This is a genomic window from Streptomyces sp. NPDC001980, from assembly GCF_040296885.1.
Classification (GTDB): Bacteria; Actinomycetota; Actinomycetes; order Streptomycetales; family Streptomycetaceae; genus Streptomyces.
In genome coordinates this window covers 1-112,258 of record NZ_JBEOYD010000016.1, presented here as the reverse complement: position 1 = coordinate 112,258, position 112,258 = coordinate 1, and the positions used below count along the sequence as shown (strand labels likewise).

General features: G+C 72.2%; 105 protein-coding genes and 2 pseudogenes (1 of these 107 cut by a window edge). 62 read left to right on the top strand and 45 right to left on the bottom strand.

Annotated features, from left to right (window positions below; translation table 11 throughout):
• Positions 1–494: the 3' portion of a VOC family protein gene (locus ABT137_RS24800; protein ID WP_351712409.1), read on the top strand. Its footprint begins 139 nt before the window's first position; 494 of the gene's 633 nt are visible here — the last part of the coding sequence; the start codon falls outside the window, past its left edge; it ends in the stop codon at positions 492–494.
• Positions 495–549: 55 nt separating this feature from the next.
• Positions 550–948, top strand: a complete 399-nt coding sequence (locus tag ABT137_RS24795; protein WP_351712407.1) for a VOC family protein — start codon at positions 550–552, stop codon at positions 946–948.
• Here the strand turns inward: ABT137_RS24795 and ABT137_RS24790 are convergent.
• Positions 934–1,602 (bottom strand): helix-turn-helix domain-containing protein, encoded by a 669-nt coding sequence (locus ABT137_RS24790; protein WP_351712405.1) that lies wholly within the window; start codon positions 1,600–1,602, stop codon positions 934–936. The genes ABT137_RS24795 and ABT137_RS24790 overlap by 15 nt on opposite strands.
• A gap of 100 nt (positions 1,603–1,702) precedes the next feature.
• Positions 1,703–2,854, bottom strand: coding sequence for a YihY/virulence factor BrkB family protein (locus ABT137_RS24785; protein ID WP_351712403.1), 1,152 nt, complete (start codon positions 2,852–2,854; stop codon positions 1,703–1,705).
• Between the two features lie 127 nt (positions 2,855–2,981).
• Here ABT137_RS24785 and ABT137_RS24780 point away from each other — a divergent pair, with 127 nt between their 5' ends.
• From ABT137_RS24780 to ABT137_RS24710, 15 genes are all read left to right on the top strand, one after another.
• Positions 2,982–4,625, top strand: coding sequence for an acyl-CoA dehydrogenase family protein (locus tag ABT137_RS24780; RefSeq protein ID WP_351712401.1), 1,644 nt, complete (start codon positions 2,982–2,984; stop codon positions 4,623–4,625).
• Between the two features lie 388 nt (positions 4,626–5,013).
• A complete protein-coding gene (locus tag ABT137_RS24775; RefSeq protein WP_351712399.1) occupies positions 5,014–6,285 on the top strand; it encodes a GAF domain-containing protein in 1,272 nt (423 codons plus the stop codon).
• Between the two features lie 172 nt (positions 6,286–6,457).
• Positions 6,458–7,792, top strand: coding sequence for a hypothetical protein (locus tag ABT137_RS24770; protein WP_351712397.1), 1,335 nt, complete (start codon positions 6,458–6,460; stop codon positions 7,790–7,792).
• A gap of 42 nt (positions 7,793–7,834) precedes the next feature.
• Positions 7,835–8,413: a GNAT family N-acetyltransferase gene (locus ABT137_RS24765; RefSeq protein WP_351712395.1), complete on the top strand. Its 579-nt coding sequence runs from the start codon at positions 7,835–7,837 to the stop codon at positions 8,411–8,413.
• A gap of 104 nt (positions 8,414–8,517) precedes the next feature.
• Positions 8,518–8,601 (top strand): putative leader peptide, encoded by an 84-nt coding sequence (locus ABT137_RS24760; RefSeq protein ID WP_309500612.1) that lies wholly within the window; start codon positions 8,518–8,520, stop codon positions 8,599–8,601.
• 126 nt (positions 8,602–8,727) lie between these two features.
• Positions 8,728–10,425 (top strand): nitrite/sulfite reductase, encoded by a 1,698-nt coding sequence (locus tag ABT137_RS24755; protein ID WP_351712393.1) that lies wholly within the window; start codon positions 8,728–8,730, stop codon positions 10,423–10,425.
• Entirely contained in the window at positions 10,422–10,601 is a 180-nt protein-coding gene (locus ABT137_RS24750) for a hypothetical protein (protein WP_217546992.1), read from the top strand. Before ABT137_RS24755 ends, ABT137_RS24750 begins: the two co-directional genes overlap by 4 nt.
• The gene (locus tag ABT137_RS24745; RefSeq protein ID WP_351712391.1) at positions 10,598–11,308 is read left to right on the top strand and encodes a phosphoadenylyl-sulfate reductase; all 711 of its coding nucleotides are present in this window, start codon (positions 10,598–10,600) and stop codon (positions 11,306–11,308) included. The genes ABT137_RS24750 and ABT137_RS24745 overlap by 4 nt, the downstream gene beginning before the upstream one ends.
• The gene (cysC, locus tag ABT137_RS24740; protein ID WP_351712389.1) at positions 11,305–11,880 is read left to right on the top strand and encodes an adenylyl-sulfate kinase; all 576 of its coding nucleotides are present in this window, start codon (positions 11,305–11,307) and stop codon (positions 11,878–11,880) included. The genes ABT137_RS24745 and cysC overlap by 4 nt, the downstream gene beginning before the upstream one ends.
• The gene (gene cysD, locus ABT137_RS24735) at positions 11,877–12,815 is read left to right on the top strand and encodes a sulfate adenylyltransferase subunit CysD (RefSeq protein WP_351712387.1); all 939 of its coding nucleotides are present in this window, start codon (positions 11,877–11,879) and stop codon (positions 12,813–12,815) included. The genes cysC and cysD overlap by 4 nt, the downstream gene beginning before the upstream one ends.
• Positions 12,816–12,817: 2 nt before the next feature.
• Entirely contained in the window at positions 12,818–14,155 is a 1,338-nt protein-coding gene (locus ABT137_RS24730) for a sulfate adenylyltransferase subunit 1 (RefSeq protein WP_351712385.1), read from the top strand.
• Between the two features lie 231 nt (positions 14,156–14,386).
• The gene (locus tag ABT137_RS24725; RefSeq protein WP_351712383.1) at positions 14,387–15,496 is read left to right on the top strand and encodes an aliphatic sulfonate ABC transporter substrate-binding protein; all 1,110 of its coding nucleotides are present in this window, start codon (positions 14,387–14,389) and stop codon (positions 15,494–15,496) included.
• Between the two features lie 35 nt (positions 15,497–15,531).
• Entirely contained in the window at positions 15,532–16,317 is a 786-nt protein-coding gene (locus ABT137_RS24720; protein WP_351712381.1) for an ABC transporter ATP-binding protein, read from the top strand.
• Positions 16,304–17,182: an ABC transporter permease gene (locus ABT137_RS24715; protein WP_351712379.1), complete on the top strand. Its 879-nt coding sequence runs from the start codon at positions 16,304–16,306 to the stop codon at positions 17,180–17,182. The genes ABT137_RS24720 and ABT137_RS24715 overlap by 14 nt, the downstream gene beginning before the upstream one ends.
• Positions 17,183–17,187: 5 nt before the next feature.
• Positions 17,188–17,928 carry a sirohydrochlorin chelatase gene (locus ABT137_RS24710; RefSeq protein ID WP_351712377.1) on the top strand — a complete coding sequence of 247 codons (741 nt, stop codon included), beginning with the start codon at positions 17,188–17,190 and terminating at the stop codon, positions 17,926–17,928.
• A gap of 190 nt (positions 17,929–18,118) precedes the next feature.
• Here ABT137_RS24710 and ABT137_RS24705 read toward each other — a convergent pair whose 3' ends face one another.
• Complete coding sequence (locus ABT137_RS24705; protein WP_351712375.1) at positions 18,119–19,129, bottom strand: ketopantoate reductase family protein; 1,011 nt, start codon at positions 19,127–19,129, stop codon at positions 18,119–18,121.
• Positions 19,130–19,188: 59 nt separating this feature from the next.
• On the bottom strand, positions 19,189–19,740 hold the full coding sequence (locus ABT137_RS24700) for a DUF1697 domain-containing protein (RefSeq protein ID WP_351712373.1): 552 nt from the start codon (positions 19,738–19,740) through the stop codon (positions 19,189–19,191).
• A 394-nt stretch (positions 19,741–20,134) separates the two neighbouring features.
• Between ABT137_RS24700 and ABT137_RS24695 the strand changes: the two genes are divergently transcribed.
• A complete protein-coding gene (locus tag ABT137_RS24695) occupies positions 20,135–22,381 on the top strand; it encodes an MMPL family transporter (protein WP_351712371.1) in 2,247 nt (748 codons plus the stop codon).
• 87 nt (positions 22,382–22,468) lie between these two features.
• On the opposite strand, the pseudogene ABT137_RS24690 reads toward ABT137_RS24695, so the two are convergent.
• Positions 22,469–22,669, bottom strand: a pseudogene (locus ABT137_RS24690) (sugar ABC transporter substrate-binding protein); the annotation flags it as partial.
• Between the two features lie 31 nt (positions 22,670–22,700).
• Between ABT137_RS24690 and ABT137_RS24685 the strand changes: the two are divergent.
• Both ABT137_RS24685 and ABT137_RS24680 read left to right on the top strand, forming a co-directional pair.
• A pseudogene (locus tag ABT137_RS24685) lies at positions 22,701–22,808 on the top strand (transposase); the annotation flags it as partial.
• A gap of 292 nt (positions 22,809–23,100) precedes the next feature.
• On the top strand, positions 23,101–23,964 hold the full coding sequence (locus ABT137_RS24680) for a phosphotransferase enzyme family protein (RefSeq protein ID WP_351712369.1): 864 nt from the start codon (positions 23,101–23,103) through the stop codon (positions 23,962–23,964).
• Between the two features lie 111 nt (positions 23,965–24,075).
• Here ABT137_RS24680 and ABT137_RS24675 read toward each other — a convergent pair whose 3' ends face one another.
• The 4 genes from ABT137_RS24675 to ABT137_RS24660 all read right to left on the bottom strand — a co-directional run bounded on the left by ABT137_RS24675 (position 24,076) and on the right by ABT137_RS24660 (position 28,475).
• Entirely contained in the window at positions 24,076–24,795 is a 720-nt protein-coding gene (locus tag ABT137_RS24675; protein ID WP_351712367.1) for a 3'-5' exonuclease, read from the bottom strand.
• A gap of 115 nt (positions 24,796–24,910) precedes the next feature.
• Positions 24,911–26,152: a DUF5919 domain-containing protein gene (locus ABT137_RS24670; protein ID WP_351712365.1), complete on the bottom strand. Its 1,242-nt coding sequence runs from the start codon at positions 26,150–26,152 to the stop codon at positions 24,911–24,913.
• Between the two features lie 102 nt (positions 26,153–26,254).
• Complete coding sequence (locus ABT137_RS24665; RefSeq protein WP_351712363.1) at positions 26,255–27,595, bottom strand: copper amine oxidase; 1,341 nt, start codon at positions 27,593–27,595, stop codon at positions 26,255–26,257.
• 64 nt (positions 27,596–27,659) lie between these two features.
• Positions 27,660–28,475, bottom strand: coding sequence for a Tat pathway signal sequence domain protein (locus ABT137_RS24660; protein WP_351712361.1), 816 nt, complete (start codon positions 28,473–28,475; stop codon positions 27,660–27,662).
• Between the two features lie 196 nt (positions 28,476–28,671).
• Between ABT137_RS24660 and glgX the strand changes: the two genes are divergently transcribed.
• From glgX to ABT137_RS24645, 3 genes are all read left to right on the top strand, one after another.
• On the top strand, positions 28,672–30,780 hold the full coding sequence (gene glgX, locus ABT137_RS24655) for a glycogen debranching protein GlgX (RefSeq protein ID WP_351712359.1): 2,109 nt from the start codon (positions 28,672–28,674) through the stop codon (positions 30,778–30,780).
• Positions 30,781–30,913: 133 nt separating this feature from the next.
• Complete coding sequence (treY, locus tag ABT137_RS24650) at positions 30,914–33,265, top strand: malto-oligosyltrehalose synthase (protein ID WP_351712357.1); 2,352 nt, start codon at positions 30,914–30,916, stop codon at positions 33,263–33,265.
• 313 nt (positions 33,266–33,578) lie between these two features.
• Positions 33,579–34,838: a M14 family zinc carboxypeptidase gene (locus tag ABT137_RS24645; RefSeq protein WP_351712355.1), complete on the top strand. Its 1,260-nt coding sequence runs from the start codon at positions 33,579–33,581 to the stop codon at positions 34,836–34,838.
• A gap of 50 nt (positions 34,839–34,888) precedes the next feature.
• Here the strand turns inward: ABT137_RS24645 and ABT137_RS24640 are convergent, their stop codons facing one another.
• From ABT137_RS24640 to ABT137_RS24630, 3 genes are all read right to left on the bottom strand, one after another.
• Positions 34,889–35,305 (bottom strand): SSI family serine proteinase inhibitor, encoded by a 417-nt coding sequence (locus tag ABT137_RS24640; protein ID WP_351712353.1) that lies wholly within the window; start codon positions 35,303–35,305, stop codon positions 34,889–34,891.
• Positions 35,302–36,684: a M14 family zinc carboxypeptidase gene (locus tag ABT137_RS24635; RefSeq protein WP_351712351.1), complete on the bottom strand. Its 1,383-nt coding sequence runs from the start codon at positions 36,682–36,684 to the stop codon at positions 35,302–35,304. Before ABT137_RS24635 ends, ABT137_RS24640 begins: the two co-directional genes overlap by 4 nt.
• Positions 36,685–36,810: 126 nt before the next feature.
• Positions 36,811–37,362: an FHA domain-containing protein gene (locus ABT137_RS24630; protein WP_351712349.1), complete on the bottom strand. Its 552-nt coding sequence runs from the start codon at positions 37,360–37,362 to the stop codon at positions 36,811–36,813.
• A 176-nt stretch (positions 37,363–37,538) separates the two neighbouring features.
• On the opposite strand from ABT137_RS24630, the gene treZ reads away from it, so the two are divergent.
• Entirely contained in the window at positions 37,539–39,284 is a 1,746-nt protein-coding gene (treZ, locus tag ABT137_RS24625; RefSeq protein ID WP_351712347.1) for a malto-oligosyltrehalose trehalohydrolase, read from the top strand.
• A 48-nt stretch (positions 39,285–39,332) separates the two neighbouring features.
• Here treZ and ABT137_RS24620 read toward each other — a convergent pair whose 3' ends face one another.
• The 4 genes from ABT137_RS24620 to ABT137_RS24605 all read right to left on the bottom strand — a co-directional run bounded on the left by ABT137_RS24620 (position 39,333) and on the right by ABT137_RS24605 (position 43,211).
• Positions 39,333–40,280 (bottom strand): aminoglycoside phosphotransferase family protein, encoded by a 948-nt coding sequence (locus ABT137_RS24620; protein ID WP_351712345.1) that lies wholly within the window; start codon positions 40,278–40,280, stop codon positions 39,333–39,335.
• 63 nt (positions 40,281–40,343) lie between these two features.
• Positions 40,344–41,471, bottom strand: a complete 1,128-nt coding sequence (locus ABT137_RS24615) for an aminopeptidase P family protein (RefSeq protein WP_351712343.1) — start codon at positions 41,469–41,471, stop codon at positions 40,344–40,346.
• Positions 41,472–41,680: 209 nt separating this feature from the next.
• Positions 41,681–42,235 carry a PDZ domain-containing protein gene (locus ABT137_RS24610; RefSeq protein ID WP_351712341.1) on the bottom strand — a complete coding sequence of 185 codons (555 nt, stop codon included), beginning with the start codon at positions 42,233–42,235 and terminating at the stop codon, positions 41,681–41,683.
• A gap of 91 nt (positions 42,236–42,326) precedes the next feature.
• The gene (locus ABT137_RS24605) at positions 42,327–43,211 is read right to left on the bottom strand and encodes a LysR family transcriptional regulator (protein WP_351712339.1); all 885 of its coding nucleotides are present in this window, start codon (positions 43,209–43,211) and stop codon (positions 42,327–42,329) included.
• Between the two features lie 87 nt (positions 43,212–43,298).
• On the opposite strand from ABT137_RS24605, the gene ABT137_RS24600 reads away from it, so the two are divergent.
• Positions 43,299–44,033 (top strand): CTP synthase C-terminal region-related (seleno)protein, encoded by a 735-nt coding sequence (locus ABT137_RS24600; RefSeq protein ID WP_351712338.1) that lies wholly within the window; start codon positions 43,299–43,301, stop codon positions 44,031–44,033.
• Positions 44,034–44,101: 68 nt separating this feature from the next.
• Positions 44,102–44,935, top strand: a complete 834-nt coding sequence (locus tag ABT137_RS24595; RefSeq protein WP_351712336.1) for a hypothetical protein — start codon at positions 44,102–44,104, stop codon at positions 44,933–44,935.
• Positions 44,936–44,956: 21 nt separating this feature from the next.
• On the opposite strand, the gene cyc2 is transcribed toward ABT137_RS24595, so the two are convergent.
• Positions 44,957–47,119, bottom strand: coding sequence for a germacradienol/geosmin synthase Cyc2 (gene cyc2, locus ABT137_RS24590; protein ID WP_351712334.1), 2,163 nt, complete (start codon positions 47,117–47,119; stop codon positions 44,957–44,959).
• Positions 47,120–47,316: 197 nt separating this feature from the next.
• Here cyc2 and ABT137_RS24585 point away from each other — a divergent pair, with 197 nt between their 5' ends.
• Positions 47,317–48,582: a cytochrome P450 gene (locus tag ABT137_RS24585; RefSeq protein ID WP_351712332.1), complete on the top strand. Its 1,266-nt coding sequence runs from the start codon at positions 47,317–47,319 to the stop codon at positions 48,580–48,582.
• Here the strand turns inward: ABT137_RS24585 and ABT137_RS24580 are convergent.
• Positions 48,554–49,714 carry a damage-control phosphatase ARMT1 family protein gene (locus ABT137_RS24580; protein WP_351712330.1) on the bottom strand — a complete coding sequence of 387 codons (1,161 nt, stop codon included), beginning with the start codon at positions 49,712–49,714 and terminating at the stop codon, positions 48,554–48,556. The two genes, ABT137_RS24585 and ABT137_RS24580, sit on opposite strands and share 29 nt — an antisense overlap.
• A gap of 88 nt (positions 49,715–49,802) precedes the next feature.
• The gene (locus ABT137_RS24575) at positions 49,803–50,450 is read right to left on the bottom strand and encodes a ScbR family autoregulator-binding transcription factor (protein WP_351712328.1); all 648 of its coding nucleotides are present in this window, start codon (positions 50,448–50,450) and stop codon (positions 49,803–49,805) included.
• A gap of 462 nt (positions 50,451–50,912) precedes the next feature.
• On the opposite strand from ABT137_RS24575, the gene ABT137_RS24570 reads away from it, so the two are divergent.
• Complete coding sequence (locus ABT137_RS24570; protein ID WP_351712326.1) at positions 50,913–51,866, top strand: lytic polysaccharide monooxygenase; 954 nt, start codon at positions 50,913–50,915, stop codon at positions 51,864–51,866.
• A 17-nt stretch (positions 51,867–51,883) separates the two neighbouring features.
• On the opposite strand, the gene ABT137_RS24565 is transcribed toward ABT137_RS24570, so the two are convergent.
• Entirely contained in the window at positions 51,884–52,528 is a 645-nt protein-coding gene (locus ABT137_RS24565) for a Tat pathway signal sequence domain protein (protein WP_351712324.1), read from the bottom strand.
• 611 nt (positions 52,529–53,139) lie between these two features.
• Here ABT137_RS24565 and ABT137_RS24560 point away from each other — a divergent pair.
• The 3 genes from ABT137_RS24560 to ABT137_RS24550 all read left to right on the top strand — a co-directional run bounded on the left by ABT137_RS24560 (position 53,140) and on the right by ABT137_RS24550 (position 55,513).
• Complete coding sequence (locus tag ABT137_RS24560; protein ID WP_351712322.1) at positions 53,140–53,838, top strand: DUF6230 family protein; 699 nt, start codon at positions 53,140–53,142, stop codon at positions 53,836–53,838.
• The gene (locus ABT137_RS24555; protein WP_351712320.1) at positions 53,838–54,290 is read left to right on the top strand and encodes a DUF6114 domain-containing protein; all 453 of its coding nucleotides are present in this window, start codon (positions 53,838–53,840) and stop codon (positions 54,288–54,290) included. The genes ABT137_RS24560 and ABT137_RS24555 overlap by 1 nt, the downstream gene beginning before the upstream one ends.
• A 221-nt stretch (positions 54,291–54,511) precedes the next feature.
• The gene (locus ABT137_RS24550; protein WP_351712318.1) at positions 54,512–55,513 is read left to right on the top strand and encodes a sporulation protein; all 1,002 of its coding nucleotides are present in this window, start codon (positions 54,512–54,514) and stop codon (positions 55,511–55,513) included.
• Between the two features lie 13 nt (positions 55,514–55,526).
• Here the strand turns inward: ABT137_RS24550 and tatA are convergent, their stop codons facing one another.
• The 3 genes from tatA to ABT137_RS24535 form a co-directional block, all read right to left on the bottom strand.
• Positions 55,527–55,799 carry a Sec-independent protein translocase subunit TatA gene (gene tatA / locus ABT137_RS24545; protein ID WP_351712316.1) on the bottom strand — a complete coding sequence of 91 codons (273 nt, stop codon included), beginning with the start codon at positions 55,797–55,799 and terminating at the stop codon, positions 55,527–55,529.
• 139 nt (positions 55,800–55,938) lie between these two features.
• Positions 55,939–58,455 (bottom strand): magnesium-translocating P-type ATPase, encoded by a 2,517-nt coding sequence (gene mgtA, locus ABT137_RS24540; RefSeq protein WP_351712314.1) that lies wholly within the window; start codon positions 58,453–58,455, stop codon positions 55,939–55,941.
• Positions 58,445–58,807 carry an ArsR/SmtB family transcription factor gene (locus ABT137_RS24535; protein ID WP_351712312.1) on the bottom strand — a complete coding sequence of 121 codons (363 nt, stop codon included), beginning with the start codon at positions 58,805–58,807 and terminating at the stop codon, positions 58,445–58,447. Before ABT137_RS24535 ends, mgtA begins: the two co-directional genes overlap by 11 nt.
• 173 nt (positions 58,808–58,980) lie before the next feature.
• Between ABT137_RS24535 and ABT137_RS24530 the strand changes: the two genes are divergently transcribed.
• On the top strand, positions 58,981–59,436 hold the full coding sequence (locus tag ABT137_RS24530) for a tellurite resistance TerB family protein (RefSeq protein WP_132890095.1): 456 nt from the start codon (positions 58,981–58,983) through the stop codon (positions 59,434–59,436).
• 36 nt (positions 59,437–59,472) lie between these two features.
• Here the strand turns inward: ABT137_RS24530 and ABT137_RS24525 are convergent, their stop codons facing one another.
• Together ABT137_RS24525 and ABT137_RS24520 are read right to left on the bottom strand one after the other, a co-directional pair.
• Complete coding sequence (locus tag ABT137_RS24525) at positions 59,473–60,837, bottom strand: MFS transporter (RefSeq protein ID WP_351712310.1); 1,365 nt, start codon at positions 60,835–60,837, stop codon at positions 59,473–59,475.
• A gap of 111 nt (positions 60,838–60,948) precedes the next feature.
• Complete coding sequence (locus ABT137_RS24520) at positions 60,949–62,145, bottom strand: MFS transporter (protein ID WP_351712308.1); 1,197 nt, start codon at positions 62,143–62,145, stop codon at positions 60,949–60,951.
• Positions 62,146–62,244: 99 nt separating this feature from the next.
• On the opposite strand from ABT137_RS24520, the gene ABT137_RS24515 reads away from it, so the two are divergent.
• Entirely contained in the window at positions 62,245–63,330 is a 1,086-nt protein-coding gene (locus ABT137_RS24515) for a DUF5937 family protein (RefSeq protein ID WP_351712306.1), read from the top strand.
• Positions 63,331–63,372: 42 nt separating this feature from the next.
• Here ABT137_RS24515 and ABT137_RS24510 read toward each other — a convergent pair whose 3' ends face one another.
• The gene (locus tag ABT137_RS24510; RefSeq protein ID WP_351712304.1) at positions 63,373–64,818 is read right to left on the bottom strand and encodes an aromatic amino acid lyase; all 1,446 of its coding nucleotides are present in this window, start codon (positions 64,816–64,818) and stop codon (positions 63,373–63,375) included.
• A gap of 39 nt (positions 64,819–64,857) precedes the next feature.
• The gene (locus ABT137_RS24505) at positions 64,858–65,820 is read right to left on the bottom strand and encodes an ABC transporter substrate-binding protein (RefSeq protein WP_351712302.1); all 963 of its coding nucleotides are present in this window, start codon (positions 65,818–65,820) and stop codon (positions 64,858–64,860) included.
• A gap of 358 nt (positions 65,821–66,178) precedes the next feature.
• Between ABT137_RS24505 and ABT137_RS24500 the strand changes: the two genes are divergently transcribed.
• Genes ABT137_RS24500 through ABT137_RS24485 form a run of 4 tightly spaced genes read left to right on the top strand, consistent with a single transcriptional unit; the run spans position 66,179 to position 70,186 of the window.
• The gene (locus ABT137_RS24500; RefSeq protein WP_351712300.1) at positions 66,179–68,668 is read left to right on the top strand and encodes a sensor histidine kinase; all 2,490 of its coding nucleotides are present in this window, start codon (positions 66,179–66,181) and stop codon (positions 68,666–68,668) included.
• Complete coding sequence (locus ABT137_RS24495) at positions 68,665–69,141, top strand: roadblock/LC7 domain-containing protein (RefSeq protein ID WP_351712298.1); 477 nt, start codon at positions 68,665–68,667, stop codon at positions 69,139–69,141. The genes ABT137_RS24500 and ABT137_RS24495 overlap by 4 nt, the downstream gene beginning before the upstream one ends.
• A 51-nt stretch (positions 69,142–69,192) precedes the next feature.
• Positions 69,193–69,603, top strand: coding sequence for a DUF742 domain-containing protein (locus ABT137_RS24490; RefSeq protein ID WP_351712296.1), 411 nt, complete (start codon positions 69,193–69,195; stop codon positions 69,601–69,603).
• Positions 69,590–70,186, top strand: coding sequence for a GTP-binding protein (locus ABT137_RS24485; protein WP_351712294.1), 597 nt, complete (start codon positions 69,590–69,592; stop codon positions 70,184–70,186). Before ABT137_RS24490 ends, ABT137_RS24485 begins: the two co-directional genes overlap by 14 nt.
• A gap of 69 nt (positions 70,187–70,255) precedes the next feature.
• On the opposite strand, the gene ABT137_RS24480 is transcribed toward ABT137_RS24485, so the two are convergent.
• Genes ABT137_RS24480 through ABT137_RS24470 form a run of 3 tightly spaced genes read right to left on the bottom strand, consistent with a single transcriptional unit; the run spans position 70,256 to position 72,695 of the window.
• The gene (locus tag ABT137_RS24480) at positions 70,256–70,921 is read right to left on the bottom strand and encodes an ABC transporter permease (RefSeq protein WP_351712292.1); all 666 of its coding nucleotides are present in this window, start codon (positions 70,919–70,921) and stop codon (positions 70,256–70,258) included.
• Complete coding sequence (locus tag ABT137_RS24475; RefSeq protein WP_351497229.1) at positions 70,918–71,568, bottom strand: ABC transporter permease; 651 nt, start codon at positions 71,566–71,568, stop codon at positions 70,918–70,920. Before ABT137_RS24475 ends, ABT137_RS24480 begins: the two co-directional genes overlap by 4 nt.
• Positions 71,565–72,695 (bottom strand): ABC transporter ATP-binding protein, encoded by a 1,131-nt coding sequence (locus ABT137_RS24470; RefSeq protein ID WP_351712290.1) that lies wholly within the window; start codon positions 72,693–72,695, stop codon positions 71,565–71,567. The genes ABT137_RS24475 and ABT137_RS24470 overlap by 4 nt, the downstream gene beginning before the upstream one ends.
• Before the next feature lie 243 nt (positions 72,696–72,938).
• Between ABT137_RS24470 and ABT137_RS24465 the strand changes: the two genes are divergently transcribed.
• From ABT137_RS24465 to ABT137_RS24450, 4 genes are all read left to right on the top strand, one after another.
• Entirely contained in the window at positions 72,939–73,784 is an 846-nt protein-coding gene (locus ABT137_RS24465) for a dolichyl-phosphate beta-glucosyltransferase (RefSeq protein WP_351712288.1), read from the top strand.
• Positions 73,781–75,886, top strand: coding sequence for an ArnT family glycosyltransferase (locus ABT137_RS24460; RefSeq protein WP_351712286.1), 2,106 nt, complete (start codon positions 73,781–73,783; stop codon positions 75,884–75,886). Before ABT137_RS24465 ends, ABT137_RS24460 begins: the two co-directional genes overlap by 4 nt.
• 118 nt (positions 75,887–76,004) lie before the next feature.
• Positions 76,005–76,337, top strand: coding sequence for an ArsR/SmtB family transcription factor (locus tag ABT137_RS24455; RefSeq protein WP_351712284.1), 333 nt, complete (start codon positions 76,005–76,007; stop codon positions 76,335–76,337).
• A 67-nt stretch (positions 76,338–76,404) separates the two neighbouring features.
• Positions 76,405–77,094 (top strand): NAD(P)H-dependent oxidoreductase, encoded by a 690-nt coding sequence (locus tag ABT137_RS24450; protein WP_351712282.1) that lies wholly within the window; start codon positions 76,405–76,407, stop codon positions 77,092–77,094.
• 14 nt (positions 77,095–77,108) lie between these two features.
• Here the strand turns inward: ABT137_RS24450 and ABT137_RS24445 are convergent, their stop codons facing one another.
• The 3 genes from ABT137_RS24445 to ABT137_RS24435 are packed head-to-tail and all read right to left on the bottom strand — an operon-like array spanning position 77,109 to position 79,609.
• Entirely contained in the window at positions 77,109–77,849 is a 741-nt protein-coding gene (locus tag ABT137_RS24445) for an FAD:protein FMN transferase (RefSeq protein ID WP_351712280.1), read from the bottom strand.
• A gap of 4 nt (positions 77,850–77,853) precedes the next feature.
• On the bottom strand, positions 77,854–78,261 hold the full coding sequence (locus ABT137_RS24440) for an FMN-binding protein (protein ID WP_351712278.1): 408 nt from the start codon (positions 78,259–78,261) through the stop codon (positions 77,854–77,856).
• A gap of 10 nt (positions 78,262–78,271) precedes the next feature.
• Complete coding sequence (locus ABT137_RS24435) at positions 78,272–79,609, bottom strand: ferredoxin reductase family protein (protein WP_351712276.1); 1,338 nt, start codon at positions 79,607–79,609, stop codon at positions 78,272–78,274.
• A gap of 151 nt (positions 79,610–79,760) precedes the next feature.
• Here ABT137_RS24435 and ABT137_RS24430 point away from each other — a divergent pair, with 151 nt between their 5' ends.
• Together ABT137_RS24430 and ABT137_RS24425 are read left to right on the top strand one after the other, a co-directional pair.
• A complete protein-coding gene (locus ABT137_RS24430; protein ID WP_351712274.1) occupies positions 79,761–80,456 on the top strand; it encodes a response regulator transcription factor in 696 nt (231 codons plus the stop codon).
• A 59-nt stretch (positions 80,457–80,515) separates the two neighbouring features.
• On the top strand, positions 80,516–81,964 hold the full coding sequence (locus ABT137_RS24425; RefSeq protein ID WP_351712587.1) for a sensor histidine kinase: 1,449 nt from the start codon (positions 80,516–80,518) through the stop codon (positions 81,962–81,964).
• A 128-nt stretch (positions 81,965–82,092) separates the two neighbouring features.
• On the opposite strand, the gene ABT137_RS24420 is transcribed toward ABT137_RS24425, so the two are convergent.
• The gene (locus ABT137_RS24420) at positions 82,093–83,376 is read right to left on the bottom strand and encodes a PP2C family protein-serine/threonine phosphatase (RefSeq protein WP_351712272.1); all 1,284 of its coding nucleotides are present in this window, start codon (positions 83,374–83,376) and stop codon (positions 82,093–82,095) included.
• Positions 83,377–83,434: 58 nt separating this feature from the next.
• A complete protein-coding gene (locus ABT137_RS24415; protein WP_351712270.1) occupies positions 83,435–83,806 on the bottom strand; it encodes an ArsR/SmtB family transcription factor in 372 nt (123 codons plus the stop codon).
• Between the two features lie 104 nt (positions 83,807–83,910).
• Here ABT137_RS24415 and ABT137_RS24410 point away from each other — a divergent pair, with 104 nt between their 5' ends.
• The gene (locus ABT137_RS24410; RefSeq protein WP_502984571.1) at positions 83,911–85,146 is read left to right on the top strand and encodes an MFS transporter; all 1,236 of its coding nucleotides are present in this window, start codon (positions 83,911–83,913) and stop codon (positions 85,144–85,146) included.
• 15 nt (positions 85,147–85,161) lie between these two features.
• On the opposite strand, the gene msrB is transcribed toward ABT137_RS24410, so the two are convergent.
• From msrB to ABT137_RS24390, 4 genes are all read right to left on the bottom strand, one after another.
• On the bottom strand, positions 85,162–85,569 hold the full coding sequence (gene msrB, locus ABT137_RS24405) for a peptide-methionine (R)-S-oxide reductase MsrB (RefSeq protein WP_351712266.1): 408 nt from the start codon (positions 85,567–85,569) through the stop codon (positions 85,162–85,164).
• A gap of 13 nt (positions 85,570–85,582) precedes the next feature.
• Positions 85,583–86,971, bottom strand: a complete 1,389-nt coding sequence (gene murC, locus ABT137_RS24400; protein ID WP_351712264.1) for a UDP-N-acetylmuramate--L-alanine ligase — start codon at positions 86,969–86,971, stop codon at positions 85,583–85,585.
• A 196-nt stretch (positions 86,972–87,167) separates the two neighbouring features.
• Complete coding sequence (locus tag ABT137_RS24395) at positions 87,168–87,641, bottom strand: indole-3-glycerol phosphate synthase (protein WP_351712262.1); 474 nt, start codon at positions 87,639–87,641, stop codon at positions 87,168–87,170.
• A gap of 152 nt (positions 87,642–87,793) precedes the next feature.
• Positions 87,794–88,645 carry a pyrimidine reductase family protein gene (locus tag ABT137_RS24390; protein WP_351712260.1) on the bottom strand — a complete coding sequence of 284 codons (852 nt, stop codon included), beginning with the start codon at positions 88,643–88,645 and terminating at the stop codon, positions 87,794–87,796.
• A 37-nt stretch (positions 88,646–88,682) separates the two neighbouring features.
• Here ABT137_RS24390 and zapE point away from each other — a divergent pair, with 37 nt between their 5' ends.
• The 7 genes from zapE (at position 88,683) to ABT137_RS24355 (ending at position 94,636) form a co-directional block, all read left to right on the top strand.
• A complete protein-coding gene (gene zapE / locus ABT137_RS24385) occupies positions 88,683–89,789 on the top strand; it encodes a cell division protein ZapE (RefSeq protein ID WP_351712258.1) in 1,107 nt (368 codons plus the stop codon).
• A 204-nt stretch (positions 89,790–89,993) separates the two neighbouring features.
• A complete protein-coding gene (locus ABT137_RS24380; protein WP_351712256.1) occupies positions 89,994–90,392 on the top strand; it encodes a hypothetical protein in 399 nt (132 codons plus the stop codon).
• Positions 90,393–90,494: 102 nt separating this feature from the next.
• Positions 90,495–91,073 carry a carbonic anhydrase gene (locus ABT137_RS24375; protein WP_351712254.1) on the top strand — a complete coding sequence of 193 codons (579 nt, stop codon included), beginning with the start codon at positions 90,495–90,497 and terminating at the stop codon, positions 91,071–91,073.
• Between the two features lie 8 nt (positions 91,074–91,081).
• Positions 91,082–92,536, top strand: a complete 1,455-nt coding sequence (locus tag ABT137_RS24370) for a SulP family inorganic anion transporter (RefSeq protein ID WP_351712252.1) — start codon at positions 91,082–91,084, stop codon at positions 92,534–92,536.
• A gap of 143 nt (positions 92,537–92,679) precedes the next feature.
• Positions 92,680–93,516 (top strand): slipin family protein, encoded by an 837-nt coding sequence (locus tag ABT137_RS24365; protein WP_351712585.1) that lies wholly within the window; start codon positions 92,680–92,682, stop codon positions 93,514–93,516.
• A 64-nt stretch (positions 93,517–93,580) separates the two neighbouring features.
• Positions 93,581–94,435 (top strand): polysaccharide deacetylase family protein, encoded by an 855-nt coding sequence (locus ABT137_RS24360; protein WP_351712250.1) that lies wholly within the window; start codon positions 93,581–93,583, stop codon positions 94,433–94,435.
• An 18-nt stretch (positions 94,436–94,453) separates the two neighbouring features.
• Positions 94,454–94,636 (top strand): hypothetical protein, encoded by a 183-nt coding sequence (locus ABT137_RS24355; protein ID WP_351712248.1) that lies wholly within the window; start codon positions 94,454–94,456, stop codon positions 94,634–94,636.
• On the opposite strand, the gene ABT137_RS24350 is transcribed toward ABT137_RS24355, so the two are convergent.
• Together ABT137_RS24350 and ABT137_RS24345 are read right to left on the bottom strand one after the other, a co-directional pair.
• A complete protein-coding gene (locus tag ABT137_RS24350; RefSeq protein ID WP_351712246.1) occupies positions 94,628–95,299 on the bottom strand; it encodes an ABC transporter in 672 nt (223 codons plus the stop codon). The two genes, ABT137_RS24355 and ABT137_RS24350, sit on opposite strands and share 9 nt — an antisense overlap.
• Positions 95,296–96,192 carry an ABC transporter ATP-binding protein gene (locus ABT137_RS24345; protein WP_351712244.1) on the bottom strand — a complete coding sequence of 299 codons (897 nt, stop codon included), beginning with the start codon at positions 96,190–96,192 and terminating at the stop codon, positions 95,296–95,298. Before ABT137_RS24345 ends, ABT137_RS24350 begins: the two co-directional genes overlap by 4 nt.
• 142 nt (positions 96,193–96,334) lie before the next feature.
• Between ABT137_RS24345 and ABT137_RS24340 the strand changes: the two genes are divergently transcribed.
• From ABT137_RS24340 to ABT137_RS24315, 6 genes are all read left to right on the top strand, one after another.
• Positions 96,335–97,036, top strand: coding sequence for a peptidyl-tRNA hydrolase (locus ABT137_RS24340; protein WP_351712241.1), 702 nt, complete (start codon positions 96,335–96,337; stop codon positions 97,034–97,036).
• Positions 97,037–97,142: 106 nt separating this feature from the next.
• Positions 97,143–97,934 carry a DUF4142 domain-containing protein gene (locus ABT137_RS24335; protein WP_351712239.1) on the top strand — a complete coding sequence of 264 codons (792 nt, stop codon included), beginning with the start codon at positions 97,143–97,145 and terminating at the stop codon, positions 97,932–97,934.
• Positions 97,935–98,070: 136 nt separating this feature from the next.
• Positions 98,071–99,354 carry an MbnB/TglH/ChrH family RiPP precursor modification enzyme gene (locus ABT137_RS24330; protein WP_351712237.1) on the top strand — a complete coding sequence of 428 codons (1,284 nt, stop codon included), beginning with the start codon at positions 98,071–98,073 and terminating at the stop codon, positions 99,352–99,354.
• A gap of 151 nt (positions 99,355–99,505) precedes the next feature.
• Positions 99,506–100,303: a DUF4142 domain-containing protein gene (locus ABT137_RS24325; protein WP_351712235.1), complete on the top strand. Its 798-nt coding sequence runs from the start codon at positions 99,506–99,508 to the stop codon at positions 100,301–100,303.
• A gap of 96 nt (positions 100,304–100,399) precedes the next feature.
• Positions 100,400–101,179 (top strand): TIGR04222 domain-containing membrane protein, encoded by a 780-nt coding sequence (locus ABT137_RS24320; RefSeq protein ID WP_351712234.1) that lies wholly within the window; start codon positions 100,400–100,402, stop codon positions 101,177–101,179.
• Positions 101,180–101,331: 152 nt separating this feature from the next.
• Positions 101,332–102,978: an alpha/beta hydrolase gene (locus ABT137_RS24315; RefSeq protein ID WP_351712233.1), complete on the top strand. Its 1,647-nt coding sequence runs from the start codon at positions 101,332–101,334 to the stop codon at positions 102,976–102,978.
• Positions 102,979–102,984: 6 nt separating this feature from the next.
• Here the strand turns inward: ABT137_RS24315 and hemQ are convergent, their stop codons facing one another.
• Together hemQ and hemG are read right to left on the bottom strand one after the other, a co-directional pair.
• Positions 102,985–103,716 (bottom strand): hydrogen peroxide-dependent heme synthase, encoded by a 732-nt coding sequence (hemQ, locus tag ABT137_RS24310; RefSeq protein ID WP_351712231.1) that lies wholly within the window; start codon positions 103,714–103,716, stop codon positions 102,985–102,987.
• Positions 103,717–103,721: 5 nt separating this feature from the next.
• Positions 103,722–105,167 carry a protoporphyrinogen oxidase gene (hemG, locus tag ABT137_RS24305; protein WP_351712229.1) on the bottom strand — a complete coding sequence of 482 codons (1,446 nt, stop codon included), beginning with the start codon at positions 105,165–105,167 and terminating at the stop codon, positions 103,722–103,724.
• 154 nt (positions 105,168–105,321) lie between these two features.
• Here hemG and ABT137_RS24300 point away from each other — a divergent pair, with 154 nt between their 5' ends.
• Entirely contained in the window at positions 105,322–106,224 is a 903-nt protein-coding gene (locus ABT137_RS24300; RefSeq protein ID WP_351712227.1) for a DUF4349 domain-containing protein, read from the top strand.
• Between the two features lie 37 nt (positions 106,225–106,261).
• Complete coding sequence (locus ABT137_RS24295) at positions 106,262–107,650, top strand: FAD-dependent oxidoreductase (protein ID WP_351712225.1); 1,389 nt, start codon at positions 106,262–106,264, stop codon at positions 107,648–107,650.
• 91 nt (positions 107,651–107,741) lie between these two features.
• Here ABT137_RS24295 and ABT137_RS24290 read toward each other — a convergent pair whose 3' ends face one another.
• Positions 107,742–108,050: a hypothetical protein gene (locus tag ABT137_RS24290; RefSeq protein ID WP_351712223.1), complete on the bottom strand. Its 309-nt coding sequence runs from the start codon at positions 108,048–108,050 to the stop codon at positions 107,742–107,744.
• Between the two features lie 121 nt (positions 108,051–108,171).
• On the opposite strand from ABT137_RS24290, the gene ABT137_RS24285 reads away from it, so the two are divergent.
• Entirely contained in the window at positions 108,172–108,996 is an 825-nt protein-coding gene (locus ABT137_RS24285; protein WP_351712221.1) for a rhomboid family intramembrane serine protease, read from the top strand.
• A 9-nt stretch (positions 108,997–109,005) separates the two neighbouring features.
• On the opposite strand, the gene hemE is transcribed toward ABT137_RS24285, so the two are convergent.
• Positions 109,006–110,073 carry a uroporphyrinogen decarboxylase gene (gene hemE / locus ABT137_RS24280; protein ID WP_351712219.1) on the bottom strand — a complete coding sequence of 356 codons (1,068 nt, stop codon included), beginning with the start codon at positions 110,071–110,073 and terminating at the stop codon, positions 109,006–109,008.
• A 108-nt stretch (positions 110,074–110,181) separates the two neighbouring features.
• Between hemE and ABT137_RS24275 the strand changes: the two genes are divergently transcribed.
• Positions 110,182–110,868, top strand: a complete 687-nt coding sequence (locus tag ABT137_RS24275; protein WP_351712217.1) for a DUF3000 domain-containing protein — start codon at positions 110,182–110,184, stop codon at positions 110,866–110,868.
• Between the two features lie 352 nt (positions 110,869–111,220).
• Positions 111,221–111,880: a helix-turn-helix transcriptional regulator gene (locus ABT137_RS24270; RefSeq protein ID WP_089104714.1), complete on the top strand. Its 660-nt coding sequence runs from the start codon at positions 111,221–111,223 to the stop codon at positions 111,878–111,880.
• Positions 111,881–112,258 lie beyond the last annotated feature (378 nt).

The following is a 112,258-nucleotide window of genomic DNA, read 5'->3' as shown; positions in this document are numbered from 1 at the left end:
ATCTGGTGTCCCTGGGCGGTGCGAGCTACCTGGAGATCATCGGCCCGGACCCCGATCAGGCGCTGCCGCCCGGCGCCCGTCCCTTCGGCGTCGACGGCCTCACCGCCGCCCGCCCGGTCACCTGGGCGATCAGGCCGCCCGACCTGGACGCGGCGGTCGCGGCGGCCCGCGGCCGGGGCTACGACCCCGGCACCCCGCGCCCGATGAGCCGCCGCCGCCCTGGGGGGACCCTGCTGGAGTGGCGGCTGACCGACGGCGACACCGCCCACCCCTCCGGTCTGGTGCCCTTCCTCATCGGCTGGGGCGCCTCGCCCCATCCGACCGCCTCCGGGCTGCCGGTCACCCCGCTGCTGGCGGTGTCCGCCACCGCTCCCGACCCCGCCGAGCTCCGCCCCCTGCTGGCGGCCCTCGGCACGGACCTGGCCCTCTCCGAGGGTCCGGTGTCGCTCTCCTTCACCGTCGACACCCCGCACGGCCCGGTGACCTTCCGCTGAGCCGCGTGTCCGATTCCTTCAAGACCGGCCGGCGGCAGCCGCCTACGGTGACGGCATGACTCCACGATTCGCCGTGATCGGCCTCGTCACCTCCGACCTGGCCGCGTCCCTCGCCTTCTACCGCCGCCTCGGCCTGGAGTTCCCGCCCGGCGCCGAGGCACAGCCGCACGTCGAGGCCGAGTTGCCCGGCGGGCTCACCCTGGCCCTGGACCCGGAGGAGACGATCCGCTCCTTCCACCCGGCCTGGCGCCCGCCTGCCGACGGCGGCCGGATGGCGCTCGCCTTCCACTGCGGCTCACCCGCCGGGGTCGACGCGCTCTACGACGACCTGGTCGGCGCCGGGTACCACGGCGAGCTCAAGCCCTGGGACGCGTTCTGGGGCCAGCGGTACGCCACGGTGCACGACCCCGACGGCAACGGCGTCGACCTGTTCGCCCCGCTACCCGCCGAGTAGCCCGCGCAACGGCAGCCCCGCCAGCTCCCGTACGTCCCGGGATAGATGAGGCTGATCCGCGTACCCCGCCCGGGCCGCCGTCTCCGCGAGCGGAACCCCGGCCCGGGCGAGCACGAGCGCCCGCTGCATCCGCAGCACCCGGGCCAGCGTCTTGGGCCCGTAGCCGAAGGCGGCCCGACTGCGCCGATGCAACTGGCGTGCCCCTAGCCCGAGTTCGTCGGCGACGGCCGCCACGGGCCGCCCGGCGGCCAGGGCTTCGACGAGCCGCCGCAGGGAGGGGTCGTAAGGCAGGGCTCGTTCCAGGGCGATCTCCTCCAGCGCGACGGCGGGGTCGCCCGTCCCACCCACCCGATCGCGCAGCCGCCGCACGTCGGCAGCCGGCCACAGCTCACTCAGCTCGACCCGCTGATCGAGCAGTGCGTACGCAGGCACGCCGAGGAGGGCGGGCGCGGTTCCGGGGTAGAAACGCAGGCCCACCCACACACCCTGGGCGCCCTCGGACACGTAGGCATGCGTATCGGGCCCGGCGACCAGCAGCCGCCCCTCGTTCCAGAGCAGATCCATACACCCGTCGGGCAGCACCCGACCGTCGCCGACCGGGTCATTCACCCACAGGACCGCCCCAGCCAGCCGCGACGCCCGCTCCCTGTACACACACGCCAGCGTAGACGCGCCCCACAAGGGGGGAACTGCGCAACCAGCAACGACGAACCCGCACCCGGCCACAACCGCACCCGGACGGCGGGACCGCCCCTCAGCTGCTCTCCGGCTTCCGCGGCGGCGGATGGCTGCTCTTCACATGCGTACGCAACCGCGCCGTGACGTCCTCCGGCGGCAGGAACCGGGACCAGCGCTCCGGGAACTCCGACGGCATGTCCGGGTCGTCGGGGTCGTCCGGGCCCGCCTCGCGGGCCGCCGCGGCCGCGCGGGCCACGTACTCGGCGACCTGGGCCTCCCGCAGCCGCTCGTTGGCGGCGCGCGCCGCGGCCGTCGCGGCGGCCGGCCAGACCCGGTCGATCGCGGCGTTCACGGCGGCGCCGACCAGCACGGCGAAGGCCGACACGCCGATCCACAGCAGCACGGCTACGGACGCGGCGAGGGAGCCGTAGATCGTCGCGCCCTCGATGGTGTTGGTCAGGTAGATGCGGAGCAGGAAGCTGCCGAGGACCCACATGGCCAGGGCGACCAGGGCGCCGGGCACGTCCTCGATCCACGGTGAGCGCACCGGCACGGAGACGTGGTACAGCGTGGTCAGGAAGACGATGGACAGGACGATCACGACCGGCCAGTACAGGACCTGTACGAGCGTCTCCGACCAGGGCACGATCCCGACCACCGCGTCCGGCCCGGCCACCATCAGCGGGAGCGCGACCGAGCCGATCAGCAGCGCGGCGATGAAGAGCAGGAAGGAGACGATCCGGGTCTTCACGATGCCCCGGACGCCGTCGAGGCCGTACATCACGGTGATCGTGTCGATGAAGACGTTCACCGCGCGGGACCCGGACCACAGGGCGAACAGGAAGCCGATGGAGATGACGTCGGGGCGGCCGCCGCGCATCACGTCGTGCAGGATCGGCTCGGCGATCTCCTTGACACCCTTGTCGGACAGGACCGTGCGGGAGGCCTCCAGCAGGTTGTTCTCCAGGCTGGCGATGGTGTCGGCGCCGGTCCAGTCGTCGACGTAGCCGAGCAGTCCGATGAGGCTGAGCAGCAGCGGCGGGACGGACAGCAGGGTGAAGAAGGCGGCCTCGGCGGCGAGGCCGAGGATGCGGTACTCCATGCAGGAATTGACGGTGTCCTTGATCAGCAGCCAGGCCGTCCTGCGCTTGGAGACATTCCGGTAGAGGGCTCTGGCCCGGTGGAGCCGGCCGGAGGGCCGCTCGGGAGTATTGCTTGCTGGCTGCACGCCCTAACGGTATCCGCCGTCCGGGGCCGTCCTCACCTCACGGGGCTCCGGCCGGGGCCGGCGCGGTGACCGGGGCCGTTGTGTCAGGCTGGATGCCACAGCCGCCGTCCCGGTGAGGTGCGCAGACATGGCAGGCAACACCACGCACACCGTGACCAACCAGCCGCCCCCGCTGGTCGGGTACGACCTGTTCGGTGCCGACCTGGCCCTGGTCGAGGCCGTCGAGCGGCACACCGAGCCTGGGCTGCTCGACGAGGTGCGCACCGAGCTGTCCGGGATCGGCGCCTCGGCCGGCTCGGCGCAGGTGCAGGAGTGGGGAGCCCAGGCGAACGAGCACCCGCCGCGGCTGCGCACCCACGACCGCTACGGCCACCGGATCGACGAGGTGGAGTTCCATCCCGCCTGGCACCGGCTGCTCGGCAAGGGCGTCGGCGCGGGCCTGACCACCGGCTGGGTACGGCCGTCCGGGCACGTCCGGCGCGCCGCCGCCTTCCTGGTCTGGACCCAGGTGGAGGCCGGCAACTGCTGCCCGCTGTCGATGACCAACGCGGCGGTGCCCGCGCTGCGCACCGACCCGGAGCTGTCCGCCGCGTGGGAACCCCTGCTGACGTCCACGGTCTACGACCGCGGGCTGCGGCCCGCCGCACGGAAGGCCGGTGCCCTGTTCGGCATGGGCATGACCGAGAAACAGGGCGGCAGCGACGTCCGGGCGAACACCACCGTCGCCGCCCCGCTCGCCGCGGCCGGGACGTACACCCTGACCGGACACAAGTGGTTCTGCTCGGCACCCATGTCGGACGGCTTCCTGGTGCTGGCCCAGGCGCCGGACGGCCTCACCTGCTTTCTCGTGCCGCGCGTCCTGGCGGACGGCACCCGCAACGTCTTCCTCCTCCAGCGGCTCAAGGACAAGCTCGGCAACCGGTCGAACGCGTCCGCCGAGGTCGAGTTCGACGGGACCTGGGCGCGGCGGGTGGGCGAGGAGGGGCGCGGGGTGCGGACCATCATCGAGATGGTCGCCGCGACCCGGCTGGACTGCGTGCTGGGCTCGGCGGGGCTGATGCGGCAGGCGGTGGCACAGGCCGTGCACCACGCCACGCACCGCGAGACCTTCGGCGCGAAACTCGCCGACCAGCCGCTGATGCGCAACGTCCTGGCCGACCTCGCGATCGAGTCGGAGGCCGCGACCACGCTCGCGCTGCGGCTGGCCGCCGCCTACGACGACGGGAGCGAGTCCGAACGGGCCCTGCTGCGGCTCGCGTTGCCGGCCGCCAAGTACTGGGTGACCAAGCGCTGCGCGCCGCTCGTCGTCGAGGCCGCCGAGTGCCTGGGCGGCAACGGCTACGTGGAGGAGTCGGGCCTGCCCCGGCTGGTCCGCGAGTCCCCGCTCAACTCCGTCTGGGAGGGCGCCGGCAACGTCCAGGCCCTGGACGTGCTCCGCGCGCTGCAACGCGAACCGGGCGCCCTGGACGCCTACCTCCGGGAGATCGGCCGCGCCCACGGCGCCGACCACCGCCTGGACCGCGCGGTCAAGGACCTCTTCTCCGAACTGGCCGACCTGGAGGGCATGGAGTCCCGGGCCAGACGGCTGGTGGAACGGCTTGCGACGGTCCTCCAGGGTTCACTGCTGGTCCGCTTCGCGCCGGCCGAGGTCGCCGACGCCTTCTGCGCCTCCCGCCTGAGCAACGACTGGGGCTCCACTTTCGGCACGCTGCCGTCAGGACTCGACCTGACCGCCGTGGTGGATCGAGCCCGGGTACGCATCCCTACCTAAAGGGGCGCGGGGAACTGCGCGACCAGCCCCACACAACCGTCAGCCGCCAACGCACCCGGTGACCCACCCCCTGCTGCGAACGGCCCTCCGCCGGGGCGCGGGGGTGGTGCTGCGCCGACACGGCACCACCCCCGCCTCTTCGGCCCATGTACAGGCCACTGACGCCACGGCGTCGGCTCAAGTTTCGGCCACCCCCGGCCGGTTCACCAGGGTTGCAAGGGGTTGCAACATATCGGTGTCTGTGTGTGGACTGTGTGCCTCCGGCACCGGAAAACGGCAGTATAAGACGCGCAGTCGGACCGGAAACCGCCGCCCGGACGGCTTGACAGCGACTCATCGATGCCTGTTTCGAGGCGTATCCGGGAGGACCTCAGTGGGGAACCCGCCGATGGACGTGGCGCGACTCGCCGCGAAGGACGCGGCGCAGGCGGCGCGGGTGCTGAACGAGGTGCGCGAGGCCAGACTCGCCGGACAGCGTGGGCGCGTCTCGCCCCGGCCGGTGATCGAACAGTCCTGGGGGCGGATGCTGCGCAGCGGCGTCGACCCCGACCACGACTTCCGTTCGGGACTGCTGTCCGCCGACGAAGTCCGGCGCAGACGCGAGGAGTCACCGCTCAGGGACGTGCTGCCGGTGCTGCGCGAGGGACTGCTTTCGGTCGCGGACGTGGCCCAGCACATCATGGTGGTGGCGGATGCCGACGGCCGGGTGCTGTGGCGGGAGGGATCCTCGCCGGTGCTCCGCAAGGCGGACGGGCTGGGCTTCGAACTCGGTGCCGACTGGCGCGAAGACGTCGTCGGGACCAACGGGGTCGGCACCCCGGCGGTCGTGCGCAGGCCCGTGCAGGTGTTCGCCGCCGAGCACTTCGTCCGCTCGCACGTCTCCTGGACGTGCTCCGGCGCCCCGATCACGGATCCGCGGGACGGCAGCCTGCTCGGGGTGGTGGACGTCAGCGGCCCGCTGGAGACGATGCATCCGGCCACCCTGGCCTGGGTGAACTCGGTGGCGAAGCTCGCCGAGGCCCGGCTGCGGGAACTGCACCTGGACGCGCTGGAGCGGCTGCGGGCGGTCGCGGCGCCGGTGCTGGCCCGGCTGGGCGGGCGGGCGCTGGTGGTGGACGCCGACGGCTGGACCGCGGCGGTCACCGGCATGCCCTATCCACGGCGGCTCGCGCTGCCCAAGTCGCTGTCGCCGGGCCGCCGGTGGCTGCCCGCGCTCGGGCTGTGCGCGGTGGAGCCGCTGGCCGGGGGCTGGTTGCTGCGGGCGGTGGACGAGCCGGCGCCGGTGGGCGGGGGCCGACTCGTGCTCGACCTGGCCCGGCCGCGCCGGCCCTCGGTGACGGTCGGCGGCGGTGCGGGCTCGTGGTCCCGTGAACTCAGTCCCCGGCACGCCGAGTTGCTGTACCTGCTGGCGGTGCGGCGGGGCGGGCGCAGCGCGGCCGGGCTGGCCGAGGACGTCTTCGGGGACGCCTCGCGGACCGTGACCGTACGCGCCGAGATGTCCAGGATCCGGCGGTACCTCGGGGCGTTTCTCGAACACCGGCCGTACCGCTTCCGGGAGGACGCGGAGATCGAGGTGCTGCTCCCCGACGACCCGCGCGACCTGCTGCCGTGCTCGACCGCCCCGGCGGTGACGGCGTCCCGGACACCCGGACGTATTTAACACAGCCGTATTTAACGCATCCTGGACAGTCGGGGAGGTATCTTCCGCATATTTGCGGGGTCTTCGAGGTACGGCGGCCCCGGCTGCCGTAGCATCCCGGTACGGGCTCCCCACCTGCTCCTCGGTCAACGCTTCGACCACCAGGCGCAGTTGGCCCGCCTCGGGAGGACACATGAAGCATCGCGGCAGACACCGGCGGCGCAGACGGGGTGCGGCCCTGCGCGCTGCCCTGGCAGGCACCGCGCTGGCGCTCACCGCGGCGGCCACGATCGTCAGCGCCTCGCAGGCCACGGTCGCCGAGGACCCGGGCGCGCTGAAGCCGCTGACCTCCACCGCCGACACCGCCCGGCTGCAGCTCCGGGAGCACCTCGTTCCGCACCGCTCGCTGGACCGGCTCGCCTCGGCGATGGGCGGCACGGTCGGGGTGGCCGACGTGCTGGCCGAGTCCGATCACACCCTGCGCGAGGCGGCCGACTGCGACTCCGACGACCGGGACTCGCTGCCGGTCACCCCGGACGCCACCGACGCGTACTGCTGGGACCCCACCGACACCCTCACCGACGACTGGCGGCCGGCCTCGGTGACCACCTCCTCGGAGGCGGACGACGACGGGCTGTGGGGCGCCAACCGCGTCGTCCTGGCCGGCTGGACGCACAGCACCTCCACCGGCCCCGCCGCCTCCCGGGACCTGGCCAGGGTCGCGGTGATCAACGCGAACGACCCGGCCCACCCCTCCTACTCCTGGGTCCTGCTGACCGTGCCCAGCGCCGACGGCAGCGACTACCGGGGCCTGGCCTCGCAGATCTCCGGCATGGCCTGGTACGGGGACAAGCTCCTGGTCACCACCGTCCAGGGCAGTGCCGACGCGCTCTACGTCTACGACCTGAACCGCATCCAGCGCACCTCGGTGCTGACCGACGCGGTCGGCCGGGTGTCCGGCGGCTGGTCGGCCGACGGCTTCCGGTACGTGATGCCGGCCGTGGGCTCGTACCGCTTCACCGCCGGGGCCTGCTCGCGGACCGGAGCGCCCTGTCCGAGCGCGCTCTCCGTGGACCGGGGGACGGCCCCGGACAGCCTGGTGCTCGGCGAGTGGACGCCCGCCGACAGCGACCAGCACGCCCGGCTGTGGCGGTACGCGTTCGACGAGAACCCGAAGCGTGACGGACTGCTCGCCACCGACGCCCACGGCCGGGCGGACGCGATCGAGGCGTACCGGACCGGGGCCTCGGAGATCCGGGGCGTCCTGTCGTACCGGCCGCCGGGCGCGACGGACTCCGAGTGGTACGTCGGGCACCTGCCCGGCGCCATGGACGGGCACGGCAGCCTCTGGCGGCAGGACACCAAGGGCGCGGACGGAGCCAGCTGCGGCTCGGACGCCTCGCACCGCTGCTGGGCCGAGGGCACCGGCTCGCTCTCCTACGCGCCCGACACCGGAGAGGTGTGGTCGGTCACGGACCGCATGCTGTTCTCCGTGCCGCTGCGCTCGATCGACGCGTCACTCGGATAACGGCCGTCGACATGTCCGGGGCCGGGATGATTGCCTGGCCCCATGAGCAGCATCGTCGTGACCACCTGGTCCCTGGAGCAGACCTCCCCGGCCGACCTCCTGCCCGCCGCCGCCCCGGACGGCGACACGGTCGGGATCGTCCGCGCCGAGGTCCCCTCCCCCGAGTTCAGCCGCTTCCTGTACGCCTCGGTCGGCGGTGACATCCGCTGGACCGACCGGCTGGGCTGGAGCCACGCCCGCTGGCAGCAGCACCTGGCGCGGACGGGCGTGGAGACCTGGGTCGCATACGACCGGGGCACCCCGGCGGGCTACGTGGAACTCGAACCGCAGGACGACGGTGTGGTGGAGATCGTCTACTTCGGTCTGCTCCCGGCTTTCCGGGGCCGCCGCATCGGCGGTCACCTGCTCTCGTACGGCGCCGCGCGCGCCTGGGACCTGGCGGAGCGGTGGGACGGACGGCCGCCGACGAAGCGTGTGTGGCTGCACACGTGCAGTCTGGACGGCGAGCACGCGATGGCGAACTATCAGCGCCGGGGGTTCCGGCTCTTCGACACGAAGGTCGAGGAGGAACCGGACGTCTCGGCGCCCGGACCGTGGCCCGGGGCGCACACCACCGCGTGAAACCCGGCGTGACCCACAACACTCTGTCTCACTATTCAGAATAGATTAGTCCGAATCGCGGACGATGGTGGACTGGCCGGAGATCCGCGTGACACGCTTCCGTCATGTCTGGAACTGGAATTGCCTTGGTGAGTCGGCGGCACGTCGACCTCGGCCGCATGTCCAGCGCCATCTGTCCGGCAGGCTGAGAGCACAGCACCGCCGCGCCGCCCTGTCCAGACCTCTCCTCGCGCAACGTTGCGCACCTGTGCCCGTATGCGCCCGCAGGCGCAGGTCAGAGCCGCTTCCCACCTGTCCGAAGGACGTATATCGCCATGGCCGCCACCCCGCAGAACCCTGCCGCCTCCGCGCCCCGCCGCAAGGTGAGCCGTCACCGCGGCGAGGGTCAGTGGGCTATGGGTCACTTCACCCCGCTCAACGGCAACGAACAGTTCAAGAAGGACGATGACGGTCTCAATGTGCGGACACGCATTGAGACGATCTACTCCAAGCGCGGCTTCGACTCGATCGACCCCAACGACCTGCGCGGACGGATGCGCTGGTGGGGCCTGTACACGCAGCGCAAGCCCGGCATCGACGGCGGCAAGACCGCCATCCTGGAGCCGGAGGAGCTGGACGACAAGTACTTCATGCTGCGGGTGCGCATCGACGGCGGCCGGCTGACCACGCAGCAGCTGCGGGTGATCGGCGAGATCTCGCAGGAGTTCGCCCGGGGCAGCGCGGACGTCACCGACCGGCAGAACATCCAGCTGCACTGGATCCGCATCGAGGACGTGCCGGAGATCTGGCAGCGCCTGGAGGCGGTCGGCCTGTCGACCACCGAGGCGTGCGGCGACACCCCGCGTGTCGTCATCGGCTCGCCGGTGGCCGGCATCGCCGAGGACGAGATCATCGACGGCAGCTGGGCGATCGACGAGATCAACAAGCGGTACATCGGCAGCAAGGAGTTCTCCAACCTGCCGCGCAAGTTCAAGTCCGCGATCTCCGGCTCGCCGCTGCTCGACGTGGTGCACGAGATCAACGACATCGCGTTCGTCGGTGTCGAGCACCCCGAGCACGGCCCCGGCTTCGACCTGTGGGTCGGCGGCGGCCTGTCCACCAACCCGAAGATCGGCGTCCGGCTCGGCGCCTGGGTGCCGCTGGCCGAGGTCCCGGACGTCTGGGCCGGTGTCATCGGCATCTTCCGGGACTACGGCTACCGGCGGCTGCGCACCCGCGCCCGGCTGAAGTTCCTGGTCGCCGACTGGGGCGCGGAGAAGTTCCGCCAGATCCTGGAGGACGAGTACCTCCAGCGGAAGCTCGTCGACGGCCCCGCGCCGGCCGAGCCCGTGTCGCGCTGGCGGGACCACGTCGGTGTGCACCGGCAGCAGGACGGCAACTTCTACGTCGGGTTCGCCCCGCGCGTCGGCCGGGTGGACGGCGCCACCCTGGCGAAGATCGCGGACCTCGCCGAGGCGCACGGCTCCGGCCGGGTGCGAACCACCGTCGAGCAGAAGATGATCGTCCTCGATGTCACGGAGGACCAGGTCGAGTCGCTGGTCGAGGCCCTGGAGGCGCTGGACCTGACCGCCCGGCCGTCCTCGTTCCGGCGCGGCACCATGGCCTGCACCGGCATCGAGTACTGCAAGCTCGCGATCGTCGAGACCAAGCAGCGCGGCTCCACCCTGATCGACGAGCTGGAGCGCCGGCTGCCCGAGTTCGACGAACCGCTCACCATCAACATCAACGGCTGCCCGAACGCCTGCGCCCGTATCCAGGTCGCGGACATCGGTCTCAAGGGCCAGCTGGTCCTGAACGACGCGGGCGAGCAGGTCGAGGGCTTCCAGGTGCACCTGGGCGGCGCCCTCGGCCTGGAGGCCGGGTTCGGCCGCAAGGTCCGTGGTCTCAAGGTGACCTCGGAAGAGCTGCCGGACTACGTCGAGCGGGTGCTCAGGCGTTTCCAGGCGGAGCGCGAGGACGGCGAGCGGTTCGCCGCCTGGGCCGCCCGCGCCGGCGAGGAGGCCCTCTCATGAGCGAGCGGGCCGCCCCCTTCTACTGCCCCTACTGCGGTGACGAGGACCTGCGTCCGAACGAGCAGGGCCACGGCGCCTGGGAATGCGCGGCCTGCAACCGCGCATTCCAGCTGAAGTTCCTCGGGCTGCTCGCCCGGGGACTGAAGCACTCCGAAGCTGGAGGGGAACAGATATGACCACGGCTCAGGAAGACCGTACGACCGACGAATTGAAGGCGCTGGCCGAGCAGGCCGGCCGCGATCTGGAGGACGCCTCCGCGCTGGAGATCCTCCAGTGGGCGGTGGACACCTTCGGCAAGGGCTTCTGCGTGACCTCCTCCATGGAGGACGCCGTGGTGGCCCACCTTGCGTCACGTGTCCAGAAGGGCGTGGACGTCGTCTTCCTCGACACCGGCTACCACTTCCCGGAGACCATCGGCACCCGGGACGCGGTCGAGGCCGTGATGGACGTCAACGTCATCACCCTCACCCCGCGCCAGACCGTCGCCGAGCAGGACGCGGAGTACGGCCCCAAGCTGCACGACCGCGATCCCGACCTGTGCTGCAGGCTCCGCAAGGTCCAGCCGCTGGAGCGGGGCCTGAAGAACTACGCCGCCTGGGCGACCGGACTGCGCCGCGACGAGTCGGAGACCCGGGCGAACACCCCGGTCGTCGGCTGGGACGAGAAGCGGCAGAAGGTCAAGATCTCCCCGATCGCCCGCTGGACCCAGGACGACGTGGACGCCTACGTCGCCGAACACGGCGTACTGACCAACCCCTTGCTGATGGACGGCTACACCTCCGTCGGCTGCGCCCCCTGCACCCGCCGGGTGCTGGAGGGCGAGGACGCGCGTGCCGGCCGCTGGGCCGGGCGCGCCAAGACCGAGTGCGGACTGCACGGATGACGACCACCGGGCTTTCGACGAACCAGGAGAACAACGTGACGACCGGAGCCACCGTCTGGCTCACGGGTCTGCCGAGCGCCGGCAAGACCACCATCGCGTACGAGCTGGCCGCCCGGCTGCGCGAGGAGGGCCACCTCGTCGAGGTACTCGACGGCGACGAGATCCGCGAGTTCATCTCGGCGGGCCTCGGCTTCAGCCGCGAGGACCGGCACACGAACGTGCAGCGCATCGGCTTCGTCGCCGAACTGCTGGCCCGCAACGGCGTCAAGGCGCTCGTCCCAGTGATCGCCCCCTACGTGGACAGCCGCGACGCGGTGCGCAAGCGCCACGAGGAGAACGGCACCGCGTACGTCGAGGTGCACGTGGCGACCCCGGTCGAGGTGTGCTCCGTACGCGACGTGAAGGGTCTGTACGCCAAGCAGGCAGCGGGTGAGCTGACCGGGCTGACCGGGGTCGACGACCCGTACGAGGAGCCCGAGACCCCCGATCTGCGGATCGAGTCGCAGCACCAGAGCGTGCAGGAGTCCGCGGCGTCCGTGCACGCCCTGCTGAGCGGGAAGGGACTGGCATGACGACGACCGTGGCGGCGCACGGGGAGGGCACGGGCACCCCGTACGCCCTGTCGCACCTGGACGCGCTGGAGTCCGAGGCGGTCCACATCTTCCGCGAGGTGGCGGGCGAGTTCGAACGGCCGGTGATCCTGTTCTCCGGCGGCAAGGACTCCATCGTCATGCTCCACCTCGCCCTCAAGGCGTTCGCCCCTGCCGCGATCCCCTTCTCCCTGCTGCACGTGGACACCGGACACAACTTCCCCGAAGTCCTCAAATACCGGGACCGTGTGGTGACCGCACATGGGCTGCGCCTCCATGTGGCCTCCGTACAGGACTACATCGACCGCGGTGTGCTGCGCGAACGCCCCGACGGCACCCGCAACCCGCTCCAGACGCTTCCGCTCACCGAGAAGATCCAGAACGAGAAGTTCGACGCCGTCTTCGGCGGCGGCCGCCGCGACGAGGAGAAGGCCCGCGCAAAGGAACGCGTCTTCTCCCTCCGCGACGAGTTCTCCCAGTGGGACCCCCGCCGCCAGCGCCCCGAGCTGTGGAACCTCTACAACGGCCGGCACGCCCCCGGCGAGCACGTCCGCGTCTTCCCGCTGTCCAACTGGACCGAGCTGGACGTCTGGCAGTACATCGCCCGCGAGGAGATCGAACTCCCGCAGATCTACTTCGCGCACGAGCGCGAGGTGTTCATGCGGGGCGGGATGTGGCTGACCGGCGGCGAGTGGGGCGGGCCGAAGGACGGCGAGACCGTCGAGAAGCGGCAGGTGCGCTACCGGACCGTCGGTGACATGTCCTGCACCGGCGCGGTGGACTCCGACGCCGACGACATCGAGAAGGTGATCGCCGAGATCGCCGCCTCCCGGCTCACCGAGCGCGGCGCGACGCGTGCCGACGACAAGCTCTCCGAGGCCGCGATGGAAGACCGCAAGCGCGAGGGGTACTTCTAAGCATGAGCACCAGCACCACGGAACTCGGCCTCGCCGAGACGACCCTGCTGCGGTTCGCGACCGCGGGCTCCGTCGACGACGGCAAGTCCACCCTCGTCGGACGGCTGCTGCACGACTCCAAGTCGGTCCTCACCGACCAGCTGGAGGCCGTCGAGCGCGCGTCCGCCTCGCGCGGCCAGGACGCCCCCGACCTCGCCCTCCTCACCGACGGCCTGCGCGCGGAACGCGAGCAGGGCATCACCATCGACGTGGCCTACCGCTACTTCGCCACCCCCAAGCGCCGGTTCATCCTCGCCGACACCCCGGGCCACGTGCAGTACACCCGCAACATGGTCACCGGCGCCTCCACCGCCGAGCTGACCGTGGTCCTGGTCGACGCCCGCAACGGCGTCGTCGAGCAGACCCGCCGGCACGCCGCCATCGCCGCCCTGCTGCGCGTCCCGCACGTCGTCCTCGCCGTCAACAAGATGGACCTGGTCGACTACCAGGAGCCGATCTTCGCGGGGATCGCCGAGGAGTTCACGGCGTACGCGACCGAGCTGGGCGTCCCCGAGGTCACCGCGATCCCGATCTCGGCGCTCGTAGGCGACAACGTCGTGGAGCCGTCCGCGCACATGGACTGGTACGGCGGCCCGACCGTCCTGGAGCACCTGGAGACCGTCCCGGTCAGCCACGACCTGGCGCACTGCCACGCCCGGCTGCCCGTGCAGTACGTGATCCGCCCGCAGACCGCCGAGCACCCGGACTACCGGGGCTACGCCGGCCAGATCGCGGCCGGTACCTTCCACGTCGGCGAGGCGGTCACGGTCCTGCCGTCCGGCCGTACCACGACGGTCTCCGGGATCGACCTGCTCGGCGAGCCGGTCGACGCGGCCTGGACGACGCAGTCGGTGACCCTCCTGCTCACCGACGACATCGACGTCTCGCGCGGCGACCTGATCGTCCCGACGAAGGACGCCCCGGCGACCACCCAGGACGTCGAGGCGACCGTCTGCCACGTCGCCGACCAGCCGCTGACCGTCGGGCACCGGGTGCTGCTCAAGCACGGCACCCGCACGGTCAAGGCGGTCGTCAAGGACATCCCGTCCCGCCTCACGCTCGACGACCTGTCCCTGCACCCGCACCCGGGACAGCTCGTCGCCAACGACATCGGCCGGGTGAAGATCCGTACCGCCGAGCCGCTGCCGGTCGACTCCTACGCCGACTCGCGCCGCACCGGCTCGTTCATCCTGATCGACCCCGCCGACGGCACCACGCTCACCGCGGGCATGGTCGGCGAGTCGTTCGCCTCCCCCGAGCCGGTCAAGGACGAGACCGAAGACGACGGCTGGGACTTCTGACATGACGATGACCGACGTCTACTCGACGTTCGCGAAGGAGGGCGGCCGCGTCGGCAGCGGCGACCTCGGGAGCGGGCAGGGCGGGGTGGCGCGATGTGCGCGATGACGTACGCGCACTGCCTGCGCGCCCTGGCCCCCCACCCGCCGTCCCGGATGCGACGAAGACCTGCCGACCTCCCGGCCACGACCTGAGAGACCGTGACCGCCGGGCCAACGAGAGGAAAGCCTCCCGTGCCTGCCAACCGCTCCAAGCTCCTGCGCCGCGGCATAGCCGCGCTCGCCGCACTCCCCCTGCTCACGCTCGCCGCCTGCGGGTACGGGTCGGACTCCGACAAGAGCGACACCACCAAGGTCGCCGCCGGGGCCAAGAAGATCGAGGGCCTCGACACCGTCAAGATCGGCTACTTCGGCAACCTGACCCACGCGACCGCGCTGGTCGGCAACCAGAAGGGCTTCTTCCAGAAGGAGCTCGGCGCCACCAAGGCGAAGTACGCGATCTTCAACGCGGGCCCCTCCGAGATCGAGGCGCTCAACTCCGGCTCCATCGACATCGGCTGGATCGGCCCCTCCCCGTCGATCAACGGCTACACCAAGTCCAACGGCACCGACCTGAAGATCATCGGCGGTTCGGCGTCCGGTGGCGTCAAGCTGGTCGTCAACCCGAAGAAGATCAAGTCGCTGGCGGACGTCAAGGGCAAGAAGATCGCGACGCCTCAGCTGGGCAACACGCAGGACGTGGCGTTCCTCAACTGGATCGCCGACCAGGGCTGGAAGGTCGACGCGCAGAGCGGCAAGGGTGACGTCACGGTCGTCCGCACCGACAACAAGATCACCCCGGACGCCTTCAAGGCCGGTTCCATCGACGGCGCCTGGGTGCCGGAGCCGACCGCGTCCAAGCTGGTCGCCGAGGGCGGCAAGGTGCTGCTCGACGAGTCCACGCTGTGGCCCGACAAGAAGTTCGTGATCACGAACATCATCGTGTCGCAGAAGTTCCTCAAGGAGCACCCGAAGGTCGTCGAGGCGGTCCTCAAGGGCTCGGTCGAGACCAACAAGTGGATCAACGCCAACCCGGACGCGGCGAAGGCCTCGGCCAACAAGCAGCTGGCGGTCGACTCCGGCAAGGCGCTGCCCGACGACGTCCTGAACTCGGCCTGGTCGTCGATCAGGTTCACCGACGACCCGCTGGCCTCCACCCTCAACACCGAGGCCCAGCACGCCGTCAAGGCCGGTCTGCTCACCGACCCGCTGCTGAAGAACATCTACGACCTGACGATCCTCAACAAGGTGCTGAAGGCCGACGGCCAGAGCCCGGTCGACGCCGCCGGTCTCGGCAGCAGCTGACCCCGGTCCCGACGAGATCCCAGGAGGTGACGACCATGGCCACGACCACGACACTCGCCAAGGCCGACGAGTCGGTCGAGTACGCGGCACGCCTTGAGCATGTCTCGAAGTCCTTCGCGACTCCGGGCGGGCAGCAGCTCGTCCTGGACGACATCACCCTCGATGTCGCGCCGGGCGAGTTCGTCACCCTCCTGGGGGCCTCGGGCTGCGGCAAGTCCACGCTGCTGAACCTGGTGGCGGGGCTCGACCGGCCCACCGCGGGCTCCATCGCGACGGACGGGCGGCCCGCCCTGATGTTCCAGGAGCACGCCCTCTTCCCGTGGCTGACCGCGGGCAAGAACATCGAACTCGCCCTGAAGCTCAGGGGGGTTCCCAAGAACGACCGCCGGGACAAGGCCGAGCAGCTGCTCGAACTGGTCCGGCTGAAGGGCGCGTACGGCAAGCGCGTCCACGAGCTGTCCGGCGGTATGCGCCAGCGGGCCGCCCTGGCCCGTTCGCTCGCCCAGGAGAGCAGACTGCTGCTGATGGACGAGCCGTTCTCGGCCCTGGACGCCATCACCCGGGACGTGCTGCACGACGAGCTGACCCGGATCTGGGAGGAGACGGGGGTCTCCGTCCTGTTCGTCACGCACAACGTGCGCGAGGCGGTACGGCTCGCCCAGCGGGTGATCCTGCTGTCGTCCCGGCCGGGCCGGATAGCCCGCGAGTGGGAGGTCGGCATACCGCAGCCGCGCCGCATCGAGGACGCGCCGGTGGCCGAACTGTCCCTTGAGATCACCGATGTACTGCGTGGGGAGATCCGCCGTCATGGCCAGCACTGAGACGACGCCGGCCAAGGACGCCGGAAGTGTCGAGGCCGGCCTCGACGCCCTGGAGACGACGGCCACCAGCCGCCCGACCCTCCGCCAGACCTTCACCAGCAAGATCCTGCCCCCGATCATCGCGCTCGCCGTGGTCCTCGTGGTCTGGACACTCCTGGTCCCGGTCGTCGACGACCCGTCCAAGCTGCCCTCGCCGGCAGCGGTCGGCGACGCGTTCAAGGACGCCTGGCTCAAGGGCGACCTGCTCGGCTACATCTGGACCAGCGTCAGCCGCGGTCTGCTCGGCTTCCTCTTCGCTCTCCTCATCGGCACCCCGCTGGGTCTGCTGGTGGCGCGGGTGAGGTTCGTGCGCGCGGCGATCGGCCCGATCCTGTCCGGCCTCCAGTCGCTGCCGTCGGTGGCGTGGGTGCCGCCGGCCGTGATCTGGCTGGGCCTGAACAACTCGATGATGTACGCCGTGATCCTGCTCGGCGCGGTCCCCTCCATCGCCAACGGCCTGGTGTCCGGCGTCGACCAGGTGCCGCCGCTGTTCCTGCGGGCCGGGCGCACGATGGGCGCGACCGGCGTCAAGGGCATCTGGCACGTCGTGCTGCCGGCCGCCATGCCCGGCTATGTGGCGGGTCTGAAGCAGGGCTGGGCGTTCTCCTGGCGCTCGCTGATGGCGGCGGAGATCATCGCGAGCTTCCCGGACCTCGGCGTGGGCCTCGGCCAGCTCCTGGAGAACGCGCGCACCGCCAGCGACATGGCGATGGTGTTCGAGGCCATCATCCTGATCCTGTTCGTCGGCATCGCGATCGACCTGCTGATCTTCAGTCCGCTGGAGCGGTGGGTGCTGCGCAGCCGTGGCCTGCTGGTGAAGAGCTGAGGTCCATGCGTACGAAGCCCGTTCTCCTCGTCATCGCCCACGGCAGCCGCGACCCGCGGCACGCCGCGACCGTCCACGCCCTGGTGCGCCGGGTACGGTCGCTGCGGCCCGGGCTGCGCGTGGAGACGGGCTTCCTGGACTTCAACATCCCGTCCGTGCACGGGGTGCTGGAGTCCCTGGCGGCGGAGGGCGTCCGTGACGTCGTGGCCCTCCCCCTGCTGTTGACGCGTGCCTTCCACGCGAAGGCGGACATCCCGGCGGTGCTGCGGGACGCGCCGCCTCGGCTGCGGATCCGGCAGGCGGAGGTGCTGGGCCCCTCGCCGCTGCTCCTGTCGGCCCTGGAACGACGGCTGTACGAGGCGGGGCTGACCCCCGCCGACAAGTCCTCGACCGGGGTCGTGCTGGCCTCGGCGGGGTCCTCCGACCCGGAGGCGATCGCGGTGATCGCACGTCTCGCGCGGGAGTGGCGGCGCACCGGCTGGTGCGCCGTGCGGCCCGCCTTCGCCTCCGCGTCCCTCCCCCGCACCGAGGACGCGGTACGCGAGCTCCGGGAGCTGGGCTGCGCCCGGGTCGCGGTGGCCCCGTACGTCCTCGCTCCCGGCTTCCTGCCGGACCGGATCGCGCGGGGCGCGGCGGAGGCGGACGTGCTGGCCGAGGTGCTCGGCCCGGCGCCGGAGGTGGCGCGGGTGCTGCTGGAGCGGTACGACGCGGCACGCACCCCGGCCCTGGCGGCCGTGGGGGCCTGAACGACGGGCTTGGTGTTCGCGGTCCGGCGCTCCCCTGTCCGTCGGACCGCGAACAAGCCGACCTGCGGCGGGCGCTCGCGAGCGTCACACCGTGGCCGGCACTTACTTCTGCGTCGCGTCCGACGAACGTGTCACACCTGGGCCTTTACCGACCCGGATGCCCAACGACTCGTCCCTGCCCGGCAGTTGATCAGGCGGCTGCGGCCTCGTCGGCGAGCCGGGCGAGTTCCCCGACCGGCATCGAGCCGGGTGCCCGGCGCTCGCGTGCGAAGGTGTTGGCGAGGTGCTGCAGGAGGTCGTTGAGCGGGGTGGGAACGCCGTGCAGGCGGCCCAGCAGGGCGATCTCGCCGTTGAGGTAGTCGGCCTCGATGGTGCCGGTGCCACGGCTGAGGGACTGCCAGGAGGAGCCGCCGCCGCGCGGGGCGCCCGCCAGCGGGACCAGGTCCACCTTGTGGCCGCGTACCTTCTTCTGCTCCTCGACGCTCGCGTGGGCGATCCCGGCGGCGTCGAGCACGGCCTCGCCCTCGGCGCGCACTCTCGCGAACAGCGTTGCGGCGTCGTCGTCGGCGATGGACCCGGCGACCGCCTCCACGGCGTTGCCGAGATTGGAGAGCAGCTTCGCGTACTGCCAGCGCGCCACGTCGGGTACGACCGGCGCCTCGAAGTGGGACTTCTCCAGGTCGGCGGCGACCAGCCGGGCGGTCCCGTCGACGCCGTGCGGATGGCGGCCCAGGTGCAGCATGCCGGTGAGGGGGGCGCCGCCCGCGGAGACGACGCCCGGCTCCACGAAGGTCGACGGCAGCCAGACGCAGACGCCGTAGACGTGCCGGAAGACGCGCAGGGCGAGCCGCTGGCCCTCCACGCCGTTCTGGGCGCAGAACAGGGGCAGCCGCTGCGCCGCCGTGCCACCGCCCGCGACCGGCGCCGGCCCCCAGGCCTGCAGGGCGGTCACGGTGTCCTGTGCCTTGACGGCGAGGACGAGAACGTCGTCCGCCCGCAGCTCGCCCAGTTCCCCGGGCCCGGTGACGGCCTGGAGCCGGTACGTGTACGCGCCGTCCGGCACCGTCAGCCGCAGCCCGCCGGTCCGCAGCGCCGCGTGGTGCGCGCCCCGTGCCACCAGGACGACCTCGTGTCCCGCGCCGGCCAGCCGCCCGCCGATCGCACCGCCGACGGCCCCTGCTCCGATGATGATGTAGCGCATGGGACGAGCCTCGCACAGACGTCGCCCTGTCCCCGGGGCAGGGTCACAGCGGCGGGCGGTCACGCTCCCGGGGCCGTCAACTCCACCAGTTTGACCACCGTGTTCCAGTTCCGGGTCGTGGCGGTCAGCCCCTTGTGGATCCGGGGCCGGGACAGCGCCTCGGCAAGCTTGGAGCGGCCGAGGCCGTCCGGGGCGTACAGGTACAGGGCGCGGTCGCCCAGCCGGAACTCCTCGGGGAGGTGGGCGGCCGGGTCGATGTCGGCGTAGCGCTCCGCGGTGACCGGCGCGGAGAGGTACGTGACGTGCAGCTGCTTGGCCGTCAGGTCGGCGGCCGGGAACGGGCAGGCCGCCTCGACCGCCTTCAGGTAGGCGTGGTCGCGGACGAGCACGTCGACGGAGAAGCCGAACCGCTCCTCGATCGCCCCGGTCAGCTCGGCCGCCAGGGAGTCGGCGTCCCCGTGGGCGGTGGCGAACACGGCCTGTCCGCTCTGCAGGTAGGTCCGGACGGAGTCGTACCCCAGTCCGGTCATGAGCGCGCGCAGTTCGGCCATCGGGAGCTTCTTGTTGCCGCCCACGTTGATCCCGCGCAGCAGCGCCGCATACGTCGTCATTCGAACACCTTAGAACGGCCGTCGTGCCCCGTGGGGGTTGGCACGACGGCCGTGCCGGGCAAGCCGGGCTGCCCGAAACTCTGGCCGATCGGACCGGTCCGGATCAACTCCTACACGCACCTGTGACTTGTTCAACAAGGTTTCGCAATCACAAAGAGGATCCGCGTCGTCGGAACGGACGTCCCTGATCATCACCCCCGAGATGGGTGGATAGATGTAAGGGCCCGACATCCTCCCAGGCGACGAGAGACGGCCGCCGGACTTCACCGGGCAGCACGAGGAGTCGGTCTTGTCCGGCCCATACCTTCGAATCGAACGAGGGAAGTCGTGAAGAGATCGTGGCGGCCGGGGCCGTCACCGCACACGAGGGGGCATTCCCGTCATGGATCCCGTCATGGGGAACGGAGAAGCACGGGTGCGGGGGCTGGCCGCCCGGGCCGGCGGCTGGAGCGCCCGGCACCGCTGGGCCGCCGTCGGCATATGGCTGCTGTTCGTCGTCCTGGCCATGGGGCTCGGCTCGGCGGCCGGCCGGGTCGACGTCGACGAGAGCGACCAGCTCAAGGGCGAGACCCACACCGCAGCGAAGATCATCGACGACGCGGGCATCAAGGAACCGGCGAGCGAGACGGTCCTGATCCAGTCCAAGGACCCGTCGGTCAAGGCCACGGACACCGCCTTCAGGGCCGCCGTCACCGATGTCGTGAAGGCCGTCGACGGCACCGGCAAGGTCACGGACGTCACATCGCCGTACGTCACCGGGACGATCTCGAAGGACGGCCGTAGCGCGCTGGTCCAGTTCGACATGCGCGGCGACGCCGAGACCGCCGGCGACCGGGTGGAGCCGGTGCTCGACGCGGTGGCCGGGGCGCAGAAGGCGCACGGCACGCTGCGGATCGAGGAGATCGGCGGCGCCAGCATGAACAAGCAGTACGCCGACGCCTTCGGCAAGGACTTCCAGCGGGCCGAGTACTCCGCCGTGCCGGTGGCCTTCGGCATCCTGCTGATCGCCTTCGGCGCGCTGGTGGCCGCGCTGCTGCCGGTAGGTCTGGCGATCACCGCGATCATGGCGACGATGGGCCTGATGGGCCTGGTCAGCCATCTGCAGCCGATGAGCGACACCGCCAACTCCGTGATGCTGCTGGTCGGCATGGCGGTCGGCGTCGACTACTGCCTGTTCTACCTGCGCCGGGAGCGCGAGGAGCGGGAGGCCGGCCGGGGTGCGGACGCCGCGCTCCGGATCGCCGCCGCCACCAGCGGACGGGCGATCATCGTCTCCGGCGTCACGGTGTGCGTCGCGATGGCGGGCATGCTGTTCACCGGCCTCGCCGAGTTCGAGGCGATGGGCCTGGCCTCCCTGATGGTCGTCGCGGTCGCCATGGTCGGCTCCGTGACCGTGCTGCCCGCGCTGCTCTCCCTGCTGGGCCACCGGGTCGAGAAGGGTCGTATACCGTTCCTGCGCCGCCGCAAGCGGGCCCACGGGCCTTCCGAGAGCCGCTTCTGGACGGCCGTGCTGCGGGGCGTGCTCGCCAGGCCGCTGGTCTCCGTACTCGTCGCGGTCGGCGCCCTTCTGGCGGTCGCCGCGCCCGCCCTCGGCATGAAGACCTCGCAGCTCACCCTGGACCAGGAGTTCGGGAACTCGCTGCCGATCGTGCAGACCTACGACCGCGTCAACCAGGCCTTCCCGGGCGGCTCCGAGCCCGCCGAGGTGGTCGTCAGGGCGACGGACATCAACGCCCCCGAGGTCAGGCAGGCGCTGACCGACTTCAAGGAGCGGGCGATCAGCTCGGGCGCCTCGCGCGGCCCGGTCGACATCAAGCTGCACGACGCCCAGAACGTCGCCCTGATCACCGTGCCGCTGGTCGGCGGCTCCGACCTGGACAAGGCCGGCAAGAGCCTGCAGAAGCTCCGCGACGAGGTACGGCCGGCCACGCTCGGCAAGGTCGACGGCGTGCAGGCGCCCATCACCGGCAACGTCGCGGGCAACCAGGACTTCAACGACCAGCTGCTCGGCTCGGTCGTCCCGGTCTTCGCCTTCGTGGTCGTCTTCGCCTTCCTCCTGATGCTGCTGTCGTTCCGCTCGCTGACGGTCGCGGTCACCTCGATCCTGCTCAACCTGCTCTCGGTGGGCGCCGCCTACGGCATCCTCGTCGCCGTCTTCCAGCACGGCTGGGGCGCGTCGCTGGTGGGCGCGGAGGGGGTCGGCGCGATCGTCACCTGGCTGCCGCTGTTCCTCTTCGTGATCCTGTTCGGCCTGTCCATGGACTACCACGTGTTCGTGGTCTCCCGGATCCGTGAGGCCCGGCTGCGCGGCCGGTCCACCAGGGACGCGATCCAGCACGGCGTGGTCACCACGGCCGGGGTCGTGACCAGCGCCGCCGTCATCATGGTCGCCGTGTTCGCGATCTTCGGCACGCTGTCCATGCAGTCCATGAAGCAGATGGGTGTGGGCCTGGCGGCCGCGGTCCTCATCGACGCGACCGTCATCCGGGGTGTCCTGCTCCCGGCGGTGATGGCCCTGCTCGGCGAGCGCAACTGGTACCTGCCCAGCTGGCTGCGGTGGCTGCCGGACCTGACGCACGACGAGTCGCCGGAGGCCGGGGCGCCGGTGGCGCGGGGCGAGCAGGAGCGGCTGCCGGTCTGAGCCATGCGGCAACACGTGCGGCGACACCCTTCGACGCAGGGTCCGTTGGTCTCCGGGGGAGCCAACGGGCCCTGTCCCTTGTGCGTCTCAGCGCTGGTAGCGGGCCAGCACCAGGTTGCCGTCCTTCTCCAGGCGGTGGCGGAGTTCGTTGAGGCCGATGGCGCCGCTGTAGTACTCCTGGAGGGCCGGGGTGGCCACCTTGTCCTTCCACTCGGGGTAGCCCCGGACCGTCTGGGCGGGGGCCGGGCTGAGGTGCCCGGCCAGGGCGGTGCCGGTGGCCCAGCCGTGCAAGGAGTACGACGCGCACGTACGCCGGTACCTGCGGGGCGGACATTTCTGGTCCAGCTCGTACTTCGCCGGAAGCTGCGGCGGAGCACCGCTGACCGTCGTACGCCGGTACATCGAGAACCAGCAGCGCCCCGTATGACCTGACCAAGGTCAACGGCGCAGATCCTCGCCGAGAAGCCGTGGGCAGAGCAATATTGAGATGCCCTTCACCTCCGCCGTGAACGGGAGAGCCCTGCGCAAGGTCATAGGTAGATGCCGTCGCCGAAGGTCGCCGTCTGCCAACTGCGCTGCGATACGCCCGTCAAGGCACCGCGCACCCGGTCCGGCCTCCCTGGATGCGAGACTGACCGCCGGATGGCGAGAAGACGACGCCGTGTGCACCCGTACAGCGACGGACACGCGGGCGTCGCGGACGGACACGGAGGCGGACCATGGACGAGGCAAGGGCGCGGGACGTACTGGCGGCGGCGGGTGTGCTGCCCGGTGCGGCGGCCGGCGCCTCGCTCCTGGCCCTGGGGGAGAACGCGGTGTTCGCCGCCGGGGACCTGGTGGTGAAGGTCGGCCGGGACGCCGAGCTCCTCGACCGGGCCCGGCGGGAACTGGAGATCGCCGGATGGCTGGCGGAGGCGGACGTACCGGCCGTACGCGCCGCCGAGCCGAAGGCGCTGCTCGTCGAGGGGCACCCGGTGACCCTGTGGCACCGGCTGCCGGATCCGGTGCGGCCGGCCGAGCCACGGGATCTGGCCGAACTGCTGCGGATCGTGCACGCACTGCCCGCTCCCCCCTTCGCCCTGCCGCCCCGCGAGTTGCTGGGCGGTGTGGAGCGCTGGCTGCGGCTGGCCGGCGCTGCGATCGACCCCGCCGACGCGGCGTATCTGCGCGAGCGCCGGGACGGCTTCGCGGCGGCCGCGGCCGCGCTGACGCCGCATCTGACGCCGGGGCCGATCCACGGGGACGCGCTGCCCCGCAATGTGCACGTCGGCCCGGACGGTCCGGTCCTGGTCGACCTGGAGACCTTCTCCTCGGACCTGCGTGAGCACGACCTGGTGGTGATGGCCCTGTCCCGGGACCGGTACGGGTTGCCGGCCGAGGCCTACGACTCGTTCGTCACGGCCTACGGGTGGGACGTGCGTGAGTGGGAGGGATGCGGCGTGCTGCGCGGGGCCCGGGAGACGGCCAGCTGTGCGTGGGTCGCCCAGCACGCGCCGAGCAACCCCAAGGCGCTGGCCGAGTTCGAACGGCGGGTGGCGTCGCTACGGGAGGGCGACGCGTCGGTGCGCTGGTATCCCTTCTGAGCACCAGCGCACCGAAGGGGCGCGGGGCTGTGTCGATGTGCGGCTCCGCCGCGTGGGCGCGCCCAGCCCCCACCGGCCCGCGGCAAACGAACTACGCAACCAGCCCAGCACTCAGACGGCGTCGGCCAGCTCCCGCAACGGCCACGCCCCGTCCACCACCGCGTCGGCCTCTCCCTTGCGGCGCAGGAACTGCTGGAAGTCCGCCGCCCACTCCGCGTACCACTCCACCTGGCGCCGGTGCAGCTCCGCCGGACCCAGCGCCGCGATCTTCGGATGGCGCTCGGCTATCGCGCCGGCCAGGCGGGCCGCGGCGAGAGCGTCGGCGGAGGCGTTGTGGGCCGCGGCGAGGGTGATGCCGTACTCGGCGCAGACCGCTTCCAGGTTGCGCTTGCCCCGGCGGTAGCGGTCGACCCAGCGGTCGATGGTGTACGGGTCGACGACCGGCGCGGGGTCGAGGCCGCCGAGGCGGTCGGAGAGGGACGGGAGTCCGTGCCGGCGCAGTTCCGCCGAGAGCAGGGTGAGGTCGAAGGTCGCGTTGTAGGCGACGACCGGGACGCCGGTCTTCCAGTAGCCGGTGAGGACGTCCGCGAGGGCGTCGGCGACCTGGTCGGCCGGTCTGCCCTCGGCCGCCGCCCGCTCGTTACTGATGCCGTGCACCGCCACCGCGTCGGCCGGGATCTCCACGCCCGGATCCGCCAGCCACTCGCGGCGGCCCAGTTCCTGCCCGGCCCTGACCTCGATCACGGCCCCCGTGACGATCCGTGCCTCGCGCGGATCCGTACCCGTCGTCTCCAGGTCGAAGCCGATCAGGAGCTCCTGGTGCCAGCCCATGGGCGGCCCCCCTTCTTGGTGGTGCTTTCCCCCAGTGGTCTCCACCCTCGCATGCGCCACTGACAATCAGATGACCGCGTTCCGCTTACCGCCGCGTCGCCGTCGTGCACGTGCGTCAGGACACCGGGCGCGAATCCGCCCAAGCCGTCTCGAACTCCTCGCGGTACGTGGGGAAGAGACCCGTTTCCACGACGTCGTCCGACTTGACCACCTTGCTGCCGTTGCGGAGCACCAGCACGGGTGACTCCATCCCGCGCGCCCCGCGCAGATAGGACTGGATGATCGCGACGCCGTCGGCGCCGTCGCCGTCGACCAGGTAGGCGGAGAAGCGGGGGGTGTCGTCGTACACCTGGATCTCGAAGGCGTCCGGATCGCGGAGCCGGGAGCGGACGCGGCGCATGTGGAGGATGTTCATCTCGACCGAGCGGCCCAGTTCGCCCCGTTTCATCCCGAGTTCGCGTTCGCGGCGCTTGACCGCGCTGGAGGCGGGGTTGAGGAAGAGGAGGCGGACCCGGCAGCCGGTCTCGGCGAGGCGGACCAGGCGGCGGCCGGAGAAGTTCTGCACGAGCAGGTTGAGGCCGATGCCGATGGCGTCCAGGCGGCGAGCGCCGCCGAAGAGGTCCTCGGCCGGGAACTGGCGCATGAGGCGGACCCGGTCGGGGTGGACGGCGACGACGTCCGCGTAGCGGTCGCCGACCAGGTCCTCGACGGCGTCGACCGGCAGCCGGCGCGCGGAGGGCACGTCGCCGCCCGCGCCGAGCATCTCCAGGAGCCGGGCGGAGGCGCGCTCGGCCTGGTCGAGGACGGCCCCGGACAGCGCCCGGTTGCGGGAGACGACGTTGCGGGTCACCTCCAGCTCGTCGAGGGCGAGTTCGACGTCCCGGCGCTCGTCGAAGTACGGCTCGAAGCACGGCCAGTGCTGCACCATCAGCTCGCGCAGCTGGGGCAGGGTGAGGAAGCTGAGCACGTTGTCGTCGGCGGGGTCGAGCAGGTACCCCTTGCGGCGGCTGACCTCGCGCACGGCGACCGCTCGCTGGACCCATTCCTGGCCGGCCGGGCCGGCCGCGGCGACCACCCACTCGTCGCCGTGGACGGGTTCGTAGATGGGCCGCAGCACGGCGGCCACGACCGTACGCATCCGCTGCTCGACGAGGTTCAGCCAGATGTAGGCCCGGCCGGCCCGCTGGGCGCGTGTACGCACCTCCAGCCAGGCGTCGGCGTCCCACTCCAGCTCCGGCCCGATGGAGCCCGTGGCGTCCATCGGCCGGGCCAGGGACACCGCGCCGGGCGGGACGTCTGTGGAGTTCCCCTCGTGACCCTCGTCACCAGGGGGCAGCTCCAGGCCTCCCGAGCCCACCCGTGCACCGCCTTCCGCTCCCCCGAGCTCTCCCTGTGCCAACGATCAAGGAAGGGTACTCCGGGAGTGGTCGGCGGTGCAGCCGGATGGACAGGTCGTTTCTCAACTACCGTTTCCGGGCTGTCCGTTCTGATCAGCGAGGGCGGCCGGAGTGAGCGGATTCATAGCGGTGACGTCACGCGGGGCGATGGAGAAGCCCTGCCAGTGGACCGGCATCGGCTGCTGGTCCTCGTCGCGCGCGATGTGGTGGAAACCGACGTTCACCCAGACCACGGGGTTGGTGAGGGTCTGCCCGTTCACGAACTTGTCCACGGTCTTGGGGTGACCGCTCGGGCAGCCCGGGTTGTTGCTGGCGAACTGCTCGCACTTGTCGTACTGGGTGAAGTAGACGTCGTGCGAAGTGAACGGGTGGCCCGGGTACTTGTTGCTGGCGCCCTGGACGATCTCGTACGACCGCGCGTGCCCGTCCTTGTTCTTGCCGGCGGTGCTGACCACCCGCCACCAGCGCATGTTCTTGGCGTCACCGGCGAGTTCCTTGGTGACGTCGGTGCGGGTGGTCTTGTTGGTGGGCGCCTCCTGGCCGTGCACGGGTGCGCTGACCGCCGAGTCGTACTGTTCGATGCGGCTCTTGGCGGAGCCGTCGAGGTCGAAGTCCAGCTTCCAGAACACGTTGTGGCTGTGGCTGGTGGCGTAGGCGTGGGCGCCCTTGCCGATCGGCCAGCCGCGGCCGTCCCCGGCGTCGTAGTCGCCCGGCGAGAGGCTGCCGGTGGCGCCGACGTTCATGTTGATCGTGCCGTCGTCCTGGAACCGCCACTCGGTCATGTACTCGTACCAGCCGACCTTGTTGACGGTGTAGATCAGCAGGTCCTTGCCCTGCTGCTGGTACACCCGGTTGCCGGTGTCGGCCTGCATCCGGTACGCGTGGCCGCGCGAACGGGTCGTGGTGCACAGGCCGTTGACGTCGGGGTGGGCGGGGTCCCAGGCGTCGGGGACCTTGACGGTCTTGATGGTGCCGCCGGGGCACTCGGCCGAGTCGAGCGGCACCAGGCCCTGGGCGAAGCCGAAGCCGGTCAGGTCGTCGTACTCGACGCTGCCGTCGTCGTAGGGGACGTCGATCTGGGCGAGGCGGGCGCTGGAGAGCACCTTGATGGGGGCGGCCTCGCCCTTGGGCTGGTAGGAGATGTGCTCCAGGACCAGTCCGGCCTTGCTGTCGTAGCGCCAGCACATCCGCCAGGTGGTGCCGGTGGAGAGCTTCTGCTCGATGCGGTAGGCCGCGGAGCAGTCGGCGGCGGCCGCGGCGGCCCGCTTCGGCTGGGCGACGGCGGGTCCGGCCGCGGTGGTGGCGCCGGCGGCCAGCGCGACCGCGGACAGGCCCACGGCGGCCGTCCTGCGGGCATGGCGGATTCTGGGCGCGCGCGTGCTCGCGCGCAGGTTCACGTGCATGACGAAGTGACTCCTGGTACGGGAGATGCAGGGTGGAAGGTGAAAGGCGAACGGAGGAGCCGGCTCAGCTGCCGAGCTTCACGACCTTGCGCGCGCTCAGGTCGACGATGAGCGACCTGGCGTCGATCCACGGCCCGTTCTTGACCTTCGGGAAGAGCCGCACACAGCGGTGTTCGCCGCACGCGTCGAGCGCGGCCGGCTGGGCGCCCGGAGTGGCGCGGTAGACCGCGCTGTTGAGCAGCAGCTGCTGTTCCGGGTCGGTCAGCGCGGTACCGGTGGCGTCCTTGAAGTCCGCCTTCAGACCGGCGCCGAGCGGATCGGCGACGAGCAGTCCGAGGGCCTCGACGTTCTCGTCGTGGCTGAGCGGCGGCTGGACGCCCTGGCTGCTGGTGGTGTGCTCGACCTTGCCGGTGTCGAGGTTGACGGTCCGGGTGACGAGGGTGTCGTCCCGGTAGTCGTAGAACGTCACGTCCGCGCGGCGCGGCGCGTTCGAGCTGTCCAGTTCGTTCGCGTCCGGCTCGGCGAGATCGACGCTGAGCCGCTCCGGGCCGCGCCGGCCCTCGACGTTCTCCCCGGCGCTGAACATCTGCTTGGTCAGAGCGAGTTGTTCGACGCGCTTGGTCTCGTCGTCGGTCAGCGGGTCGCTGCCCGTGCCCTTCTTCCCCTCGGCCGGTGCCTGTTCCACCACGCCCGGCTTGACGGCGTCCTGTCCCTGGCCCGCCTGCTGCGCGGCGACCGCGCCGTTCCCGTCGCTCCCTCCCGACTCGTTCGCCCCTGCCGTGCCCGGCAGGGTGATCCCGACCATCACGGCGGTCCCCGCCACCGCCAATCCCGCACCGGCCACCACCTTGCCCAGATGGCGGTGCACTATCTTGCGCACATCTTCCCCCTACTCCCCCTTGGTCACAGGGAGTACGTGATTGCCCCACTGGTTCGGCACACAACGCCACACGGGTCGCTGGGTGCACTGGTCGCCGGGTAAGAGGGGTGCAAGTCAGATGGGGTTCCATTACTTTCGGGCAGACTCATGACCAAGGCGCCCCCGGGCGCAGGACACACCTGGAAGAGTCGACTTCATGCAGGTCTGGCCTGGAGAGGCATATCCGCTCGGCGCCACGTACGACGGCGCCGGGACCAACTTCGCGGTCTTCACGGAGGCCGCGGACCGAGTGGAGCTGTGTCTGCTGCACGACGACGGCTCCGAGACGGCGGTGGAGCTGCGGGAGAGCGACGCCTTCGTACGGCACGCGTACCTGCCGGGCGTGATGCCCGGGCAGCGGTACGGCTTCCGGGTGCACGGCCCGTACGACCCCGGGCGCGGGCAGCGCTGCAACTCGGCGAAGCTGCTGCTCGACCCGTACGCGAAGGCGATCGGCGGATCGGTGCGCTGGGGCGAGGAGGTGTACGGCTACCACTTCGGCGACCCCGACAAGCGCAACGACCTGGACTCGGCGCCGCACACCATGACGTCGGTGGTGATCAACCCGTACTTCGACTGGGGCGACGACCGGCGGCCGCGCACCGAGTACCACCACACCGTGATCTACGAGGCCCACGTGAAGGGCCTGACCATGCGCCACCCGGGCCTGCCGGAGGAGCTGCGCGGCACCTACGCGGGCCTGGCCCACCCGGCCGTCATCGAGCACCTGACGGCGCTGGGCGTCACGGCCCTGGAGCTGATGCCGGTCCACCAGTCCGTGAACGACCACCGGCTGGTCGACATGGACCTGAACAACTACTGGGGCTACAACACCATCGGCTTCTTCGCCCCGCACAACGCGTACGCCTCCTGGGGCGACCGCGGCCAGCAGGTCCTGGAGTTCAAGTCGGCGGTCCGGGCGCTGCACGAGGCCGGCATCGAGGTGATCCTCGACGTGGTCTACAACCACACCGCCGAGGGCAACCACCTGGGCCCGACGCTGTCCTTCCGCGGCCTGGACAACCCGTCGTACTACCGGCTGACCGACGACCCGCGTTATTACATGGACACCACCGGCACCGGCAACTCGCTGCTGATGCGGTCCCCGCACGTGCTCCAGATGATCATGGACTCGCTGCGGTACTGGGTCACCGAGATGCATGTCGACGGCTTCCGCTTCGACCTCGCGGCGACCCTGGCGAGGCAGTTTCATGAGGTGGACCGCCTTTCGTCGTTCTTCGACCTGGTGCAGCAGGACCCGGTCGTCTCCCAGGTGAAGCTGATCGCCGAGCCCTGGGACGTCGGCGAGGGCGGCTACCAGGTGGGCAACTTCCCGCCGCTGTGGACCGAGTGGAACGGCAAGTACCGGGACACCGTGCGCGACCTGTGGCGCGGCGAGCCCCGCGCGCTGGCGGAGTTCGCGTCCCGGCTGACCGGCTCCTCCGACCTCTACCAGGACGACGGCCGCCGCCCGCTGGCCTCCATCAACTTCGTCACCTGCCACGACGGCTTCACCCTGCACGACCTGGTGTCGTACAACGACAAGCACAACCAGGCCAACGGCGAGGACAACCGGGACGGCGAGAGCTACAACCGGTCCTGGAACTGCGGGGTCGAGGGCCACACCGACGACCCCGCCGTCCTCGAACTGCGCGAGCGGCAGATGCGGAACTTCATCGCCACGCTGATGCTGTCCCAGGGTGTGCCGATGATCGGCCACGGCGACGAGTTCGCGCGCACCCAGCAGGGCAACAACAACGCGTACTGCCAGGACAACGAGGTGTCCTGGGTGGACTGGCCGGGTCCCGAGGACGACAGCGAACTGCTGGCCTTCACGCGCGCGATGGCGCGGCTGCGCAAGGAGCACCCGGTCTTCCGGCGCCGCCGCTTCTTCCACGGCCGCCCGGTGGAGGGCACCCACGACGAGCTCTCCGACATCGCCTGGTTCACCCCCGAGGGCCATGAGATGGCCCAGCGCGACTGGGACTCGGCCCAGGCGTCGGCCCTCACGGTGTTCCTGAACGGCAACGCGATCTCGGAACCGGGCACGCGGGGGCAGCGGATCGCCGACGACTCGTTCCTGCTGATGTTCAACGCGTCGCCGGGCCCGCTGGACTTCGTGGTGCCGGTGAATCACGGTCGGCAGTGGGAGGTGGTGGTCGACACGGCGCGGGCGGAGCCGGTGCCGGCCGGGCCGAAGGTGGACGGCGGCGAACGTCTGACGCTGCTGGGCCGGAGTCTGACTGTGCTGAAGAGGCCGGCGTAGGGATGCGCGCTCCGACGGGCAGTTGCACAAGTGCGGGCCGGTGGGGGCTGGTCGCGCAGTTCCCCGCGCCCCTTTGGGGCGCGGTACCGCACGCGGTGACACAGAACCCAACCAGACGGGTACATACGTCCGCATGACAGCCGAGCGAATTGCCCCCACCGTCCCGACGGCCACCTACCGACTGCAGCTCCAGCCCAGCTTCCCCTTCTCGGCCGCCGAAGCCGCCGTACCGTATCTCGCCGCGCTCGGCGTCTCCCACCTCCACCTCTCCCCCGTCCTGGAGGCCGTCCCGGGCTCCACCCACGGCTACGACGTCGTCGACCACGCGCGCGTGCGCGAGGAACTCGGCGGCGAGGAGGGACTGCGGGCGCTGTCGCGCACCGCACGGGACCACGGTCTCGGCCTCGTCGTGGACATCGTGCCGAACCACATGGCGATGTCCCCCCGCCACAACCACGCCCTGTGGGAGGTGCTCCGGGAGGGCCCGAAGTCGCCGTACGCGCGCTGGTTCGACGTCGACTGGGAGGCGCAGGGCGGGCAGCTGCTGGTGCCGGTGCTGGGCGGGCCGGTCGGCGAGGTGCTCGGGCAGCTGACGGTCGACGGTGACGTGCTCCGCTATCACGAGCACGCCTTCCCGCTCCGCGACGGCACCGCGGACCTGCCGCTGCCGGAGCTGCTGGACGCCCAGTGGTACCGCCCGGTGTGGTGGCGGCTGGCCCGCACCGAGCTGAACTACCGGCGGTTCTTCAGCATCTCGGAGCTGATCGGGGTGCGGGTGGAGGACCCGGAGGTGTTCGAGGCCACCCATGCCAAGATCTTCCAGCTGCTGCACGAGGGCGTGGTGGACGGGCTGCGCGTCGACCATCCCGACGGCCTCGCCGACCCCGACGGCTACCTCGCGCGGCTGCACGAGGCGACCGGCGGGCGCTGGACGGTCGTGGAGAAGATCCTGGCCGACGGCGAGCACCTGCCGGCCGGCTGGGCGGTCGCGGGGACCACCGGGTACGACGCCCTGCGGCACGTGGACGGCCTGTTCACGGACCCCGCGGGCGCCGGTGAACTGCTCGGCCGGTACCGGAGGTTCGCGGCTCCGCAGACGGACCGGGGCGGCGACTGGGCGGCCACGGTGCGGCGGGCGGCGTACAAGGTGATCACGCACGAGCTGGCCGCCGAGACGGACCGGCTGACGCGGGCGGCCACGCGCGTGTGCGCGACGTCGCCGGATCCCGCGCTGCGCGACCGGGCGCCCTGGGCGCTGCGCACCGCGCTGCAGGAGCTGCTGGTGCGGATGCGGGTGTACCGGCCGTACGCCTCCGGTGACGTGGCCGCCGTGGTCACCGCGGAGGCCGCCGAGGAGGCCCGGCGGGCCTTCGTGGTGCCCGCGGAGGGCGGGGCGGTGGACGTGGTGCGCGGGCTGCTCCTGGCCGGGGACGGGCCGGGGCTCGCGGAGTTCCGGACGCGGTTCGCGCAGACCGCGTCGGCGCTGCGGGCCAAATCCGTGGAGGACACGGCGTTCTACCGCTATGTGCCGCTGCTGTCGGCGACCGAGGTGGGCGGGGACCCGGGCAGCCCGGGTGTCTCGCCCGACGTCTTCCACGCGTACTGCGCGCGCGTGCAGCGCGACTGGCCGCTCACCGGGACGGTGGTGACGACGCACGACACCAAGCGCAGCGCCGACGTGCGGGCCGCGCTGGCGGTGCTGACGGAGTGTCCGGAGCGCTGGGCGGACGTGCTGGCCGAGGTGACCCGGGACGGGGAGGGGGGGCCTGACGCGCAGCTGGCCTGGGCGGCCTGGCAGACGGTGTTCGGACTCGGCCCGGCGGATCCGGAGCGGGTGCGGGGGGCGCTGGTGAAGCACGTGCGGGAGGCGGGCCTGTACACGAGCTGGACGGAGCAGGAGCCTCCGTACGAGGAGGCGGTGGTCTCGTTCGTCGCGGCGGGGCCGTGCGGGGCACCGGGAGAGCGCGTGGCGGCCTTCCGGGCCTCGCTGGCGCCGCACGTGCGGGCGAACGTGCTGGGCACGGCCCTGGTCCAGCTGACGATGCCGGGGGTGCCGGACGTCTACCAGGGCACGGAGGGCGAGTACCGGGCGCTGGTGGACCCGGACAACCGGCGGCCGGTCGCCTTCCCGCCGGAGCACCCGGGCGAGAAGGACGCGGTGACCGCGGCGGCGCTGCGGCTGCGGGCGCGGCGCCCGGACGTCTTCGGCGACACGGCGACGTACGCGCCGCTGACCGCGGAGGGGCCGGCCGCGGCGCACTGTCTGGCGTTCGAGCGCTCCGGGGAGGTGGTCACCGCGGTGACCCGGCTGTCGCTGCGGCTGGCCGCAGCCGGCGGCTGGCGGGACACGGTCCTGCCGCTGCCGCCGGGGCGGTGGGCCGACGTACTGGTGCCGGGGCGGGAGTTCACGGGGCACGCGCGCGTGGGCGAGCTGTTCGAGGGGCTGCCGGTGGTGCTGCTGGAACGGGTGGCAGACGAAGGCTGACGGGGACTGACGGGAACCGACACGAACCAACAGGAACCAACGGGAACTGGCGTCAGAATTCACTCGTACGAGTGAATATGTGGCTGATACGTCGGTTTGCTGAAACTTGCCGGGCGCCGACCGCGTCGGTTATCGGCGCGCGGAGCCGTTCCGCGCCCCGTAGTGGCTTCGCACCCCTGTTGGCGCCAACCAGCCCCACCGGCCGCCGACAGATGCCTCTGGGCGCCCCCTGGAGCCTCCCCCGGGAGGTTCTTGACAGTTCACCTATGCCGTGCGGGACTGGGGAATGCGAAGCCGGGCGGACAAGTCGGGGGTGAGTCTCCTGCCGGAGCTGCGTTACCCCAGTGTTCCCGAACTCGTCGCTACCGCCCGGGCGCTGGCCGCTCACCGGCCCGGCCTGTGCACGTTGCGGCAGATCGGAGTCTCCCGCGCGGGCAGACCGCTGCACCTGCTGTCCGTCGGACACGCCCGGCGGGCGGTCCTGGTGGTGGCGGGTGCCCATGCCAACGAGCCGACCGGGGGCGGCACCCTCCAGGTACTGGCCGAACGGGTGCTGAACGAGCGGGAGCTGCGGGCGGAGAACTCCTGGCACTTCCTGCTCTGCGCGGACCCGGACGGGGCGAGCCTGCATGTCACCCCGGCCCCGCGCAGCCTGTTCGACTACCACCTCGGCTTCTACCGGCCGGCGGGCCCGGAGCAGCCGGAGTGGTCGCCGTCGGTGCTGCCGCCGGACCGTCTGCCGCCCGAGACCCGGGCCCTGCTCGGGGTGATCGACGAACTGCGCCCCTACCTCCAGGTGACCCTGCACGGCACCGATCTGGGCGGCAGCTGGGTGCAGTTGACGAGGGACGTGCCGGGGCTCGCCGAACCGTTCGCCAAGTCCGCGGCGGAGCTGCACATCCCGGTGGAGACGGGCGCCTCGGACGCCGCGGGCTGGCCGCACTCCGGGCCCGGGGTGCGGGTGATGCCGGGTCCGGAGACGGGGGTGGCGTACCCGAGCATGCCGGACGACGCACGGCACAGCACCTGGTACCACGCGCACCGGTACGGCGGGCTCACCGCGGTGGTCGAGGTGCCGATGTGGGCGAGCGACCTGGTCGACGACCCGGCGCCGCACCCGGCGCCGGCGGCGGCGATGCGGCGGCTGGCGCACCGGCTGCTGCGGGACTCGCGGGAGGTGGAGCGGGTGCTGGCCGAGGCTCTGCCCCGGCTGGACGGCCTGGGCGGCCTGGACGGGCCGTTGCTGCGGGCCGCCCGCTGGGCGCTGGGGCTGATCCCCGGGCTGGCCGAGGACTGGATCCAGCGGCCGCCGGTCGACACCACGATGGCGTACGTCGGCAGCGTGGACGCCTTCGGGCGGCGGCTGCCGTTGCGGGCCGCGTCGATGCTGCTGCGGGTGCTGCGGGAGGCGGACGACCGCGCGGCGCCGCGGCTGGAGGAGCTGGTGGCCGCCTGGTGCGAGGCCTACGGCGAGCGTTTCGGGGCCCGCTGGGTGCCGCTGGAGCGCCAGGTGGAGCATCAGTCCCGGACGGTGCTGGCGGCCGCGCAGCACGCACGTGAGCAGGCGGCGTGAGGCCCGGCCCCGAGGCCTGGCCGCGGGGGGGCCGCACGCCGCCCTCGGGCTCAGTCGTCGAGGGCGAAGACCGGACCGGTCCGGGCCGCCATCTGGCAGGAGTTCGAGAACGTCTCGCGGTACTCGATCGGCCGGCCGTTCCACTGCCCGCGCGCCTGGACGGTCACCGGGGCGTAGACCATCGGGCACATCGCGTCCTTGGCCGGGGTGATGCGGGCGATGTCACCGCCCGCCGCGGCGAGCTCGGCACAGGCCTCGGCCGCGCGGGAGTACCCCTCGGGAGGGTCGCACAGCAGGATGGCGCCGCGCGCGTCACCGGACTGGCTCTCGCCCTTGGTGACGGTCAGGTACAGGTAGTCGGCGCCGCGCGTCCCGCCCGGCACGGCCTGGGCGGGGCCGGCGGCGAGAAGGGCGGCCGCGGCCAGCAGGGCACCGCCGGCAACTGTCGCTTTGCTGAGATGTGTCATTCCCCGTGCATCGGCACGGCGGGCTCGGTCCCCCAGCCCGACTCACCCGATCGGGCACGCACGCGCGCGTGCCGGTGTGCCAGTTCGAAGGCGCTCAGGACGATCCGTGTCTGGTACTCGGCCTGGCGTGCGACCGGGATCCAGCGCGCGCCGAGGGCGTCGTGGTAGTCCGCGCACCAGGTGTCGATCAGCCGGTCCAGGTCGGGCAGGGCGGCGGCGGGGTCGTGGCCGGTGCTGCGCAGGAGCTGGTGCAGCATCCCGGCGGTGCGCAGGGCCAGCCGGCGCCCGGCGATCCGCAGGGCGGCCAGGTGGGCGGAGCGGAGCGGGGGCAGCGGGCGGGCGCTGCCGGCGTCCGTGTCGGGGTCCCAGGCGTCGGCGAGGCCGGGGCAGACCAGCAGGTAGTCGTCGACGGGCGCGAGCAGCCGGGCCGCGTCCGGCGCCGCGGACAGCTGTGGCCGCACCCGGGCCAGGACGCCGTCCAGGAGCTCCGTGTCGCGCCGCAGGGTCCGGCTGACGGAGCGCAGCGCCGCGTCCCGGTCGGCGGGCGGTGTGCCGTCCTGGACGGCGGCCACGCCCCACATGGGCGCCTCGACGATGGCGGTGACGGTGCCGTGCCGGTACGGGTGGAACCAGGTGGACTCGACGGCGGCCTCGGTGATGGCGGCGGCCAGGTCGCCCCGGCGGGGCGGCGGGACGCGGTAGACGGCCGGGCCCAGGGTGGGCCAGTAGAGGGTGTCGTAGGCGCCGAGTTCGCGGGGGATGCCGAGCCGGGTCGCGGTGTGCGCGAGGCGCCGGTCGAGGCCCGGCAGCTCGCGGGTCAGCTCGACGAAGCCGCCGCCGACGTCGACGCCGTGCAGCGAGCACTGGAGGAAGGGCCGCAGCTCGTCCTGGAGGTCGAGCAGTGCCCGGGTCTCGGGCAGCGCGGCGGCGTCCGCCCCGTCGGGCAGCCACTCGGGCTGCTCCAGAAAGCCGGGCCGGAAGAAGTTCCGGAAGTAGTGGCCCAGGGTGTACGGCCCGGCCAGCCAGCCCTCGTTGCGCCGTGAGCCGTCGGGGTCCAGGCACAGCAGCAGGTTCCAGGTGACGTCGGCGTCCTCGGTGAGCCTCGGGTCGGCGAGGAGCCGGTCGGCGAGACGCAGCACGGTGGCACCGCCGACGGGTTCGTTGGCGTGCGGGCCTGCGACGACGAGGGCGTGCCGGGTGCCGTGACCGATGGAAAGCAGCCACATCGGGGTGCCCGCGCGGGAGGTCCCGGCCCTGCGCAGCCGGGCGTCCCGGGGGCGGTCGGCGACCAGCGCGGCCGCCCGCGAGGCGAGCTCGTCGACGGACGGGTAGCGGAGGAGGGGCGGCAGGTCACACCTCCACAGAGCGGCGCCGTCCATTCACATGGTGTGCATGGTGTACGCACAGTCAGTCACGACTTGCGGGGTACGTCAACACCGCGGCGGACAAACACTTTTCAGCCATCGCACAGGACACGTGCAGGTGGCGGCGGACCAGCCGGGGGGTCAGTCGCTCGAGAGCCGGAAGGCCATCCGGCCGAACCCGACCTGGTCGCCCTCGCGGACGACGGCGGCGCCGGTCACCCGGCGGCCGTTCACGGTCGTGCCGTTGGTGGAGCCGAGGTCCCGCAGGACCCACAGGCCGCCCTGGCGGCGGAGTTCGGCGTGCACCCGGGAGACCGTCTCGTGGTTGAGCCGCAGCCCGTTGGCGGGGTCGCGGCCGATGCGCAGCGGATGGCCGTTGCCCGGATGCGGCAGCAGCAGCTTGGGCAGCCGCTCGGCCTGCCAGGCCCGGCGCAGCCGTACGGTGAAGCCGGAGACGGCCTCGACGGTGCCGAAGAGCACGCGCGCGAAGCGGCTCTCCTGGGGCAGGTCGGCGGTGAGCGCGGCGAGTTCGTCGGCGCGGCGGGCGGCGAGCGCCAGTTCCATGCGGCGCACGAACGTGTCGTGCGACAGCCGTCCCATGGCGACGCCGTCACGCAGCACGCTCAGCGCCTTGTCGCGCTCCGCGTCGGACAGCCGCGCGGGGTAGGTGTGGAACTCGAAGGACGACGTCACGCTGCCGATTCTGGGTCAGTGAACCCCGGGTGTCCAGAAAACGGGGAAACGGCCGTCACGCGCGCGTACGTACGGCGACACCCGTTCCGCAAAGCCGGGATTCAAAGCGGATTGATCTCTTTTCACGGCACGATGGACGTACTACCTCACGATGAGCCAGACGAAGGGGACCGTCCGTGCAGTTCGAGGTGTGGGCACCGCAGGCAGACCGCGTGACGCTCCATTGCGACGGCGACACGCGCGCGTTGGAGCGCGACCCGGAGCGGTCCGGCTGGTGGACCGGGGAGGCGGACGCCGAGGACGGCACGCGGTACGGGTTCGCCCTGGACGACGGCCCGGTGCTGCCCGACCCGCGCTCGCGCCGCCAGCCGGACGGCCCTGACGGGCTCAGCGCGGTGGTCGACCACGAGCGCCACGCGTGGCGTGCCGCCTGGTCCGGGCGCGCGCTGCCCGGCGCGGTGCTCTACGAGCTGCACGTGGGCACGTACACCCCCGAGGGCACCCTGGACGCGGCCGCCGCCCGCCTCGACCACCTGCGGGAACTGGGTGTCACACACGTGGAGTTGATGCCGTTGTGCCCGTTCCCCGGCCGGCACGGCTGGGGGTACGAGGGCGTCTCGCTGTGGGCGGTGCACGAGCCGTACGGCGGCCCCGAGGCGCTGCAACGCTTTGTCGACCGGGCCCACGAACTCGGCCTGGGCGTCGTCCTGGACGTCGTGCACAACCACCTCGGCCCGTCCGGCAACTACCTGCCCGCGTTCGGGCCGTACTTCACGGAGACGCACCAGACGCCCTGGGGATCCGCCGTGAACCTGGACGCGCCCGGGTCGGACGAGGTGCGCGCGTATCTGCTGGGCAGCGCGCTGGCCTGGCTGCGGGACTACCGGATCGACGGGCTGCGCCTGGACGCGGTGCACACGCTGCGGGACACGCGCGCGTGCCACTTCCTGGAGGAACTGTCGTCGGCCGTGGCCGCTCTGGCGGCCGAGTCGGGCCGGCCGCTGTTCCTCGTCGGCGAGTCCGACCTGAACGACCCACGGGTCATCGCCCCGCGCGCGGAGCACGGGTTCGGCCTGGACGCCCAGTGGAACGACGACTTCCACCACGCCCTGCACGCCGCGCTGACCGGCGAGTCCCAGGGCTACTACGCCGACTTCGCCCGCGCCCCGTTCGCCGCCCTCGCCAAGACGCTGACCGGCGGCTACTTCCACGACGGCACGTACTCCAGCTTCCGCGGCCGCCGGCACGGCCGCCCGCTGGACCGCTCGCAGGTGGCCGGGCACCGGCTGCTCGGCTACACCCAGACCCACGACCAGGTCGGCAACCGCGCCCAGGGCGACCGGCTCTCGGCGACCCTCTCCCCCGGCCTGCTGGCCTGTGCGGCCACGCTGAGCCTGACCGCGCCCTTCACGCCGATGCTGTTCATGGGCGAGGAGTGGGCGGCCGGCACCCCCTGGCAGTTCTTCACCGACCACACGGACCCGGACCTCACGGAGGCCGTACGACGTGGCAGGCGGCGGGAGTTCGCGGCGCACGGGTGGGCCGAGGAGGACGTGCCCGACCCGCAGGACCCGGCGACGCGGGACCGCTCCTGTCTGGACTGGTCGGAGCCGGAACGCGAGCCGCACGCGCGCGTGCTGGCCTGGTACCGCCGCCTGCTCGCCCTGCGCCGCGAGCAGCCGGACCTCACCGATCCCGATCTCGCCGACACCAAGGTGGCGTACGACGAGGCGGCACGCTGGCTGGCGTTCCGGCGCGGGGACGTGCGGGTGGCGGTGAACCTGGGCAAGGAGCCGGCCGAGATCCCGCTCGGCACCGGACGGGTGGAGGTCCTGGCCGCGTGGGACACCGTGGCGGCACCGGACACGGACGGGGTGCTTCGGGTGCCGGGCGAGTCGTGCGTGGTGCTGACCCAGGCCTGACCGAAGCCCGACCGAGGCGTGGGTCGGCCCCGGGCCCCGGGCGTCGCGCTACAGCTCCTCGTCGTCCTCGGTGTCCTCGCGCAGTTCCGTCACCCGCTCCAGCAGGATCGCCTCCCAGGCGCGCCGGAGTTGGGTGCGCAGCAGCGGCAGGGGGCTGTCGTCGCGGCCTTCGAGGCGGTCGGTGAGACGGATGACGGTGTCGCAGCGGGCCAGCCACAGGCCGCGCAGACAGGGGCGGGCGCCGTAGCCGGCGAGGGTCGCCGCGCGGACGGCCGCGCCGGAGCCGACCGCGAGGGCTAGCCCGGCGATGTCCTCGGCGGGGTCGCCGACCGCCGCGTCGGTCCAGTCGAGGACGCCGCGCACCCTGCCGTCGGCGCTGACCACCAGGTGCTCGCCCTTGAGGTCGTGGTGGGCCAGCACGGCGGTACCGGGCTGGGCGGCGAGCTGTGCGGCGCTCGGCGGGGTGAGCTGGAGCAGACGGGCGGGGTCGAACTCGTCGGCGGCGGCGAGGCGTTCGGCGGCGGGCACGGCCATCCGGCGCAGCGCCTCCAGGGAACGCGGCGGGGTGCGCGGCACGCCGAGCGTCTCGGCCTGCCGTACCGGCACCTCGCGCAGCCCGGTGAGCAGCCCGGCCAGGTCCGCCTCGCCGACCGCGGAGACGTCGTGCTCCTCGGCCGTGCCCCCGGGGATCACGGTGTCCAGCGTGTACGTCAGCCCCGGCGCCCACTCGCCGTGCGCCACGCCGGCCGGGACCGCGACCGGCAGGTACGGCCGCATCAGGTCGCGCAGACGCAGTTCGCGGCGCTGGCGGACGGAGGCGTCCCGGTCGGGAGCGAGGCGCAGCACATGCCGGGTGCCGACCCACCAGGTGGAGTGTTCACCGCCCGCCGCGACGGGCCGCACCTCGGGGCCCGCGGCGCCGTCCGCGCTCTCCTTGAGCAGCGAACGGACCAGTCGGCGGACGGTGTCCGCGGTGGGAGTCGGAGCCTGGGTCATGGATCGCGCCGTTGCCGTTCGGGATGGGGTAGGGGCGGGCGGGTGGTGCCGGGGCCGGGTGGGTCAGCCCACGACGACCATCTCGCGGGTGGTGTTGTTGAAACGACGGCCGCCCTCCGCGGTCACCGTGACGATGTCCTCGATGCGCACGCCGAAACGGCCGGGCAGGTAGATACCGGGCTCCACGGAGAAGCACATCCCGGGCACGAGCGGCTGCTCCTCGCCCTCGATCATGTACGGCGGCTCGTGCGTGGTGACGCCGATGCCGTGGCCGGTGCGGTGGATGAAGAACTCGCCGTACCCGGCGTCCGTGATGACCGCGCGGGCGGCCCGGTCGACCTCCTGGCAGGCGACGCCGGGGCGTACGGCCCGGAAGCCGGCCTCCTGGGCGGCGCGCACGATGTCGTGCACCTCGCGCTCCTCGGCGGTGGGCGGGCCCACGTGCACGGTGCGGGTGGTGTCGGAGCCGTAGCCGTCCTTGAGGCCGCCGAAGTCGAGGACGACCATGTCGCCGTCCTGGATGACACGGTCGCCGACCTCGTGGTGCGGGTTGGCGCCGTTGGGTCCTGAGCCGACGATGGTGAAGTCGACCTGGTCGTGGCCGAAGCGGCGCAGCAGGTCGGCGAGGTCGTGGCCGACGTCGGACTCGCGGCGGCCGGCGAAGGGAACCTTGCGGATCTCCTCGAACGTTGCGTCGGCAGCCGCTCCGGCGGCGGCGAGGAGTTCGAGTTCGGCCGCGTCCTTCACGGCGCGGAGCATGGGCAGCGCGTCGGTGAGGGAGGCGTAGGAGGTGCCGGGGAGTGTCTTCTGCAGGCCCAGCAGGTGCATGGCCCAGGCGTTGTCGCTGATACCGAACCGGCCGGTCCCGTCGAGCAGGTCGGCGGTCACGGCGTAGGGGTCCGTGCCGTCGGTCCAGTCCCGCAGGGACAGCACGGCCGCGCCGTCGGCCTTCTCGGCGTCGGGGGCTTCGAGGGTGGGGACGATCAGCACGGGGTCCCTGCCGGGGGCCAGGACGAGGAGGGTGAGCCGTTCGGTGACCGCGGTGGGGGTGTAGCCGGTGAGCCACACCATGTCGGGGCCGGGGGCGATGAGGAGGCCGGCGAGTCCGGCGTCCGCCGCGGTGTGCGCTGCGCGTGCCATGCGGGACTTGTAGTCGCCGGCGGTGAAGGGGGCGGCGGCGGTGCCGGTCATCCAGGGCCTCCTTGCGCGGGTGAGGGTGCCTCCTGGAGCATCCTGCCGGGTGCTGCGTGGCCGCGCGAGCCGGTTTGGGCAGAGCCGCCGTTGTGGGTTGTGGTTGTGTCGCCGGTGCGGGTGCTCGGGGGCTGGTCGCGCCCACGCGGCGGAGCCGCACATGTATACAGCCCCGCGCCCCTGTCGGGGCGCTCTCGCTGGGCTTTCTTTCAGGTCACCACGCCCGGCACCACCGTCAGCTGCTGATACCCCCCGCTCGCATGCCGCACCGTGAGCTTGACCTCCTTGCCCGGCTCGGCGTCGGCGACCGCTCGGACCAGGTCGGCCGCGCTGTCGATCCGCCGGTCGCCGAACTGGAGGAGGACGTCGCCGCGTACCAGTCCCGCCGAGTAGCCCGGGCCCGGCACATGGACGCCCGTCACCAGCGCGCCCACCTTCTCGGCGTCCACGGCCTCCACGCCCAGGGTCGCGGCTGCCGTCGGCGAGGGGGCCGGGGTGGCCGGGGGTGCATGGCTCGGTGCCGGCGGCGGGGTCTGCTGCCGCAGTTCCGCCAGTCTGCTCATGCCGATCACCGTGGCGCCCACCGTGCCAAGGCCGACCCCGGACAGCACCAGGACCGTGCCGACGAACGATCCGAACAGCAGGGTCCTGATGTGGCGGCCGCGTCGGCGCGCGGCGTGCGGGCGGCGGGCCGGGTCGGACGGGGGACTGTCCCCGCGCTCCTGACCGGGGATCGGTTTGGGACGCAATGCGGTCTGTTCCATGGTTCGCCTCCACCCCGAGCTCTACCCGGCGCACGCGGGCGCGACGAGACACGAACGAGTGAGACTGAACCTGGGTCAACGACGGGAAGCCTTAGCCCTCACCTGCGGCATGGGCACCGTCGAGAAGGCTTGCCACCAGGTCCGCCGCCGCTCCCGTGGGGGTCCCGCCGTACACCAGTTCCACCCGGTGGACGAGGCGCGGTGCGGTGACGGGGACGGCGACGGTGCCGGGGGCTCCGGTGGCCGTGCGCAGGGGCAGCAGGGTGAGGCCGTGGCCGGCGGCGGTCAGGGCGGTGAGGGTGCGGACGTCGGAGCCGTCGTAGCGCAGGGCCGGGCGGAAGGCGCCGCCGCCGGTCGCGGTGCGCAACTGGCTCAGCGGCGGGGCCGCGTCGGGTGCGTCGAGCCAGCGGGCGTCGGCGAGGTCGGCCAGGCGCAGGCCGGGGCGGCGGGCGAGCGGATGCCCGGCGGGGAGCAGGACGGCGACGGGCTCCTCGCCGGCACCGTGCGTGGTCAGGGGGGCCACGTCGGGCAGCCGCAGGGGGTCGCTGGGGGCGGCGAGGCCGTCGAGCAGGCCCAGGTCGGCGGTGCCGGTGGCGACGGCGGCCGGGATCTCGTCGCGGGGCAGGACGCGCAGGGTGACGCCGGACGCCGGGAGCGCGGCGAGGGCTGCGGGGCCGAGTGCGGTCGGGGTGGCGGCGAGGGTCAGGCCGGGCGCAGGCGCGGCGGCCATCCGTACGACGTCGGCGCGGGCCGCGTCCAGGCGCAGCAGCAGCGGGGCTGCGTGTTCCAGGAGCCTTTCACCGGCCGCCGTCGGGGTCACCGGACGCCGGGTGAGCAGGGGGGCGCCGAGGTCCTGTTCGAGGGCGGCGATGTGCTGGGAGACCGCGGACTGGGTGTAGCCCAGCTCGCGCGCGGCCTCCGAGAAGGAGGCGAGGCGGGCCACGGTGACGTACGTGCGCAGGAGGTGCGGGTCCATGCCGCACAGGATCGCATCAGCGATGCTTATCGAGAGTGCATCAATCATCGTTGGACGCGAACCGGAGTGGGCGCCCAGGATGAGCCCATGACGAACTCCGCAGCTCGGACCGCCACGATCGCCCTGGTCGGGGACCGCTCCCCCAACGTCGTGTCGCACACCCGGATCCCGCTCCTCCTCGACGCGCTCGCCCAGCGCGACCGGCTGGTCCTGGACGCCTACTGGATCCCGTCGGAGGACGCCGAGGACACGGACGCGGTGCGCGGCTTCGACGCGGTGTGGGTGCTGCCGGGCAGCCCGTACCGCAGTGAGGCGGGCGTGCTGCGGGCGATCCGCACCGCCCGTGAGGAGGACATCCCCTTCCTGGGCACCTGCGGGGGTTTCCAGCACGCGCTCCTGGAGTACGCCCGCGACGTCTGCGGCCTGACCCGGGTCGCGCACGCCGAGAACGACCCCGACGCCGAGGACCTCCTGATCGAGCCGCTGGCCTGCTCTCTGGTGGGTCACGAGGCCGCGGTGCGCATCGAACCCAGCACGCTGGCCGAGTCGGCGATCGGCTCCGGGCGCACGGTCGAGCGCTACTTCTGCTCGTACGGCCCCTCCCGCCACCTCGACACCCTGCGCGCCCACGGACTGCGGCTGTCCGGCCACGACGAGGACGGGCAGGTCCGCGTCGCCGAACTGCCCGGCCATCCCTTCTTCCTGGCCACGCTCTTCCAGCCGGAGCTGTCGGGTGACGGCTCGCGCGCGCATCCGGTGATCCGCGCGCTGGCCCGGGCGGCGGTCGCGCACGCCACGGAGCGGGCGCGCGCGTCGGTGTGAGGCCGGGGCCACCTCGCCCCCGCCGTGACCCGAGGCCGTTGTCAGTGGCGGCTGTTACGTTCTGTGACATGACCGATCACTGCCTGCGGCTGCTCCGGCAGCACCGCCGCCTGGCCGAACTGGCGGCGTTCCCTTTCAACTTCGACCTGGACCGGGCCGCCGACGGCCATGGCGAGCCGGTCCGCCTCGCCTCCGGTGGCTCACTGGACGTGGTGGCGGGCTGCGACACCGGCGGCACGTATTTCGTGTGCGCGGACGGCTCGTTGCTGTACGCGGACTCGGAGGGCTCGGCCGGGACCATAGGGTCGTCCGTCGACGAGGCGCTGGAGATCGTGATCGGCCTGCCGGGCTGGCGTGACCTCCTGCGCCTGTCTCCGGCGGACGGCGAGACGGCGATCCTCGCGGGCGTGGCCGAGATCGAGGAGGAGATCCGCGAGTACCACGGCATCGACGCCGAGCGCGCCGAACTCCGCGCCGCCCTGGACCTGCCCGACCGCTCCCCCGTCGAGCTGCTCGGCATGCTGCACACGGCCCTGCTGCGTACCGAACCCGACTTCCTCCTGCTGAACGCGGACGAAGGCTGCGCCTACGACCTGCTCGACCCGCACCCCCGGCCGCCCCTGTGGGAGTCGGTACGGCACGAGGTCCCCGGCGACCCGGCCGACCAGCCGCTGTCGACGTGGACCCGGCTGGCGGCCGAGCAGGGGATGACCGAGCTCGCCCGGGTGGCGCTGATCCGCCGTCTCGACGACCTGTTCATGGACCAGAGCCTGCTGCTGCGGCCCGGCAGCAGAAAGGACCTCGATCTGTCGCCGCTGCGGTGGCTGGCCGGGGAGTTCGAGCGGCTGGGCGACCTGCCGCAGGCCGAGCGCGCCCGGGGTCTGCACACCTCCCTCCGGTAGGGACCCGCGCGACGGGCGCCGTCAGCCGACCGGCAGCGACGGGGCGAGCGGTGGGCGGTCCGGGACGAAGCCGTGGGCGCGGCGGGCGAGGTGGTCCGCCTGGTAACGGTCGACGCGCTGGTGCCAGTTGAGGATGCCGGCCATCCAGTTCTGCAGGTCGCGGACGTAGGCGTCCATGGCCGCGCGCGCCTCGACGGACAGCTCGAAGTCGTCGTACACGACCGGCAGTTCGCTTGCGACGACGTGTTCGAACTGCTGCATCCGCTGGGTCATCAGGTCGTGTACGACGTGGAGCGCGGTCGGGTAGTCGACGCCGAAGAAGTTCTGCACGACAAGGATGGCGTTGTGCAGCTCGCCCTCGTACTGGATCTCCTTCTGGTAGGAGAAGACGTCGTTGACGAGCATGCCGTAGTCGATGGCGGCGTTCTCCAGGGAGCGCACCGGGCCGCTGCGGTACACCTCCGGGGGAATCGCGGGGCCGTGGCCGCGGCGGGCCAGGCTCAGGGTGAGGTCCGAGCCGAAGGTGGACCGGCGCATCTCCAGGTAGTCGACCGGGTCGGGGATGCGGTGCTGGAGCTGGTTGGACATCTCCCAGAGCCAGCTCTCGGTCATCCGGTCGACGGACTGTTTGAGGGCGAGCCGGTCCTCGGGGCCCATCCCGGCCGTGGTGCGGGCCCACAGGTCGATCAGGCCGCGTTCCATGCCGGTGGCCGGCACCGGCACCGGCTCGTCGGCGAGGGGCATGCAGGCGGTGAGGCGGGCCGTGGCGAGCCGGGCGCCGGCCAGGTCGCGCCGGGCGCCGAAGCAGAGCGGGTAGTAGTCGTCGGCGTAGGTGCCCCAGGCCAGCCACCGGGCGCTCAGGTCGAGTTCCTCGGGGGTGGCGTCGGGGTCGAGTCCTGCGGCGCAGAGCACGAGGTCGGCGGCGGCCAGCCGGTCCTCGTCCCAGATGCCTTCGGACAGCATTCCGGTGCCGTGCATCCAGGCGGTCAGCCGGGGCCGGGCGGCGTCGAGATGCGGGTTGAGCTCGACCTCGTACGGCATGTGGAAGTCGGGCAGGAGGGAGGGGCCGACCTGCTGGAAGGGCACATGGGAGTAGGCGCGCAGGCGCTCCGCGGCGGCCGCGGCCAGTAAGGCGCCGACGTCCGCGGCGGAGGTGCCGGGGCCGGTGAGGTGCTGCCAGGGAGAGGAGGGGACGGCGCCCTTGTTCATGTAGCGACTGGAGCGCAGGTGCCATTCGTGGCCGCCGGACTGCCAGTCCTGCAGGCCCTTGGTGTAGGCGGCGATCGCGGCGGCCTGGTCGGGGGTCAGGCCCTTCTCGGCGGCGAGGGCCGGGACTTCGGTGAGGGCGGTGTGCTCGAACTGGTGGAGGCGGGAGGTGAGGATGTCGTTGACCGCGTCGGCGGCCTCCTGGGTGGTGCAGTCGAAGAAGGTCTCCAGGACCAGCACACCGTTGCTGTTCTCGCCCTCGTCCTCCACCTCGCGCTGGTAGGAGAACAGGTCGTTGCGCAGGTGGACGGCGTCGGCGAAGGTCTCCATCAGCACCCTCAGCGGCCGCGAGCCGGCGGCGACGGCGGGCACCTCGGCCGTCGCGTACTCGACCAGGCCCGCCGACCAGGGGGCGCCGCCGACCTTGCGGCGCATCTCGATGTACTCGACGGGGTTGGCGATCCGCCCCTCGTTGATGTTGGACAGCTCCCACATCGACTCGTTCAGCAGGTGCTCGGTGGCGACCGAGAAGCGTCGCCGCCAGTCCACCGACATCGACGGCACCGTGCGCGCCCACAGGTCCGCGAGGCCCGCCTCGACCGGGTTCTGCGGCTCCGGCACGGGCATCGCCGGGTCGAGCGGCATGAACAGCGGGAGCCGGTCGAGGTGGGCCTTGCCGGCGGCCCGGTTCTGGGTGCGCTTGTACATGTCGAGAAAGTGGTCGTCGAAGAAGAACACCCACACGTACCAGTCGGTGATCAGGGAGAGGGCGGGGCCGTCGCAGTCGGGGTGGGTGTAGCTGCACAGCAGGCCGTAGTCGTGTGCCTCCAGGTCGGCCTGGGTCCAGATCCCGGAACCCTCCAGCATGCCCATCTCGCGGGCCCACTCGGTGGAATGGGACCGGGCCTCCTCCAGGCGCGGGTTGAGCCGCGCGGGATACGGCATGTAGAAGTGCGGGAGTTCGAACGGCTGCGTCATGGCCGGGGCCCTACCCGCGCGCCTCGAAGGCCATCCACCGCGCGGCACATGATCACACCATCGCGTGAACCGGCGCGGAATCCGGGAACTCCGGGCGGACAGGGCTCCCACGGGACCATGCGCGAAGCGCGCCTTCGGGCTGCGGCCCTGCTGGCGCCCGTCTTGCCCGGCCCCGCCGCACGGGCCACCGTGGTCGCATGACCACCTCTGCCGGCGGCGGTGAAGCCCCGCCCGTCCCCGATGTGTTCGATCCGCGCCGGTACGCGGTCGCCGTGCCGTACGCCGACTACCGCGTCCTGCGCGACCACCACCCGGTCGCCTGGCAGCGGGAGCCGGAAGTGCTGGGGTGGCCGGCCGGGCCGGGGTTCTGGGCGGTGGCACGGCACGCGGACGTGGTGCGGGTACTCAAGGACGCGGGGACGTACTCGTCGCGGCTCGGCGCGACCCAGATCCGGGATCCGGATCCGGAGGACCTGCCGTTCATCCGGCGCATGATGCTCAACCAGGATCCGCCGCAGCACGGTCGGCTGCGGCGGACGGTGAGCCGGGCCTTCACACCGGGGCGGATCGAGCGGTTCGAGGCGGCGGTTCGGGAGCGGGCGCGGACCCTGTTCGCCCGGGCGCTGGAGACGGCCCGGGCGGGGGACGGCACCGTGGACCTGGTCGCCGCCGTCACCGACGAGTACGCGCTGCTCAACCTCGCCGATCTGCTGGGTGTCCCGGAGAGCGACCGGGGGCTGCTGCTGCACTGGACGCGACGGGTGATCGGCTACCAGGACCCGGACGAGGCCGGGCCCGGGATGCTCGACGGCGAGGGCAGGCCGGTGAATCCCCGGTCGCCGGCGATGCTCCGGGACATGTTCGGGTACGCCCGGCAACTCGCCGCGCACAAGCGCCGGAACCCGGCCGACGACGTCATGACGGCCCTCGCCCACGACCCGGAACTCGCCGACGGCGAACTGGAGATGTTCTTCTTCCTGCTGACCGTCGCGGGCAACGACACGGTGCGCTCGGCCGCCCCCGGCGGGCTGCTGGCGCTGGCCGAACACCCGGAGTCGTACCGCCTGTTGCGCGCCGGGAAGGCCGGAGCGGACACCGCGGTGGACGAGTTGCTGCGCTGGCATCCCCCGGTGCTGACCTTCCGCCGTACCGCCGCGCGGGACACCGAGCTGGGCGGGCGGCACATCAGGAAGGGCGACAAGGTGGTCGTCCTGCACGCCTCGGCCAACCGTGACGAGCGGGCCTTCGCCGGGCCCGACCGCCTCGACCTCACCCGGGCGCCGAACCCGCACGTGTCCTTCGGGGACGGGCCGCACGTGTGCCTGGGCGCCCACTTCGCCCGGCTCCAACTGCGCACGCTCTATGCGCAGGCACCGGCCGCCCTGACGCCCGCGGGTCCCGTCGAGCGGCTCGTGTCGAACTTCATCAACGGGCTCAAGTCGCTGCCGATGCACCTGGGTTGACCTGGATCAGGGCATGGGTGCCTGCCGTACGCCAGCGCTCCGCCCCGGCCGCGTCCAGGGCCGCCTCGGTGTCCGCGGAGAGTCCTGTGATCACATCGGACTTGAGGGTGCGCAGCGCGGCCACCGGGCCCGGGAACCAGGCGGTGACGTCGGCGAAGGGGGTGGTCGGAGGCCAGAGCCGATCGCCCACCAGACGGCGGTAGTTGAGGTCGCCCTTGAAGATCGTCAGCGTGGCCGAGGCGAACTCGGCGCGCAGGTCGCCGGGCATCTCGGCGTACGGCAGCGGGGCGCAGGAGAACGGGTGGGCGCGCACGGCGAGGCGGCCGTCGGCCATCGCCGACCAGAGGGTGCGGCCGTACCCGGCGGCGGCGCCCGGGGCCGCGGTGAGCCTGCGCAGGGCGTCGAGCACGTCGGCGGTCGTGGCGTCGGAGACGTAGTACGGGTAGGGCTTGATGTGCAGGACCGCGCGGGCGATGCGGTCCGTGTCCAGGAGGTGGGCGATCAGCAGCAGGTCGGGGACGAGTTCGCGGCCCGCGTTGTCGGCGACGAGGCACAGGGTGCCGCCGCCGTGGAGCAACGGCCACAGGGCGGCGCTGTCGTCGGCGACCAGGGCGTCGACGGCCTCGCCCGACTGGGCGGCGGAGAGCCGGAAGCCGAGGTCGGCGCGGTTGCCCCACAGGGAGCCGTGCAGCAGGGCCCGGTCCGGGTCGCCGCCGAGGTCGTCGAGCGCGGCCAGTTCCGCGTCGGTCTCCTTGGCGTCGAGTTCGGCGAGCTTGAAGGGGCGGAAGGGGTCGATGCCCTGCCAGGGGCCGGGGCCGAAGTAGCCGACGGCGTCCAGGAGTCTGCGGTAGAAGTAGCTCTCCGACCACAGCCACGGCACGTCGAACCAGGACCGGCCGGTGCAGGTGTCCAGGCCCCAGTCGCGCCAGCCGCTCGCGTCGCCGGGCAGGGGTTCGATCACGCCCTCGGTGCAGTTGCGCAGCAGCGCGTCGAGGGCGCGGTGCTGCTCGGGGCCGTACGGGAAGGCGTCCCGCACCTGGCGGATGATCGCGGGGTGCCGTTCGGCCAGCACGCTGTGCGGGAACGGGCCGGTGGTGCCGAGGATCACGGGCGGGGCGGCGGAGACGGGCATGAACGCCACGCTATCGCGCGGGCCGCCCGGCTCCGCCGAACCGCGGGACGCCTGTCACACCGTCCCGCGGCGTCCGTCACGCCGTCCCTCACGCCGTTCTGATCTCGCGCTCCAGTTGGGTGGCGAGGGTCAGGTAGCGGGCGCGCCGGTGCACCGGCACCAGGCCGCGGATCATCAGGTACCACATCTCGGCGACCCTGCGCGGCAGCCGCCCCACCGGCTCCAGGTTGCGGCCGGCGACCCGGGTGCCGACGAAGAAGCAGACCAGGGAGTGCGCGACCGCGCCGACGTCTATGTCCGGGTGCACGTCGGACTCCTTGACGGCGCCCAGGAGTTTGCGCGTGGCGAACTCCAGCCACTCGGTGAACGGGTGCCTGAGCGGCGGCCGTACGATGACGTCCGCGGTGGCGAGGCGCAGGCCGGCGCGCGGGATCGGGCCGTCGACGGAGAGCCGCGCGATCGCGAACGTGGTGCGCATCAGGGCTTCCAGCGAGGAGTAGCCACGGCTGTCCATCTCCCGCACCAACTGGCTGGAGGTGCGGGACTGGAGCTCCATGATGGCGTGCGCCAGGTCCTCCTTGGCGGCGAAGTGGAAGTAGAGCGCCCCCTTGGTGACCCTCGCGTGTTCGACGATCTCGCTCAGGCTGGTGGATTCGTAGCCGCGCCGGTCGAAGAGGTCGGCGGCGGCCGTGATGATCGTGGCACGGGTCTGCTCCGCGCGTAACTGCCTCGCCATCGACTCGACGCTCCTTCACGACTTCACGACTTCAACGACGCCACGGTTCCAAACCGACGGGGCATGCGGTTTGTTTTTTACCCCGTGCACACGATAGCTCACCGTGCGGCAACGGGAGGCAACCGTGCGGGCCGGTGACGGACACCTGCAAGTCGCGCTCGCGACCACGTGAACAGGGGTCCACGGTGCACGAACGGACGAGATCAGAACACACCCCTCCCTCGTGTTCGCGCCGGTTTCCGGAAGCGCCGCGGCCGGCCGGGCGGCCATCGATGATCGCCACGATACGAGCCGCGCGGTTGGTTCTCAATGGCGCCCGGAAAGTCGACAAAACGGATGATCCGGTCGGCGGCATGCACTCCAACCGGCCCTGTGACCAACCGCGCTGAACGGTGCGGCGCCGATTCCCGTACTCAATGCGGCAGAACCCCCATACCCGCGCCCGCCGAGGAGACGTCCCGCATGACTCGGACGACCGCCCGCCTGAGAGTCGCGGGAGCCGCCGTCGCGGCCCCGCTCCTGCTCCTGTCGTGGGCGGCCGGGTCCGCCCGGGCGCACGGCGCGCCCACCTATCCCGTCAGCCGGGCCTACGCCTGCTCCCCCAGCGGTGGCAGCGCCACGACGGCGGCCTGCAAGGCGGCGATCACGGCGAGCGGGCAGAACTTCGTCGCGTGGGACGACGTGCGGGTGGCGGGTGTCGGCGGCCGGGACCGGCAGGTGATTCCGGACGGCCGGTTGTGCAGCGGCAATCTGCCGGCGTACAAGGGGCTCGACCTGGCGCGCGCGGACTGGCCCGCGACCGAACTGACCCCGGGCGCCCGGATGACGATGACGTACGCCGCGACGATCGCGCACTCCGGCACGTTCAAGCTGTATCTGACGAAGCCCGGCTACGACCCGGCGAAGCCGCTGACGTGGTCCGACCTGCCCGCGCAGCCCTTCGCGGAGTTCAAGGACCCGCCGCTGACGAACGGCGCGTACCACTTCGGCGCGACCCTGCCGGCCGACCGGACGGGCCGTCAGGTGCTGTACACCATCTGGCAGACCAGCAGCACGCCGGACACCTACTACTCGTGCTCCGACGTGGTGTTCACGGTGAAGAAGGCGTCGAAGAAGGAAACCTCGAAGGACGCGGCGAAGGGCGGGCAGAAGGACGGCGGCGCGACCGCGGGCACGAAGCCGAGTACGACGCCGGCTCCCGCCGCCTCGAAGAGCGTTGCCGCGCGGGCACAGCGGACGGCGGCGGCGACCCCGGTCTCCCCAACGACCGGAACCACCGCCGCCGACAGCACTCCCGTGGCCTCCGACACGGACCCCGGCTCGGGCCCGTCGGCGCCACTGGTGGCGGGCGGCGCCGCCGCGGTGCTGGTGCTCACCGGCGGCGCCGCCCTGGCGTTGCGTCTGCGTCGACGCTAACGGCCTTTACAACAAGGTCAGTTGACGAAGACGGCGGCGCCGTTGTCGCTGACCGGGGCGTACTTGGCGGTGAAGTAGCCGGCGGAGGGGCAGAGGATGGAGCCGGAGGACTTCGTGAACGCCTGGCTGCTGAAGGCGAGGCTGTTGTCGGTGTTGGAGCTCGTACCGGACAGGCTCGCGGCCTGGTAGACGCAGGTGATGCTGCCCAGGAGGGTGGTCAGCTTCACCGTGGTCTGGATGGTCGAGCCGCTCGGCGGGGTGACCGCGACCGTGCCGTCCGAGGAGACCGCGGTGGTGTACGGCAGGTTGTCGACCGTGATGCTGGAGACGCCGGTCACGCCGGTCACGTTGCTGGTGCAGCTGCTGAAGGTCTGCGCGGTGGCCGACTCGGTGGCGGTGCCGGAGGCGGCGGGGTTGTCGGTGACCGTCGCGGTGAAGGTCGAGGCCGCACAGGTGATGCCGCTGGTGCTGGTGGAGCTGGAGTAGAGGGTGGCGGTGGTGCCGCTGGCCAGCGACGCGGTGAGGGTGTCACCGACCGCGACGGCGGTGCCGCCGGCGCTGCCCGTGGTGAGCACGGCGCCGTCGGCCGAGGCCGGAACGGTGGCCGCGACCGAGAGGGCGACGACGGTACCGGCGAGGGCGAGAAGGGATCGCGTACGCATGCGGGTTGCCTCTTTCTTTGGGGGGTCTTGCGTGGGGTGAGGTGGGGGGTTCAGGGGGGCGCGAATGCAGCGCCGGCCGTTGCCGGCTCGTCACGCCTTCTCCGTACGTGACGGGCCGGCAACGGCAGCCAGGCCGGACACCGGCCGGAAGCCTGGGGGGGTTAGGCCTCCGACCGGGCCGGTCAAAGGCGTTCGGGCACGGTCCCTGGGGGGAAGCGACCGTGCCGACGCCGCTGAGCGGAGCGGTGATCGAAGAGGCCGGGAAGCGGTCGATGCCGCTCGGCGGATCCGGCGCCACGGATCCGAAGGAAACCAGGGAGAGTTGTAGACCTGATCACCCGTCAACGTCAAGGCTGATCAAGGGAGTTGGGAAATCGATCAAGGGAATGCATGGCCGGAACATAATTGACGCGAATTCAACACCCTTTTTTCACAACTGTCTTGACCCTGAAAAGTAACCGCCGGTAACTTGCGGCTTGGCTACTGCTGCGTAACGAGAAAGCCCTTGCGCCCGCCGGGAGTTGTGAGGAGGCGTGCGCGGCAGCCGCTGTCCGCGCCAGGACAACGTGCCACTGAAGCCCAACCCGCGTGACTAATGCATGGGAGCAGACATGGCCGAGTCCCCGGACGTTCCGTCCGCCGACAACACGCCGGAGAACCCGGGAAGCGGTTCTCTTTCCGAAACACCAGACACCACCGGGGAGACCGGAGGGGCACCGAGACGCGGACGGGTCCGGGCACGCCGGGCCGCCGTGATGGCCGTGCCGGCCACGCTGGGCCTCGCCGGCCTCGCGGTCCTGACCGCCCAGGGGGCGCTGGGGGTGTCGTTCTCCATCTCCGGCATGCCCTTCACGGTCACCGCCAAGTCGCTCGACGGCACCGGCTTCGAGCAGTTCGGCGCGCTCGACAGCATGGCCGACGGCAGCCCGAACGCCGGTGACACCGGCGGCCAGGTGCTGGTCGTCACCTCCGCGATCAAGAACGCGACCCTGGACAGCCTGTGCCAGAGCGTCGACCTCGGCGGCACCAACCTGCTCATCAAGGCGGGCAGCGGTTCGTCGAAGGTGCAGGCGACCAACCTGACCACCGACTCGACCGAGCTGTCGGGCGACGCGTCCTTCAACAACATCGAGATCGGCAACGACGCGAGCACCCTCACCAAGGCCGGGGTCAAGGGACCCATCGGCGTCTTCAGCCAGCAGGCCGACACCGTGCACATCGACAACCTGCGGCAGATCAACTACGCGACCACCGCTGGGGTGTTCAAGCTTCCCGGCCTGAAACTCAGCTTCAGCAGCTCGGGTTGCTGATGTCCGGCACAGACACTCCACATGAGGGGTGGCGGCCCGCCTTCCGCGGTTGGCGGGCCCGTCGGCCGTTCTTGGGCGGGCTGCTGCTGACCCTGGGCGGCACGTGGATCCTGCTCACGGAGAAGGCCTCGCTGAAGGTCGTCATCCATATCGGCATGCAGGGTCTGGTGGGCTATCTGCTGCCGGTGGTCATGGTGCTGTGCGGCCTGCTGACCCTCTTCAGCCCCGGGCAGCGCCTCTTCTACTCCATCCTCGGCGTCCTGTGCTCCCTGGGCTCATGGGTCACCTCCAACCTGGGCGGCTTCTTCGTCGGCCTGGCCCTCGGGGCCGTCGGCAGCTGCATGATCTTCGGCTGGCTGCCGGACCAGGAGCCGCGGGTGAGCCGGCGCAAGCGGCGCAAGGCCGCGCGGGCTGCCGCGCAGGGTTTCGGCGAGGGTGCGGAAGCGGTCTGACGTTCGCGAGAAGAGGCGGACCGGTGGGTTTCGGTCCGCCTCTTCTCGTGTGTGCTCTCGTGTGTGCGGGGAGTTTCGTTCGCCGCGCCCCTGTGGGGCGCACTCCTCCGAACAGGTGACTTGGGAACTTCTTTGCCGTTGTCGTGAGTTCATCGGGCAGCCGGACGGCGTGTGGCCGGCCGGGGTGTGCGTGACGAGTGCGGCGAAGGAGCGGCGGCTTCATGGTGTTCAAACGGCTGCTTGGGGCGATCGGCGTCGGTGGTCCTTCGGTGGACACCGTGCTGGACGGTGGCGTGGTGGTGCCCGGCGGGGTGTTGTCGGGACGGGTGTGGCTGAAGGGCGGCTCGGCGGCCGTGGACGTCGAGCACATCGGCCTCGAACTGCTCGCGCGCGTGGAGGCGGAGCACGAGGAGGGGGAGAGCGAGGGCGCGGTCGTCTTCGAGCGGTTCACCGTGGGCGGCGGCTTCCGGCTCGGGGCGGAGGAGGAGCGGGAGGTGCCGTTCGCCGTGCCGGTGCCGTGGGAGACACCGGTCACCGAGCTGTACGGCCAGCCGCTGGGCATCGTGCTCGGAGTGCGCACGGAGGTCGGGGTGGCCGGCGCCCGGGACAAGGGTGATCTCGACCCCCTCGCCGTCGGGCCGCTGCCCGTCCAGGAAGCGGTCCTGGAGGCCCTCGGCCGACTGGGTTTCGGCTTCCGCTCGGCGGATCTGGAGTACGGCCGGATCGGCGGCACCGGCCAGCGACTGCCGTTCTACCAGGAGGTCGAGCTCACCCCGGCGCCGCAGTACGCGCACGCGGTCACCGAGATCGAGCTGACCTTCCTCGCCTCCCCGGCGGGCCTGGAGGTGGTCCTGGAGGCGGACAAGCGCGGCGGCCTGTTCTCCGCCGGACACGACGCGCTGACCCGCTTCACGGTCCGCCACGAGGACGCCCCCACCCTCGACTGGAACGGCGAGGTCGACGGCTGGATCCGCCAGTTGATCGCCCACCGCGAGGCCTACGGCACCCACGCGGCGTACGGACACGGCGAGCACCGTGACGGGCACGGCGAGCACCATTACGAGCACGGGGAGCACCACGACGGCCACCACCGCTCCGGACCGGGCCTCGGCACGGCGGTCGCCGCGGGTGCGGCGGGCCTCGCCCTGGGCGTGGTCGGCGGAATGGTGGCGGCCGAGGTGGTCGACGAGATCGGTGACTTCTTCGAGGGGGACGAGGACTGACGCCGGGTCGGGGTCAGCTCGGGGAGACGGTCGGCTCGCCGGCCGTCCTGGGCTCCGGCTGCGCGGGGGCAGCGGCCGGCTCCGCCGCCATCTGTACCGACGTCGGCTCCACCGGCGCCGCAGCGGCCGTGTCGTCGGCCTTCATGGCCTTCGCCTCGCTCTTCAGGATGCGCATCGACTTGCCCAGGGCCCGGGCGGTGTCGGGCAGCTTCCGGGAACCGAAGAGCACGATGAAGACGATCGCGACGATCAACAGGTGCCAGGGTTCGAGTCCGTTGCGGAGCATGACCGCCCCCTCCCTTTCTCACGTTTGTTCGTGCCGACGGAGGGTGCTGCATGCGCCCCGGCCGGGCAGCGACGGTTGCTACATTGCGCAACTGTACAACCCGGAGCGGGAAACGCTCCCCGGACCCGGCTTGCAGTCGTCACCGCCGGTCGTGGCGTGCCCGCACCGCCCGCAGCGCGAGGGCGTACAGCCCCAGGACGGCGGCGAGCAGCACGTGGTAGGCGGGCGGCAGCCCGGTCATGCCCAGGGCCGCGCCCAGGGGGCCGGGCGGCAGCAGCAGGCCGACGGCGGCAAGGGCGGCGGCGGCGCGGCCGACGGGCCCGGGGCGGGTGCCACCGCGCAGCAGGAACATCACCAGGGCCTGGGTGAGCAGGTTCTCGGTGAACCAGGCGGAGTGGAAGACGGCCTGGTCGTCGAGGGCGTCGGGGCCGCGCAGGGCGAGCGCGAGGACGCCGAAGGTGGCGAGGTCGGCGAACGCGTTGAGCACACCGAAGCCGGTGATGAACCGCAGGAAGGCACGCGGTCGCAGCACCGTCGGGCGGCGCAGTGCCGCAGGTCCGGGGCGGTCGTGGGCGAAGGCGAGCTGGGCGGCGTCAAAGCAGAGGTTCTGGGCGAGCACCTGGACCGGGAGCATCGGCAGGAAGGGGAGGAGCAGGCCGGCGCAGAGCATCGCGATGACGTTGCCGAGGTTGGAGGAGAGCGTGACCCGTAGATAGGAGGCGATGTTGGCGCTGCTGTGCCGGCCCGTGGTGACGGCGTGCCCGATCGCGCCGAGGTCCTTCTCGGCGAGCACCACGTCGGCCGTCTCGCGGGCGAGGTCCACGGCGGTGCGGGGCGCGATCCCGACGTCGGCCGCGCGCAGGGCCGGGATGTCGTTGACGCCGTCCCCGAGGAACCCGACGGTGTGCCCGGCGGCACGGAGCCCGGCGACGATCCGGGCCTTGTCCTCGGGGGTACAGCGGGCGACGACGTCGGCACCGAGGTCGAGGGGATCACCGGCCACGGCCACCCGGTCCGCGGTCAGGCCGAGGTCCCGGCAGGCGCGGGCCGCGGTCGACGGGTGGTCGCCGGTGAGGACGCGGACGGTGACACCGAGGCCGGTGAGGGTGCGCAGGGCCTCGGCGGCGCCGGGGGCCAGAGCGTCGCGGAAGGTGACCAGCCCGCGGAAGGTGAGGCCCTGCTCGTCGGCGGCCGTGTAGGGGCGGGCGCGGGACGGGCGTCGCGCGGTGGCGACGCCGAGGACGCGCAGCCCGGCGCCGGCCTCGCGGGCGGCGAGGGCGAGGAGGCGCTCGCGTTCGGCGGGGTCGAGGTCGCAGCGGTCCAGTACGTCCTCGGCGGCGCCCTTGGTGACGAGGACATGGGTGCCGAGGGTGCCTGCGACGACGGCGGTGGCGGTGCGCCGCTCGGGGGCGAAGGGGACGGCGCCGACGCCGTCGTACTCCTCCCCCACCGGCCCGGCGGCCATGAGCAGGGCCTCGTCGAGGGCGTCGGGAGCGGGCAGTTCGGCGAGTTGCAGGCTCCACCAGGCGCCGACGGCCGCCCAGCGCAGCACCTCCGGGTCGTCGTCGCCGTCGGGCCCGAGGGCGCGTTCCACGACGGGCCGGTCCCGGGTGAGGGTGCCGGTCTTGTCGAGGCAGAGCACGTCGACCGCGCCCAGGTCGTGCAGCGCGGGCAGTCGTCGTACGACGACCTGGTGGGCGCGGGCCAGCAGGGCGGCGCCCCGGGCCAGGCAGGTGGTGACGATCACCGGGAGCATCTCGGGGGTGAGCCCGACGGCGACCGCGACCGCGAAGGGCAGTGTCTCAAGGCCGCGGCCGCGCAGGGCGGCGTTGGCCATGAGGACCAGCGGCGGGGTGAGCAGCATGAACCGGATGAGCACCCAGGAGATGCCGTGCACGGACCGGTCGAAGGCGCTCGCTTCACGACGCCCGCCCGCGATGCCCTGTGCGGCGGCGAACCGGGTCCGCTCCCCCGTCTCCACCACGACCGCCGTGGCGCTGCCCGAGGCGACCCCGCTGCCCTGGAAACAGAGGTACGGCTCCTGGAACGGTCCCGTGTCGGCCACGTCGGCCGCCCCGGTCGCGTCGGCGACGGCGGGCACGTCGACGGCCGCCTTGGCGACGGGCGCCGACTCGCCGGTGAGCACGGCCTGGTGCACGGTCAGCCCGCGGGCGCGCAGCAGTCGTACATCGGCCGGAACGAGGTCGCCCGGGCCGAGCCGGACGACGTCGCCCGGCACGAGCTCGGTGACCGGGACCTCCCGCGCCCGCGGCTCCGCGTCCGCGTCGGCGCGGCGCAGCACGGTGGCGGTGCCGGCGACGAGTTCGCGCAGGGCGGCCAGCGAGCGGTCGGCGCGGTGTTCGCCCGCGGCGCGCAGTCCGCAGCTGACCGCGACCAGCGCGAGGATCACGACGGCCGTGCCCCAGGAGGCGACGAGGGCGGAGACCAGGCCCAGGGTGAGAAGGACGGCGGTGAACGGGTCGCGCAGGGCACGGGCGCAGCGCAGCGGCCAGGAGGCGGTGTGCGGCAGCGCCGGGGCGTTCTCGCCGAGGTCGGCGAGCCGGGCCGCGGCCTCGGCCTCGGTCAGCCCGCGCGGTCCCGTGTCCAGTCGGCGCAGCACCTGCAGCGAGGTGGCGGCCTCGCCCTCAGAGGCCACGGAGCCGTCGGGGTGCCGGGAGCTCGGCGCCGGTGGTGCGGGCGGTGAGGCGGCCGACGAGCAGGCGTACGACGTCGACGACGTCGGGGTCGTCCACCAGGTACACTTGGCGGCGGCCCTCCCGGCGGGAGCGGACGAGGCCGGCGAGCTTCAGCTTGGTGAGGTGCTGGCTGACGGCGGGCAGCGCGCCGCCGACCCGCTCGGCGAGGCCCGTGACATCGCTCTCGCCCTGGGCCAGCGCCCAGACGATGTGCAGCCGGGCGGGCGAGGCGAGCAGCCCGAAGGCCGCGGCCGCCTCCGAGAGCACGTCCGCGGTGGGGTCCTCGTAGCCACTGCCTGGCACCGTCGCCACCCTCCTGGTCCTCCTGTCCACCGCGTCCTGACCACCGCGTCGAAGCGACCCGTCGTGGGTCGGAGGGACAGTTTAGGGCGCGGGAACTTATCGGCCGCCACGCAAGTTTCTACGGTGTTGTAGAAGTAATTTTTTGGCAAGCAGGCCTCTTACCGACCGAGGAGTGAGTGCGCATGGCCCTGTGGGACCGCATCAAGGATTCCGCGACGCAGATGCAGACCCAGCTCGTGGCGAAGAAGAACGACCTGAAGAGCGGTGCGTTCCGCGACGCGAGCATGGCGATGTGCGCGCTCGTGGCCGCCGCCGACGGCACCATCGACCCGGCCGAGCGCCAGCGGGTCGCCCAGCTCATCGCCACCAACGAGGTGCTGCAGAACTTCCCGGCGGACGACCTGCGCCGCCGCTTCGAGGAGAACCTGAACAAGCTGACCACCGACTTCGCCTTCGGCAAGGTGAGCGTCCTCCAGGAGGTCGCCAAGGCGAAGAAGAAGCCGGCCGAGGCGCGTGCCGTCATCCAGATCGGCATCGTGATCGGCGGCGCGGACGGCGACTTCGACAAGACCGAGCAGGCCGTGGTCCGCGAGGCGTGCTACACGCTGGACCTGCCGCCGCACGAGTTCGACCTCTGACCGGCGCCGGGGCCGGAGCCGGCGGGACGGGGCGGCTCACATCCGCCGGCTCGTGGCCCAGCAGAGCGCGGTGAGGGCCATGGCCACGGCGCAGGCCGCCGCGGCCGAGCCGTCCAGATAGGTACTGCCCAGGACCGCCACGCCCAGTGTCGCCCCCAGTTGCTGTACGGCGTTCAGCGCACCCGCCGCCGAGCCGACCTCCTGGGGGCGCAGGGGCCGCAGGGCCAGCGTGAAGAAGGCGGGGGTGAACAGGCCCGCGCCCAGGCCGACCAGGGCCAGTGCGGGCAGGAGCAGCCAGGGGAAGTGGGTGTTGGCGGCCGTGGTGGCGTACACCACCGCGGCGGCCGTCAGGCCCGTGAGCACGAGGGCCAGGCCGCAGGGCATCATGCGGCGCCGCGCACCGCGGCGGCCCGACAGCCATGACGACACCGCCAGGCCGACCGACCACGGCGTGAGGCTCAGGCCGGCCGCCAGAACGCCCTGGCCGGCCTGCAGTTGGAGCTGGAGGACGACCACGGTCAGCAGGCCGTTGGTCACCGCGAAGAACGCCATGGAGGTGGCGAGGGCCGGCGGGAAGCCGCGGTGGGTGAAGAGGGTCGGTTCCAGGAGGGGCGCGGCCGTGCGGCGCTGGTGCAGTGCGAAGGCGGTCAGGGCCAGCAGGCCGAGCGCCAGCAACGCCCAGTCGTGCGGCGGGAGCTCGGTGAGGTTCGTGCCGATCAGGGGGTAGACCAGCAGGCCCGTGCCGGTCGCCGCGAGGGCCGTGCCGGGCCAGTCGAGGGCGGGGCGGTGCGGGGCGCGGTTCTCCGGGAGTTTCGGGGCCAGGCCGAGGACAACGAGGGCCACGGGGACGTTCACCAGGAAGGCGGCCCGCCACGAGAGGCCGAACAGGTCGGCGTGGGTGAGGACGCCGCCGAGGACCGGACCGCAGACGGCCGCGAGGCCCATCACGGGGCCGATGCTGCCCAGCGCCCGGGACAGCTCGTCGCCCTCGAACATCGCCTTGATCAGCCCGATGGTCTGCGGGATGATCACGGCCGCCGCCGCGCCCTGCACCGCGCGGAAGGCGATCAGCAGACCCGCCGTCGGTGCGAGTGCGCAGGCGACGGAGGCCGCGGTGAAGAGCGTGACGCCGAGGACGAAGAGCCGGCGGCGGCCCGCGATGTCGCCGAGCCGTCCGCCGGTGATCAGCAGGACGGCGAACGGCAGGGTGTACGCCGTGCTGAACCACTGGACGTCGGAGACGGAGCCGCCGAGGCCGGCGTGCACGGCGGGGCCGGCGACCTGGACGATCGTCGCGTCCAGGAGGTTCATCGCCTCGGCGAGGAGCAGGGCGAGGAGGGCCGGCCGGCGCCGGCGGTAGGGGGGCGGGGTGGTGGGGGCGTGCGTGGATGCGGTTGTCATGGGGGCAGCGTGCGGTGCAGCGGGAAGGGGCCGACGGTTTCGGCTGCGAGGTCGCCGCTTTCTTCCATCGAACCCGGTGTTCATGACGGAATCACACGCGCTGAGCCGCGTTCATCGATCCTTCTCGGTGGCGACGGCGGTGGCGGAGAGGAGCGTCGCACCGGCGAGGCTGCCCCACAGGGCGCCTGGGCCGCGGGAGGCGAGAGCGGTGATGACCGCCGGGGAGACGGCCAGGCCGAAGCCCGTGGAGAGCTGGAAGCGGGCGAGGGCGCGTCCCAGGACATGGGCCGGTGCGAGGGCGGTGACGAGCGCGGTGGCGCTGCCGGCATAGACGATCTCGCCGATGGTGCAGACCACGGACACCGTGGCGACGGCCGCGGCACTCCAGCCGCGTCCCGGTGAGGTGGCCGCGAGGAAGCCCAGGTAGGACGCGGCGATCACCACGCCGGCAAGGGCCAGCACGGTCCGCCGGGAGAAGCGGGACAGCAGGACGGTGACCGGCACCTGCAGGGTGACCACCAGCACGGTGTTGGCCACGAAGATGGCTGCCGACCACACCGGGGACGCGTGCAGCTGTGTCACCAGGACCAGGGGGAGCGCGATTTCGGTGATGTTGAGGCAGAAGACGTAGACCACGTTGGCGGCCAGCAGTGCGCGCATCCGGGGTGCGGGCCCGTCGGCCCTGTCCTCGGCCGGAGCAGCGGCCGGATGCGTGTGCAGGTGGACCGACCATGCCAAGGCTGCCGCGGCGAGATAGGCGAGCCCGGTGACGGCAGCCAGCGCCCGCAACGCGGTGGTGCCGCCCGCCAGGCACGCGGTGGCGAGGAGGGCGCCCGCGCCCAGGCCGGCGTTGCGCAGGGCGCGGCCCGCCGCGAGAGCGGCGTCGCGTTCGCGGCCGTGGGAGACCGTGGCCACGAGGGCCGCATGGGCGGCCGGCCATGCCGAGTTGCCGATGCCGAGGAAGAGTGCCGCCGTCGCGAACAGCCGGACGTGCCCTGCCGGGGTGGCCAGCAGCAGCGCCACGCCCAGCACCCGTACCAGCATCGACGCTGCCACGACCGTGCTGCGTGCGCCCCGGTCCAGCCAACGGCCGACCGCGGGCATGCACGCCAGACCCACCACGACGCCGACCGTCATGGCGATGCCGGTGGCCGGCGCGGACAGCCTCAGCACCGTCACCCCGTAGAGCAGCAGAAAGGGCCGCAGCAAGCCGGTGCCGAGCGCGTCCACGGCCAGGGCGACGGCATAGCGCGGGCCTCCGGAGGCACGGACGAGGGCGCGCGGCCGGATCTTGGTGATGGTTGCCATGGCGTCAACGGTGCGTTCGGCCGCCGGGCCGACGATGCCGGTTGACGGACACCGTCAACCGACGCGGTCGTCGGCCGTCCGGCCAACGATGATGAGGGGATGACGTTGAGGATCGACATCGGCGGACTGCCGTCGGGGCGACTGCGGTTCGCCGCCTCCCCGCTGGCCGAGCTGACCGCGATGCTGCACGTGCTGGCCGAGCCCGGGCATCACCCGCAGTTCGCCGACTGGGCCGGGGACGTCTGGGCCGGGCTGCGGCCGGAGCTGGCCGAGCGGCTCAGGGAGGCGGAGTTCCTCTGGCGTTCCTCACGAGCCGACTTCCTGGTCCCCGCCCGTCCCCGGCCCACCCTCGCCGAGGAGTTGGACGATGTGGACCGGATCGACGACGAAACCTATGTGACCGCCGCGCTCATCACCACGTGCGGCAGCAACCGGGTCCACTTCGCCGCGCCGTCGCCGCTCGCCGACGCGACGGCGCGGGCGCGGGCCCTGGACCTGGCCCAGGCCCGCGGCGCGCTCCAGGAGGCCTTCGCGGAACGGCTGCTCGCGGACCCGGCCGCCGTGCGGGCACGGGTGCGGGACACCCTCGAACAGTGCGCCGAGGCCTTCTTCGACGCCGCCTGGACGAACGTCGCCGTACAGCTCGCCACCGACCTGCGCCTGAAGAACGACCTGCTGAAGCGCCAGGGCATCGGGGCGGCGCTGTCGTCGGTCTCCAGCGCCGTGACGCTGGCGCCGGACGGCGACTGCATCGTCGTGGACAAGCTGCAGGACAGTGCGACCGCCGCCCACGGTACCGGGGTCACCTTCCTCCCCAGCGTCTTCGGCCGCCCGCACCTGGTGGCGGTCTTTGCGCCCGGGTGGCAGCCGGTCCTGCAGTACCCCGTGGCCGAGCCGGGCCCGTCGGAGCCGGTATCGCTGGAAACGGTCACGCTACGGCTGGAGGCACTCGCGCATCCGGTACGGCTGCGGCTGCTGCGCACCCTGGCCCGCGGCCCGCACACCACCGGCGAGCTGGCCCACGCCTGGGAACTCTCACCCCCGGAGGTTTCCCGCCACCTCGCCGTCATGCGCCGCGCGGGCCTGCTCACGACCCGGCGGCACGGTCGTTACGTCCGTTACTCCCTCAATCTGCCCGATGTGACGGCGCTGGGGGCCGACCTGCTGGCGGCCGTACTGCGCTGAGCGGCTCCGGTCCGACACGCACCCCCGGTCAGGGCCGGCCGCTCAGACGTCGGCCAGCAGGGGCAGCAACTCCATCGCCGCCGTCACGTCTCCGGTGAGCGCGCGGTCCGCCATGTCCCCCGGCAGAGCCTGCGCCGCGATCCGGAAGGCGGGCACCGTCGGCTCCACCGGCGCCAGCCGCAACGCGCGTACCGCCGCGACCAGTTCGCAGGCCAGTACCACCGGGTAGGCCTCGGCCGCCCGTTCCGCCTGCTTCGCCGCCTGCCCCGCGAAGCTCGCCGCTTCCTCCAGGCCGTGGGCGAGGACGGTGTGCCCGGCCGATGCCGGGGACGCGCTCGAACGGAGCTCTGCCAGCGCCGAGTTGGCGGTGTACTCCAGGATCATCGTGCCGGAGCTGCTCGCCGGGCCCGCGGTCAGGAAGGCGGGCAGGCCGGTGAGGTCGGCACGGCTGAGGGCCTGGAGGCGGGCCGCGGAGAGCTGGGCGGTCTGGAGGAGCGCGAGATCGAGGCCGTCCAGGGCGAGGGCGAGCGGGGCCGCGAAGAAGCCGCCGTGGTGGTAGACGCCGCCGTCGGGGGCCAGGACCGGGTTCTCCGTGGGGCAGTTGATCTCCGTCTCGATGACGTGGCGGAGCCTGTCGGCGGCTTCCAGGGCCGCGCCGTGGACCTGCGGGAAGGCCCGGAAACCGTAGGGGTCCTGGATGCGGCGGCCGGTGGTGACCGGGTGGTCGGGGATCGCCAGGAGGCGTCGTACCTCCGCCGCCACCCGGGCCGGGCCGGGGTACGGGCGCAGGGCGTGCACCTCGGGGGCGTAGGCCTCCGGGGAGCCGGAGACGGCGGCCAGGGAGAGGGCGGCCACCGCGTGGGTGGCCCGGAGCAGCACGTCCAGGTCGTGGCAGGCCAGGGCGGCCCGGCCCAGGGCGAGGGCGTTGCTGCTGAGGAGGGCCAGCGAGTCGCCGGGGCGGAGGGTGACCGGGGCGGGCAGTTCGGCGTCGGGGGACGTCGTGAGCCAGGGGCGTTCACCGATCAGGGTGAGGCCGGTCTGGGCCAGGGCGGTGAGGTCGCCGGTGCCCACACCGCCGTACTCGTTGATCGCGGGGTGCACGCCGAGCCGGAGGGCCTCGGCCAGTGCCGTGACGAACGAGGGGTGGATGCCTGAGCCGGCGGCCAGCAGCTGGTTGGCCCGGACGGCGAGCAGCGCGCGGGCCCGACGGGCCGGCAGCAGCGGGCCGGCGCCGCCGGCGTGGCTGCGCAGCAGCCGCAGGGTGTGGCCGGTGGCGTCGGACGGGTCGACGGTGATGGAGCGGTGGGCGCCCACGCCGGTGCCGCGGCCGTACCAGTGCCCCTGTGCGGCGAGACGGTCGGCGGTCCCGTGGGCCGGGCGGACCCGGTCGAGCGCCCCGGGCGGTACGACGGGGCCGGCAACGGCGTCGGCGAGCCGGACGAGTCCGGTCAGGCCGAGGCCGTTGCCGTCGAGCACGACACGGTCCAAGGAAGGTCCAGGGAGGATCCGCGGCGGGTCGGACACGGGTCAGCTGCTGAGGCCGACCTTCTTCAGCCAGGCCTGGGCGACGTCCAGCGGGTCCTTGTTGTCCGTCTGCACCTGGGTGTCGAGGTCCAGCAGGGCCGCCGTGTCGAGCTTGGCGGAGACGGCGTTGAGGGCGTCGGTGGCCGTCTGGTTCAGGGCGCTCTTGTAGACCAGGGGCTGGACGTTCTCGAAGCCGAAGAGGTTCTCCGGGTCCTGGAGGACGACGAACTTCTCCTTGGTGATGGTCGGGTCCGTGCTGAAGATGTCGCCGGCCTGCACCGCGTTCTTCTTCAGGGCCGCCTGGGTGAGCGGGCCGCCCGCGTCGAGGGCCTTGAAGGACTTGAACTCCAGGCCGTACACGGACTTCAGGCCGACCAGGCCCTGCTGGCGGGTCTGGAACTCCGGCGAGGCGCCGATGACCAGGTCCTTGGCGAGGCTCTTGAGGTCGGCTATGGAGGACTTCTCGGTGAGGTTGTACTTGGCGGCGGTGGCCGCGTTGAGCGTCACCGTGTCCTTGTCCTGCGCGTCCGCCGGGTCGAGCAGCGTCAGCTTGGAGTCCAGCTTGGCCTCGATCGCCGAGGTGGTCTCCTCGACGGTCTTCGGGGCCGCCTTTGGGTCGAGGTAGGCGAGCAGGGCGCCGTTGTACTCGGGCAGGACCGAGATCGAACCGTTCTTGAGCAGACCGTAGGTGGTCTCGCGGCTGCCGATGTTCGACTTGTAAGCGACCTTGACGCCCTTGGCCTTGAGTGCTTCGCCGTAGATGTCGGCGATCAGGATGCTCTCGGCGAAGTTGTTGGAGCCGACGACAACGGTGTCCCCGCTCGCCTTGCTGTCCGACAGCGGGTCGGACTTGCTGTCGTCGGAAGAGGAACAGCCCGCCAGCAGGGCCGTCGTCGCGGCGAGCGCGACGGCCGCCACGCCTCGGTATGTCCGGATTGACCTGCTGGGAAGGGTGTTGGAAGTCACGGTTGCCGTTCCGGGAGCTGTGGGAAGGGTGGGGGTGTTGCGAACCACGTGGGAGGTGTTGCGCGCCACGGGGCTGTTGCGAACCACTCCGGACGATCCAATCCAGCCGGTTCTCTGTCAGTCAAGTGTCTCCGGGTCACCGATTGGCTTCAATCCGTGGCCAGTTGTGGACGGAGAGCGGTCTCTTTGTAACGGATTCTTGATAAAGAGCAAGCGGAATCGAGCTTCAAGAACGCTGTAGTCTCACGGCAGTTGATATCGGTCACAGCGGTGCACGGGGCCCGCTACTCGGTGTCGTTCCGCAACAGCTCGGGGTGAAGACGCCCCCCAGACCAGACACCCTCATGAAGGAGGCCCGGTGTCCACGAACCAGGTGGACGCGCCCGTCCGGCCCGCCCAGGCGCGGGGCGGGATACGGGGTTTCGCCGACCGTTGGCCCTTCCGGCGCAAGCTCAACCTGCTGGTCGGTGTACCGCTCGCCGTCATCGCCGTACTGCTGGCGTACGTCATCACCGACCTGGTGCAGCAGTCCACCAGCGCGGAGGACGCGGCGCAGACCGTCCGGGACAGCGCGCAGGTGGCACGCCTCGTGGACAAGGTCGAGGCGGAGCACCAGCAGGCGATCCTGCTCTCCGCGCGCTACGAGTCCGGCTACTCCACTCCCTCGGCGGCCGCCTACCGGGCGGCCCAGGACGCGGTGAACTCCCAGGTCGCGAAGGTACGTGACACCTTCGGCGACCGGCTGCCGGGCACCGAGGCGGACGCCCTGCGGCAGGTCGAGGGCCTGTCCAGCCTGCGGGACTCCGTCGAGGAGTCCTATCTGCCCGCCGACAACATCGACCCGGCCTACACCAACGCCTCCAACGACCTGATCGACGGCCTCGGCCTGGACCGCGACGCCAACCTCGCCTCCACCTTCACCGGCAACCTGCTGGACTCGCTGCTGCGCGCGGACGCCGCCCACGGCGCCTTCGAGACCAACGTGCTCGCGGCGACCACCGGGGACACCAACGCCCTGATCGAGTTCACCAACGCGGTCGGCGCCTACGACCTCTACCAGCACCAGGCCGACCGGTTCACCCGGTTCGCCACCGAGGGACAGGCCCGGCAGCTGGCCGACGTCGAGCACACCAAGGCGCAGAGCACCATCGCCGAGTCCTTCGCCGAGCTGCAGATCGACCCGACCAAGCTGCAGTCCGGCAACCAGGACCAGATCCGGCAGGCCGTCAAGGACGCGCTCACCGACTATCCGGCCTATCTCCAGCAGGCCACCGCCCGGCTGACCATCACCACCTCGCTCATCGGCCAGATCGCCGACCGGGCCGACGCCGCGGCCGACTCGGCCAAGTGGCGCGCGATCTACCTGCTGAACGGCTCGCTGCTCGGCTTCATCCTCTGGATCACCCTCGCGGCGCTGGTCCGCCGCTCGGTGATCCGCCCGGTGCAGGCCCTGACCGGCGTCGCGCACGAGGTCGCCGAGGTGGCCGGCCGGGAACTCGCCCGGGTCGCCGACGACGACGCCGAGGACTCCGGGCCGCCCCGGCTGCGGGACATACCGGTCACCGCCCGCGACGAGATCGGCGACCTGGCCGAGGCGTTCAACCAGGTGCAGGCCACGGCCGCGGCCCTGCTCGAACGCCAGGTGCTCAGCCGCCGCAACACCGCCGAGATGTTCGGCAACGTCGGCCGCCGCGTCAGCAACCTGACCACCCGCCAGCTCGCCTTCATCGACGCGGTGGAGCGGGCCGAGACCGACCCGGCCCTCCTCGAACGCCTCTACTCCATCGACCACATCGCCGTCCGCCTGCGCCGCAACGCCGACAGCCTGATGCTGCTGGCCGGCATCCGCGAGACCGTGCTGGCCGCGGGCCCGACCCCGGTGTCCAACGTGGTCCGGGCCGCGCTCGGCCAGATCGAGGGCTACCAGCGGGTACGGCTGTACGCCGGCACGGACGCCATGATCGAGCCGGACATCATCGGCGACCTCACGCTGATGGTGGCCGAACTGCTGGAGAACGCGGTGTCGTTCTCGCCTGCGGGCAGTCCCGTCGAGGTGACCGTCCGCTCCAGCGACGCGGGCGTGCACATCGTTGTCACCGACCACGGCCTCGGCATGAGCGCCGAGCGGCTGGCCGAGGAGAACGGCCGGCTGATCCGCCGTGAGCGTCTCGACCTGGTGCCGACCAAGGTGCTCGGCCTCTTCGTGGTGGGTGCGCTGGCCCGGCGCTGGGAGATCGGCGTCGAGCTGACCCGGACCCCGGGCGGCGGTGTCACCGCCGAAGTGACCCTGCCCTCCCGGCTGTTGCTGACGATGAGCGCGGTGGCGGACACCTCCGGCACCCCGCTCGCCACGGAAGCGAACGCACCGGCGGCAACGGCGATACCGGCGGCACCCGCGACTACGGCCGAGCCGACCGGCCCGACGCCCGCCGTCACGGTGCCGGCCTGGGCCGAGCCGGAGAGCCCGCTCCCCCGCCGGCTGCCGCGCCGCGATCCGGCCGCCGAGCCGACGGCACCGCAGGCCCCGCTCATCCCGGCCGCGCGCTCCGGCGAGCCCCCCGCGGACTCCGAGGCCGACGCCGACTCCGGCGACGGGCTCCGCCCGCTGCGCCGCCGGGTACGCGGCGCGACCCTCCGCACCACCGTCGGCGCCGCCCAGAGCCTCGCCCAGGCACCGCGCACCCGCGACGCCGAGGCCGAGCGGGACGCGTTGGACGAGTTCGAGGCGGCGGTGGAACGCGCCCGGCGCGAGGGCGACACCGGGAGCCACGAGCGGCCCGTGCCGCACATCGACCCCACGCACCCCCCGCAGGACCAGAACCACCTTCCGGAAGGAGCCGAGCAGTGAGCACGTCGACAGGTGACACCCCGACGGGCGGCGTCACGCCGACCGACCTGCAGGCGGCCGCAGCCGACTTCACCTGGCTGCTGAACCGCTTCGCCACCGAGACCGCAGGCGTGGTGGACGCGATCGCCGTGTCCTCCGACGGTCTGCTGATCGCGGTCTCGGAACTGCGTGAGCGCGCCCATTCCGAGCGACTGGCCGCGATCGTCTCCGGCATCACCAGCCTGGCCGCCGGTGCGTCCGGCAACTACGGCCTGGGCGGCCTCAACAAGGTCATCATCGACCTGGAGGGCGGCCATGTCATCGTCTCCGCCATCGGCAGCGGCGCCGTGCTCGGCGTGGTCGCCGACAAGGAGGCCAAGCTCGGCAACATCGCCTACGAGATGACGCTGTTCGCCAACCGCGCGGGGGCGGCGCTCAGTCCGCAGCTCGTCCTGGAACTGAAGAACAGCGTCGGCGTCCCACAGACGCGCTGACCGGCACCGCCGGTCGAGCAGCCGAGAAGGCCGAGAGAGGAAGACACAGCCATGGCGGACCCGCCTCCGGGCCCGGACCCGGTCGGCCCCGCCCCCGCCGTACGGCCGTTCCTGGTCACCGCCGGCCGGGTGGCGGACAGCGCCTCCGGACCGGCGATGCCCGTCGAGACCCAGGTGGTGGCCACCGCGGCCGGACTCGCCGTGCTGGACCGGCTCTCCTTCGAGCAGCACGACATCGTCGCCGCGTGCCGGATTCCGCAGTCGCTCGCGGAACTGGCGGCCCGGCTGCGGCTGCACCTGAACGTGGTCCGGGTGCTGGCCGAAGACCTGCGCGAGGCCGGGCAGCTGACGGTGCACGTGCCCGACTTCGAGGCCACCCACGACTCGTCCGTCCTGCGCAGGGTTATCGATGGCCTGCGGGCCATCCCCGACTCCCGAGGGGTACTCCGTGACACCGACTGACTCGCTGACCCGGGGCGCCGGGCGTACGGCCGTACGGCCGCCGCTGCCGGTGAAGATGGTCATCGCGGGCGGTTTCGGCGTGGGCAAGACCACCGCCGTCGGCTCGATCTCGGAGATCGAGCCATTGACCACCGAGGCGTCGATCACCGAGGTCGCGGCGGGTGTGGACGACCTCTCGCTCACCCCGCGCAAGACGACCACGACCGTGGCGATGGACTTCGGCTGCATCACCATCGACCCGACGCTGAAGCTCTATCTGTTCGGCACGCCCGGGCAGGAACGGTTCGGCTTCATGTGGGACGACATCGTGGAGGGCGCGCTCGGCGGGCTCGTCATCGTTGACACGCGTCGCCTGGACGACTGCTATGCCGCGGTCGACTACTTCGAGCACAAGGGGATTCCGTTCGCCGTCGCGATCAACGCGTTCGACGGCCGCGTCGAGCACACGCTGGACGAGGTGCGGTGGGCCCTGGACGTCGCTGAGGGGACGCCGCTGGTCGTCTTCGACGCCCGTGAACGGGGTTCTGTTCGGGATGCGCTGCTCGTCGTGCTGGAACTGGCGCTGGCGCGTAATGGGGGGTAGTGCGGTGGGTGGGGAACTGCGGGCCGGATGTGGCTGAGCGCGCAGTTCCCCGCGCCCCTGAGGGGCGCGTTATCCCCTCCGTACTCCGGGAGAAACCGTCAATCGGGCTATGGCCCAGAAAATCCCCAGCGTGGCCAGGGCCATCGCAGCCACCAGCGTGGCGCCGCCCACGACCTTCTCGTAGTTCTTCTGGTACAGGCCGTCGATGATGTAGCGGCCCAGGCCGCCCAGGCTGACGTACGCCGCGATCGTCGCCGTCGAGACGATCTGGATGGCCGCCGAGCGCAGGCCGCTGAGGATCAGCGGGAGGGCGACCGGGAGTTCGACCTGGAAGAGGACGCGCGCCTCCGGCATGCCCATGCCCCGCGCCGCGTCCACCGGGGACGGGTCGACCGAGCGCATCGCCTCGTACGTCGTGACCAGGATCGGCGGTACGGCGAGGATCACCAGCGGGATCATCACCGGCAGCATGCCGAAGCCGAGCCAGATGAACATCAGCACCAGCAGGCCGAAGCTGGGCAGCGCCCGGCCGGCCGTGGCGATCAGGGCGAGGGTGTTGCCGCCGCGCCCGTAGTGGCCGGTGATCAGACCGATCGGCAGGCCGATGACCGCCGCGTAGGCCAGCGCCTCCAGGGAGTACTGGATGTGCTCCCAGAGGCGGGTGGGGATGCCGTCGTAGCCGTGCCAGTGACTGCTGTCGCTGAAGAAGGCGTGGATGAAGTTGAGGACGTTCACCGAGTGCTCTCCTTCGGCATCCAGGGCGTCAGCACACGGCGTACGAGGACGAGGACGGCGTCGGCCAGGATGGCCAGCACGGCGGTGGTCACGACCGAGTTCACCGCCAGTTCGGGGCGGTGGTAGATGTTCGCGTCGTTGAGCAGGTTGCCGAGGGCGCCCTGGTTGCCGATCAGCATGCCGACGCTGACCAGGGAGATGCTGGAGACGGTGGCCACCCGCAGGCCCGCGATGATCGCGGGGACGGCGATCGGCAACTGCACCTGGAAGTAACGGCGTACGGGGCCGAGGCCCATCGCGGTGGCGGCGGCGAGGGTCTCGGCCGGGACCGAGCGGACGCCGTCCACGATCGCCGGGACCAGGACCACCAGGCTGTACACCGCGAGCGGGATCATCACCGTCGTCTCGGTCTGGCCCGTGTAGTCGATGAGGACGACGAAGAAGGCCAGGGAGGGGATGGCGTACAGGATCGTGGTCACGCCCAGCACCGGCGGGTACAGCCAGCGGAAGCGCACGCAGAGCTGGGCGATGGGCAGGGACACCAGCAGGCCGGCCAGAACCGGGATGAGGGCCTCGCGCAGGTGCAGGCCGATCAGTCCGAAGTAGGTGTTCTGGAGGTCGCTCGGGATGTCGAAGAAACCGCTCATCCCCCGACCTTCGCGTCGTCGCGGCCCTCGGCGTGCGCGGTGCGGATCGCGGCGCCGATGACCTGCTGGGAGACGACGCCGACCGCGCGTCCCTCGCCGTCCACGGCCACGGCCCAGCCGGTCGGCGAGAGGACGGAACCGTCGAGGGCGGCGCGCAGCGAGTCCCGGCCGGGGACGAAGGGCCGCCCGTACGGGACCAGTTGCTCCGGGCGGATCGACCCGGCGGTGAGGGCCCGCGGCTCGCCCCAGCCGAGCGGCCTGCCGTCCAGGTCCGTCACCAGGAGATAGGGGGCGTCGGCCGTGGCGCGGGCGCCGAGCCGGGTGGCGTCGGCGTCGATCGCGACGATCGGGGCGGTCTGCAGCTCCAGGGCCGCGGACGGGAAGAAGGACAGCCGCCGGATGCCCCGGTCGGCGCCGAGGAAGTCCTCGACGAAGGCGTCCGCGGGGTCGGTGAGCAGTTCGGCGGGCGGCGCGAACTGGGCGAGGTGGCCGCCGGTGCGCATCACGGCGACCATCGTGCCGAGCTTGATCGCCTCGTCGATGTCATGGGTGACGAAGACGATGGTCTTGCCCAACTCGCCCTGGATACGCAGAAGTTCGTCCTGGAGTCCCTTGCGGACCACGGGGTCGACGGCGGAGAACGGCTCGTCCATCAGCAGCACCGGCGGGTCGGCGGCGAGCGCCCTGGCCACTCCGACGCGCTGCTGCTGGCCGCCGGAGAGCTGGTACGGGTAGCGCTTGGCGAGCGCGGAGTCGAGCCCCACCCGCTCCATCAGCTCGGCCGCCCGGGACCGCGCCCGCTGCTTGCTCCAGCCGAGCAGCCGGGGCACGGTGGCGATGTTGTCGATGATGGTGCGGTGCTGGAAGAGACCGGCGTTCTGGATGACGTAACCCATCGACCGGCGCAGGGTGTTGACCGGCTGTGCCTGGATGTCGGCGCCGTCGAGGAGGATACGGCCCTCGCTGGGCTCCACCATCCGGTTGATCATCCGAAGGGTCGTCGTCTTGCCACAGCCCGAAGGGCCGACGAAGACGGTGATCGAGCGATCCGGTATCTCCAGGGAGAGCCGGTCGACGGCGACCGTACCGTCCGGGTACCGCTTGGTGACTGAATCTATCCGTATCAAAACGCCGAATACCCTTCGGGTTTGCCAGAAAGTGCCCAGTTATCGACCACGGTCGCCGTGGCGCAGGCAGTTGTGGACAGAGTTTAAACCGGAAGTGTTTCAGCACTTTGGCGACTGACTGATCCTCTTCAGTTTGTGACCTGACCGAGGCCCGCTGTGCGACACCTGTGAGTTCCCTGATTCTCATTCCTCGCTCAGTGAAGCCTCAGGACCGCCCCAGACAGCGCCCGGATCGTCATGGCCATGAACGAAACGAACGCGGGAGGCGTCCGGCGCCGGTCGGTCGAGATCGTGGTGCCGGTGTACAACGAGGCGCACGTCCTCGCCGGCAGCATCGGCCGTCTCCACGCATACCTCGAAGACTCCTTCCCGTTCCCGTTCCGCATCACGATCGCGGACAACGCGAGCACGGACGCCACCTGGACGGTGGCGACCGACCTGACCCTGCGCCTGCCGCACGTCCACGCACAGCGGCTGGAGCAGAAGGGCCGGGGCCGCGCCCTGAAGCACGTGTGGAGCCGGTCCACGGCCGACGTCGTCGCCTACATGGACGTCGACCTCTCGACCGGGCTGGAAGGCTTCCTGCCCCTGGTCGCGCCCCTCCTCTCCGGACACAGCGACCTCGCCGTCGGCAGCCGGCTGCACCCGCAGTCGGCGGTGGTGCGCGGCCCGAAGCGGGAGTTCATCTCGCGCTCCTACAACCTGCTCCTCAAGGCAGGCCTCGGCGCCCGCTTCTCCGACGCGCAGTGCGGCTTCAAGGCCGTGCGCACCGAGGTGTTCCGCGCTCTCGCCCCGCACATCGAGGACACCGCCTGGTTCTTCGACACCGAACTGCTCGTGCTCGCCCAGCGCAACGGGCTGCGCCTGCACGAGGTCCCGGTCGACTGGGTCGACGACCCCGACAGCCGGGTCGACATCGTCCGTACCGCCGTCGACGACCTCAAGGGCATGGCCCGCATGTTCCGGGCCACCGTCACCGGCCGCACCCGCATCCACGCCGTACCCCGCCGCACCACCGTCCCCCAGAACGTCACGGCCCTGCCCGCCGGGGCAGCCACCGCCGTCGAGCCCATGGAGTACGCGTCATGACGACCCTCGCCCCACCGCCCGCCCCGGTCCAGGACGGCCGGCACCGGGCCGCCGCCCCGCCGGTCTCCCGCGCCAGAAGGCTCTTCCTGGGCGCCCCCGAGGACCCGCGCTGGGCCCGCCCGGCCCTGTGGGCGATCCTGCTCCTGGCCACGGCCCTGTACGCCTGGAACCTCACCTCCGTCACCGGCAACACCTTCTACGACGCGGCGGTCTACTCCGGCACCAAGAGCTGGAAGGCGTTCTTCTTCGGCGCCCTGGACGCCGGCAGCTTCATCACCGTCGACAAACCTCCCTTCGCCCTGTGGGTGATGGGACTGTCCGCCCGTGTCTTCGGGTACGGCTCCTGGCAGTTGCTGCTGCCGATGGTCGCCGTCGGCGTCGGCTCGGTGGCGCTGCTGTACCGGCTGGTGAAGCGGGACTTCGGGGTCGTGGCGGCCACGATCGCCGCCCTCGTCCTCACCCTCACGCCGATCACCGTCGCCATCAACCGCGACACCAACCCCGACCCCGTCCTGGTCTTCCTGATGCTGCTCGGCGCGGCCGCGCTGCTGAAGGCCGTGCGAACGGGCAGGCTGCTGCCCCTGGTCTGGTCTGCGGTCGCGATCGGCTTCGCGTTCAACACCAAGATGATGCAGGCGTACGTCGTGCTGCCCGCGTTCTTCCTGGTCTATCTGTGGGCCGCGGACGCGTCGTTGGGCAGGCGCATCCGCAATCTCGCCGTCTCCACGGCCGCGTTGGTCGTCAGCAGCGCCTGGTGGATGGTGATCGTCGACCTGATCCCGGCCTCCTCGCGGCCCTACATCGGCGGCTCCACCGACAACACGGTCTGGGACCTGGTCATCGGCTACAACGGCTTCGGCCGGATCTTCGGGGCGAGTTCCTCTGTGGGCTCGGCCGGCAACGGCGCCAGCTTCGGCGGCAGTTCGGGCCTGTACCGGATGTTCAACGACATCATGGGCGGCCAGATCTCCTGGCTGATCCCGTTCGCCGCGATCGCCCTCGTCGGCGGCCTGGTGCTGCGCGGCCGGGCGCCGCGCACCGACGCCAGGCGGGCCGCGCTGATGCTGTGGGGCGGCTGGTTCGTCCTGCACTTCCTGACCTTCTCCCTCGCCGAGGGCACCTTCCACCCGTACTACGTCACCGCCATGGCGCCGGGGATCGCCGCCCTGGCCGGCGCGGGCGGGGTCATGCTCCACAAGGCCTTCCGGGACGGCTCGGCGGCGAAGTGGGGCTGGGTGCTTCCGGCGGCCGTGGCCGCCAGCGCCGTCTGGGCGGTCGTCCTGCTCCAGCGGGTCTCCGGTTCCGGCGCGGTGTACACGGTCGCCGAGGCGGTGGTCGCGCTGGGCGGTGCGGTGGCGGTGGCCGGGCTGGTGGTCGGGCGGTTCATGAAGCGGCAGCGGCTGCTGGGCCTCGCGGCGGTGGCGGCGGTCGTCGCCCTGCTGGCCGGCCCGGCCGCCTACTCCGTCTCGGCCGCCACGACCGCGAGCAGCAACGGCACCAACCCGACGGCCGGGCCGAACACCGGCGGCGGTATGGGCGGCGGCGGTGGCCAGCGCCCGAGCGGGAGCGCGCCGAGCGGGAGCAAGAGCGGTACCGCCCCGAGCGGTTCCGGCAGCTCCGGCGGGCAGTCCATGGGGCAGCCGCCGACCGGGACGGGAAGCACCGGCACCGGCACCGGCACCGGAACCGGCACCGGAACCGGCTCCAGCACAGACTCCGGCAGCCAGTCGCAGTCCGGCCGGACCGCCGGGGGCATGGGCGGCGGCAGCCAGGTCAGCTCCGCGATGATCGCGTACCTGAAGAAGCACCAGGACGGCGCCACCTGGCTGGTCGCGGTGGCCACCGACCAGACCGCGTCCTCGATCATCCTGGAGTCCGGCCGGCCCGTCATCTCGATGGGCGGCTGGTCCGGCAGCGACAACGCGATGACCCTCGCCAAGCTCAAGAGCCTGGTGAAGGCCGGCAAGCTGCACTACGTCGTCGTCAGCAGCGACGGCGGCCAGGGCACGAACTCGGAGATCGCGACCTGGGTGAAGAAGCACGGCACTGCCGTGAGCGCGTACAGCGGCCTGTACCGCCTGGACGCCTCCGACGTGGGCTGAGCCCCTCTCTCCCCCCGGAGCGGGTGGGCCGCCGGTGTTCCCTGCCGGCGGCCCACCCGCTCCGACTTTGCATCGAGATATCGTGGTGTGTCGGAGTGATCGACGAGAACGGTGGCACATGGCGGCGACGGCGGAACTGGACCCGGACGGCCTGATCGAGGTGTTCAAGGCCCTCGGCAACCCGGCCCGGCTGCAGATCATGCAGTGGCTGAAGGATCCCGACACGCACTTCGCCGCGTACGAGCCGATCGCGGACCGCCGGTCGGTCGGCGTGTGCGTCATGCACATCCAGGCCAAGTCCGGACTCTCCCAGTCGACGGTCTCCGGCTACATGAGCACCCTCGAACGGGCCGGGCTCGTGCACCCCACCCGGGTGGGCAAGTTCACCCACTACCGGCGCGACGAGGAGCGGCTGGCACAGCTGGCGGAGGCGATCGGCACCACCCTCTGATCGACACCCCAGACCTCCGATCGGCACCTCAGATTGACGCATCGCAATATGTCGATATGATCTCCTCATGTCGACCTCCGATGCTGCCGATGCCGCGCCCGTCGCCCTGATCGTGCACGCTCACCCCGAGCCCCGCTCGTTCAACACCGCCCAGATGACCACCGCCGCCCGGGTCCTGCGCGAAGCCGGGTACCGGGTCGACGTCCTCGACCTCTACGCCGACGGCTGGGCCCCGGTCCTCGGCCGCGAGGAGTTCGCACCGGTGGACGGTCCGTTCAAGCCGCAGGCCGAACAGATGCGGGCAGTTGCGGAGGGGACGCTCGACGCGGCCGTCCGGGACCATCTCGACCGGCTGCTCGCCGCCGACCTGCTCGTGCTGTCGTTCCCGCTGTGGTGGTTCTCGCTGCCCGCCGTCCTCAAGGGCTGGATCGACCGGGTCTTCGTGATGGGCGAGGTCTTCGGCGGGAAGCACGGGCTCTTCGACGACGGGGCCCTCGCCGGAAAGCGCGCGGTACTGCTGCTCACGACCGGCGGGTCCGGCGAGGCGTTCCGGCCCGGCGGCGCCTTCGGCGCGCTGGACGACTTCCTGTTCCACATCCGCCGCGGGATGCTGGAGTTCGTCGGCTTCCAGGTCCTCGATCCGGTGGTCACCCACGCACCGGCCCGCATGACCGACCAGGAGCGAACGGCGGCCCTGGACGCGGCCGGAGAGTCCGTCGCACGCATCGCGGCGGAGCTCCCCTCCCCCGTCCGCTGAACCGCCGGGGCCCGTCAGGCTGCCGCCGGCTGCTCCCCCGCGACCGGGAAGCCCGCCGTCCGCAGCACCTGCCGGCCGGCGTCCACGGCGAACACCTCGCAGCCCGGGCGGGCAGCGGCCCACCCGACGCCCTCGGCGCCCATCGCGAACGCGGCCGTGGCCACGGAGTCCGCCTCGGTCAGCGAGGGGGCGACGACCGTCAGGCTGAGCAGGCCGGTCGCCGGGCGCCCGGTCCTGCCGTCGATGATGTGGTCGCCGCGCTCGTAGCGGGCGGAGGTGGCAACCGCCCCGTCGGTGAGTTCGAGGACCGTGCACAGCCGGTCGGCGTGCTCGGGGTGCCGTACCCCCACCCGCCAGGGCCCGCCGGCGGCGACCACGTCACCGCCGGCGTTCAGCACGAACCGGCGTGCCCCGGCCGCCGACAGCAGGTCCGCCGCCCGCTGCACCGACCAGCCCTTGACCACCGCGCACGGGTCAAGGCCCCGCCCCGGCAGCCGTACGTCGAACGCGCCCCCGGTCGCCAGCCGGTACTCCTCGCACAGCGCGAGCACCTCGGCGAGGTCCGGGCTCACCTCGGACGCGGTGATCTCCCCGCGGTCGAGCCGGGAGACCTCGCTGTCCGGCCGGAAGGGGCTGAACCGCTCGTCGACGGCGCGCAGCCAGGCGAAGACGGCGTCGGCGGCCTCCTCGAAGTCCCCCTCGCCGTCCGTCCGCAGGGACACGGGGAAGCCCATGACGTGTTCGACCCGCCGCATCCGCTCAGCCCTTCGCGTCGATCGCGGCCTGGAGGGACTCCTTGTAGGCGTCACTGGTGATCGTCGCCCCGGACACGGTGTCCACGTCCGCGCTCTGTGCCTTCAGTGTCTCCGACACCAGCACCGGCACGGCGGCCGCCGTCTGCGGATGGTTCGGCTGCTGGAGCATCGTCACCGCGGAGATCCTGTCTCCGGAGAAGGTCACCTGGACCTGCACGGGGCCCTTGTCCGTGTTGACGGTGGTGCCCTTGACGACGGTCCCGGCCGCGCCCGAGGCGGTGGTCGAGGTCGCCGACGGCGCGGGGGCGGGCTCGGCGGTGGAGGTCGTCGTACCGCCGATGGACGGCTCGTAGCGCCAGACGGGGACCAGGCCCGCGATGCTCAGGACGACGACAGGAATGGCTCGCTTCACGGTGTCTCTCTCATCCCGCCAGGCTGAAACGCTCGAAGTGGATCTGCGGCTTGGGCACGCCCAGGTCCCCCAGGGTGCGCAGGACCGCGTTCATCATCGGCGGCGGCCCGCACAGGAAGACGTCCCGGTCGGCGATGTCCGGCACCAGCCGCGCCAGTTCGCGCGGCGCCAGCTTGTCGGGGACGGGCGGGCCGGTGACCAGGTGGAGTTCGGCGCCCTTGGCGACGGCGAGGTCACGGAGTTCGTCGTAGAGGACGGCGTCCCGGTCGGTGCCGACGCGGTAGATGACGACCGCGTGGCCTTCGAGGTCCTCCAGGAGGGCGCGGATCGGGGTGACGCCGACGCCGCCCGCGATGAGCAGGGACTCCGGCTTCTGCCGGTGCAGGGTGGTGAAGGCGCCGTAGGGGCCCTCGGCGAAGACGCGGGTGCCGACCTTGAGGTGGCGCAGGCCGGCGCTGCCGGCACCGGCCGCCTTGGCGGTCAGGCGCAGGGTGCGGCCGTCGGGGGCGGCGGAGAGGGAGAACGGGTTGGCCTGCCACCAGCGGTCCTTCGTGAGGAACCGCCACAGGAAGAACTGCCCGGCCCGGGCGCCCAGCCGGTCGAGGTCGCGGCCGGTGACGTACACCGAGACGACGTTGTCCGACTCGGGAACGACGGCGGAGACCCGGAACTGGTGCCGGTAGTTGCGCCACAGCGGCAGGACCAGGCGGCCCAGGGCCACCGCGCCGAGCGCCACTCCCCACACCGCGTACCAGTACGTCTTCGCGACGGACGACGCCGTGAAGGTCGTACCGACCGCGACCTGGTGACTGAACGCCAGCACCACGGCCACGTAGGTGTACAGGTGGATGAAGTGCCAGGTCTCGTAGGCGAGCCGGCGGCGGGCGTAGCGGGCCGAGACGGCGCCGACCACGAGGATGATGCCCAGCGCGACCACGGCCCGGAGCACGCCTTCCGTCGTCTCCGCGAGGTCGACGAGCTCACCGACCGGGCCGACGCCCGCGCCGTCGGCGTAGCCGAAGCTGATGAAGACGACGTGCGCGAGCAGCGTCCAGAGCAGGGCGAAGCCGGTCCAGCGGTGCCAGGAGGTCAGCCGGTCCATGCCGATCCGCCGGTCCAGCCAGGGCAGCCGGGCCACCAGCACCAGCTGGAAGGCCATGACGAGGGCGCCGTAGAGGCCGAAGAAGCGGCCGATGACGATCAGGGCGTTGGAGGCGAAGCCCGCCTGGGCGAAGAAGTAGGCGACCACGGCCACGTTCGCGGCGAGCACGGCGTACAGGCCCGTGCGGGCCACCACCCTGGGGCGTATCGCCGTGGGGGGCGCAGGGGGTGATTGGACGGTCGTCACGGGTGGGCAGCTCCTTGATCGGGTCCTGGGAGTCGAGCTTCACCCGCGGCCGCTGTCGTTTTCCTGTCGGGCCGCTTTCAACTGGTTATCGATGTGTTTTCTGTGCGAGCACGGGTCTGGCGTCCGCGGCCACGTGCCGCAGTATGAGCGGGTGGAAAAAGTACGACTCCTCGTCGTGGACGACGACCCGCCGATCGCCGACCTGGTCGCGACGGTCGCGCGGTACGAGGGCTGGGACGCGGTGACCGCGTATTCCGGTGAGGACGCGCTGGCGCGGGCCGCCGAGTTCCGGCCGGACATCGTCGTGCTCGACCTGATGCTGCCCGACCTCGACGGCTTCGGCGTGCTCGACCGGCTGCGGCGCTCCGGGACGATGGTGCCGGTGGTGTTCCTCACGGCCCGCGACGGGGTCGCCGACCGGGTCGCGGGGCTGACCCGGGGCGGGGACGACTACCTGGTCAAGCCGTTCGCGGTGGAGGAGCTGATGGCCCGGCTGCGCACGGTGCTGCGGCGCAGCGCGGGTCCCGGCTTCCAGCGCTCGGTCCTGCGGGTCGCCGACCTGACGATGGACGAGGACACCCGCGAGGTCCGCCGCGGCGACCGGCTGCTCTCCCTGACCCCGACCGAGTTCGAGGTGCTGCGCTATCTGATGCGCAAGTCGCCGACCGTGCTAACCAAGGCGCAGATCCTCGACCACGTGTGGGAGTACGGCTTCGGCGGCCGTTCGAACGTGGTGGAGCTGGTGGTCAGCCGGCTGCGCCGCAAGATGGACGAGGACGGCGGGGAGCCGCTCATCCACACCGTGCGCGGCTTCGGGTACGTCATACGGCAGCAGGCGGCGGAGTGATCGCCCGGCTGCGGACCGGCCTGCTCCGGATCGGCCGGCTGCGGCGCTCGTACCGGACGATGCGGCTGGGCACCCGGCTGGCGCTGGGGCTCGGGGCGCTGGCGCTGGTGGTGTTCGCGGTCGTCGGCACGTCGCTGACGATGTACATGCGGGACTACCTGTCGGCCCAGCTGGACGACCAGCTGGGGCTGGCCCAGGTCGCCCAGTCCAAGAGCATCGCGCAGAACGGCACGCTCCAGGGCAAGAAGTACTACCACTGGTACTACGCCGTGTACGACGTCTCGGACGGCACCCCGGTGCTGCGCAAGCCCGAGGAGAGCAGCGACCTGCCCGCGGACATCGCCCCGCTCACCTCGGTGGCGAAGGCGCAGATCGCCGCGGGCACCGAGGTGCTGCGCACCAAGGACCTGACCGGCGAGGGCGAGTACCGGCTGCGCGGCTGCGAGGTGGAGCCGGGGGTGGTGCTGGTCAGCGGGGCGCCGACGGACAGCATGGACGCCACGGTACGGCAGTTGGTCACGGTCCAGGTGGTCGCGTTCGGGCTGGCGCTGCTGGCGCTGGTGGTGCTCGGCCGCCGACTGCTGCGGCACGGTCTCGAACCGCTGAGCGACATGGCGCACACGGCCCACGGCATCGCCTCGCACAACCTGACGGAGTCGGCGGCCCGGCTGCCGCTGCGCGCGGCGAAGCGGGGCGGCGGCCCTGAGGTCGAGGAGCTGCGCACCGCGTTCAACACGATGCTGGAGCACATCGACGACTCGCTGGCCGTGCGTGCCGAGGCCGAGCAGCGGCTGCGCCGCTTCGTCGCGGACGCCTCGCACGAGCTGCGCACCCCGCTGATGTCGGTACGCGGCTACGCCGACCTCTTCCAGTACGCCGCCGCCAACGAGCCCGAGGAACGCGACAAGCACCTGGCCCGGCTGCGCGCGGAGGCCGCCCGGATGGGCATCCTCCTCGACGACCTGCTGCTCCTCGCCCGCCTCGACGCGGCCGAGGTGGAGACCCCGCTGCGGCTGGAGGACACCGACCTGACGGAACTGGTCCGGGAGGCCGCCGACGCCTTCCGCGCGGCCCACGCCGACCACCCCCTGACGGTCACGGCCGGCCCGGACCCGGTCCCGCTCCGCCTCGACCCGGTCCGCATCCGTCAAGTCCTGGACAACCTCCTCACCAACGCGGCCGTCCACACGCCCACCGGCACGCCGGTCTCCGTCGCGGTCGCCGTCACCGCCGACTCGGCGTCGGTGAGCGTCACCGACCACGGCCCCGGCATCCCGGCCGGCGACCGGGCCCGGGTCTTCGACCGCTTCTACCGCGTCGACAAGGCCCGCAGCCGGGACCGCGGCGGCAGCGGGCTCGGCCTGTCGGTGGCCCGGGCGCTGGTGGAGGCGCACGGCGGGACCATCGGGCTGGGCGACGGCCCCACGGCCGCCACGGTGTTCACCCTGACGCTGCCCAGGAAACCGGCGGGTTCGGCAGCGCCCCGAAGGGGTGCGGGGCTGTATTGACGTGCGGCTCCGCCGCGCTGGGGGTCCCCGGGTTCGAGCGAAGCCGAGAACTTGGGGGAGCGACCAGCCCCGACGGCGCCGCAGCCGGCTGACGGCACATCGCGGCACTTCCAGCGGAGCGCCCAGCCTCACGCCTCCTCCACGGAGCTGAACCCGCCCTGCCGGGGGTGCGGACGCGCCGCCAGCACCGCTACGTCGTCCTCGGCGTGCCGGGCGTCCAGGCGGGTGAGGATGGACTCCAGCAGGCCGTCGACGTCGACGGCGGGGGCGAAGTGCAGTTCGGCGAGGCGGTGCAGGGAGCGGTCGATGTCCTCACCGCGGTGTTCCACCAGGCCGTCCGTGAAGAGCACCAGCGCCTCGTCGGGTTCGAGCCGGTGGGTGGCCGACTCGTAGCCGCCGAAGCCGGTTCCCAGCGGCGGGCCGACGGGGACCTGCAGGAGTCCGGTGTTGCCGTCCCCGGTGATCAGCGCGGGCGGCAGATGGCCGGCGCTGGCCAGGGTGACCTGACCGCGGCCGGGATCGACGCGTACCAGCAGACAGGTGGCGGGCCTTCGGTCCGCCTCGGTGGCGGCGATGTCGTCCATCTGGCGCAGCACCCGGTGCGGCGGCAGCTCGGAGGAGGCGATGTAGCGCAGGGAGGACCGGTACGCGTTCATGTCGACGGCGGCCTCCAGGCCGTGCCCCATCACGTCGCCGACGACGAGCAGCGTGCGCCCGAAGTGCAGCCGTACGGTCTCGCACCAGTCGCCGCCGACCAGCACCCGCCCGCCGGCCGGGAGGTAGCGGATCGACACGTCCAGGTTCGGGTGCGGCCGGCCCGGCTCGGAGAGCAGGGCGCGTTGCAGGTCGCCGGCGGTGCGGTTGACCTGGTCGTACTCGCGGGCGTGCCGGATGTGGGAGGCGGCGCGTTCGGCGACGAGGGCGAGCAGTTCGGCCTCCGCACGGGCGAAGGCCGCCCCCTCGCGGGCGCAGACCAGGACGCCGTACTGGTCGGAGCCGCTGGTCAGGGGCGCGCACAGGGCCGGGCGGGTGTGGCTGCCGACCGGGCGGGACAGCCACGGGTCCACCCAGTTGTCGGCCGCCGGGGTGCCCGCGTCCCGGGCGACCGCGGTGGCCCAGCGGGCGTCGGGCAGCAGGTCGGCGTCGCCGGTGATCGACTCGTAGCCGGAGACGGTGTCGCCGATCCGCCGCATCACGGCCGCGCAGCCGCCGGCCAGTCGTACCGCCGCCCGGGTCAGTTCCGTACAGGTGGTGGACTCGTCCAGGCTGGTGCCGATGCCGGCCGACGCCATGCGCAACGCCCTGAACGGCGCGGCGGGGTCGGCGCCCGCAGCGAGCCGGTCCGGTCCGTCCGGGCCGTCGGCGGGCGCGGGTCCCCTACGGCCCTGGAACCATCGCGCGACACCCGACACCCTCACAGAATCTCAAACTGCGCCGATCCGGGCACCAGACACCTGCGGGCGCTCGGTGTCAGCCCCCGTCCGGCGTCCATGCGGCGACCAGATCCAGCAGGCCGGGGAAGCGCGCGTCGAGATCGTCGACGCGGACCTGGCTGCGGCGCTCCAGCCCGTACTGGCGCTGCCGGGTGACGCCCGCCTCGCGCAGGGCCTTGAAGTGGTGGGTCAGCGAGGACTTCGGGCGGTCGAAGCCGAACCATCCGCAGGTGTGGTCGAACCGCTCGGACTCCAGCAGGAGTTTCTGCACGATGCGCAGGCGCAGCGGATCGCTCAGCGCACCCAGCACCGTCTCCAGACGCAGGTCCGCCACCGCGGGCTCGGGCAGCGGCGCGGGCAGATCCGCCGGCTCCGGCAGCACCTTGAAGTCCGGCACCCGTACCGACATGAGCGACTCCTCGCATCCTCGCACTCGATTCCCTTGTACGACTCCGATCGTACTGCATGCTATGTTCGAGAAAACTCGTACTGAATCCGGGGAAGGGACCTGTCATGCCGGAGAGTCGAACGGTGCCTCGGGAAGCGGCGGCCGGACCGCGGAAACCCGCGCCCTTACGGTGGGTGTGGCTGGCCGCCTGGCCGGTGACGGCGGTCTTCGTCCTGTCCAACGCGGCGACGCCGCTGTACGTGCTGTGGCAGCGCGAGATCGGGTTCTCCAAGGGCACCCTGACCGTGATCTTCGCCTGCTACATCGTCGGCCTGCTCGGGTCGCTGCTCGTCTCCGGCGTCGTCTCCGACCGGCTCGGCCGCAGGACGGTCCTGCTGCCCGCCCTGGGGCTGGCACTGGCCGCCTGTGTGATCTTCGCGACCGCGTCGAGCGTGGCCGCGCTGATCGTGGCCCGGCTGTTCACCGGCATCGCCGTCGGCGCGGTGGTCTCCGCGGGCATGGCCGCCGTGACGGACGTGGCCGGGCCGCACCGCAAGCGGCTCGCGGCCCTGCTCGCCTCCTGCGCCATGGTCTTCGGGGCGGGTCTCGGCCCGCTCCTCGCGGGCGTCCTGTCCGAGACCCTGCCGGGGCCCACCGTCACCGTGTTCGTGGTGGAGACGGTGCTGCTCGCCACCGCCGTCCTCGCCGTGCTGCGCATGCCGGTGCGCCGCCCCGCCACCCCTGCCAGGGGCGCCTGGATCCGCGTCCCCGGCGTCCCGCGCGGCGACGGCCGGCAACTCACCCTCGGCATCGCGGTGTTCGCGCCCGGCATCACCGCGACCTCGTTCGTGCTCTCGCTCGGCCCGTCGCTGCTGTCCGGTCTGCTCGGCACCACCAGCCGGATCGTCGCCGGGTCCATGGCGTTCGTGATGTTCCTGACGGCCACCGGGGTGCAGTTCGCGGTGCGGAAGCTGCCCCGGCACACCATCCTGGCCGCCGGCGCCGCCTGCACCACGCTCGGCATGCTCGCGCTGGCCACCGCCGTGCGCACCTCGTCGGTCCCCGTGCTGATCGCCTCCGCGCTGCTGGCCGGGGCCGGCCAGGGCATGGGGCAGCTCGGCGGACTCTCGCTGCTCAACCACAGCGTCCCGGCAGAGCGGCTCGCCGAGGCCAACGCGGCGCTCAACGTGGGCGGTTACGTCCCGGCGGGTCTGCTGCCGGTGTCGGCCGGCTATCTCAGCGACGCCGTCGGACTGACCGACGGCGCCACCGTGTTCGCGGCGGTCCTGACGGGCCTGGCCGTCGCGGGCGGCCTGGTGGTTCTCGCCACCCGCCGCCAGGCCCACGGGCCCGTCCGATGACGGGCCCGGCCGGACTCAGCTCTCGTCGGCGGCCAGCCGCAGCGAGATCGAGTTGATGCAGTACCGCTGGTCGGTCGGGGTCGCATACCCCTCACCCTCGAACACGTGCCCGAGGTGCGAGCCGCAGCGCGCGCAGCGCACCTCGGTACGCACCATCCCGTGGGTGCGGTCCTCGATCAGCTCGACCGCGTCGGTGTCCTTCGGGTCGTAGAAGCTCGGCCACCCGCAGTGGGACTCGAACTTCGTGCCGGAGGTGAACAGCTCGGCACCACAGGCGCGACAGGAGTACACACCCTTGGTCTTGGTGTCGGTGTACTCACCCCTGAAGGCCGGCTCGGTCGCCGCCTGACGCAGCACGGCGTACTCGGCCGGCGACAGCTCCGCCCGCCACTGCTCGTCCGGCTTCTCGACGTCGTACGACATGACTCTCAGCCCCTCACTTCGCCAGGCGTTCCAGGATCCTCGGGCCCAGGTCGGTCACATCGCCCGCGCCCATGGTGAGAACCAGATCACCGGGCTTCGTCATTCCCGCGACCACGGCGGGGACCTCGTCCTTGTCGGCCACGGCCGTGACGTCGGCACCGGCCGCCCGGGCCGCCTCGATGATCAGCTCGCTGGTGACCCCGGGGATCGGGTCCTCACGGGCCGGGTAGATGTCGAGGACGACCGACGCGTCCGCGAGGGCCAGCGCGTCGCCCATCTCCTTGCCCAGCTCCTGGGTGCGGGAGAAGAGGTGCGGCTGGAAGACCACCAGGATCCGGGCGTCCCCGGCGGCGGCGCGCATGGCCTCCAGGTCCGCGGTCATCTCGGTCGGGTGGTGGGCGTAGGAGTCGATGACCTGGACGCCGGCCGCCTCGCCCTTGAGCTGGAGGCGCCGCTTGACCCCGGTGTACGCGGCCAGGGCGGGGGCGAGTTCGGCGGCCGGGACCCCCAGGGCCACACCGGCGGCCAGCGCGGCGACGGCGTTGTGCGCGTAGTGCCGGCCGGGCACGGACACCGTGAACGTCAGCTCGGTGCCGTCCAGCAGGACGGTGACCTCGCTCTTCAGGCCCTGCGGTACGACGGAGAGCACCCGCACGTCGGCGTCCGCGGCCTCACCGTACGTCACCGTCCGGACCTTCCCCGCCACCCGCCGGGTCAGCTCGCGCGCCCCCTCGTGGTCGGCGTTGACCACCAGCGTGCCGCCGGGCACGATCCGGCCGGCGAAGGTCTCGAAGGACTCGTAGATCTCTTCCATCGAGGCGTAGTTGGCGTGGTGGTCCAGCTCCACGTTGAGGACGATGGCGACCTCGGGCGCGTACTTGTGGAAGCTGCGGTCCGACTCGTCCGCCTCGGCGACGAAGATCTCGCCGTCGCCGTGCAGGGCGTTGGAGCCGGGGGCGTCGAGGTCGCCGCCGATGGCGTACGAGGGGCTGCGGCCCAGCGCGGTCAGGGACACCGCGAGCATGGACGTGGTGGTGGTCTTGCCGTGCGTGCCGGCGACCGCGATCGGACGCAGGCCGTCCATGAGGGCGGCGAGGGCGTCCGAGCGGTGCACCACCGGGACGCCCAGCTCGGCCGCGCGGGCCAGCTCGGGGTTGTCCTTCCGGATCGCCGACGACACGACGACACAGCTGGCGTCGTCGGCGAGGTGCCCGGCCGCGTGCCCGATGTGCACGGTCGCACCGAGCGCCCGCAGCGCCTCGGCGGTCTCCGACTCCTTGGCGTCGCTCCCGGCCACCTCGGCACCGCGCTGGGCGAGGATCTTGGCGATCCCCGACATCCCGGCGCCGCCGATCCCGATGAAGTGCGGTCGCTCCATGGCGGAAGGAAGGCCGGGTGCCATGTGTTTCTCCCAGAGACGGTGACGTGCGAAAGCAGCCCTAGCCTATGTGCTGGAGCACGGGCACCTTTGCAGGGGACGCGAGCCCCGCCAACCCAAAGGGGCGCTGGGGGTACCCCCGGCCGAAGGCTGGGGGAGGAACTGCGCGACGAGCCACGACTCACCCGCACCCGCCCACGCACCGCACCCCCAACGGCGCCTACGCCTTGCTGTGCGAGAACAGCTTCAGCACCGGCACCCCCACCTTGTGCCGCGCCCGCGACGCCCAGTCCCGGTGGAAGAACTCCTCCACATAGTGCGGATCGGTCAGCACGATCACCTCGTCCGCGCCCACCTCTTCCACCAGCTTCCGCAGCGCGTCCAGCGGGTGGTCCTCGACCATCCGCCCCTCCGCCGTGCTGCCCGCCGCCCGCAGGGCCGTCAGGGACACGTCCAGCGCCTGCTCCGCAGGCCCCTTCGCCGCGTCCCCCTCCGGCGTCTCCCGCTCGCGCGTGGCCTCGTCGAGCTCGCCGAGTGCGATGTCGTCGATGGCCCGCAGCAGGCGGTCCGCCTGGTCGCCGCGCGGCTGGAGCAGCACGTGGAAGGCGACCTGCTCGTCCCCGTGCAAGGTGGTGACGAACTCCACGTCGGCGGACGTCAGGGCCTTCTCGATCATCAGAACGCTTGTGAACACCAGGCGCCTCTTCTCCCTAGAGGGCCGCTCGACCCTCTGTCCTCCGTGGGGCCGGCACCCCTGCGGAAACCATCCTGCCCCGCGATCGCACGGGTACTGCCGGATTCAGTTTGCCCGCCGGAAGGTAAGCGGAACGGAATATTCCGCTGATTTCAGGACCGGCGATAGCGACCGAACAGGAATCCGGCCTCTTCCAGGAGGGACACTAGTTCGAAGCGTCGGGGTACGGCGACACCGGGCCCCCCGGCGATCCGCTGCGCGTTCCCCGCCGTGAGCATCGGGGAGACGGTCAGGCACAGCTCGTCGAGGACACCGGCGGCGACGAACTGCCCGAGCAGCCGGGGGCCGCCCTCGGTGAGCAGCCGGGTGTGGCCGAGGCCGGCCAGGGCGCGGACCGTGCGGGCGGGGTCGACGCCGGCGCCGTCACCGGCGACCACCACGCGGGCGCCGGCCTTCTCGGCGGCGGCGACGCGGTCGGGGGCGGCGGCCGCGCCGGTCAGGATCAGCGTGGGCACGAGGGGCGAGGTGAACAGCGGGAGCGAGAGGTCGAGGTCGAGGCTCGCGGTGACGACGGCGACCGCGGCGACCACGGCCTGGCCGGCCGCGTCCCGGGCGCCCGCGAACTCCGCCCGCTCGCGCACCGGCCGGTACCCCTCCTGCCGCACCGTTTCCGCGCCCACGACGACGACGTCCGCGAGCCCGCGCAGGGTGCCGAAGATCCGCATGTCGGCCGCGCCGGAGATGGGCTGCGACCGCCCGTCGTGCTGCCCGGCCCCGTCGAGCGTGGACACCATGTTGGCCCGCAGCCACGCCTCCCGCCCGGCGGACTCGGGGTAGGCATAGGCAAGGGCCAGCTCGGCAAGGCTCCACTCCCGGTCGAGGAAACCGGAACCCTCAGCCCCGCCCCCGGGCCGCACCCCGTCGGCCGGACCGCCGGGGGCACCGGCCGGACCGCCGGAGGCCTGGGCTGCTGTTTGTTCGGTCACAGGGAACAGGCGTCGCATGTCGTGCAGTGTGGCACGGCAACTAGCATGGGTAACCGTGTCGTCTTCTCCCGCCGCATCCGAGGTCAGCCCCATAACCGACGCGGCCCCGCTGTCCCTGTGCACCCGTTCCCCGCACGTCCCCGCGGACCGGCTGGTCGCCGAGATGGTGCCGCCGCCCCGCTTCGACTCGGTCCGCTTCGCCACCTACCTCCCGGACCCGAACCAGCCGAGCCAGACCGAGGCCGTACGGGTCCTGGAAGGGTTCGCCGGCGGTCTCGGCGGGGCGCACGCGGTGGCCGGCGGCAGGCGCGGCTTCTTCGGCTTCGGGAAGGCGAAGGCGCCCAAGGCGCCGGCCGGGCCCCGCGGGGTCTACCTCGACGGCGGGTACGGCGTCGGCAAGACCCACCTGCTCGCCTCCCTCTGGCACGCCACCCCCGCCGAGCCCGCCCTGAAGGCGTTCGGCACCTTCGTGGAGCTGACCAACCTGGTCGGCGCCCTCGGCTTCCAGCAGACCGTGCAGACCCTCTCCGGCCACCGCCTGCTGTGCATCGACGAGTTCGAACTGGACGACCCCGGCGACACGGTCCTGGTGTCGACGCTGCTGGGCCGCCTGGTGGACGCCGGTGTCGCGCTCGCCGCCACCTCCAACACCCTGCCGGGCAAGCTCGGCGAGGGCCGGTTCGCCGCCGCCGACTTCCTGCGCGAGATCCAGGGCCTGTCGGCCCACTTCCGCCCCCTGCGCATCGACGGCGAGGACTACCGCCACCGCGGCCTGCCCGAGGCGCCGGCGCCCTACTCCGACGAACAGGTGACGAAGGCGGCGTACGCCACCCCGGGCGCCTCGCTCGACGACTTCCCGCACCTCCTGGACCACCTGGCCAAGGTGCACCCCAGCCGGTACGGCGCGCTCACCGACGACCTGAGCGCCGTCTGCCTGACGGACGTGCAGCCGGTGCCCGACCAGTCGACCGCGCTGCGGCTCGTGGTCCTCGCGGACCGGCTCTACGACCGCGAGGTCCCGGTCCTGGCCTCCGGGCTGCCCTTCGACCGGCTGTTCAGCGAGGAGATGCTGAACGGCGGCTACCGGAAGAAGTACTTCCGCGCGATATCCCGGCTCACCGCCCTGGCCAGGGACGCCAAGGGGCTCGTCGCCCCCGAGTAGACCCTGCCGACCGGCCTTTATGTGATCAAGCTCCCCAGGTCAAGAGTCCGATCAGGCCACACCACCGGCACTTTTCACGCTCTCTTCGGCTCGCAACACCGAGTTAACCCTGCAAACAACTTTGCAGGGTTAACGTGTTTCTTGACCAACCATTGACCTGTGCTTGATGTACACAAGAGGCGTGAACTGCCGCGAGGGGGGCTCATGTTCCGAGGTACGACGGCCCGGACCGTGCTCTCGCTCCTGGCCGCCACCCTGCTCGCCGTCCAGTTCTTCGCTCCTGCGGCAACCTTCGCAGCCGCGCACACCCTCAGTCATGTCGAGGCCAAAGCCCAGCCCGGGCCGCAGTCCTCGGCGAAGGCCGTGCGCGCCGGCTCGCACACCCTCCGCGACCTCCACGGCCTCTGCGGCGAGCCGCCCGGCCCGCCGCGGAACGCCGACCGCCATCGCAGCGCCACCGCCGGCTGGACGGACGACCGTCCGCCCAGCACGCGGCACACCGAGGCCATACGCACCTCGGTGCCTCCCACAGCCAGGCACCACCGCACGTCGAGAGCGTCGAGAGCCCACTCACCGGCCACGCTTCAGGTCTTCCGCTGCTGACGGAACGGGCTCTGCCCCCGGTTCTCCATGCCGTTCCCCCCCCCACAAACGTCGTGCAAGCCCGACGCGCCGCTGTAGCGCGCCAGGAGGAGTCCACACACCATGCAGCCCCTCATCGACAACGCCCGTACGTTCGGACAGCGCCCTGAGGAGTTCGCCAGGCTCGCCGAAGGCCAGTCCCCGCAGGTGCTCTTCATCACCTGCTCCGATTCCCGGGTCGTCCCGGCCCTGATCACCGGCGCCCGCCCGGGCGAGCTCTTCGAGCTGCGCACCGCGGGCAACATCGTCCCGCCGTACGCCTCGGTCCACCCCACCGGCGAGGCGGCCACCATCGAGTACGCCGTGGAGGTGCTCGGCGTCCGCGACATCGTCGTCTGCGGACACTCGCACTGCGGTGCCGTCGGCGCGCTGGTGCGCGGCGACGACCTGACCGCCGTACCCGCCGTACGGGACTGGCTGGCGGGCGCCGAACCGCGTCCGAGCGGGGCGGCCGAGGACCCGGCCGTCGCCGAGGGCGTGCAGAACCACGTGCTCGCCCAGCTGCTGCGGCTGCGCTCGTACCCCTTCATCGACAGGAAGCTGGCGGAGGGCGGACTGACCCTGCGCGGCTGGTACTACGAGGTCCACACCGGTGCCGTGCGCGAACACCGCGCCGGCACCGACACCTTCGAGGCCCTGTGAGCGCCACGATGACCAAATTCCCTTACATACGCCAGGACTTCGCCGCCTCTCTCGTCGTGTTCCTGGTCGCGCTCCCGCTCTGCGTGGGCGTGGCCGTCGCCTCCGGTGTCCCGGCCGAACTCGGCCTGGTCACCGGCATCGTGGGCGGTCTCGTCACCGGGATGCTGCGAGGCAGCAGCCTTCAGGTGTCGGGGCCGGCCGCCGGCCTGACCGTGCTCGTCTTCGAGGCGGTGCGGGAGTTCGGACTCCCGCTGCTCGGCGTGATCGTGCTGGCCACCGGCGTCCTCCAGATCACCATGGGCGTCCTGCGGCTGGGGCGCTGGTTCCGGGCCATCTCGGTGTCGGTCGTCGAGGGCATGCTGGCCGGAATCGGCCTGGTGCTGATCGCAGGACAGCTGTATCCGGCGCTGGCCGCCAAGGCCCCCGAGTCCGGCCCCGGCAAGATAGCCGGACTGCCCGGGGCGTTCCTGGACGCCCTCGGGGACGGCGAGGCACTGGCCTCGCTCGCCCTCGGCGCGGGCACGATCGCGGTCCTGGTGCTGTGGAAGTACGCCCCGGCGAAGGTGCGGACGGTCCCCGGACCGCTGGCCGCCGTCGGTCTCGCCACCCTGGCCGCCTTCTCCCTGAGCCTCCCGGTCGCCACCGTCGAGGTGCACGGACTGCTGGACTCCGTCCAGCCGCCCCCGCTGAGCGCCTTCGGCGAACTGGCGAGCGCCGGAGTGATCGGCACGATCGTCGCGTTCACGCTGATCGCGTCCGCCGAGTCGCTGTTCAGCGCGGCGGCCGTGGACCGGCTGCACGACGGTCCGCGCACCCGGTACAACCAGGAGCTGATCGCCCAGGGCGCGGGCAACGCGCTCTGCGGGGTGCTCGGCGCACTGCCGATGACCGCGGTGATCGTGCGCAGCGCGGCCAACGTCCAGGCGGGCGCCCGCACCAAGGCGTCCCGGGTGCTGCACGGCGTCTGGCTGCTGCTCTTCGCGGCGCTGCTGCCGGGAGTGCTGGGGTACATACCGATCCCGGCGCTCGCCGGAATCCTGGTCTACTCGGGCGCCAAGCTGATCCCGGTGCGTGCGCTGGCCGTGCTGTGGCGTGAGCACCGGGGCGAGGCGCTCATCCTCGTCGTCACGGCGGTGTCGATCGTCGCGGTGAGCATGTTCGAGGGTGTGCTGATCGGGCTCGCCCTGTCGATCGTCAAGACGGCCTGGGAGGCCTCGCACCTGAAACTGGAGGTCGTCGACAAGGGCTCGGGACCGATCGACGCCCACCTGTCGGGCAACGCGACCTTCCTGCGGCTGCCGAAGATCCTCGACAGCCTGGAGGCGCTGCCCCAGGACCGCCCGATCCGGGTGGACCTCTCCGGGCTGCACCACCTCGATCACGCCTGCCGGACCGCGCTGGAGAGCTGGGCCCAGCGGCACAGCGACGCGGACACCGAGCCGGTGAGGGTCACGGCCGCCTGAACCGGCGGCCGCCCCGGGCCGGGGTGCCGACGCCCCTCGGCATCCCGGCCCGGACCAGCTGCCTGGGGTCGTGGCCCCGACCGCCCCGACGGGCATATTGTTACATCAACAGACATATCGGACCTCTTTACCTGGGGGTCGTGATGGTTCAGGACCTGCTGGTCGCGGTGGTGGTGGCGCTGTGCGTCGGCGCGCTGTACCTGGCCGCCGGTGCTCGGGTCGTCAAGCAGTACGAGCAGGGCGTGCTGTTCCGGCTCGGCCGCGTCTCCGGTGACGTGCGGACGCCCGGCTTCAATCTGGTGATCCCGTTCGTGGACCGGCTGCACAAGGTCAACCTGCAGATCGTCACACTGCCGGTCCCCGCCCAGGAGGGCATCACCCGCGACAACGTCACCGTGCGCGTGGACGCGGTCGTCTACTTCCGGGTGGTCGACGCGGTGAGCGCGCTGATCAAGGTCGAGGACTACAAGTTCGCCGTCTCGCAGATGGCCCAGACCTCGCTGCGGTCCATCATCGGCAAGAGCGACCTGGACGACCTGCTCTCCAACCGCGAGCAGCTCAACCAGGGCCTGGAGCTGATGATCGACAGCCCGGCCGTGGGCTGGGGCGTGCAGGTGGACCGGGTAGAGATCAAGGACGTGTCCCTGCCGGACACGATGAAGCGCTCGATGGCCCGCCAGGCCGAGGCAGACCGGGAGCGCCGGGCCCGGATCATCAACGCCGACGCCGAGCTCCAGGCCTCGAAGAAGCTGGCGGAGGCGGCCCAGCAGATGGCGGCCACCCCGTCGGCCCTGCAACTGCGGCTGCTGCAGACGATCGTGGCGGTGGCGGCCGAGAAGAACTCCACCCTGGTCCTGCCGTTCCCGGTGGAGCTGCTGCGGTTCCTGGAGCGGGCCGGCGGGCAGCAGCCGGGGCCGAACGGCGGCACCCCGGCCGAGATCGGCGAGAGCACCGTGCGGACAGGGCCGCCGCCCGGGTGACGCGGCGCCGTACCACCCGTCGCGCCATCCCGGAAAATCGGACATACCGATCTACGTTCATACGGTGATCCGACTAGCACGCCGTCTTTCCGGTACGACCGCCGTATGCGTCGCCCTGGGCGCCGCGCTCGCCGCCTGTGGCACCACCGAGGCCCCCCACGCCGGCCCCCCGGCCCCCGCGAAGGCCTCCTCCACCGCCACCCCGCCGCCCACGCTCGCCCCCGGGCCCGGCGGTACGGCACCCGTCTTCACGAACGGTCCGCGCACCCTGGGCAAGACCGTCGCCCTGACCTTCGACGCCGACATGACCGCCGACCAGGGGCCGCGCGCGGCCAAGGGTGAGCATTTCGACAACCCGGCGCTGATCGCGACCCTGCGCAGGCTGAAGGTGCCGGCCACGATCTTCATGACCGGCCGCTGGGCCGACGAGTACCCGGCTCAGGCCCGCTCCCTCGGCCGCGACCCGCAGTTCGAGGTCGCCAACCACTCCTACAGCCACTACGCGTTCACCGGCGACTGCTACGGCCTGCCGACCGTCGCCGCCGCGAACATGAAGTCGGACGTGGAGCGCGCCTACGCCGCCCTGCTCCGCGCCGGGGTGCCGCACCCGATGCCGTACTTCCGCTTCCCCGGCGGCTGCTACGACCGGCAGGCGCTGCGCGCGGTCGGCGCGCTCGGGGTCACCGCGGTGCAGTGGGACGTGGTGAGCGGGGACGCCTTCGCGACGGACGCCGACGCGGTGACCAAGCAGGTGCTGGACGGGGTGAAGCCCGGTTCCGTGGTCGTCATGCACTGCACCCGCAGCGCCGCCCCGACGACCGAGCAGGTGGTGCGGACCGTCGTACCGGAGCTGCGCAAGCGGGGCTTCCGGTTCGTGAAGGTCTCCGAGCTGATCGGGCAGACGCCGGGTCACCGGTGACGGTCCTACGCTGGAGACATGAGCGACGAGGGCTACTGCACGACCGACGAGACCGCGAAGCCGCCGACGGCGGACGGTCCGCCGTACGCCGAGTGCGTGCTGTGCCGGGAGCCGACGGAGTACCCGGAGTCGTACAAGGGCATCACGATGTGCCCGCGATGCGAGTGGCAGGAAGCACAGCGGACCGCCTGCTCAGGATGAGCGGCGGCCGTTGAGGGCGCAGGCCAGGGTGAAGGCCGCGGCGGTGAGCAGGGCCGCCGCGGCCACCGGCAGCGGGGAGACGGGGATCCGGCCGGACTCCGAACCGGTGACCAGACCGCTGACGGCCGCGTGTGCCGGGGAGCCACCGACCACCATCGAGAGCAGGGCGGCCAGCAGCATCGTGGGCACCGCCCGGCCCGGCGAGCGCAGCAGCGGGCGGTTGGTGAGCGCGCCGACGGCGGTGCCCAGCAGTGCGCAGGCGAGGGTGGCGAGGAGGCCGGCGGCACCGGCCCGCAGGGGTGGTACGGGAAGCCGCTGGTCGTTGGTGGCGTGGTGGCTGATCACCGTCACGACCAGGGTGGCCGCCGTGCCGAGCAGCGCGGCGGCGAAGAGGGCGGTGAGCAGGGCGGCCAGATGGGCTCTGGCCGGGCCGCGGGCCGCCGTGACACAGGCGCGGGCGGCCGGCGGTTCGCCCGTGACGCAGATCCGCACCAGCCAGGCGGCCACCGGCAGCAGCGCGGCGGCCGTGTAGCCGAGCGAGTCCAGCACCGGCTGACCGCTCTGCACACCCACGCCCAGGAACACCGCGTACAGGATCACCGGGGGCAGCCAGCGCTGGGAGCGCAGGAGGAGAGCGGTCTGGTAGCGCAGGAGTGCGGTCATGGGCGGTCTTTCTCGTCCGGTGGGACGTCCGAAGGGCTGTCGTTGGGGCTGTCGTCGGGGCTGACGGAGACCACGTGCCAGGGCGGCCGGGCCGTGAGCAGGGCGCGCAGGACCACGTCCGAGTGGGACGCGGGAACCGTAAGACGGTAGGTGCCGGGGGTCGGTTCCTCCGCCGAGACCGCCGTGCGGGTCGCGTCGGCGGGCAGCCGGCCGCCGGCCGGGCCCCGGACGGTGACCACGGTGAGCGGACCGGCGGGTGAAGCCGCCTGGGCGGTACGGGGTTTGAGGGTGCCGTCGACGACCTGGTGGATCGCGTCGGGCGCGCCCGCGAGCCGCCGGGGATCGTGATCGACGAACACCACGGCGCCCCCGGCGGCGGTGCGCTCGGCGACGGCCCGCTCCAGCTCGGCGCGGGCCTCGGCGTCCAGGCCGGTCCAGGCCTCGTCGAGGACGAGGAGTTCGGGGTCGGCGAGCAGCGCCTGGGCGACCGCGACCTTCTGGCTGGTGCCCTTGGAGAGCTGGGCCATGGGCGTGGCCGCGTAGGCCGCGGCGCCGAACCGCTCCAGCCAGTCCGCTGCGCGGGCGGCGGCCGAGCGGCGGGAGAGGCCGTGGACGGTGCCGAGATGGGTGAGGTAGCCGGAGGGGGTGAAGGGCAGGGCCGAGGGGAAGCGCTCGGGGACGTACGCGGTGCGGGGGCGGCCGGTGATGCGGCCCTCGGTGGGGGTGTCTATGCCGGCGACGATGCGGAGCAGGGTGGACTTGCCGGTGCCGTTCGCTCCTTCCACGCGGGTGAGGGAGCCGGGGGTGAGGGTGAGGTCGACGCCTCTTAACACCCAGGGGCCGCGTATGCCGTAGCGGCGGCCTACGCGGGCCAGTTCAAGATCACGGTGCATGAGGGTATTGTCGTGCGGTCCCGCCATCGGGGTGTGCACCGTCTCGGACTGCGGGCGCGTTGTGGCTGGTCGCGCCCACGCGGCGGAGCCGCACATTGACACGGCCCGCGCCCCTTAGGGTGACGGGGTGAGCGTTGATTCCATGTCACCCGGAGACAGTCCCTTTCAGACCGAGCCGACCACACGCGACGAAGCACCCCAGTTCGTGCTGCCCCTCGTCGTGCGGATGGAGAAGTCGGCTCCCCCGGCCCGCACCGACGCACTCGAAACCGCCGCTCGGGCCGTGCTGACCATGCTCAGTGATGAGCGGGCCCTCGGCGACGGTGAGTGGGCGCAGGCCGTTCGGGACTGGGAGGACGCGCGGATCCGGAAGGTCGTGCGGCGGGCTCGGGGGGCCGAGTGGCGGCGGGCCGGGGAGTTGCCCGGTATCACCCTCACGGGGAAGTCCGCCGAGGTACGGGTGTTTCCGCCGGTTCCCCTGGACGGGTGGCCCAGGGAGCTGGCCAAGTTGCAGGTGTCCGGGACCGAGTTGGACGACCCCGAGCCGCCCGTGGGTGCCGACCGGTCCGCGCCGGTGCTGTGGCTGAACCCGGAGTTGGAGATGTCGGCCGGCAAGGCCATGGCGCAGGCCGGGCACGGGGCCCAACTGGCCTGGTGGGCGCTGTCGGAGGAGGAGCGGGAGGCGTGGCGCGACGCCGGGTTCCCGCTCGCCGTGCGGACCGCCGATCCGGCCGAGTGGCGTGAACTGACGGGCAGCGGGCTGCCGTTGGTGCGGGACGCCGGGTTCACCGAGATCGCGCCGGGCAGCTGCACGGTGGTCGCGGACCATCCGGCACTTCACTGACCTGGTCTTTTTTAACTCTCCTGACGAACTTTGCCGTTTGTTTGAACACCGCCGCCGTCGCACCCGTACGTCCTGGCACTGAACCAGCGACACGGGGAGGCATCCCTTGCGGCGTTTCAACGGTACGGCCATGATCATGGCGGCCCTGGCCACCACGCTCGGGGCGCTCGCCTATCCCGTGTGGTCGTACGCCGACCGCTCCGGCACCGGGCAGGCGAACCTGGCGGCGGGGACCGTGGCCACCCAGTGGGGCCCGCTGTCCGCCGCCGACCGCGATCTGATCGTGCGGGTCCGGCTGGCCGGGCTGTGGGAGCTGCCGGCCGGGCAGCAGGCCATCGAGCGGGCGCCGAGCGCGGCGATCAAGGAGGCCGGCGACCATCTGATCGTCGGCCACACCGACCTGGACCGGCGGGTCCGGATCGTCGCGGGGCAGCTGGGCGTCGAGCTGCCCAACGTGCCGAACGAGCAGCAGCAGGGCTGGCTCCAGGAGATGTCGGCGGCGACCGGCGCGGAGTACGAGTACAAGTTCGTGAATCTGCTGCGGGCCGCGCACGGCAAGATCTTCCCGGCGATCGGGACGGTACGGAACACCACCCGCAACAGCCTGGTACGGCAGCTGGCCTCGGACGCCAACCAGACCGTGCTGGACCACATCACGATCCTGGAGAAGACCGGGAAGGTCGACTTCGAGGCCATCGCCAACGAGATCGCCAACGCGAGCACCGCCAGCCCGACCGGTCCGGCGGTGCCGGCACCCGGGGTGGTGGTGCCCTCCGCACCGGCCGCGCAGGCCAGCGGCGACGTGCGCACCACGTCCCGGCCCTCCCCCGGCACGCCGGGCACGGTGAACACCGCGCGCCCGGATCCCGTGGACAGCCTGGGCGTGCTCGGCGGGTAGCCGGCCCCACAGCTCCCCGGAGCGCGGCCGCGAACCTCAAATGTTGCTCTGAAGCGGCAGGCAACACGGTTCGCGGACGCGCTCCGGGGCCATACCCCCGTCATTCGGAGCGGGTCGGAGCAGGAGGGGGACGACCATGACCGTGGAGCGGCTGGGTACGGGCATCGGCTGGCGGCCGGAGATCGCGGACGCCGTGGAGCGCATGCCGGGCATCGACTGGGTCGAGGTCGTGGCCGAGAACACCTGTCCGGGCCACCTCCCCGAGTCGCTGCGGCGGCTGCGCGAGCGCGGGGTCACCGTCGTACCGCACGGCGTCTCGCTGGGCCTCGGCGGCGCGGACCGCCCGGACGAGGAGCGGCTCGCCGCGCTCGCCGAGCGGGTGGCGGCGCTGGGCTCGCCGCTGGTCACCGAGCACATCGCGTTCGTCCGCGCGGGCGGCCCGCGCACGGCCTCGCCCGTCCTGGAGGCGGGCCACCTGCTCCCCGTCCCCCGCACCCGGGACGCCCTCGACGTGCTCTGCGAGAACGTCCGCATCGCCCAGGCCGCGCTGCCCGTGCCGCTCGCCGTCGAGAACATCGCCGCGCTCATCTCGTGGCCGGGCGAGGAGATGACCGAGGGGCAGTTCCTGTACGACCTCGTGGACCGTACCGGGGTACGGCTGCTGATCGACGTGGCGAACCTGCACACCAACCACGTCAACCGGGGCGAGGACCCGGCCAAGGCGCTCGCCGAGCTTCCCGTGGAGGCGATCGCCTACGTCCATGTCGCGGGCGGCTTCGAGCGGGACGGCGTCTGGCACGACAGCCACGCCCACCCGGTGCCCCAGGCGGTCCTGGACATCCTGACCGGCCTCGCGTCCCGGGTCGCGCCGCCGGGTGTGCTGCTGGAGCGCGACGAGAACTTCCCGGCACCGGCCGAGCTGGAGCGGGAGGTGGCGGCGATCCGGGCGGCGGTCGCGGCCGGGGGTGCGGCGGCCGGCGACCCGCGGGAGACCTCGCCGACGGCTCCCGCCCCCGAGGTCTCCGACGCCACCCGGCAGCGGGTCGGGCTCGCGCAGACCGCGGTGCTGTCGTCGCTGGTCGCGGGGACGCCGGTGCCGGAGGGGTTCGACCGGGTGCGGATGGGGGTGCAGGCGCGGGCGCTGGCGGCGAAGCGGGCGGATGTGGTGGCGAAGGTCGCACCGGAGCTGGCGGAGATTCTGGGGACGGGATATCGGGCGACGTTCCTGGCGTATGCGCAGGAGCGGCCGATGACGGGGGGCTATCGGCGGGACGCGCTGGAGTTCGCGGGGGAGCTGCTGCGGGCGGGGCGGCCGGGGGACGGGGCCTCTCGTCGGCGGCTGGAGGGATGGTGGCTGGAGCGGGCGGGGTCGGCACCCCGGCGGTCGCTGGCGCGGAGAGTGCTGCTGCGGCGGGGGTAGTGGCCCGGGGGGGCGCAGCTATGTCTTTTAAGGGGCGCGGGGAACTGCGCGACCAGCCCCCACGCACCCGCAGCCGAAGGACCATCCCGACCCCCTCGGTAATATGCCAACCCCGCACGGCGAAGCCCCACCGTGCGGTGCAGGAGGCATCATGCGCGCGCGACCCCGACCCCCCGTCCAGGGACGAGGCATATTCAGCGGTACCGGGCTGATCTTCGTCTGTCTCGCGGCGACCCTCGCCGCCCTGGTCTTCCCGATCTGGTCGTACGCCGACCGTTCCGACCCGACCGGCTCGGTGAACGTGCTCAGCGTCCAGACCGTGTCGACGGCGTACGGCCCGCTGTCCGCGCAGGACCGGGACTTCATCGTGAAGGTCCGCCTCGCCGGGCTCTGGGAGCTGCCGGCCGGGGAGATGGCGGAGCAGAAGGGCACCACGGCCGCCGTACGGACCGCCGGGCAGCACCTCGTCGACGGGCACACCTCCCTCGACGCCCACGTCCGCACCGTCGCCACCCAGCTCGGCGTGCCGATCCCGAACGGGCCGAACGTCCAGCAGCAACAGTGGCTCGCCACGCTGAGCGCCGCGCAGGGGCAGGACTTCGACCGGGAGTTCGCGAACATCGTGCGGCTGGCGCACGGCCGGGTCTTCTCCTTGGTCGCCCAGGTCCGCGCGGCCACCCAGAACACCCTGGTCCGCGACCTCGCGGACGACGCCAACACCACCGTCCTGGACCACATCAAGGTCCTGGAGGCGACCGGCTACGTCGACTTCGGCACGCTGGCGCAGCAGTTGGCCACCACGCCCTCCCCCGTCGCCGCACCGCCCGTGGTCGCCCCGGCGGACGCGACCCCCGTCGCACCGGGGCCGGCACCGACCCCGTCGCCGTCCCCGACGTACACGCTGCCGCCCGCCACCGCCAGCCCGGAGCCGACCTCTGACAACCCCTGACCTGCGCGGGAAGCGGAACGTCACATACCTACAACACTCGGTCCGGAATGTGAACAGGGCATGGCGGTGGCCGGGACCCTGGCATAGAAACGTGTCATGTTCTGGGTCCTTCTGCTGCTCCTGGCCTGGGCCGTCGCCGGCACCGCCTGCACCCGGCTGTGCCTGGCCGCCGTACGGACGGCGGCCGTCGACGCGGACGCGGGCCACGGACACGATCTGACGCTGTACGAGGCCGCGTTCCTGTCCGGCGGGCCCGCGCGGGTCGCCGATCTGACGCTGGTGTCCATGGCCCGGCAACGGCGGCTGCTGCTCGCCCACACCGGCTGGGCGACCGTCGTGGACCCGCGGGGGCGGGACGAGATGGAGCGGTCGGTGATAGGGGCCATCGGGCCCGAGGGGCAGTCGCGGATAGCGCCGGTACGCTCGGCGGCGGCCGACACGGACGCCGTGCGGAGTCTCGGCGAGGAGCTGGTGCGGGCGGGGCTCGCGGTGCCCGACTCGGCGGCGCGGACGACGGTCGCCTCCGGTGTCCGGCAGGTCCGGGCCGCCGCGCTGGCGATCCTCGGGCTCGGCGTCGTCGCGCTCACGCTGCCCGCTCCGACCGAGATGCCGCGCGACCTGGTCGCCGTCTGGTTCGCGCTGCCCCTCACCCTGACACTGAGCTGTCTGGCCATCGCCCGGGTCGAGGTGCACCCGTACTCGCGCTGGGCCTCCCCGGCCGGCCAGCGGCTCCTTGGCACCCTGCACCGGCGGGCGAACCGCGCGGCCGACGACCACTCGCTGCTGGCCTCCGTCGCCGTCCGGGGCATCCGCGCGATCGGCGAGCCGGAGCTGCGTGCGGCCTTCGCACACCGGGACCAGCTTCCGAGGGAGTGAGCGGGGCGCATAGGGGGATTGGCGCCGACACCGGCCGATGGTGCTTGCCTTCACCGACAACCGGTCGAAATATCCCTTTTATTGCTGCCGTGCAGTCGCTGTGGTGCCCTTGCCGCCACGCCACCGCAGCCGTTGCACCGAAGGGATACGCCATGAGAGCCCCCGCCCTGTACTCGGCCGCCGGGTCCCTGATCCTGACCACCCTGGCCGCCGCCCCGGCCGGGAGCGCCCCCCGCGTCCCGGACACGGCGGCGGCCGAACTGCACGGCACCGCCGTGGCCGCCGCGCGGGCGCGCGCGGCGGGTGTCGACTTCGGCAGGTGCGCCACCGACCTGGAGGCGCCGGACACCTTCCGGTGCGGCACGGTCAGCGTCCCGCTGGACTACGCGCACCCGGACGGCAAGCAGATCAAACTGACCGTCAGCAGGATGGCGGCCACCCACAAGGACCCGCACAACAGCAAGCGCAGGGTGCCCCGGCAGGGCGTCCTGGTCTACAACCCGGGCGGCCCCGGCGCCTCCGGCATGCTCTTCCCGATGGTCGGTGTGCTGCCCGAGTGGAAGCGCATCGCCGCCGCCTACGACCTGGTCGGCTACGCCCCGCGTGGCGTCGACCGCTCCGCCCCGCTGTCCTGCGTCGACCCCCAGCACTTCTACCGGGCGCCGTCGCAGTCGCCGGCGCACCCCTCCGAGGCGTACAAGAAGGCCCGGATCAAGGAGGCGAAGGCGTACGCGAAAGGCTGCCTGAAGCGGTCCGGGAGCAGGCTCCGCCACTACACCTCGCTCAACAACGCCCGTGACCTGGACGTGCTGCGCGCGGCGCTCGGCGAGAACCGGCTGACCTTCATGGGCGCCTCGTACGGCACCTACTTCGGCGCGCTGTACGCGACCCTCTTCCCCTCGCACGTACGGCGGATGGTGCTGGACTCGGCGGTGAACCCGGACCCGGCGCAGGTCTGGTACCGGAACAACCTCGAGCAGTCGGCCGCGTTCGAGAGCCGCTGGGCGGACTTCCGGGAGTGGATCGCCAGGAACGACGCCGTGTACAAGCTCGGGAACACGGCCGCGAAGGTGCAGGCGAGTTACGACAAGGCCGTCAAGCGGCTGGCCAAGAAGGCGGCCGGCGGGAAGGTCGGGCCGGGGCAGTTGCAGGGCGCGTTCCTGTCGGCCGGGTACTACGACGACTTCTGGCCGAGCCGGGCGGAGGCGCTGTCGAAGTTCCTGAAGGGGGACGCCAAGCCCCTGGTCCGGCTGGCGGCACCGGCGGCGGAGGCGGCCGCCGAGGCGGAGAACGGCAACGCGGTCTACACGGCCGTCGAATGCAACGACGCGTCCTGGCCGACGAAGTGGCAGACCTGGAACCGGGACAACACCCGGCTCGCGCGCGTGGCGCCCTTCGAGACCTGGGACAACGCCTTCATGAACCTGCCGTGCGCCTACTGGCCGGTGCCCCGGCAGCGGCCGCTGGACGTGCGGACGGGCCCCGGTGAGCTGCCGCCGACGCTCATCCTGCAGGCCGAGCGGGACGCGGCCACGCCATACGCGGGCGCGCTGGAGATGAACCGGCGCCTGTCCGACTCGGTGCTGGTGACCGAGCGGGACGCGGGCACGCACGGCATCGGCGGCGGCCCCAACAAGTGCGTGAACGGGTACCTGGAGGCCTACCTGCTGGAGGGCCGGCTCCCGCACCGGCGCGCCTCGTGTGCGGGGCACGCGGAGCCGAAGGCGGCGGCGCCGGCCGACCATGCCCGGCGGAAGAACCTGCGGGACTCCCTGAAGGGCAAGACCGGCCAGCGCTGACGACCGTCAGGCGAGGCCCGCGACCAGCTCCGCGATGTCCTTGCGGCGGCCCGTGTAGAACGGGACCTCCTCGCGGACGTGCCGGCGGGCCTCGGAACCGCGCAGGTGGCGCATGAGGTCGACGATGCGGTACAGCTCGTCGGCCTCGAAGGCCAGCACCCACTCGTAGTCGCCGAGCGAGAACGAGGCGACCGTGTTGGCCCGCACGTCCGGGTAGCCGCGGGCCATCTTGCCGTGGTCGGCGAGCATCCGGCGGCGGTCCTCGTCCGGCAGCAGGTACCAGTCGTACGACCGCACGAACGGGTACACGCTGACGTAGTTGCGCGGGGTCTCGTCGGCGAGGAACGCCGGGATGTGCGAGCGGTTGAACTCGGCGGGGCGGTGCAGCGCCATGTTCGACCAGACCGGCGTGAGCGCGCGGCCCAGCTTCGTGCGGCGGAAGAGGTTGTACGCCTCCTGGAGCTGGTCGCTCGTCTCGGCGTGCCACCAGATCATCAGGTCGGCGTCGGCGCGCAGCCCGGAGACGTCGTAGGTGCCGCGGACGGTCACGTCCTTGGCGGCGAGCTGGTCGAACAGCTCCTGGACCTCGTCGGCGTAGCCCGCGCGGTCCTCGGGCAGCACGTCCTTCAGCTTGAAGACCGACCACAGGGTGTACCGGATGACCTCGTTGAGGTCCTTGGCCAGCTTGCCCTTGTTCGGGATCCTGCCGGACTCGGTGGTGGGGGCGTCGTCACTCATGCTCCCTATTCTCCCGCTCCGCCGTGCAGGCTCTGCACCGGGTTGGCCGTCAGCTCCTCGACCCCGGTGAGGTCGCCCGCCAGCTGGTCCACCGCCGCGTACGCGCTCGCGATGCAGGCGGGGATGCCGACGCCGTCGTACTGCGCGCCGCACACCGCGAGGCCCGGGAGCTTGGCGACGTGCTCGCGGACGCGGGCCACGCGCGCGTGGTGGCCGACCGGGTACTGGGGCAGGCCGTCGGTCCAGCGGGTGACGCGGGTGGCGACGGGGGCCGCGTCCAGGCCGGTGGCGGCGCGCAGGTCGTGCCGGGAGAGGTCGACGAGGTCGGCGTCGTCGCGGCCGAGGACCGCGGTCTCGCCGTACCGGCCGACCGAGGTGCGCAGGACGACGACGTCCGGGTCCTCGTCGGCGATCCAGCCCCACTTCTGGGAGGCGAAGGTGGACGCCTTGATGGTGCGGCCGTCCACGGGCGGGACGAGGAAGCCGCTGCCGGCGGGGAGGCCGAGTTCGGCGCGGCGGTAGGCGAGGGTGATCAGGGCCATCGAGGCGTATTCGACGGCGGCCAGTTCGGCCGCGGCGGCGGGTGCCTCGGCGCGCAGCAGGCCGGCGGCGACGGGCGCCGGTACGGCAACGATCACGGCGTCGGCGTGCAGCTCCCGGCCGGTCGTGGCGAGCCGCCAGCCCCGGGGTTCCCTGCGCAGTCCGGTCACGGGCGTACCGGTCAGGATCTCGCCGCCACGGGCCCGCACCGACTCGGCCACCGCGAGCGGCAGGGTGCCGACGCCGCCCTCGATGCCCATGAAGACCGGCCCGGTCTGCTGGTTCGCCGCCGCCCTGGCCTGGATCTCGCGGACGGCCTCCGTCAGCGAGTCGTGGGTCTGCGCGGCCTGGTAGAGCTGCGGGACCGCGGAGCGCATCGAGATGCGGTACGCGTCGCCCGCGTAGACCCCGCCGAGCAGGGGCTCGACCAGCCGGTCGACGACCTCGCGGCCCAGCCGGGCGGCGACGTACTCCCCCACCGCCACGTCGTCGCCGACCACGGTGCGGGGCAGGTCGGCGTCGCGCTCGATGCGGGCGAGGCCCTCCTGGGACAGCACGCCGGACAGCGCGGCGGCGGTGCCGGGAACGCCCATGACATGGCCCTTGGGCATGGGGCGCAGCGCGCCCCGGGTCCAGATGGAGGCGGTGGCGGTGGCGGGGGCCTGCAGCCGCTCGCCGAGCCCTGCCTCGCGGGCCAGGGCGACCGCCTCGGGCCTGCGGGCCAGCATCGACTCGGCGCCCAGGTCGACCCGGACACCCGCGATCTCGCCGGGCAGCAGCTTGCCGCCGACTCTCTCCGAGGCCTCCAGCACGGTCACGCGCGCGCCGCGCTCCAGCAGCCGGTGCGCCGCGGCCAGTCCCGCGATCCCGGCTCCGATGACGACGACCTGGCCCGTGCCCGTTGCGCTCATGACCTCACTCTCTCAGACCGCACTGACACGCCCGCCCCGGCCCGGTGACCCGTACGCGTCCGGACCGTGACCACACCGGAACCGTCGCCCCCGAACGTCCCGCCCCGCCCCGGCGTCGAAGTCGCGTCAGTCATCACCACCCTCGGGGGGAACCATGCGCCATCCCGTACGACCCGTACGCCCCGCCCTCGCCGGCCTCCTGCTCGCCGCCGCCCTCGTCCTCACCGGATGCGGGGCGAACGACAGCTCCGACGGCGGCTCCGCCAGCGATGCCAAGGCCGACGTGAACAGCGCGGCCAAGGAGGCGGCGGGCTCGGCAGGTGCCAAGGACAGCGGCAGCGGGACCGGCAGGACCACGCCCGACCTCACGGTGAACCGGATCATCCGCACCGCCTCGCTGACCGTGCAGGTCAAGGACGTCCCCAAGGCCCTCGACGCGGCCCGCACCACGGCCGAGGACGCCGGCGGCTACGTCGGCAACGAGACCACCACCCGGGATTCCGGGGGCCGTGAACGCACCCGCGTGGTCCTCCGGGTGCCCACCGAGAAGTACGACGAGGTGCTCAGCGACCTCCAGGGTGCCGGCAAGCTGATCGACCGCACCGCGAAGGCGCAGGACGTCACCGACCAGGTGGTCGACGTGGACAGCCGGGTCAGGTCGCAGCGGGCCAGCGTGGCCCGGATCCGCGAGCTGATGGACCGGGCGGCCAAGCTCAGTGACGTGGTCACCCTGGAAGGGGAGTTGAGCAGCCGGGAGGCCGACCTGGAGTCGCTGCTGGCCCAGCAGGCGTCCCTGAAGGACCGCACGAGCATGGCCACGATCACGCTGTCCCTCACCGGGACGCCGGTGAAGAAGGCGGCCGCGAAGGACGACTCCCCGGGGTTCGTGGACGCCGTGTCCGGCGGCTGGCACGTCTTCGTCACCATGCTGCGCTGGATCGCGCTGGCGCTGGGCGCAGCCCTGCCGTTCGCCGCCCTGGCGGCCGTACTGGCGCTGCTGTGGTGGCGGATCGCCCGTCGGCGCCGTACCACCGCGCAGCCCGGCAGCGAGACCTGAGCGAGCCCGAAATGCCCGCGCCCCGTAGCGTGTTCGCATGAGCATGAACGGTGGGCGGGAACGACTGGTCGTGATCGGCGGTGACGCCGCGGGCATGTCCGCGGCGTCCCAGGCGCGTCGGCTGCGGGGACCGGACGAGTTGGAGATCGTGGCCTTCGAACGCGGCCACTTCACCTCCTACTCGGCGTGCGGGATCCCGTACTGGGTCGGCGGCGACGTCGAGGAACGGGACCATCTGATCGCCCGCTCCCCCGAGGAGCACCGCGCCCGCGCGATCGACCTGCGGATGCGCACCGAGGTCACGGAGATCGACGTGGCCGGGAAGCGGGTACGCGCGCGTGACGTCGATTCCGGCGCCGAGTCCTGGACGCCGTACGACAAGCTCGTCATCGGCACCGGCGCCCGCCCGATCCGCCCCGACATGCCGGGCGCGGACGCGCCGGGGGTGCACGGCGTGCAGACCCTGGACGACGGCCAGGCCCTCCTCGACACGCTGGCGGGCACGCGTGGCCGCCGGGCCGTGGTGGTCGGCGCCGGTTACATCGGCGTCGAGATGGCCGAGGCGCTGATCAACCGGGGCTACGAGGTGACGGTCGTCAACCGCGGCAGCGAGCCGATGTCCACGCTCGACCCGGACATGGGCCGCCTGGTGCACGAGGCCATGGAGGGCCTCGGCATCACCATGGTGAACGACGCCGCGGTCACCAAGGTGCTCACCGGCCAGGACGGCAGGGTGCGCGCGGTGGCCACGGAGGACGCCGAGTACCCGGCGGACGTGGTGATCCTGGGCATCGGCGTCCGCCCGGAGACCGGCCTGGCCCAGGCGGCGGGCCTGCCCGTCGGCGGGCACGGCGGCCTGCTCACCGACCTCGCGATGCGGGTGCGCGGGCACGAGGACATCTGGGCGGGCGGCGACTGCGTGGAAGTCCTGAACCTGGTCTCGGGCCAGGAGCAGTACATCCCGCTGGGCACCCACGCCAACAAGCACGGCCAGGTCATCGGCACCAACGTGGGCGGCGGTTACGCCACGTTCCCGGGTGTCGTCGGCACGGCGGTGAGCAAGGTCTGCGACCTGGAGATCGCCCGCACCGGCCTGCGCGAGAAGGACGCGCTCCGGGTGGGCCTGCAGTTCGAGACGGTCACCATCGAGTCCACGAGCCGCGCCGGCTACTACCCCGGCGCGAGCCCCATGACGGTCAAGATGCTCGCGGAACGCCGCACGGGCCGCCTGCTCGGCGTCCAGATCGTGGGCCGGGAGGGCGCGGGCAAACGGGTCGACATCGCGGCGGTGGCCCTGACGGCGAACATGACCGTGGAACAGATGACGGCCCTGGACCTGGGCTACGCACCACCGTTCTCACCGGTGTGGGACCCGGTCCTCGTAGCGGCCAGAAAGGCGGCGACCAAGGTGCGCAACGGTCACTGAGGCGCCCCGTAAGGGGCACGGGACGTAGTCGATTTGCGGCTCCGCCGCGGGGCGCGACCAGCCACAGCCCACCCGCACCCCGCAACGGCGATCAAGCCGTCCCACTGATCCGCGGCAACGAAGTCACCCCCGCACCACCCGGCGCAGCCGCGGCAACCCCGCCCCCCTGCTCGGTCCCCGGCCGCGCATGCGCGGCCGCGGGTCGCGTCGACCGCAGCCGGTTGCTCACCGCCTCGTCCAGCGTCACCGGCCGCTGCATCTGCGCGGCCAGCCGCCCCGCCTCCTGGCCGAGCCGTGCCACGTCCTCCCAGGGCAGCCGTACGACAAGGGAGATCTCGGCCTCACCGTCGGGCATGGCCTGCATGGGAGGGAACCCCTGAGAAGCAACCCGCTCGTTCATCGCCTGTTCCTCACGTCGCCTGAACCTCACGTCGGTCGCAAGGACATACGCACGCGCGCGTGACGACGTTCACCGGGGCTCCCCGCGCATCGAGCGCCCCCGCTCTGGGCACTAGTCAGCTGTGGTCATCCCCGTTCATGACGTGAACCCGGTGCGTCGCACGCCGTACGTGACGTACGCGCTGATCGCCGCGAACGTGCTCGTCTTCCTCTTCACGCCCGGCATAGCCGGCTCCGTGGCCGGCGGCAGCGATCTGGCGCAGCTGTGTCATCTGCAGGCTTTCATGGACCACTACGCGGCGGTCCCCCGGGAGCTGATCCACCATCAGCTGCCGCAGGTGGTCCCGACCGGCCAGGTGGGCATCGGCCGGAGCGGCCCCGGCTGTGTCGTCGGCCCGCCCGGTTACGACAAGTCGCCGGCGCTGTCGGTCTTCACGGCGATGTTCCTGCACGGCAGCTGGCTGCACCTGCTGGGCAACATGCTGTTCCTGCTGATCTTCGGCAACAACGTCGAGGACCGGATGGGCCACATCCGCTTCTTCCTCTTCTACGTCTTCTGCGGCTACGCGGCCGGCTACGGCTTCGCGCTCGTCAACGCCTCGTCGGGCGACCCGCTGATCGGCGCGTCCGGCGCGATCGCCGGTGTCCTGGGCGCGTATCTCGTCCTCTACCCGACGGCCAGGGTCTGGGTACTGGTCCCGTTCCTGGTCTTCCTGCCGCTGCGGCTCCCGGCCTGGCTGGTGCTGGGCTTCTGGTTCGTGCTCCAGGCCGTCTACTCGTCCGGCGAGGGCGTCTCGGACGCCGGGACCGTGGCGTACGCGGCGCACATCGTCGGCTTCCTGGTGGGCATGGTGCTCGCCTGGCCGCTCAAACCGGGCACGCCCCCGCCGCCGGAACCGCGCGGCCTGCTGTTCGGCAGGCGGGCCCGGCCCCGGCACGGCTGGTAGCGGACCGGGTCAGCGCTCGCTCTCGGTGTGGACGAACTCGGCGAGGCGGGTCAGCGCGTCGGGGTCGGTGGACGGCATCACGCCGTGGCCCAGGTTGAAGACGTGGCCCTCGAGACCGGCAGCCGCGTCGAGCACCTCGCGCGCCTTGGTCTCCACCGCGTCCTTGCCGGCGAACAGGACGGTCGGGTCGAGGTTGCCCTGGAGCGCCTTGCCGGGGCCGATCCGGCGGACGGCCTCGTCGAGCGGGACCCGGTAGTCGACGCCGACGACGTCCGCGCCGGCCTCGCCCATGAGCTTCAGCAGTTCGCCGGTGCCGACCCCGAAGTGGATGCGCGGGACGCCGTATCCGGCGACGGCGTCGAAGACCTTCGCGGAGGCGGGCAGCACCGAGCGGCGGTAGTCGGCGGGGGCCAGCGCGCCGGCCCAGGAGTCGAAGAGCTGGACGGCGGAGGCGCCGGCCTCGATCTGCACCTTGAGGAACGCGGCCGTGATGTCGGCGAGGCGGTCGAGCAGGTCGGCCCAGAGCTCCGGGTCGCCGTACATCATCGCCTTGGCGTTCTCGTAGGTGCGCGAGGGGCCGCCCTCGACGAGGTAGCTCGCGAGGGTGAACGGGGCGCCGGCGAAGCCGATCAGCGGGGTCGGGCCGAGCTCGGCGGTGAGCAGGCCGATCGCCTCGGTGACGTAGGAGACGTCCTCGGGGGTGAGGGCGCGGAGCTGGGCGAGGTCGGCGCGGGTGCGGATCGGGTGCGCGACGACCGGGCCGACGCCGGGCTTGATGTCGAGGTCGACGCCGATGGCCTTGAGCGGGACGACGATGTCGCTGAAGTAGATCGCCGCGTCCACGTGGTGCCGGCGCACGGGCTGGAGGGTGATCTCGGCGACCAGCTCGGGCCGCGTGCACGACTCCAGCATCGGGATGCCCTCGCGCACCTTGTGGTACTCCGGCAGCGAACGGCCGGCCTGCCGCATGAACCACACGGGGGTGTGCGGCACGGGTTCACGCCTGCACGCCTTCAGGAAGGCACTGTCGTACGTCGCTGTCGGCTGCTGGCCCGTGGGGCTTCCGTTCGCACTCACGACGGCAAGTCTCGCACGCCCCGGAACCCGGCATCGCGGCGCCCTTACATGGTCCTTAGGTGGTGTCTCTCCCTGCGCGAAGGCGCCGTTCCCCTTACTCTTCCCCGCATGGCTGCGGCTCAGGGACGACTGTCGGACGGCGCTGGCGGGATGGGCGAGGGGAAGGACACCGAGGAGGACGAAGGACATACCGGGAGTACGGCGCCACCGGTACCGCCGGCCTTCCGGGCCGCGGTCGACGCGCTGCGCGGTGCCCGGCTGCGGCCGCAGGTCGAGGTGGAGCCGACGCCCGCCCCGCAGCGTCTCGCCCCGTTCGCATACGCCCTGGAGGCCGCGGTGGTCGACGGCGAGCAGGATCTCGCCGACGGGCGTCTCGTACTGCTGCACGACCCGGCCGGGCACGACGCCTGGCACGGCACGTTCCGTCTGGTCACGCTGGTACGCGCGGAGCTGGAGCCGGAGATGGCGGCCGATCCGCTGCTGCCGGACGTCTGCTGGGCGTGGCTGACCGGCGCCCTCCAGGCGCGCGGCCTGTCGTACGGCGAGCCGAGCGGGACCGTGACGCGTGCCAGTTCGCATTACTTCGGCGGGCTGTCCGCGCGCCCCGCCGCCTCGCAGATCGAGATCCGGGCCTCCTGGACGCCCCGGGAGGGCCGCACCGGCGTCCCGGACACCGCCGCCCACCTCGCCTCCTGGTGCGACCTGCTGGCGCAGGTGGCGGGCCTGCCGCCGGCCGCCCCGGGCGACGCCTCGGTGGTCACCCTGCCGCAGCGCCGCGACCCGCAGGCGCGCTGAACCCGCGCCGTCGCAGATCAGGGACCCGTCCACCCGGGTCCCGTCGAATCAACCCGTCCACCCGAGTCCCGTCGACTCACCCCGTCCACCCGAGTCCCGTCGACTCACCCTTCATTGACCATCTCTTTGTCGATACGGCCACTTTCTGTCCCGTACGGCAACAGCCCGAACCGATTCGATCTTCGGATGATCGATCGCGTGTCCGAATTGCACGTATTGTTACTCACCAGATCGTGATCATTCTCTAAAGGCGGACGGGTTTGGTGCCGAAGACGACTGTGACCTTGAAAGCACGGTTCGTCCCGGCTTCTTCCCCACAAGCCGGCCCCCGTCCCCCACCCCAGGAGGCCTGGTGTCCGTTCTCCTAGAGCAGCCCGCAAGCCTGGTCGCCTACCGCCCGAACAAGCCCACCGCCATGGTGGTCGTGGCCGACCCGCGCGTCCGCTCCACCGTCACCCGCCACCTGTGGGCGCTCGGTGTGCGCGATGTCATCGAGGCCTCGTCCATCGCGGAGGCTCGTCCCCGCATCGGCAACCCCCGCGACATCTGCGTCGCCGACGTCCACCTCCCCGACGGCTCCGGCCTGACCCTCCTGTCCGAGACCCGCGCGGCGGGCTGGCCCAACGGCCTGGCCCTGTCCGCCGCCGACGACATCGGCGCCGTGCGCAACGCCCTGGCCGGCGGCGTCAAGGGCTACGTCGTCACCGGCACCCGCACCAACATCGGGCTCCCCACCCGACCCGGTGCCGCCCCCATCGGCGCCGCCTCCCGCATGCACCGCCGCCCCCCGGGTGCCCCGAGCCACCCGGGCGGCTACCGCGAGCTCTCCGGCCGTGAGGTCGAGGTGCTCCGGCTGGTCGCGGAGGGCCAGTCGAACAAGGCGATCGGCGTCTCGATGGGACTGTCCGCCCTCACCGTCAAGAGCCACCTCGCCCGCATCGCCCGCAAGCTCGGCACGGGCGACCGCGCCGGGATGGTCGCCGTGGCCCTGCGCACCGGCATCATCCACTGACCGACCGGCACCGACCGACCGATCGCCGACGGCTCACCACCGACGACCGGCAGCCGGCGGCCGGCCACCGATGGCCGATCACCGATCCCAGATCCCCGATCTCACCGACCGGTCCCACCGATCGTCCGTCACCGACCGGTCGTACGTTCACCGACGTGACCGGACCGGCCGCTGGTCCGGCATCACGTCGTAACCCGTTGTCCCCCGTTCGTGGACCTGATCTTTCACCGACCTGACTGGTTTACGACCCTCCGGCGCCCGTCGACGGAACGTTCCGTCGACGGGCCGGTGCGTGGCGACCGCGACGGCGAAGTACGCGAGCAGTGTGACCACGTGCACCACCTCGAACCCGCCGCGCGCGGCGCGGGAGATGAATAC

Coding starts and splice junctions, on each gene's coding strand:
- ABT137_RS24795 (WP_351712407.1), top strand. CDS start 550: ATGACTCCACGATTCGCCGTGATCGGCCTCGTCACCTCCGACCTGGCC.
- ABT137_RS24780 (WP_351712401.1), top strand. CDS start 2,982: ATGGCAGGCAACACCACGCACACCGTGACCAACCAGCCGCCCCCGCTG.
- ABT137_RS24775 (WP_351712399.1), top strand. CDS start 5,014: ATGGACGTGGCGCGACTCGCCGCGAAGGACGCGGCGCAGGCGGCGCGG.
- ABT137_RS24770 (WP_351712397.1), top strand. CDS start 6,458: ATGAAGCATCGCGGCAGACACCGGCGGCGCAGACGGGGTGCGGCCCTG.
- ABT137_RS24765 (WP_351712395.1), top strand. CDS start 7,835: ATGAGCAGCATCGTCGTGACCACCTGGTCCCTGGAGCAGACCTCCCCG.
- ABT137_RS24760 (WP_309500612.1), top strand. CDS start 8,518: ATGTCTGGAACTGGAATTGCCTTGGTGAGTCGGCGGCACGTCGACCTC.
- ABT137_RS24755 (WP_351712393.1), top strand. CDS start 8,728: ATGGCCGCCACCCCGCAGAACCCTGCCGCCTCCGCGCCCCGCCGCAAG.
- ABT137_RS24750 (WP_217546992.1), top strand. CDS start 10,422: ATGAGCGAGCGGGCCGCCCCCTTCTACTGCCCCTACTGCGGTGACGAG.
- ABT137_RS24745 (WP_351712391.1), top strand. CDS start 10,598: ATGACCACGGCTCAGGAAGACCGTACGACCGACGAATTGAAGGCGCTG.
- cysC (WP_351712389.1), top strand. CDS start 11,305: ATGACGACCACCGGGCTTTCGACGAACCAGGAGAACAACGTGACGACC.
- cysD (WP_351712387.1), top strand. CDS start 11,877: ATGACGACGACCGTGGCGGCGCACGGGGAGGGCACGGGCACCCCGTAC.
- ABT137_RS24730 (WP_351712385.1), top strand. CDS start 12,818: ATGAGCACCAGCACCACGGAACTCGGCCTCGCCGAGACGACCCTGCTG.
- ABT137_RS24720 (WP_351712381.1), top strand. CDS start 15,532: ATGGCCACGACCACGACACTCGCCAAGGCCGACGAGTCGGTCGAGTAC.
- ABT137_RS24715 (WP_351712379.1), top strand. CDS start 16,304: ATGGCCAGCACTGAGACGACGCCGGCCAAGGACGCCGGAAGTGTCGAG.
- ABT137_RS24710 (WP_351712377.1), top strand. CDS start 17,188: ATGCGTACGAAGCCCGTTCTCCTCGTCATCGCCCACGGCAGCCGCGAC.
- ABT137_RS24705 (WP_351712375.1), bottom strand. CDS start 19,129: ATGCGCTACATCATCATCGGAGCAGGGGCCGTCGGCGGTGCGATCGGC.
- ABT137_RS24700 (WP_351712373.1), bottom strand. CDS start 19,740: ATGACGACGTATGCGGCGCTGCTGCGCGGGATCAACGTGGGCGGCAAC.
- ABT137_RS24695 (WP_351712371.1), top strand. CDS start 20,135: ATGGGGAACGGAGAAGCACGGGTGCGGGGGCTGGCCGCCCGGGCCGGC.
- ABT137_RS24680 (WP_351712369.1), top strand. CDS start 23,101: ATGGACGAGGCAAGGGCGCGGGACGTACTGGCGGCGGCGGGTGTGCTG.
- ABT137_RS24675 (WP_351712367.1), bottom strand. CDS start 24,795: ATGGGCTGGCACCAGGAGCTCCTGATCGGCTTCGACCTGGAGACGACG.
- ABT137_RS24665 (WP_351712363.1), bottom strand. CDS start 27,595: ATGCACGTGAACCTGCGCGCGAGCACGCGCGCGCCCAGAATCCGCCAT.
- glgX (WP_351712359.1), top strand. CDS start 28,672: ATGCAGGTCTGGCCTGGAGAGGCATATCCGCTCGGCGCCACGTACGAC.
- treY (WP_351712357.1), top strand. CDS start 30,914: ATGACAGCCGAGCGAATTGCCCCCACCGTCCCGACGGCCACCTACCGA.
- ABT137_RS24640 (WP_351712353.1), bottom strand. CDS start 35,305: ATGACACATCTCAGCAAAGCGACAGTTGCCGGCGGTGCCCTGCTGGCC.
- ABT137_RS24635 (WP_351712351.1), bottom strand. CDS start 36,684: ATGGACGGCGCCGCTCTGTGGAGGTGTGACCTGCCGCCCCTCCTCCGC.
- ABT137_RS24620 (WP_351712345.1), bottom strand. CDS start 40,280: ATGACCCAGGCTCCGACTCCCACCGCGGACACCGTCCGCCGACTGGTC.
- ABT137_RS24615 (WP_351712343.1), bottom strand. CDS start 41,471: ATGACCGGCACCGCCGCCGCCCCCTTCACCGCCGGCGACTACAAGTCC.
- ABT137_RS24610 (WP_351712341.1), bottom strand. CDS start 42,235: ATGGAACAGACCGCATTGCGTCCCAAACCGATCCCCGGTCAGGAGCGC.
- ABT137_RS24605 (WP_351712339.1), bottom strand. CDS start 43,211: ATGGACCCGCACCTCCTGCGCACGTACGTCACCGTGGCCCGCCTCGCC.
- ABT137_RS24600 (WP_351712338.1), top strand. CDS start 43,299: ATGACGAACTCCGCAGCTCGGACCGCCACGATCGCCCTGGTCGGGGAC.
- ABT137_RS24595 (WP_351712336.1), top strand. CDS start 44,102: ATGACCGATCACTGCCTGCGGCTGCTCCGGCAGCACCGCCGCCTGGCC.
- cyc2 (WP_351712334.1), bottom strand. CDS start 47,119: ATGACGCAGCCGTTCGAACTCCCGCACTTCTACATGCCGTATCCCGCG.
- ABT137_RS24585 (WP_351712332.1), top strand. CDS start 47,317: ATGACCACCTCTGCCGGCGGCGGTGAAGCCCCGCCCGTCCCCGATGTG.
- ABT137_RS24580 (WP_351712330.1), bottom strand. CDS start 49,714: ATGCCCGTCTCCGCCGCCCCGCCCGTGATCCTCGGCACCACCGGCCCG.
- ABT137_RS24575 (WP_351712328.1), bottom strand. CDS start 50,450: ATGGCGAGGCAGTTACGCGCGGAGCAGACCCGTGCCACGATCATCACG.
- ABT137_RS24570 (WP_351712326.1), top strand. CDS start 50,913: ATGACTCGGACGACCGCCCGCCTGAGAGTCGCGGGAGCCGCCGTCGCG.
- ABT137_RS24565 (WP_351712324.1), bottom strand. CDS start 52,528: ATGCGTACGCGATCCCTTCTCGCCCTCGCCGGTACCGTCGTCGCCCTC.
- ABT137_RS24560 (WP_351712322.1), top strand. CDS start 53,140: ATGGCCGAGTCCCCGGACGTTCCGTCCGCCGACAACACGCCGGAGAAC.
- ABT137_RS24555 (WP_351712320.1), top strand. CDS start 53,838: ATGTCCGGCACAGACACTCCACATGAGGGGTGGCGGCCCGCCTTCCGC.
- ABT137_RS24550 (WP_351712318.1), top strand. CDS start 54,512: ATGGTGTTCAAACGGCTGCTTGGGGCGATCGGCGTCGGTGGTCCTTCG.
- tatA (WP_351712316.1), bottom strand. CDS start 55,799: ATGCTCCGCAACGGACTCGAACCCTGGCACCTGTTGATCGTCGCGATC.
- ABT137_RS24530 (WP_132890095.1), top strand. CDS start 58,981: ATGGCCCTGTGGGACCGCATCAAGGATTCCGCGACGCAGATGCAGACC.
- ABT137_RS24525 (WP_351712310.1), bottom strand. CDS start 60,837: ATGACAACCGCATCCACGCACGCCCCCACCACCCCGCCCCCCTACCGC.
- ABT137_RS24520 (WP_351712308.1), bottom strand. CDS start 62,145: ATGGCAACCATCACCAAGATCCGGCCGCGCGCCCTCGTCCGTGCCTCC.
- ABT137_RS24515 (WP_351712306.1), top strand. CDS start 62,245: ATGACGTTGAGGATCGACATCGGCGGACTGCCGTCGGGGCGACTGCGG.
- ABT137_RS24490 (WP_351712296.1), top strand. CDS start 69,193: ATGGCGGACCCGCCTCCGGGCCCGGACCCGGTCGGCCCCGCCCCCGCC.
- ABT137_RS24475 (WP_351497229.1), bottom strand. CDS start 71,568: ATGAGCGGTTTCTTCGACATCCCGAGCGACCTCCAGAACACCTACTTC.
- ABT137_RS24465 (WP_351712288.1), top strand. CDS start 72,939: ATGAACGAAACGAACGCGGGAGGCGTCCGGCGCCGGTCGGTCGAGATC.
- ABT137_RS24460 (WP_351712286.1), top strand. CDS start 73,781: ATGACGACCCTCGCCCCACCGCCCGCCCCGGTCCAGGACGGCCGGCAC.
- ABT137_RS24455 (WP_351712284.1), top strand. CDS start 76,005: ATGGCGGCGACGGCGGAACTGGACCCGGACGGCCTGATCGAGGTGTTC.
- ABT137_RS24450 (WP_351712282.1), top strand. CDS start 76,405: ATGTCGACCTCCGATGCTGCCGATGCCGCGCCCGTCGCCCTGATCGTG.
- ABT137_RS24445 (WP_351712280.1), bottom strand. CDS start 77,849: ATGCGGCGGGTCGAACACGTCATGGGCTTCCCCGTGTCCCTGCGGACG.
- ABT137_RS24425 (WP_351712587.1), top strand. CDS start 80,516: ATGCGGCTGGGCACCCGGCTGGCGCTGGGGCTCGGGGCGCTGGCGCTG.
- ABT137_RS24415 (WP_351712270.1), bottom strand. CDS start 83,806: ATGTCGGTACGGGTGCCGGACTTCAAGGTGCTGCCGGAGCCGGCGGAT.
- ABT137_RS24410 (WP_502984571.1), top strand. CDS start 83,911: ATGCCGGAGAGTCGAACGGTGCCTCGGGAAGCGGCGGCCGGACCGCGG.
- msrB (WP_351712266.1), bottom strand. CDS start 85,569: ATGTCGTACGACGTCGAGAAGCCGGACGAGCAGTGGCGGGCGGAGCTG.
- murC (WP_351712264.1), bottom strand. CDS start 86,971: ATGGCACCCGGCCTTCCTTCCGCCATGGAGCGACCGCACTTCATCGGG.
- ABT137_RS24390 (WP_351712260.1), bottom strand. CDS start 88,645: ATGCGACGCCTGTTCCCTGTGACCGAACAAACAGCAGCCCAGGCCTCC.
- ABT137_RS24380 (WP_351712256.1), top strand. CDS start 89,994: ATGTTCCGAGGTACGACGGCCCGGACCGTGCTCTCGCTCCTGGCCGCC.
- ABT137_RS24375 (WP_351712254.1), top strand. CDS start 90,495: ATGCAGCCCCTCATCGACAACGCCCGTACGTTCGGACAGCGCCCTGAG.
- ABT137_RS24370 (WP_351712252.1), top strand. CDS start 91,082: ATGACCAAATTCCCTTACATACGCCAGGACTTCGCCGCCTCTCTCGTC.
- ABT137_RS24365 (WP_351712585.1), top strand. CDS start 92,680: ATGGTTCAGGACCTGCTGGTCGCGGTGGTGGTGGCGCTGTGCGTCGGC.
- ABT137_RS24355 (WP_351712248.1), top strand. CDS start 94,454: ATGAGCGACGAGGGCTACTGCACGACCGACGAGACCGCGAAGCCGCCG.
- ABT137_RS24350 (WP_351712246.1), bottom strand. CDS start 95,299: ATGACCGCACTCCTGCGCTACCAGACCGCTCTCCTCCTGCGCTCCCAG.
- ABT137_RS24345 (WP_351712244.1), bottom strand. CDS start 96,192: ATGCACCGTGATCTTGAACTGGCCCGCGTAGGCCGCCGCTACGGCATA.
- ABT137_RS24340 (WP_351712241.1), top strand. CDS start 96,335: ATGTCACCCGGAGACAGTCCCTTTCAGACCGAGCCGACCACACGCGAC.
- ABT137_RS24330 (WP_351712237.1), top strand. CDS start 98,071: ATGACCGTGGAGCGGCTGGGTACGGGCATCGGCTGGCGGCCGGAGATC.
- ABT137_RS24325 (WP_351712235.1), top strand. CDS start 99,506: ATGCGCGCGCGACCCCGACCCCCCGTCCAGGGACGAGGCATATTCAGC.
- ABT137_RS24320 (WP_351712234.1), top strand. CDS start 100,400: ATGTTCTGGGTCCTTCTGCTGCTCCTGGCCTGGGCCGTCGCCGGCACC.
- ABT137_RS24315 (WP_351712233.1), top strand. CDS start 101,332: ATGAGAGCCCCCGCCCTGTACTCGGCCGCCGGGTCCCTGATCCTGACC.
- hemQ (WP_351712231.1), bottom strand. CDS start 103,716: ATGAGTGACGACGCCCCCACCACCGAGTCCGGCAGGATCCCGAACAAG.
- hemG (WP_351712229.1), bottom strand. CDS start 105,167: ATGAGCGCAACGGGCACGGGCCAGGTCGTCGTCATCGGAGCCGGGATC.
- ABT137_RS24300 (WP_351712227.1), top strand. CDS start 105,322: ATGCGCCATCCCGTACGACCCGTACGCCCCGCCCTCGCCGGCCTCCTG.
- ABT137_RS24295 (WP_351712225.1), top strand. CDS start 106,262: ATGAGCATGAACGGTGGGCGGGAACGACTGGTCGTGATCGGCGGTGAC.
- ABT137_RS24290 (WP_351712223.1), bottom strand. CDS start 108,050: ATGAACGAGCGGGTTGCTTCTCAGGGGTTCCCTCCCATGCAGGCCATG.
- ABT137_RS24275 (WP_351712217.1), top strand. CDS start 110,182: ATGGCTGCGGCTCAGGGACGACTGTCGGACGGCGCTGGCGGGATGGGC.